General features: G+C 64.0%; 112 protein-coding genes and 2 pseudogenes (2 of these 114 running past the window's edge). 71 read left to right on the top strand and 43 right to left on the bottom strand.

Annotated features, from left to right (window positions below):
- Positions 1 to 959: the 3' portion of a tyrosine-type recombinase/integrase gene (locus CH283_RS23870; protein ID WP_094639475.1), read on the top strand. It extends 217 nt beyond the left edge of the window; the window shows 959 of its 1,176 coding nt (coding positions 218-1,176); the start codon falls outside the window, past its left edge; its stop codon occupies positions 957 to 959.
- A gap of 27 nt (positions 960 to 986) precedes the next feature.
- Here the strand turns inward: CH283_RS23870 and CH283_RS23865 are convergent, their stop codons facing one another.
- Positions 987 to 2,315 carry a hypothetical protein gene (locus CH283_RS23865; RefSeq protein WP_141215286.1) on the bottom strand — a complete coding sequence of 443 codons (1,329 nt, stop codon included), beginning with the start codon at positions 2,313 to 2,315 and terminating at the stop codon, positions 987 to 989.
- A gap of 304 nt (positions 2,316 to 2,619) precedes the next feature.
- The gene (locus CH283_RS23860; RefSeq protein ID WP_094639473.1) at positions 2,620 to 3,573 is read right to left on the bottom strand and encodes an AbiTii domain-containing protein; all 954 of its coding nucleotides are present in this window, start codon (positions 3,571 to 3,573) and stop codon (positions 2,620 to 2,622) included.
- Between the two features lie 405 nt (positions 3,574 to 3,978).
- On the opposite strand from CH283_RS23860, the gene CH283_RS23855 reads away from it, so the two are divergent.
- From CH283_RS23855 to CH283_RS23835, 5 genes are all read left to right on the top strand, one after another.
- Positions 3,979 to 4,596 carry an SMI1/KNR4 family protein gene (locus tag CH283_RS23855; protein WP_094639472.1) on the top strand — a complete coding sequence of 206 codons (618 nt, stop codon included), beginning with the start codon at positions 3,979 to 3,981 and terminating at the stop codon, positions 4,594 to 4,596.
- A 148-nt stretch (positions 4,597 to 4,744) separates the two neighbouring features.
- A complete protein-coding gene (locus CH283_RS23850) occupies positions 4,745 to 5,323 on the top strand; it encodes a hypothetical protein (protein WP_094639471.1) in 579 nt (192 codons plus the stop codon).
- 143 nt (positions 5,324 to 5,466) lie between these two features.
- Positions 5,467 to 5,673 carry a hypothetical protein gene (locus CH283_RS23845; RefSeq protein ID WP_008720325.1) on the top strand — a complete coding sequence of 69 codons (207 nt, stop codon included), beginning with the start codon at positions 5,467 to 5,469 and terminating at the stop codon, positions 5,671 to 5,673.
- 204 nt (positions 5,674 to 5,877) lie between these two features.
- Positions 5,878 to 6,876 carry a hypothetical protein gene (locus tag CH283_RS23840; protein ID WP_255183319.1) on the top strand — a complete coding sequence of 333 codons (999 nt, stop codon included), beginning with the start codon at positions 5,878 to 5,880 and terminating at the stop codon, positions 6,874 to 6,876.
- Positions 6,877 to 7,243: 367 nt separating this feature from the next.
- Positions 7,244 to 8,416, top strand: coding sequence for an ATP-binding protein (locus CH283_RS23835; RefSeq protein ID WP_094639470.1), 1,173 nt, complete (start codon positions 7,244 to 7,246; stop codon positions 8,414 to 8,416).
- Positions 8,417 to 8,619: 203 nt separating this feature from the next.
- Here CH283_RS23835 and CH283_RS23830 read toward each other — a convergent pair whose 3' ends face one another.
- Entirely contained in the window at positions 8,620 to 10,449 is a 1,830-nt protein-coding gene (locus tag CH283_RS23830; RefSeq protein ID WP_141215287.1) for a hypothetical protein, read from the bottom strand.
- A gap of 727 nt (positions 10,450 to 11,176) precedes the next feature.
- On the opposite strand from CH283_RS23830, the gene CH283_RS23820 reads away from it, so the two are divergent.
- Positions 11,177 to 11,794 (top strand): class I SAM-dependent methyltransferase, encoded by a 618-nt coding sequence (locus CH283_RS23820; protein ID WP_255183318.1) that lies wholly within the window; start codon positions 11,177 to 11,179, stop codon positions 11,792 to 11,794.
- A 40-nt stretch (positions 11,795 to 11,834) separates the two neighbouring features.
- On the opposite strand, the gene CH283_RS23815 is transcribed toward CH283_RS23820, so the two are convergent.
- The 5 genes from CH283_RS23815 to CH283_RS29090 form a co-directional block, all read right to left on the bottom strand.
- Positions 11,835 to 12,944, bottom strand: a complete 1,110-nt coding sequence (locus tag CH283_RS23815; protein ID WP_141215288.1) for a DUF6545 domain-containing protein — start codon at positions 12,942 to 12,944, stop codon at positions 11,835 to 11,837.
- Between the two features lie 44 nt (positions 12,945 to 12,988).
- The gene (locus CH283_RS23810) at positions 12,989 to 13,474 is read right to left on the bottom strand and encodes a hypothetical protein (protein ID WP_141215289.1); all 486 of its coding nucleotides are present in this window, start codon (positions 13,472 to 13,474) and stop codon (positions 12,989 to 12,991) included.
- A 76-nt stretch (positions 13,475 to 13,550) separates the two neighbouring features.
- Positions 13,551 to 13,994, bottom strand: coding sequence for a hypothetical protein (locus CH283_RS23805; protein WP_094639465.1), 444 nt, complete (start codon positions 13,992 to 13,994; stop codon positions 13,551 to 13,553).
- 17 nt (positions 13,995 to 14,011) lie between these two features.
- Positions 14,012 to 14,659: a hypothetical protein gene (locus tag CH283_RS23800; protein ID WP_141215290.1), complete on the bottom strand. Its 648-nt coding sequence runs from the start codon at positions 14,657 to 14,659 to the stop codon at positions 14,012 to 14,014.
- A gap of 330 nt (positions 14,660 to 14,989) precedes the next feature.
- Positions 14,990 to 15,433, bottom strand: a complete 444-nt coding sequence (locus CH283_RS29090) for a helix-turn-helix transcriptional regulator (RefSeq protein ID WP_094639463.1) — start codon at positions 15,431 to 15,433, stop codon at positions 14,990 to 14,992.
- Between the two features lie 998 nt (positions 15,434 to 16,431).
- On the opposite strand from CH283_RS29090, the gene CH283_RS23785 reads away from it, so the two are divergent.
- The 18 genes from CH283_RS23785 to CH283_RS23710 all read left to right on the top strand — a co-directional run bounded on the left by CH283_RS23785 (position 16,432) and on the right by CH283_RS23710 (position 32,140).
- A complete protein-coding gene (locus tag CH283_RS23785; RefSeq protein ID WP_255183317.1) occupies positions 16,432 to 17,688 on the top strand; it encodes a hypothetical protein in 1,257 nt (418 codons plus the stop codon).
- A 92-nt stretch (positions 17,689 to 17,780) separates the two neighbouring features.
- Positions 17,781 to 18,695 carry a hypothetical protein gene (locus CH283_RS23780; protein WP_094639460.1) on the top strand — a complete coding sequence of 305 codons (915 nt, stop codon included), beginning with the start codon at positions 17,781 to 17,783 and terminating at the stop codon, positions 18,693 to 18,695.
- A gap of 5 nt (positions 18,696 to 18,700) precedes the next feature.
- Positions 18,701 to 20,410, top strand: a complete 1,710-nt coding sequence (locus tag CH283_RS23775) for a cutinase family protein (RefSeq protein WP_094639459.1) — start codon at positions 18,701 to 18,703, stop codon at positions 20,408 to 20,410.
- A gap of 32 nt (positions 20,411 to 20,442) precedes the next feature.
- Complete coding sequence (locus CH283_RS23770; protein WP_094639795.1) at positions 20,443 to 21,087, top strand: DUF6668 family protein; 645 nt, start codon at positions 20,443 to 20,445, stop codon at positions 21,085 to 21,087.
- A gap of 38 nt (positions 21,088 to 21,125) precedes the next feature.
- Positions 21,126 to 21,422, top strand: a complete 297-nt coding sequence (locus CH283_RS23765; protein ID WP_094639458.1) for a hypothetical protein — start codon at positions 21,126 to 21,128, stop codon at positions 21,420 to 21,422.
- Positions 21,423 to 21,452: 30 nt separating this feature from the next.
- Positions 21,453 to 21,608: a hypothetical protein gene (locus tag CH283_RS28490; RefSeq protein ID WP_176457206.1), complete on the top strand. Its 156-nt coding sequence runs from the start codon at positions 21,453 to 21,455 to the stop codon at positions 21,606 to 21,608.
- Between the two features lie 67 nt (positions 21,609 to 21,675).
- Positions 21,676 to 21,948, top strand: a complete 273-nt coding sequence (locus tag CH283_RS23760; RefSeq protein WP_094639457.1) for a hypothetical protein — start codon at positions 21,676 to 21,678, stop codon at positions 21,946 to 21,948.
- A 53-nt stretch (positions 21,949 to 22,001) separates the two neighbouring features.
- Positions 22,002 to 22,640, top strand: a complete 639-nt coding sequence (locus CH283_RS23755) for a hypothetical protein (RefSeq protein ID WP_094639456.1) — start codon at positions 22,002 to 22,004, stop codon at positions 22,638 to 22,640.
- Positions 22,637 to 23,473, top strand: a complete 837-nt coding sequence (locus tag CH283_RS23750; protein WP_094639455.1) for a hypothetical protein — start codon at positions 22,637 to 22,639, stop codon at positions 23,471 to 23,473. Before CH283_RS23755 ends, CH283_RS23750 begins: the two co-directional genes overlap by 4 nt.
- Complete coding sequence (locus CH283_RS23745; protein ID WP_094639454.1) at positions 23,470 to 25,032, top strand: hypothetical protein; 1,563 nt, start codon at positions 23,470 to 23,472, stop codon at positions 25,030 to 25,032. Before CH283_RS23750 ends, CH283_RS23745 begins: the two co-directional genes overlap by 4 nt.
- Complete coding sequence (locus tag CH283_RS23740; protein ID WP_094639453.1) at positions 25,029 to 26,534, top strand: SCO6880 family protein; 1,506 nt, start codon at positions 25,029 to 25,031, stop codon at positions 26,532 to 26,534. Before CH283_RS23745 ends, CH283_RS23740 begins: the two co-directional genes overlap by 4 nt.
- 53 nt (positions 26,535 to 26,587) lie before the next feature.
- The gene (locus tag CH283_RS23735; RefSeq protein WP_255183316.1) at positions 26,588 to 28,432 is read left to right on the top strand and encodes an ATP/GTP-binding protein; all 1,845 of its coding nucleotides are present in this window, start codon (positions 26,588 to 26,590) and stop codon (positions 28,430 to 28,432) included.
- Complete coding sequence (locus CH283_RS23730; RefSeq protein ID WP_094639452.1) at positions 28,432 to 28,797, top strand: transposase; 366 nt, start codon at positions 28,432 to 28,434, stop codon at positions 28,795 to 28,797. Before CH283_RS23735 ends, CH283_RS23730 begins: the two co-directional genes overlap by 1 nt.
- Positions 28,794 to 30,413 carry a peptidoglycan DD-metalloendopeptidase family protein gene (locus CH283_RS23725; protein ID WP_094639451.1) on the top strand — a complete coding sequence of 540 codons (1,620 nt, stop codon included), beginning with the start codon at positions 28,794 to 28,796 and terminating at the stop codon, positions 30,411 to 30,413. Before CH283_RS23730 ends, CH283_RS23725 begins: the two co-directional genes overlap by 4 nt.
- Before the next feature lie 38 nt (positions 30,414 to 30,451).
- Entirely contained in the window at positions 30,452 to 30,853 is a 402-nt protein-coding gene (locus CH283_RS23720) for a hypothetical protein (RefSeq protein ID WP_094639450.1), read from the top strand.
- Between the two features lie 75 nt (positions 30,854 to 30,928).
- Positions 30,929 to 31,069 (top strand): hypothetical protein, encoded by a 141-nt coding sequence (locus tag CH283_RS28485; protein WP_155290488.1) that lies wholly within the window; start codon positions 30,929 to 30,931, stop codon positions 31,067 to 31,069.
- Entirely contained in the window at positions 31,066 to 31,614 is a 549-nt protein-coding gene (locus CH283_RS23715) for a hypothetical protein (RefSeq protein WP_094639449.1), read from the top strand. The genes CH283_RS28485 and CH283_RS23715 overlap by 4 nt, the downstream gene beginning before the upstream one ends.
- Before the next feature lie 49 nt (positions 31,615 to 31,663).
- The gene (locus CH283_RS23710) at positions 31,664 to 32,140 is read left to right on the top strand and encodes a hypothetical protein (RefSeq protein ID WP_141215291.1); all 477 of its coding nucleotides are present in this window, start codon (positions 31,664 to 31,666) and stop codon (positions 32,138 to 32,140) included.
- A 78-nt stretch (positions 32,141 to 32,218) separates the two neighbouring features.
- Here the strand turns inward: CH283_RS23710 and CH283_RS23705 are convergent, their stop codons facing one another.
- The 3 genes from CH283_RS23705 to ligD all read right to left on the bottom strand — a co-directional run bounded on the left by CH283_RS23705 (position 32,219) and on the right by ligD (position 34,029).
- The gene (locus CH283_RS23705) at positions 32,219 to 32,590 is read right to left on the bottom strand and encodes a hypothetical protein (protein ID WP_094639448.1); all 372 of its coding nucleotides are present in this window, start codon (positions 32,588 to 32,590) and stop codon (positions 32,219 to 32,221) included.
- A 41-nt stretch (positions 32,591 to 32,631) separates the two neighbouring features.
- Positions 32,632 to 33,000 (bottom strand): histone-like nucleoid-structuring protein Lsr2, encoded by a 369-nt coding sequence (locus CH283_RS23700; protein ID WP_094639447.1) that lies wholly within the window; start codon positions 32,998 to 33,000, stop codon positions 32,632 to 32,634.
- A 90-nt stretch (positions 33,001 to 33,090) separates the two neighbouring features.
- Positions 33,091 to 34,029, bottom strand: a complete 939-nt coding sequence (gene ligD / locus CH283_RS23695) for a non-homologous end-joining DNA ligase (protein WP_094639793.1) — start codon at positions 34,027 to 34,029, stop codon at positions 33,091 to 33,093.
- Positions 34,030 to 34,682: 653 nt separating this feature from the next.
- Here ligD and CH283_RS23690 point away from each other — a divergent pair.
- The 4 genes from CH283_RS23690 (at position 34,683) to CH283_RS23675 (ending at position 41,150) form a co-directional block, all read left to right on the top strand.
- On the top strand, positions 34,683 to 36,638 hold the full coding sequence (locus CH283_RS23690) for a type I restriction-modification system subunit M (RefSeq protein ID WP_094639446.1): 1,956 nt from the start codon (positions 34,683 to 34,685) through the stop codon (positions 36,636 to 36,638).
- An 89-nt stretch (positions 36,639 to 36,727) separates the two neighbouring features.
- Positions 36,728 to 37,837: a restriction endonuclease subunit S gene (locus tag CH283_RS28100; protein ID WP_176456970.1), complete on the top strand. Its 1,110-nt coding sequence runs from the start codon at positions 36,728 to 36,730 to the stop codon at positions 37,835 to 37,837.
- Positions 37,834 to 40,953 (top strand): type I restriction endonuclease subunit R, encoded by a 3,120-nt coding sequence (locus tag CH283_RS23680; RefSeq protein ID WP_094639445.1) that lies wholly within the window; start codon positions 37,834 to 37,836, stop codon positions 40,951 to 40,953. Before CH283_RS28100 ends, CH283_RS23680 begins: the two co-directional genes overlap by 4 nt.
- On the top strand, positions 40,950 to 41,150 hold the full coding sequence (locus CH283_RS23675) for a helix-turn-helix transcriptional regulator (RefSeq protein WP_094639444.1): 201 nt from the start codon (positions 40,950 to 40,952) through the stop codon (positions 41,148 to 41,150). The genes CH283_RS23680 and CH283_RS23675 overlap by 4 nt, the downstream gene beginning before the upstream one ends.
- A gap of 287 nt (positions 41,151 to 41,437) precedes the next feature.
- On the opposite strand, the gene CH283_RS23670 is transcribed toward CH283_RS23675, so the two are convergent.
- Both CH283_RS23670 and CH283_RS23665 read right to left on the bottom strand, forming a co-directional pair.
- Entirely contained in the window at positions 41,438 to 42,058 is a 621-nt protein-coding gene (locus CH283_RS23670) for an HNH endonuclease (protein WP_094639443.1), read from the bottom strand.
- 52 nt (positions 42,059 to 42,110) lie between these two features.
- On the bottom strand, positions 42,111 to 42,725 hold the full coding sequence (locus CH283_RS23665) for a hypothetical protein (RefSeq protein WP_094639442.1): 615 nt from the start codon (positions 42,723 to 42,725) through the stop codon (positions 42,111 to 42,113).
- A gap of 384 nt (positions 42,726 to 43,109) precedes the next feature.
- On the opposite strand from CH283_RS23665, the gene CH283_RS23655 reads away from it, so the two are divergent.
- On the top strand, positions 43,110 to 44,282 hold the full coding sequence (locus CH283_RS23655; protein ID WP_094639440.1) for an ATP-binding protein: 1,173 nt from the start codon (positions 43,110 to 43,112) through the stop codon (positions 44,280 to 44,282).
- An 88-nt stretch (positions 44,283 to 44,370) separates the two neighbouring features.
- On the opposite strand, the gene CH283_RS28895 is transcribed toward CH283_RS23655, so the two are convergent.
- Complete coding sequence (locus CH283_RS28895) at positions 44,371 to 44,907, bottom strand: PH domain-containing protein (protein ID WP_094639439.1); 537 nt, start codon at positions 44,905 to 44,907, stop codon at positions 44,371 to 44,373.
- Between the two features lie 392 nt (positions 44,908 to 45,299).
- Between CH283_RS28895 and CH283_RS23645 the strand changes: the two genes are divergently transcribed.
- The 7 genes from CH283_RS23645 to CH283_RS23610 all read left to right on the top strand — a co-directional run bounded on the left by CH283_RS23645 (position 45,300) and on the right by CH283_RS23610 (position 57,731).
- Positions 45,300 to 45,749, top strand: a complete 450-nt coding sequence (locus CH283_RS23645) for a hypothetical protein (protein WP_141215293.1) — start codon at positions 45,300 to 45,302, stop codon at positions 45,747 to 45,749.
- A 165-nt stretch (positions 45,750 to 45,914) separates the two neighbouring features.
- On the top strand, positions 45,915 to 47,435 hold the full coding sequence (locus tag CH283_RS23640) for an 8-oxoguanine DNA glycosylase OGG fold protein (protein WP_094639437.1): 1,521 nt from the start codon (positions 45,915 to 45,917) through the stop codon (positions 47,433 to 47,435).
- 247 nt (positions 47,436 to 47,682) lie between these two features.
- A complete protein-coding gene (locus CH283_RS23635) occupies positions 47,683 to 48,345 on the top strand; it encodes a TraI DNA relaxase (RefSeq protein ID WP_094639436.1) in 663 nt (220 codons plus the stop codon).
- Positions 48,339 to 50,234: a type IV secretory system conjugative DNA transfer family protein gene (locus tag CH283_RS23630; RefSeq protein WP_094639435.1), complete on the top strand. Its 1,896-nt coding sequence runs from the start codon at positions 48,339 to 48,341 to the stop codon at positions 50,232 to 50,234. Before CH283_RS23635 ends, CH283_RS23630 begins: the two co-directional genes overlap by 7 nt.
- The gene (locus CH283_RS23625; protein ID WP_176460363.1) at positions 50,231 to 50,695 is read left to right on the top strand and encodes a DUF4913 domain-containing protein; all 465 of its coding nucleotides are present in this window, start codon (positions 50,231 to 50,233) and stop codon (positions 50,693 to 50,695) included. The genes CH283_RS23630 and CH283_RS23625 overlap by 4 nt, the downstream gene beginning before the upstream one ends.
- 694 nt (positions 50,696 to 51,389) lie before the next feature.
- Positions 51,390 to 53,168, top strand: a complete 1,779-nt coding sequence (locus CH283_RS23615) for a hypothetical protein (protein ID WP_141215295.1) — start codon at positions 51,390 to 51,392, stop codon at positions 53,166 to 53,168.
- Positions 53,169 to 57,731 carry a helicase-related protein gene (locus tag CH283_RS23610; RefSeq protein WP_094639431.1) on the top strand — a complete coding sequence of 1,521 codons (4,563 nt, stop codon included), beginning with the start codon at positions 53,169 to 53,171 and terminating at the stop codon, positions 57,729 to 57,731. It begins immediately after the preceding gene.
- 68 nt (positions 57,732 to 57,799) lie between these two features.
- Here the strand turns inward: CH283_RS23610 and CH283_RS28890 are convergent, their stop codons facing one another.
- A complete protein-coding gene (locus CH283_RS28890; RefSeq protein ID WP_255183315.1) occupies positions 57,800 to 58,528 on the bottom strand; it encodes a DUF4190 domain-containing protein in 729 nt (242 codons plus the stop codon).
- A gap of 231 nt (positions 58,529 to 58,759) precedes the next feature.
- Here CH283_RS28890 and CH283_RS29085 point away from each other — a divergent pair.
- The 5 genes and pseudogenes from CH283_RS29085 to CH283_RS23585 all read left to right on the top strand — a co-directional run.
- Positions 58,760 to 58,927: pseudogene (locus CH283_RS29085) on the top strand (DUF2510 domain-containing protein); the annotation flags it as partial.
- Positions 58,928 to 59,029: 102 nt separating this feature from the next.
- Positions 59,030 to 59,446 carry a hypothetical protein gene (locus CH283_RS28885; RefSeq protein WP_255183314.1) on the top strand — a complete coding sequence of 139 codons (417 nt, stop codon included), beginning with the start codon at positions 59,030 to 59,032 and terminating at the stop codon, positions 59,444 to 59,446.
- 244 nt (positions 59,447 to 59,690) lie between these two features.
- Positions 59,691 to 60,296: a hypothetical protein gene (locus CH283_RS23595; protein WP_141215296.1), complete on the top strand. Its 606-nt coding sequence runs from the start codon at positions 59,691 to 59,693 to the stop codon at positions 60,294 to 60,296.
- 234 nt (positions 60,297 to 60,530) lie between these two features.
- On the top strand, positions 60,531 to 61,355 hold the full coding sequence (locus CH283_RS23590; protein WP_176460364.1) for a cutinase family protein: 825 nt from the start codon (positions 60,531 to 60,533) through the stop codon (positions 61,353 to 61,355).
- Between the two features lie 270 nt (positions 61,356 to 61,625).
- Positions 61,626 to 62,870 carry a hypothetical protein gene (locus CH283_RS23585; protein WP_141215297.1) on the top strand — a complete coding sequence of 415 codons (1,245 nt, stop codon included), beginning with the start codon at positions 61,626 to 61,628 and terminating at the stop codon, positions 62,868 to 62,870.
- A 120-nt stretch (positions 62,871 to 62,990) separates the two neighbouring features.
- Here CH283_RS23585 and mobF read toward each other — a convergent pair whose 3' ends face one another.
- Positions 62,991 to 69,167 (bottom strand): MobF family relaxase, encoded by a 6,177-nt coding sequence (gene mobF, locus CH283_RS23580; protein WP_176460365.1) that lies wholly within the window; start codon positions 69,165 to 69,167, stop codon positions 62,991 to 62,993.
- A gap of 202 nt (positions 69,168 to 69,369) precedes the next feature.
- Here mobF and CH283_RS23575 point away from each other — a divergent pair, with 202 nt between their 5' ends.
- The 3 genes from CH283_RS23575 (at position 69,370) to CH283_RS23565 (ending at position 70,841) form a co-directional block, all read left to right on the top strand.
- Positions 69,370 to 69,834 (top strand): hypothetical protein, encoded by a 465-nt coding sequence (locus CH283_RS23575; RefSeq protein ID WP_141215298.1) that lies wholly within the window; start codon positions 69,370 to 69,372, stop codon positions 69,832 to 69,834.
- Positions 69,835 to 69,837: 3 nt separating this feature from the next.
- The gene (locus tag CH283_RS23570; protein WP_052053470.1) at positions 69,838 to 70,395 is read left to right on the top strand and encodes a hypothetical protein; all 558 of its coding nucleotides are present in this window, start codon (positions 69,838 to 69,840) and stop codon (positions 70,393 to 70,395) included.
- Positions 70,396 to 70,505: 110 nt separating this feature from the next.
- Complete coding sequence (locus CH283_RS23565) at positions 70,506 to 70,841, top strand: hypothetical protein (protein ID WP_094639425.1); 336 nt, start codon at positions 70,506 to 70,508, stop codon at positions 70,839 to 70,841.
- A gap of 206 nt (positions 70,842 to 71,047) precedes the next feature.
- Here the strand turns inward: CH283_RS23565 and CH283_RS23560 are convergent, their stop codons facing one another.
- Together CH283_RS23560 and CH283_RS23555 are read right to left on the bottom strand one after the other, a co-directional pair.
- Positions 71,048 to 71,674: a DUF6308 family protein gene (locus CH283_RS23560; protein WP_094639424.1), complete on the bottom strand. Its 627-nt coding sequence runs from the start codon at positions 71,672 to 71,674 to the stop codon at positions 71,048 to 71,050.
- Between the two features lie 41 nt (positions 71,675 to 71,715).
- The gene (locus CH283_RS23555) at positions 71,716 to 72,051 is read right to left on the bottom strand and encodes a hypothetical protein (RefSeq protein WP_094639423.1); all 336 of its coding nucleotides are present in this window, start codon (positions 72,049 to 72,051) and stop codon (positions 71,716 to 71,718) included.
- Between the two features lie 187 nt (positions 72,052 to 72,238).
- Here CH283_RS23555 and CH283_RS23550 point away from each other — a divergent pair, with 187 nt between their 5' ends.
- The 3 genes from CH283_RS23550 (at position 72,239) to CH283_RS23540 (ending at position 74,154) form a co-directional block, all read left to right on the top strand.
- Positions 72,239 to 72,736: a hypothetical protein gene (locus CH283_RS23550; protein WP_094648559.1), complete on the top strand. Its 498-nt coding sequence runs from the start codon at positions 72,239 to 72,241 to the stop codon at positions 72,734 to 72,736.
- Between the two features lie 123 nt (positions 72,737 to 72,859).
- Positions 72,860 to 73,807, top strand: coding sequence for a hypothetical protein (locus CH283_RS23545; RefSeq protein ID WP_094639421.1), 948 nt, complete (start codon positions 72,860 to 72,862; stop codon positions 73,805 to 73,807).
- Positions 73,804 to 74,154: a hypothetical protein gene (locus tag CH283_RS23540; protein WP_094639420.1), complete on the top strand. Its 351-nt coding sequence runs from the start codon at positions 73,804 to 73,806 to the stop codon at positions 74,152 to 74,154. Before CH283_RS23545 ends, CH283_RS23540 begins: the two co-directional genes overlap by 4 nt.
- A gap of 97 nt (positions 74,155 to 74,251) precedes the next feature.
- On the opposite strand, the gene CH283_RS23535 is transcribed toward CH283_RS23540, so the two are convergent.
- The 5 genes from CH283_RS23535 to CH283_RS28880 form a co-directional block, all read right to left on the bottom strand.
- Positions 74,252 to 74,530, bottom strand: a complete 279-nt coding sequence (locus CH283_RS23535) for a hypothetical protein (protein WP_094639419.1) — start codon at positions 74,528 to 74,530, stop codon at positions 74,252 to 74,254.
- A complete protein-coding gene (locus CH283_RS23530) occupies positions 74,527 to 75,114 on the bottom strand; it encodes a DnaB-like helicase N-terminal domain-containing protein (RefSeq protein ID WP_094639418.1) in 588 nt (195 codons plus the stop codon). Before CH283_RS23530 ends, CH283_RS23535 begins: the two co-directional genes overlap by 4 nt.
- A 47-nt stretch (positions 75,115 to 75,161) precedes the next feature.
- A complete protein-coding gene (locus CH283_RS23525) occupies positions 75,162 to 75,395 on the bottom strand; it encodes a glutaredoxin family protein (protein WP_094639417.1) in 234 nt (77 codons plus the stop codon).
- Positions 75,396 to 75,617: 222 nt separating this feature from the next.
- Complete coding sequence (locus CH283_RS23520) at positions 75,618 to 75,833, bottom strand: hypothetical protein (protein WP_141215299.1); 216 nt, start codon at positions 75,831 to 75,833, stop codon at positions 75,618 to 75,620.
- A gap of 125 nt (positions 75,834 to 75,958) precedes the next feature.
- Positions 75,959 to 76,198, bottom strand: a complete 240-nt coding sequence (locus CH283_RS28880) for a hypothetical protein (RefSeq protein WP_255183313.1) — start codon at positions 76,196 to 76,198, stop codon at positions 75,959 to 75,961.
- 256 nt (positions 76,199 to 76,454) lie between these two features.
- Between CH283_RS28880 and CH283_RS23510 the strand changes: the two genes are divergently transcribed.
- The gene (locus tag CH283_RS23510; RefSeq protein WP_032370864.1) at positions 76,455 to 76,679 is read left to right on the top strand and encodes a helix-turn-helix transcriptional regulator; all 225 of its coding nucleotides are present in this window, start codon (positions 76,455 to 76,457) and stop codon (positions 76,677 to 76,679) included.
- A gap of 128 nt (positions 76,680 to 76,807) precedes the next feature.
- Here the strand turns inward: CH283_RS23510 and CH283_RS23505 are convergent, their stop codons facing one another.
- From CH283_RS23505 to CH283_RS23470, 8 genes are all read right to left on the bottom strand, one after another.
- Complete coding sequence (locus tag CH283_RS23505; protein ID WP_094639414.1) at positions 76,808 to 78,445, bottom strand: ParB/RepB/Spo0J family partition protein; 1,638 nt, start codon at positions 78,443 to 78,445, stop codon at positions 76,808 to 76,810.
- Positions 78,446 to 78,538: 93 nt separating this feature from the next.
- The gene (locus CH283_RS23500; RefSeq protein ID WP_094622987.1) at positions 78,539 to 78,823 is read right to left on the bottom strand and encodes a hypothetical protein; all 285 of its coding nucleotides are present in this window, start codon (positions 78,821 to 78,823) and stop codon (positions 78,539 to 78,541) included.
- Positions 78,824 to 78,972: 149 nt separating this feature from the next.
- Positions 78,973 to 79,359 carry a hypothetical protein gene (locus CH283_RS23495; protein WP_094622986.1) on the bottom strand — a complete coding sequence of 129 codons (387 nt, stop codon included), beginning with the start codon at positions 79,357 to 79,359 and terminating at the stop codon, positions 78,973 to 78,975.
- 388 nt (positions 79,360 to 79,747) lie between these two features.
- Complete coding sequence (locus CH283_RS23485; RefSeq protein ID WP_094639412.1) at positions 79,748 to 80,599, bottom strand: hypothetical protein; 852 nt, start codon at positions 80,597 to 80,599, stop codon at positions 79,748 to 79,750.
- A gap of 65 nt (positions 80,600 to 80,664) precedes the next feature.
- On the bottom strand, positions 80,665 to 80,865 hold the full coding sequence (locus CH283_RS28095; RefSeq protein ID WP_141215300.1) for a hypothetical protein: 201 nt from the start codon (positions 80,863 to 80,865) through the stop codon (positions 80,665 to 80,667).
- Between the two features lie 2 nt (positions 80,866 to 80,867).
- Positions 80,868 to 81,020, bottom strand: a complete 153-nt coding sequence (locus tag CH283_RS28480) for a hypothetical protein (protein WP_176460132.1) — start codon at positions 81,018 to 81,020, stop codon at positions 80,868 to 80,870.
- A gap of 41 nt (positions 81,021 to 81,061) precedes the next feature.
- Positions 81,062 to 81,448 carry a hypothetical protein gene (locus tag CH283_RS23475; protein ID WP_008720161.1) on the bottom strand — a complete coding sequence of 129 codons (387 nt, stop codon included), beginning with the start codon at positions 81,446 to 81,448 and terminating at the stop codon, positions 81,062 to 81,064.
- On the bottom strand, positions 81,445 to 81,645 hold the full coding sequence (locus tag CH283_RS23470) for a type II toxin-antitoxin system HicA family toxin (protein WP_008720157.1): 201 nt from the start codon (positions 81,643 to 81,645) through the stop codon (positions 81,445 to 81,447). Before CH283_RS23470 ends, CH283_RS23475 begins: the two co-directional genes overlap by 4 nt.
- A gap of 197 nt (positions 81,646 to 81,842) precedes the next feature.
- Between CH283_RS23470 and CH283_RS23465 the strand changes: the two genes are divergently transcribed.
- Positions 81,843 to 82,214: a histone-like nucleoid-structuring protein Lsr2 gene (locus tag CH283_RS23465; protein WP_094639410.1), complete on the top strand. Its 372-nt coding sequence runs from the start codon at positions 81,843 to 81,845 to the stop codon at positions 82,212 to 82,214.
- A gap of 174 nt (positions 82,215 to 82,388) precedes the next feature.
- Here CH283_RS23465 and CH283_RS23460 read toward each other — a convergent pair whose 3' ends face one another.
- From CH283_RS23460 to CH283_RS23450, 3 genes are all read right to left on the bottom strand, one after another.
- Positions 82,389 to 83,150 carry a DUF4839 domain-containing protein gene (locus CH283_RS23460; protein ID WP_094639409.1) on the bottom strand — a complete coding sequence of 254 codons (762 nt, stop codon included), beginning with the start codon at positions 83,148 to 83,150 and terminating at the stop codon, positions 82,389 to 82,391.
- A 169-nt stretch (positions 83,151 to 83,319) separates the two neighbouring features.
- Complete coding sequence (locus tag CH283_RS23455; protein WP_094639408.1) at positions 83,320 to 84,261, bottom strand: DUF2637 domain-containing protein; 942 nt, start codon at positions 84,259 to 84,261, stop codon at positions 83,320 to 83,322.
- Between the two features lie 458 nt (positions 84,262 to 84,719).
- Positions 84,720 to 85,340: a recombinase family protein gene (locus tag CH283_RS23450; protein WP_032390479.1), complete on the bottom strand. Its 621-nt coding sequence runs from the start codon at positions 85,338 to 85,340 to the stop codon at positions 84,720 to 84,722.
- Between the two features lie 600 nt (positions 85,341 to 85,940).
- Here CH283_RS23450 and CH283_RS23440 point away from each other — a divergent pair.
- The 8 genes and pseudogenes from CH283_RS23440 (at position 85,941) to CH283_RS23405 (ending at position 92,603) form a co-directional block, all read left to right on the top strand.
- Positions 85,941 to 88,097 (top strand): MMPL family transporter, encoded by a 2,157-nt coding sequence (locus tag CH283_RS23440; protein ID WP_094639407.1) that lies wholly within the window; start codon positions 85,941 to 85,943, stop codon positions 88,095 to 88,097.
- A 28-nt stretch (positions 88,098 to 88,125) separates the two neighbouring features.
- Positions 88,126 to 88,377, top strand: a complete 252-nt coding sequence (locus CH283_RS23435) for a YgaP-like transmembrane domain (protein ID WP_094639406.1) — start codon at positions 88,126 to 88,128, stop codon at positions 88,375 to 88,377.
- Positions 88,378 to 88,419: 42 nt separating this feature from the next.
- Complete coding sequence (locus tag CH283_RS23430) at positions 88,420 to 88,839, top strand: DUF302 domain-containing protein (RefSeq protein ID WP_094639405.1); 420 nt, start codon at positions 88,420 to 88,422, stop codon at positions 88,837 to 88,839.
- Entirely contained in the window at positions 88,839 to 89,612 is a 774-nt protein-coding gene (locus CH283_RS23425; RefSeq protein WP_094639404.1) for a sulfite exporter TauE/SafE family protein, read from the top strand. The genes CH283_RS23430 and CH283_RS23425 overlap by 1 nt, the downstream gene beginning before the upstream one ends.
- Positions 89,613 to 89,689: 77 nt before the next feature.
- Positions 89,690 to 89,959, top strand: a pseudogene (locus CH283_RS23420) (metal-sensitive transcriptional regulator).
- Positions 89,960 to 90,015: 56 nt separating this feature from the next.
- Entirely contained in the window at positions 90,016 to 91,377 is a 1,362-nt protein-coding gene (locus CH283_RS23415) for an MBL fold metallo-hydrolase (RefSeq protein ID WP_094639403.1), read from the top strand.
- 73 nt (positions 91,378 to 91,450) lie between these two features.
- Positions 91,451 to 91,873, top strand: coding sequence for a DUF6153 family protein (locus CH283_RS23410; protein ID WP_027494146.1), 423 nt, complete (start codon positions 91,451 to 91,453; stop codon positions 91,871 to 91,873).
- An 85-nt stretch (positions 91,874 to 91,958) separates the two neighbouring features.
- Positions 91,959 to 92,603 (top strand): DUF305 domain-containing protein, encoded by a 645-nt coding sequence (locus CH283_RS23405; protein ID WP_008720034.1) that lies wholly within the window; start codon positions 91,959 to 91,961, stop codon positions 92,601 to 92,603.
- Between the two features lie 106 nt (positions 92,604 to 92,709).
- Here CH283_RS23405 and CH283_RS23400 read toward each other — a convergent pair whose 3' ends face one another.
- Together CH283_RS23400 and CH283_RS23390 are read right to left on the bottom strand one after the other, a co-directional pair.
- Entirely contained in the window at positions 92,710 to 94,905 is a 2,196-nt protein-coding gene (locus CH283_RS23400; protein WP_032401336.1) for a heavy metal translocating P-type ATPase, read from the bottom strand.
- 956 nt (positions 94,906 to 95,861) lie between these two features.
- Positions 95,862 to 96,113, bottom strand: coding sequence for a hypothetical protein (locus CH283_RS23390; protein ID WP_032401334.1), 252 nt, complete (start codon positions 96,111 to 96,113; stop codon positions 95,862 to 95,864).
- A 296-nt stretch (positions 96,114 to 96,409) separates the two neighbouring features.
- On the opposite strand from CH283_RS23390, the gene CH283_RS23385 reads away from it, so the two are divergent.
- Together CH283_RS23385 and CH283_RS23380 are read left to right on the top strand one after the other, a co-directional pair.
- Positions 96,410 to 97,705, top strand: a complete 1,296-nt coding sequence (locus CH283_RS23385) for a prolipoprotein diacylglyceryl transferase family protein (protein ID WP_230593573.1) — start codon at positions 96,410 to 96,412, stop codon at positions 97,703 to 97,705.
- Positions 97,702 to 98,199, top strand: coding sequence for a rhodanese-like domain-containing protein (locus CH283_RS23380; RefSeq protein ID WP_255183311.1), 498 nt, complete (start codon positions 97,702 to 97,704; stop codon positions 98,197 to 98,199). Before CH283_RS23385 ends, CH283_RS23380 begins: the two co-directional genes overlap by 4 nt.
- A gap of 671 nt (positions 98,200 to 98,870) precedes the next feature.
- On the opposite strand, the gene CH283_RS23375 is transcribed toward CH283_RS23380, so the two are convergent.
- The 4 genes from CH283_RS23375 to CH283_RS23360 form a co-directional block, all read right to left on the bottom strand.
- Positions 98,871 to 99,833 carry a M56 family metallopeptidase gene (locus CH283_RS23375; protein ID WP_032375712.1) on the bottom strand — a complete coding sequence of 321 codons (963 nt, stop codon included), beginning with the start codon at positions 99,831 to 99,833 and terminating at the stop codon, positions 98,871 to 98,873.
- A complete protein-coding gene (locus CH283_RS23370) occupies positions 99,830 to 100,186 on the bottom strand; it encodes a BlaI/MecI/CopY family transcriptional regulator (protein ID WP_032375711.1) in 357 nt (118 codons plus the stop codon). Before CH283_RS23370 ends, CH283_RS23375 begins: the two co-directional genes overlap by 4 nt.
- Positions 100,187 to 100,307: 121 nt before the next feature.
- A complete protein-coding gene (locus CH283_RS23365) occupies positions 100,308 to 101,807 on the bottom strand; it encodes a multicopper oxidase family protein (RefSeq protein WP_032375791.1) in 1,500 nt (499 codons plus the stop codon).
- A gap of 97 nt (positions 101,808 to 101,904) precedes the next feature.
- Positions 101,905 to 102,531: a TlpA family protein disulfide reductase gene (locus CH283_RS23360; protein WP_032375710.1), complete on the bottom strand. Its 627-nt coding sequence runs from the start codon at positions 102,529 to 102,531 to the stop codon at positions 101,905 to 101,907.
- Between the two features lie 457 nt (positions 102,532 to 102,988).
- On the opposite strand from CH283_RS23360, the gene CH283_RS23355 reads away from it, so the two are divergent.
- A complete protein-coding gene (locus CH283_RS23355) occupies positions 102,989 to 104,176 on the top strand; it encodes a M23 family metallopeptidase (protein ID WP_230593571.1) in 1,188 nt (395 codons plus the stop codon).
- 201 nt (positions 104,177 to 104,377) lie between these two features.
- On the opposite strand, the gene CH283_RS23350 is transcribed toward CH283_RS23355, so the two are convergent.
- Positions 104,378 to 105,163, bottom strand: a complete 786-nt coding sequence (locus tag CH283_RS23350) for a M23 family metallopeptidase (RefSeq protein WP_231911468.1) — start codon at positions 105,161 to 105,163, stop codon at positions 104,378 to 104,380.
- 163 nt (positions 105,164 to 105,326) lie between these two features.
- Positions 105,327 to 106,925, bottom strand: coding sequence for an apolipoprotein N-acyltransferase (lnt, locus tag CH283_RS23345; protein WP_080733460.1), 1,599 nt, complete (start codon positions 106,923 to 106,925; stop codon positions 105,327 to 105,329).
- 242 nt (positions 106,926 to 107,167) lie between these two features.
- Here lnt and CH283_RS23340 point away from each other — a divergent pair, with 242 nt between their 5' ends.
- From CH283_RS23340 to CH283_RS23325, 4 genes are all read left to right on the top strand, one after another.
- A complete protein-coding gene (locus CH283_RS23340) occupies positions 107,168 to 107,368 on the top strand; it encodes a hypothetical protein (RefSeq protein WP_141215005.1) in 201 nt (66 codons plus the stop codon).
- Positions 107,369 to 107,414: 46 nt separating this feature from the next.
- Positions 107,415 to 107,834 (top strand): hypothetical protein, encoded by a 420-nt coding sequence (locus tag CH283_RS23335; RefSeq protein ID WP_230593569.1) that lies wholly within the window; start codon positions 107,415 to 107,417, stop codon positions 107,832 to 107,834.
- Positions 107,835 to 107,942: 108 nt separating this feature from the next.
- Positions 107,943 to 109,073 carry a PLP-dependent cysteine synthase family protein gene (locus tag CH283_RS23330; protein WP_032375708.1) on the top strand — a complete coding sequence of 377 codons (1,131 nt, stop codon included), beginning with the start codon at positions 107,943 to 107,945 and terminating at the stop codon, positions 109,071 to 109,073.
- Positions 109,070 to 110,359: an MFS transporter gene (locus CH283_RS23325; RefSeq protein ID WP_032375707.1), complete on the top strand. Its 1,290-nt coding sequence runs from the start codon at positions 109,070 to 109,072 to the stop codon at positions 110,357 to 110,359. Before CH283_RS23330 ends, CH283_RS23325 begins: the two co-directional genes overlap by 4 nt.
- 147 nt (positions 110,360 to 110,506) lie before the next feature.
- Here the strand turns inward: CH283_RS23325 and CH283_RS23320 are convergent, their stop codons facing one another.
- Positions 110,507 to 110,746: a DUF4396 domain-containing protein gene (locus CH283_RS23320; protein ID WP_032375706.1), complete on the bottom strand. Its 240-nt coding sequence runs from the start codon at positions 110,744 to 110,746 to the stop codon at positions 110,507 to 110,509.
- Positions 110,747 to 111,149: 403 nt separating this feature from the next.
- Between CH283_RS23320 and CH283_RS23315 the strand changes: the two genes are divergently transcribed.
- From CH283_RS23315 to CH283_RS23295, 6 genes are all read left to right on the top strand, one after another.
- Positions 111,150 to 111,353: a heavy-metal-associated domain-containing protein gene (locus CH283_RS23315; RefSeq protein ID WP_032375705.1), complete on the top strand. Its 204-nt coding sequence runs from the start codon at positions 111,150 to 111,152 to the stop codon at positions 111,351 to 111,353.
- A 32-nt stretch (positions 111,354 to 111,385) separates the two neighbouring features.
- Positions 111,386 to 111,649, top strand: coding sequence for a hypothetical protein (locus CH283_RS23310; protein ID WP_032375704.1), 264 nt, complete (start codon positions 111,386 to 111,388; stop codon positions 111,647 to 111,649).
- Positions 111,650 to 111,678: 29 nt separating this feature from the next.
- Positions 111,679 to 113,943, top strand: coding sequence for a heavy metal translocating P-type ATPase (locus tag CH283_RS23305; protein WP_032375703.1), 2,265 nt, complete (start codon positions 111,679 to 111,681; stop codon positions 113,941 to 113,943).
- A gap of 108 nt (positions 113,944 to 114,051) precedes the next feature.
- Positions 114,052 to 114,219 carry a hypothetical protein gene (locus CH283_RS28475; RefSeq protein WP_155288777.1) on the top strand — a complete coding sequence of 56 codons (168 nt, stop codon included), beginning with the start codon at positions 114,052 to 114,054 and terminating at the stop codon, positions 114,217 to 114,219.
- Positions 114,220 to 114,242: 23 nt separating this feature from the next.
- Complete coding sequence (locus CH283_RS23300; protein ID WP_032375786.1) at positions 114,243 to 114,581, top strand: metal-sensitive transcriptional regulator; 339 nt, start codon at positions 114,243 to 114,245, stop codon at positions 114,579 to 114,581.
- Positions 114,582 to 114,667: 86 nt separating this feature from the next.
- Positions 114,668 to 115,343 carry the 5' portion of a TVP38/TMEM64 family protein gene (locus tag CH283_RS23295; protein WP_094639788.1) on the top strand. Its footprint extends 53 nt past the window's final position, so 676 of the gene's 729 nt are visible here — the first part of the coding sequence; its start codon is at positions 114,668 to 114,670; its stop codon lies beyond the right edge, outside the window.

The raw sequence follows: 115,343 nt of genomic DNA, 5'->3' as shown, positions 1-115,343 counted from the left end.
TGCCGGCGCACCCCATCACTGTCGCCGCGTATCTGGTAGACGCTGCCGACACCCGGACCGAAGCGGGGGAGCGGGCTTACGCCGTCGCTACCTTCGGCACCTGGATCGCCGCGATCAACCACCACCACCGGATAGCCGGGCATCTGTCTCCGTCCGCACACGAACTTGTCGCTGCGACCTTGTCAGGAATCCGGCGGGAGTACGCCGCGGCGGGGGACCGACCCCGCACCCCACGAGATCCACTGCTGGTCGGAGACATCAGACTTCTTGTCGAGACTGCTCGAAAGCGATGCCGCGGTTGGGCCGATGAGGTTCTAGAGCGACGCGACTCCGCCATTCTGTTGCTCGGGTTTGCCGGTGCCTACCGACGCAGCGAGTTGTCGGAGATGGTGTGCGGGGACGTCAGCGTGCACCGGCACGACGGTCTGCACATCCGGCTGCGGAAGTCGAAGACCGACCAAGAGGGTAGGGGAGCGGTGAAGGCCTTGCCGTACACCGAGTCTCACGAGACTTGCCCGCCGTGTGCGTACGTCCGGTGGACGCAGGTCGTCGCCGCATTCGACGCCGGCGGACGGTCGTCGGTCATCCGCTTGCTCCGGAAGCCTGAGCCGTTCAACAGACACGTGTGCCGCGGGGGAGTACCGCGCACCGCCGCCCGCGCACCACTACTCCGCGCCGTCGCCAAGAATGGCAATCTCAGTGCGACCGCGCTGTCCGGGGCCGCGGTCCACCAGACCATTCGGCGCCGCGCAGAACACGCCGGGTTTGATCCCACAGCGCTCGCCAAGCTCGGCGGACACTCGCTCCGCGCAGGCTTTGTCACCCAAGGCACACGCAACGGTGCCGACGGATCCGCCATCGCCCGACAGACCGGTCACGCCAGCCTCGATTCCGTCGAGGTCTACCGTCGTGAACACGCACCATTGGTCGGCAATGCGGTCACCGATATCGGCTTGTAGGAGGTCATAGGGACGAAGACTTATGGCTCACTTCTGCAGCTGCTCCAGCCACGCTGCTGCGTCTTGCCACGTGAGTTCACCGCTAAGTTCCCGTAGCAGTTCGCGGATCTGGCTACTGGAAACGGCACCTTGGACCCGCGCCCTGTCTAAGACGAAAAGGGCTACGGTGTCGATGGCCAATCCGAGTGCCGCTGTAAGTTCATCGCGGTCGTCATCCCGGAAGATTGAGTTACCGCGGCTAGCCGGTTCACGCGCAATCAAGCGATTGATCAGTAACCACTGTCGCGGACGAACCTTCGGGCGCTCTTCTCGTTCGTAGTGCCCTACGTAACGCCCGAGCGCCGCGATCTTGCTGCTCTTCGCGCCCCTTGCCACCCCTGTCGCGTCACCAATGGCAAGCCAGCCTTCGATACCCGGCTCGGTGATCCGATAGTCCTCCCGCGGTTCACGATCGGGATACTCTCGGTCCATATCGCGAACGTCATAGCCGAACCCGCGCAGTACATCGCGCACGGTGTTCTGAAGCTCAACACCAGTTCCTACCAGTAATTCTTTCGTACTCTTACTCGCGGCGGACTCGGCCTCTTTCTTAAGTTCGGCCATGCGCGACTCGTGTTCGAGCCGAGCGGATTCAAATCGCTCTTCTTCGGCCTTGATCGCGTCTGCCAAGCCTTGTTCATCGTGGCTCAGCCAATCGTAGTTCTCTATCCAACCAGGTAGGTCCGGGAACTTTTCGCTGTCGATAGTGTGCCAATCGCGCAAAGCTGCGTCCCACCAACGCGCGAAATCTTCTACGTCAACGGGAATGAACCATGTCGAGGACCCGCTCGTCCTCGTATACCTGCCCGCGAGCGCACTCTCCGATGGGCCGAAAGCTAGTGACTCGATTGCCGGATACTCCGTGCTGGCTCCATGCATTGGTTGCAGACGCACGCCGAGCTGATGCTGGCGCTTCTCGCAGACCCTGACCAACTCATCACGCAGTTCCTGATGATGGGGATCGAGCTCCATGTTGCCAGCGCGGACATTCGACCCCGGTAGCTGATCGACTATTAGCCATCGGCTATTGCCGCTTGCGTCGACCACATTGTCGATCGTCTTCGTCATAACAGAGGGATTGTCGAAGACCTGAAACACGAAAAGATGTTCGGGAAGTGAGCGTTTCGGCTCGGACGGCAGCTGGGTAAGAACTGCCACTCCCGAGTAGCCGGACGCCCCGGAACTCTGCGGTCTTTTGGCGGTGGGTCGATCTGTCACGACCGCATCCCACTCGCTCAAATCAACCTCGGTCAGCTTGGTAATCTGCTTGTAACTGCCAGATCGATTCTTCGACAGTTCAATCCACTTATCGGTCAACGTAGGTTTCCCGCCCGGTGGGGTTCGGCTTGGTTCTTCGAACCACAAGAGAACGCGAGGGTGGGGTTGCGAGTTGAGTACGTGGGCGACCGCAGACATGTTCACCATCATCCACGCCGGAATAGATTTTTAGTTCGGCTGTCCGTGCTAACGACCCCCGCATCACGCAGCTCGCTCAGGCAGGTGCCAACATCTGCCCACAATTGCATCGTTGGCCCGTTGCCTGAGGTGCCTGCAGCGCTAAGGGTGGTGACGTGTTCTAAAGATCTTCGGATCTCGGGAACGGACCACCCGCGTGGGGTAATCACGCAGTGATCCCGACCGCGGCCAAAGCCAACTCTGCAGCCTCCGAGGACACAGCTCCCAGGAACGCGCCACCAACGGCCGAACCGAGTCGACGAAGCATTCGCATCCGGCTGTCTACTACCAAAAGATCCGGGCTATCCTCCGAGACGGCGGATTCGAAGTCGTCCACTGCATGCTCGATGTCAGCTCGATCACTTTCGTCGGGAAGTTCGCTGGCGGCGATTCGTAGTTGCGAGATGAAGGCCGTGAGCTCTGGAGCGGTGACGCCGAATGTTTGCTTCTGCGAAGATCCAGTGCCTTGCCCGATGACTCCGCTATTAGTTCCAACCTTGACGTTGTAGCTATCCTGAGATCCGCCAAACACGTTCACGCTCACAGCAGCATCTACCCTTCCTTTGGATGGCAACTCGTCAACAGGGAGACCGGAGGTGATGTCCGCGACCAGCTCGACCAGTGTGGTCCGCACGACGCCCACCATCCCGGATAGCGTAGACCGACTCACGTGATAATAGATTCGGTGAATCTGCTGGAACATTGGAAGTTCGTTGCTCCAGAAGGCCGCGATCGCGGGAAAAGCAGACAACATGATCGGGATGGACGACTCGGATGAGTTCGCCATCTCTACCAATTCCTCGACCGATTGTCGAAATTCCACCTGGTCGGGAAACGCGTCACGGCAAGGCCTCGGCACTTGTAGCACTGAGATTTGCTGACCCCGAGCCCACATATTGCCGCCAATGGAGTCGATATACAGCGGAAGCGCCGCCTTCCGATAGCCGGGAAGCGAATCTTCGTCGCCGTATCCATGCAATTCGGCGCGAGCCCAGGCCCGCAACTCATCGGATCCCGTGGATGCGCCCAACATCACGCAAGTGCGTAACAACCCGGCGACAGAAGCGTCTTCATCAAGCACTCGATCGCGTAGTGCACGTAGCGCAGCATCCTCAGCCATTCATAGATGGTCCCATCTCCGTACGACAAGCTCAGTCGAAATCGGAGCCAAGCGGCCTGATTGTCTCACCGGCGCACCACGCGCACACGGCTTCGGCCGACGTACAGGGCATTGTCGCCGACGTGGGGGACCGCACCGAAGCACTCGTCACGCAGCGCACCTCCGGCGAAAACGAACCCTGTGCATCCACGCCGTCACCGGACCGCAATGGAGTCTTGAAGGCGTGCACACCTGGCGTACAACCGACTCATTGATGACAGTCCGGCAGATAAGGAAAATGGCTTTTACGTATGACACCTGTATCGGCGCGTTACCGCGTCAAGACATCTTGACGGTGCGGTAACTGTCGCGAAGCGATCTGCGTTGCGATAATCGAAAGATCCCTATGCGCAGTATGGTCGGGCAATGTCGTTGACTCATGAGTGGAACCTCCTCGTGACTGCGCTGCGGGACGTGGCACCGGTGACGGCGCGAACGCTCAGGCCATGTGCGTCGACGAGCGCGGTGAAACGGGCCGAGGCAGCGACGGTTCCGTGGCCGGACGAGCTTCGCGAATTCTTCGGCCTTCACGACGGTCAGAACGAGGTCGGCGGCGCGGGACTCGTCGTTCCGGCCGGACGTCTACTGCAGGTCCCGGAGATACCTCAGCGGCACTCCGACATGGTCGAAGTCATGGCGGATATCGTCGCAACAGAACCAGATATCTACGACGGGACCTACGCCGAGATCGTCGACAACCTGGTCGAGGCGGGCGTCGAGGCAGAAGATCATTTGTTCCTACCGGGGTACGTCCCTATCGCGGCTTGGGATTCGAATTTGATGTACTGCGACACCCGTTCGGGAGAGATGCGAGGGAGTGTGTCGTACCGATCAGACGACGGCGGGCACCTGGGTGTGCCAACCTGGCCGTCTTTGGAAGCTTTTGTTCGCGACGTCAGGTTGGCCGTGACCAATCAGATATCGATCGGCTGGTACACAGCAGCGGTCGGTAATGGGGTGCTGGACTGGGACATTGTCGAATGATGTTGTGGCAGGGTGAGAGTGCCGAGATGGCGGTACGGGTAGCAGCGGCCTGCCTTAAAGCGGCCACCCTCCGAAACACCTGGTGTTGCGGTTCGCGCCCACCGGTGTCGTGCGGTCAGGCGCGTAGTCGGCGGACGGCGGCGTCCAGATGACCATCACTCCGTGTCGTGACGGCTCACCTGCTCGATGGTTGATCGATCAGAGACGCGACTGGTGGGATCTGGTCACCCGCGGCCCGTCGGGGTACGAGCGTTACGCACGGTTGAGATTCATCCCGGATCCGACTTACGACGGTCAGCGCGAAATGGACACCGACTTCGCCAACGACGGACCGCCCGAGATCGCCCAGCTCGGAATCGCTGTCTCCACCCTCGCCCGGTTCACCACAACTCCGGACGACTGCTATTTCCTGATCTGGGAGGGCTACGAAAACCTCGACCACATGCAGGCCGCGACAGTCTCGATCCCGGAGCGGCCCTGCTACCTCTTCCGAGGTACTGCGGAGGACGTGTCGACGTGGAAGGACGCCCGAGACGGCACTGGTGAGCTGCCGATACCTGCGTTTGTGTGGCCAGCCGATCATGCGTGGTGCATCGCCAACGACGTCGACCCCCACTTCGCCACCATCGGTGCCGGCGAGTCCGCTATCGCAGATCTTCTTCGGACCGCACGAATCGATACGACGCCGGACGATCCCACCACGTACCCACCGTTTTACGGATTTTGAAGGCCACGGTCCAAAGGACGCGTTCGAGGCGGTCGCCGCTACGGCGCAGTGCCTGCAGCGCAACGGTTTCTGGTGGGCGTTCCGTACCCTCGTGTGGCGGTGTCGAACAGGCACCGCTATCCGAGACGCAAGGAGGCACCTCCATGGCTGGAATCGCTGACAAGCTCGACAAAGCATACGAAGACAAGCCACTCACCGAGCTCGTCGACGCACCCGTCGAAGCACTGCAGGGCGTTAGCCCTGGCGACGCCGAGCATCTCAAGGCCGCATTCAACATCAAGACCATCGGCGATCTCGGACGCAACAAGTACTTCCTCTGGGCGCAGTCGATCGCCAAGCTCGCCGAGTAAGGCTCGAGTACGGCACACACGATGAAGCCACAGGACTGGCTACGTCCTGTGGCTTCATCGCAAGCCGACATCGATGCCTGTGGCGTACCTGCACCATCGACCGTCGACAGCGATGCCGTCGACGCGCATGCGTGCCACGTTCGCGGCGGGCGACCCTCGGCGGCGTCCCTGATCGGTCGGCCTTCAGCCCGGTACCGTCGCACTGTGACACCGAGACAGGTCAGCACGGTGAGCGGTTACCGCTATCAGTGGTCACTGTTCACCGATTGGTGCGCTGCGGCCGACGTCGAGGCTCTACCTGCGTCGCCTATCACGCTGGCGCAGTTCCTCGATGAGAACCCTGCCGGCGACGCGGTTCAGTTGCGCCGGGTGTCTGCGATCAACCGCGTTCACCTCGATGCCGGCCAGCCCGCGCCCGGGCGAGTGACGTCGATTCGGATGGCACTGGACTCGACTCGCAGCGAGCGAACGACCCGGCGAGCTGAGCATTACCAGGTCATCGCGGCCGGACTGCCGACTTCCGGATCGACGGCTGCACTGTTCGGCCGCCGTGACGCCGTCCTTCTCGTGCTCGCCGGAGCAGGCCTGTCCCACAAAGCCATTGCGGAACTCGACCGCACCGACATCACGCCAGAAGCCGACAGTGTGTGGATCGGCGGCCGCCACCGAATCCGCATCGCGCCCAACGACGTCACCGGTTTCGACCCGGCCACGATATGGAACCGGTTGCACACCGTCCTGCAGTTCTCCGAGCGCTACCCCTCGACAACTTTGTTGGCAGAGCATTTGCAGCGCAACACGTTTCCCGACATGGCCGCGTTGCCGCAACGCCGCGGTCCGGTCGCGGTGCCGATCGACCGGTGGGGCCACTTGCCCCTCCCTGTCACGGCAATGACCGCGGCCGAGGTCGGAGCAGTGATCGCCAGGCACCGCATCGGCGCTTCTCCACTGCACACTCCACGTCGCCCCATCATCAGACCGTCCGACGGTGTCGATCGCAGTGACCCGATCCCCGCGCCGGAACCGGGATCCGTGGAGCTCGACTCCGGGTACTACCGCTTGGGCGTCGAGGCACGTCGCCGTGCCCACACGGCGTTGGCCGACGTCCCGGACTTGGTCGACGACGTCGAGGACCGCGTCGAGCAACTCCTGCAACGCACCCTGCAGCTCCTCGACTCATCCATCAGCGGCGACAGCACCTGATGCGGGACGCTCACGATCCGGCACCCCAGCACCTTGGTCGTCGTCCAACTCGTCGAGCACAAAGATCGGACACCGCACCGTTGCCGCTGCATCTGGACCCAGAAAACCGCGACAGATGGCGTCTACGCCTCAGGCGCGGGCTCGACATCCGCCGCGCACCGTCAACATATCTTGACGGCGCGTAACCGCTGTTCACGCATCGGCCGACATCGACACCGCAAGGGTGTCACAGTATTTGCTCCTGCAGCAGGTACTGCTTGTCGACGTAGTCCGCCAGATCTGCACAGAGCCGCTGATCTATCGAAATGTATCTAACTGTATAAGATTGGACTTAATACAAATACATACTTTTCGATAGTCTGAGTGCATGGAGTACGGACTGAATCCCTTCACACCAGGGTCTGGCACCCGACCACCCGAGCTCGTCGGGCGTACCGCCGAGCTCGAACGGTTCGACTTGTTGATTGCACGGGCGAAACGGCGGCGCTACGACCGCGGGTTGATGCTGCAGGGACTTCGAGGGGTAGGCAAGACCACGCTCCTGGCGACCATGGCGGATCAGGCGCGCCGCCACGATTGGGTGGTGGTCGAGGTCGAAGCTCAGACCAGTGTGGAAGGTGCCGAGGCCCTGCGGAGGCGTATCGCCAAAGATATTTCTCGCGCTGTACGCCGTCGTCAGTTCGCCGGCCCGATCGCGGACAAGATCCGGCAGTTGACCGAGGAGTTCTCGGTGTCCGCCACTGCGTTCGGTGTCGGTGTCGAGCTCGCTCGCTCCGCCGGTGCCGAGAAACCAAGTCTGGGGGTCGAATTCGAGGACCTCGTCGAAGATCTCACCGAGGAACTCCGCAAGGACGGCACCGCGCTGGGGCTGTTCATCGACGAGATGCAGGAACTTGAGCCGGCGCTCTTGCAGGTGATCTTGGCGACCCAGCACCGTGCGGCTCAGCGCGAGTGGCCGTTCTTCGTGTGCGGTGCAGGCCTTCCGAACCTTGCGCAAGCATTGGCCGATGCACGCTCGTACGCCGAGCGCCAGTTCGACTACAGGACCATCGGTCCGCTCGCCGATGATCAGGCCCGCGATGCGATCGTCACACCCATCACCCGGTTGAACCAGGACATCGACGCCGAGGCAACCGACTACGTCGTCGCAGCGAGCGATGGGTACCCGTACTTCCTTCAGGTGTTCGGTCACGAGCTTTGGCAGGCAGCCCAGCAGTCCCCGTTCACGCTCGCCGACGCCGAGGATGCTGTCGACACCGGCCACGCCTCGCTCGATTCCGGCTTTTACAGCTCGAGGTGGCTACGGGCCACCGAAGCCGAGAAACGCTATCTGGTGGCGATCGCACGCAGCGGAACCGATACTCCGCGGACGGCAGCCCTCGCCGAGGCCCTCGGGTCGAATCCGCAATCGATGGCACCGCACCGTGACTCCTGCATACGCAAAGGACTCATCTGGTCGCCGGCCCGCGGCCTGGTTGCGTTCACTGTCCCCGGGATGGCGGACTTCATCCGCCGTCAACCCAACGCACCGGTCATCTGATCTCATACAGAACGTCACCTGGGCCGAAGTGGAGCACGTAGACGAATCGCGCAGCACCGGCATCACACAACGACGTCGGTGTAGGAACCAGTTCGATCCACTATTGCAGCGTGCAACCGCGCGGCGGGCGGGCGAGAGCGAGCAACGCGAACACGGCCGGCGCGCCCGCGTCTGCCCTAGATGGGTAACCGGTACACCGTGCGTCAGAACGGGTCTGGCGGCCCGGTATCCATCACGGCGAGGATGTAGTCGGGGTCGGGTGGATCGGCCGGGTGATCATCAGCGATCGCGAACAATGACCGATCGGGCTCGGGCGGGGTGCGTGCCTCCTCACGGGCTGCGAGCCATTCTCGCCAGACGATGCGTTCGGCGCGGTGGCGCACGATGCGGGCACGGACGGCCGACGTGAGACCGTGACGATGGCCAATGTCGTCGAGTTCGACCGGCCCGACACCGATGTGAGCGTTGTCGAGTGTGAGCAGACCGGCGACGCGCAGATCCAGCAACACCTCGTACCCGCTGGTGCGTCCGACCCCGATGGCGGTGAACAGCTCATCCGGGGTCAGAGGCTCTGGTGCGGCGACCACTGCGTCGTAGAGGACACGGTGACGCCAGCCGATGACGCTCCACGCCGGGTGTACGGACTCCACCTCTGCTGGCCCTGCAGAGATCTCAAGTGCCGCTGCTCGTCCCGCGGGTGTGGGCACCAGCGCGTACCGGTCCGGGTTCTGACTCACGCCGCGTTCGATCAACAACAGCGGTGAGCCTTCCATGTCCCGCAGCCGCTCCAGCACGGACCACACTGTCGATTCCGGGAGCATGCCTGCCGCAATGGACAGTGACCGGCCACCGACACCGACGGTGGGAACACCTTCGACTACCTGCCCAGAGACTGCCGCAGCCCACGCCAGTGCTTGAACAACTGCATGCGTAGTCCATCTGTCCCGCCGATGAAGAAACTCGGAAGCGACCCAGGTTTGAGCGTGGGTAAGCCATAAACGAAGTACCGGATCGTAGGTACCCCCTGTGTGCTTTTTCTTGTGCCCGGTATCCCGGACTGGGTCGGGGAGTGTCGATGCGGCCCAGTCGAGGGCGCGGGCGGTGTCGCGGCGGATGGCGCGTTCGGGTTCGGCGTAGCGGGCGTACGCGGCGCGCACACCCGCCCAGGCGGGTTCGGTGACGCGGGTGAGGATGTCGGCGGCGCTGGCTCCGGCGAGGACGGCGTGGGTGATGACGGACTGGCGTGCTTCCGAGCGTGAGGGCCAGCGGCGGGTGTCGATGCGGCCGGTGTTGGCGAAGTCGAGGACGCAGCGCGGCGGCGGGGTGGAGCGGCAGAAACGGGGATGCAACCGGGCGTCATCGCTGCTGCCAAGGACACGTTCTGCGGACGTCTCGGCGCGGATGTGGGCGTCGATCGGGCTGGTGATCGCTCGGCCCGTTCCTCCGAGCAGGGCTTCGAGGCGTTGGAGTGTGCCGGCATCGGACCCGACGGTCAGGATGTCGGACGCTGTCGCCGGGTCGAGGTCGACGAGGGTGCGGTGGCCACCTTCTTTGCACTGCGAGCCTGGGACGGTGATGCAGCCGGTTTTGTGGTTGGTCATCGGTGTGATGTCCAACGTGGGAAGTCGCGCTGAGAGAAGGCGTAACAGTGGCCGTACCTCGTCGGTGGTGATTGTTTTGCCCGGTGCCAGCGGGATGAGTACGTGTTGGCCGCCGCTGGTCGATTCGTCGACTACTGCGCGGCCACCGCATTCGGTCAACCACGCCTGCAGACGCGTCACGTCGGCGACAACGGCGGCGTGACCGTGGTGTTTGGTGTCGAAGTCCAAGGCAACGATGCCGGCGCGCCCGCGTGAGAACAGCGGCACAGCCGATGGCAATGCCGGCCGTCTGAGGGTCAACGGACCTGCGGACACGTATTTACGCGTCGTCGGGTCGTAGAGACGCATCGATCGGCGCGCAGCAATGGCCGGTGCGAATCGATGCCACAGCCGGTCCGCAGTCGCATCCGGGTGGACGACACGAGCATTCAATCTTGTACCTACTTCAGGGCACGATGTACCCTGAGACATGTCCGCCAAGACAGTCCCTTCGGGGAAGAGCAACACGGAACGAGTTGCGAGTTAGTCACTCGCTTCTCTGACTTCAGAAACCCTCGGCCCGCACGCCGGGGGTTTTTGTCATCTCAAAGTGCTGCGCAGATTCAGTTGGTCGTATGACCCAAACGTCGGTTAAGGGTCAAGACAGCTACGCAGTCAACGGCAACACCCCCTGCTCTTGTGCGCGGTTGAGCTCGCGCGCAAGATCTTCCCGGTCACTAGCAATCGCAATAAGATCGGCAACGTACTGACTCAGAGACGTAGCGCCAGCCGAGCTCCGCTGTGCCTTGAGCGTGTCGATCAGCTCTGACGGCAGTCGGACAGTCAGCGACGTCCGGTCACCCTTACTGGGCATCGGCATGGCACGGCCTCCTTCGTCTTCGGTCCCAACCGGAGTCCATCCTGAACCAGAATCATTTTCGAAGCGCCGTGACACGCCGAGAGCGTTGCAGCGAATTACATCAGTGTGATCTGACTGGACAGTCGGGACGTGTGACGCTGCCTCCCGATCCGCCATGTCTTCTAAGGCCGCAGTAAGGCAGACTCCTCACCGCGTGGTGGCCACGCGGGGGATTGGCTCGCACACACCGAGAGGAATATCGACTCGATGACATCTGATACGACCCAAGCGGGGGCGGCTCCGTACAGCAGCAATCTGTTCTTGAACGTCTACGACCTCTGGGTAATGCGGCTATCGAACAGCTACGCCTGGCGCTGCAACCGACAGAACTTCCTCGACCTCTACAACGGACGCATCGGACACAGACACCTCGAGGTCGGGCCCGGATCAGGTTGGCTGCTCGCCAACGCAGATTTACCAGCTGAAGTCGATCTCACGCTTTCGGATCTCAGCCCGAATTCGCTCAAGCACACCGCGTCTCGACTCCAAATACCCACCACTCTGATCAAGCAAGACGTACTCGAACCCTTCGCCGAGAACGTCGAAGCGTTCGACTCGATATCTCTCAACTACGTATTGCACTGCCTACCAGGCGACTGGTCGACCAAGGCCGCAGCCTTCGACAATCTTGCCGAGAAGTTGAAGCCCGGGGGAGTGCTGTTTGGATCAACCGTGATCGGAGTCGATCAGCGATACACCCTATTCGGCAAAGCACTGATGACGGCGTACAACAAGATTGGTGCGTTCGGCAATTGGCACGACGATCTACCGGGACTGGAGAAGGCACTCAACAGTCGGTTCGAGCATGTGAAGGTTGATATGATCGGAAATGTCGCTCTTTTCGTTGCCGAAGACCCGATTTCCACACCACGGTCTTAGCGTGTGAGCGGCTCGCTGGCACAAGTGACGAGCGGTTCGATCAGGACATCACGCTGTGCCGGCGTAGCTTTCGCCAAACCCTGGCAACGTCGACCAAGTCATCGCTCGTCGCGGTGAGGTCGTAAGCCCCGGAGCGCTGCGCCAGCACCATCAATAGCTCGTAGCGTTCCGGAGGCACCTGACCAGTGGCTTTAGCGGCGTAAGCCTGAGCAAGTTCTGCTGCAATACTCCCCGCATTTAGTTGAAGCGGGTCCGATTCAGTGGATAACGTGGATGCGTTCCACTTGCTGAGCCTGCGTGCTGCATCGTGAATTTCGATGATCTTCCTGTGCAGCTTCATCGCAGGATCGGACTGGGACTGTCGACTGTCGGTTGTCCTGACCTCGGGGAACTGATCGGTCATGTCTTGCCACAGACGCTCGATCTCCTTCAAGTTCCTGCTGATTCGGTCCTGTCCTAGCTTTGCCCGCAGTACTGCGACAACCGGAACCGCACCCATGATCAGTGATCCAGCAACCGCGAGGAAGAAAGTTAGGGCCTTCACATGCATCTCTGGATCGGCCGACCCAGAGCCTGTCAAGACTTCCTGAAACGTGAGAATAGGCGTACTCACCGCAACAAGCGCGAGACCGACCGCAATTGCAATCGCCAAGCCATAGAGTGCTTTCTCACGGACCGCGGTGTCGAAATGTCGAGCTTCGCGTAAGAAGATCCTCATGACAGCAACTGCGACGAACAGAATCGGGGCGTAGAAGGCGGTCCACAAGACGACTGCCGGCCAGCCCAAGTATTGATCGACTAGCTCACCGGCCTTCCGGGAAGATGTCCCGGAAATGAGGATGACGGCACTGAGAGCAAGTCCAACCGCGTCGTAGACCCGCTGGCGCTTCCACACAGCGGAAGGATCGGCTCCAATCCATAACCGCGACATGCCGTAGATGGCCATGACAACCATGACGATGCAACAGAACGTGAGCTGCTGAAACAGAGCGACGTCGCCTACCGGCTTCGGTAGATGCCTGATTGCGTCTTGGACCGCACTTTCACGGAGAACTAACGCGAACCATCCGATGACCAGCGACCGTGTAGTCAGCCTGTCGATGATCGACGAGTTGAGCCACGCGACGCGCACCACCAACGTCAGCGCCATCAGTAGGATGATTGGCCACGAGATCCACGCTGGGACGGGGGAGGTCATTTCGCCCTGAAGAAGGTCGAGCGGAGGGGCGACTGGCGTCGATTTCGATTGACCATTGCCTCGACCATGATGTGGTCGGCGAAGGACTCGGCGGCGGCTTCTTGGTCGTCTTCGAAGCTGTCACGGCCTAACACATTCTCGATGGTTCGCTCCGATACGTGTGGCAACAAGACCCTGAGCATGGCCCTACTGTGTTGAGACTCAGGCAGGCCGGTGTGCGAAAGCACCATGTGACCTACCTCGTGGCCGATGACCTGGTCTGCTTGATACTCGGCAACGTCGGACCCGTACACAATGAAGTCGTCTTGCTTGCGCGCAACCCACAGCCCGCAGAGGGTCCCTGTCAGGCCCACACGGCTCAGCCTTGCCGACTCGACGGGCCACAGGACGATAGGTCGATCACGTTCCTCCGCGATCAGGTCGATGAACTTGTGACGCGACCACGGCTCATCCGACGGCATGTTCGCTGCGATGCGTCGCACAACCGACCGAATCTGAATCTCTTGACTCACGGGCCCCGACTCCCTCCGACCTTGCAACCGAAAACGATGAACGGCGCTAGACGTTACTCCTGGTACCGGTTGTATCGGATTCCTTGCCTTTGTGCTGCTCAGGGAGCTGTTCGAGTATGTTCATGAGGTCCTCGGCGCTCATCGCGCCTCCGTCGCGCATCGCAAGTAGCTGAACGCCGGAATCGCGTAGCTGGGTCAGCACTGACAGTTCGCGGTCGTAGCTCTCCGCCGTGCTGTCCCACTTGTTCGCGAGGAAGGAGGCGGGGGCCTCGAAGTACTCAGCGAGAGCATGAACCAAGTCGGCGTCGACGAATCGAAAACCGGCTTCAGCGCGCAACTCTGCTATATCCGTCTCGTGAACAAGTCGTCCCAACAAGCTGGAGACCGCTCCGGCGACGACGGCATTGCTGATTTCCGGGTTGTCCGCGGTGCGGTTTGTCTCGAAGAGTTTGTTGATTCTCACGTGCAGCGGTGGCGTTGCCTTGGACATGTTCGTTCCGTTCTTTGTTAGCGGCGGCGACTATCTCTTAGACGGCGCGCGAAGCGCTGGGCTGTTGCGTGATCGATTTCGATGGGACTGCCGTAAAGCCAACGGCGGTAGAGCTTTTCCTCGCGCTCTGGATCGTCGTAATCGACAGGATGCTCGAGCAGTGCCGCGATTGCGGAGTCAATTGCCTTGTGGTGCTGGCCATGATTACGTTCCAACGTTTCGGTGACGAAGGACCCGGCGATGGCAGACACTGCAACGTCCAGTTTCTTGAGTGCTACCCGCAAATCATCGACTCCTGAGGTGCTGTCTTCCATGCCAGCGATCTCTCTGTGCATGTCCCTCTGGGCCTCGAGCAATTTAGTCAGAGGGTCGAGGCCGACCGTGACATTCCCCGCACCCGCCTTGTACGGTATTTGCCCCAATACAACCGGCTGCGCACTTTCCCAGTAGACGTTCGCGGCGCTTCCGGGCTTCCAACTCAGGCCGGTATCGAACTTTTGCAAGGTACTTGGCCGCGGGTTGTTGAGCTCGCCGCGTTCGGCCATCAGGACGACGGGCTTTGTCGGCCCACCTGCTTCGCGTAACCCCGTGATGGTGAGGTTCCGTTGCTTTCTGCGGGAGCTGACGCAGGTGGCAAACCATAGTGGGTGTCCCGTTTGCGTCACTGATCCATCCTAGGTCCGAGGTCAATATAAGGTCAATAAACTGAGCAGGGTCAATAAACGAGTCGGTCGCAAAACTCCTGCTCAGAGGCGTGTTATCCGTTCTAAATTGACTTCTACTTGCCCATCGCTCAGAGGGACCATAGTGTTCCGCTCGTGACAAAACGCGGCGCAACAAGATCATGCGTTGAGTTTCGTGAATCTAGAAGACTGGATCCACGGGACGTCCAGAGAAGGGTGGTCGGCCCACTCATGACCGACCGAGGCGATTCCGTTCAGCTGCCACTGAACCGGACTACTGGCGACATGAACGCCGTCCTGCCATCAAAGTCCTCACGGAAGCACGTCCGACGGTCGGTTTCGTACGCGATCGAAGGAGGCAACTACACGCGACACCTCGAAACCAAGGGCGCTAGCGATCTTTCGGGCCATTGCGTCCGACAGCTTCACATGACCGCGTTCGAGTGCGCCGATGTGCTGAGGGCTCACCTGAACTTTGCCAGCAAGATCACCCTGCGTAAGGCCGCGAGCTACCCGCAAGTCTCCAAGGTGCTCATCACTGGGGTCCACGATCACCACATCGGTTACACCCACTTGCAGCACTGCGAGGCAGCGGGCAAGTGCGGCGATGCCTGGATCCGCCTTTCCCTGCTCCCACTGCGAGTAGGTCGACGCTCCGATACCGCCCCGTCGAGCAACCTCCGCGCCACTGAGCCCGGCCCTGGCTCGGGCGTCTCGCAGGCGGCTCGGATCGAAACCACGGAGGCGGCGCTTCATCGCTGGTACTCCACGGTGAGTCACAATGTCACCCGCCTATTCCTGGTAGCACATAATGTAGTCGAAAAACAGATTGGTTATCACGGGTTGTTTAAACCGGACTATCGAAGTAAGGTTTAGCACAGGACCCGAACAAAGAAAGAACCCCCGTGGTGCGCGTAGCTGATTGGCGTCCGCAAAGCGCATCCACGAGGGCCGACCCAGCAGACAGGGGTGCGACCGTAGTCGCGTCTACATGGGCATTCTCAGCCTAACTGACGTCGACGTACGTAGCGCCCCGGAACGGAGCGCTACGTGCTGTCCATTCACTCAGGAAGTCTTGAAGTCTCAGCGGCCGTACAGATGCCACGAGACCAGTGCAGCGCAGTGAACGACCGAGTCGTCGGTCTCGCTGTGTGCTCCCTGTCCTCGGCACCGCATTCCACGCACCTTCTTTTGTGCGAAGAGACCGGCGAACCGATGGGCACATGGACCGACGCTGATCCGACGTTCCGTGTACCCACGGACGGTTCGAAGGTCATGCCCGGCGTCCGATCGCGCGCATTCGGCGACGCCGCCTGACCCCAGTCGTGAGCTACAGCGACAGTCCGACTCCTGAGACTGCGCCGTAGCTCATTTGGTGGACCGGCGCGAGGGTCGCGTGGTGACGCTTCGACCTCATCGTGTGCCGAACTGGGCGACCCCGCCGGGACATCGAACACACTCCCACCCCTCCACTGACAGAAAGGAATACGACCGATGCCTTGGATCTTCTCGCAGCTTTGGTTCTGGCTTGGCCTGCTGGGCTGAGCGCTCGTGGATGCCAGTGCGCAACGGACGCACGCTGGCATCCACTCCCAAGGCATCACCCATCGTCCGCGCTGAGGGATCACCCGAAGGCTGACCCTCGTTTTCGGTCGTTCTCCCAGCGCGGTCGGTGGTGGTTCCACCATCAACCACTCTAGTCACACCCGCCCAATACCGCTGCATCGCAGCGCTTACGAAAGGCACCACCACACATGTCTCCCCAGCAAGGAATTGGCGGACGTCACCGCCGCCGCAGAGAACGAGCACTCGTTCTCACTGCCGTGCCCGTCGCCGTCGCCCTCGCGTGGGGCACCGCAACCGCACACGCGGCACCGCAGGACTTCGTGACCGCACCCGACACCGCCCAGTCCGGAACCACCGACACCACCCCCGTCGCGCCGCCGCCCGCGCCGACCCAGGAACGCCAGTTCCTGCCCGGCTACCAGGCCTCACCCCAGGTGCAGCAGACGCAGTGGCGTAGCTACGACGACTACCGGTCCGGCAACCAGCAGTCCTCGTACCAGAACACCTACTACGAACCGGCCCCCGCGCCGCAGGCCGCACCGACCCAGGCACCGCCCGCACTGCAAGCAGCTCCGCCGCCCCCGCCGCCCGTTCCGACTGTGCAGCACAAGGTCATTGCACCGATCGACGCACCCGAGGGCTACGTCCTCGTCGGCGGCGAGCTCGTACCGTACGACCCGAACCTGCTCGACCCGAACCTGGTCGAACAGTTCAACAACACCGGAGCCGCCATCCAGGCCGACGGCGGAAACTGGCTCGTGGACAACGGATTCGCCGACGCATCCCGCGCCGACCGCATCGCAGCAGGTACCGCAACCGGCGTCATCACAGGTGGCGCTGTCGGCCTCGCCGCTTCCGTGGCCCCTGCCGCAGTGATCACCGGCACCGCAGCCGCTATCGGCGGCGGACTCGGCGTCGCAGCCACTACCGGCACAGGTGCGATCGTCTGGGGCGGACCGGTCGGATGGGTCTTCATCCCCGGAGCGGCCGCACTCGCCGGAGCAGGAGTCGGCGCTGCCCTCTCGGCTCCGATCGTGCTAGGCCTGACCGGCACAGGTGCGGTCATCGGCGGCATCCTCGGTGCCACCGTGCTCGGCGGCGAGCAGCAGATCATCGAAGAACCCGCACCGCTTCCGGCACCCGAGAGCATTCCGGCTGCCCCTGCTGCGCCCCTGACCGTCGATTCCCCCAGCGTGCAGAACGCCATCGACACCACCGTCGACCAGATCCAGGGCAGCCTCGACCTCGCCCCGGCCGACGTCGACCAGGCCGCCACGGCGGTCCAGGGGTGGACCGAACCCGCCTACGAGCAGGTTCAGCAGTTCACCTCCACCGCCCTCGAGCAGCCTGCCGTTGTGGACACCGTCGCCGCGGTGAACACCGCCGTCGCTCCCGCTCTCGACCAGGCGAAAGCCGCACTTGCAGGCCTGAACCTCGCGGTCTGACCTCCGGGTGCAGCCCGACCACTCCCGGTGGCCGGGCTGTATCCGAAGGTTCGACCCCGTTCCTCTACTTCGATCCCTCGGAAAGGCCTGTTGTGGCACCTCGAGACCGCACCACCGACACCGACAACGACATCGGCGACGTCGACGTCGACGGCACCGACGACTGGTTCGCTGAGCCTGTCATCGCCGAGACCGACACCGCTGCAGCAGCTTCCGAATATCCGACCGAGCGCAGACTGACAGTCCTGGCCGAGCATCAGTCCGTCGACACCGAGCCGGACGACGACTGGTTCGTCGAGCACCCTACCGACGACATCGCGGTGGACCACCCTAACCGTGGCCCCGCATCCCAGCCCTCGGAAGGATTCGGCTCCTTCGACGAACGGACCTCCGTGCTTCGCGCTGGAGGCCCCTACACCGCGCCCTCACCTCCGCAGTCGTGGTGGCGACGCCACCGCGCCGCCGTCGCCGTCACCGCCGCACTCGCGGTCCTGATAGGGGGAGTAGTGGGAGCCGGGCTGGTGGTGACCGGATTCGGTGACGAACCGCAACCACCGCCTGTACTGCTTCCCGACGAGATCGTCACCACCACAACGGCTCCTACCTCGACCGCGCCCGCAGCAGCCGGTGCAGCCGCAGCCGATGTCACCTGGTGCCGGGGGCAAGCCGACGGTGACCCGGTCACCGAAGACAGTGCCGACCCCGGCGCGGCGGCGATCTGGCGGTTCGAGAAGGCCTTCTACTTCGACCGCGACGGCGCTGCCGCCCGCGCCGCAGGTGCACCAGATGCGGTGATGGCGTCCGCGCAGCGCCTCCAGGCAGGGATCGACCAGCTCGAACCCGACATCGAGTTCTGTGTCCTGGCCGACCCGATCGACGCCGGAATCTACGACGTCACCGTCGTCGAACGCGGACCCGGCATCGACGGACGCATGAGTCGCCAACGGATCACCACCACCAAGCCGCAGGACGGCACGACGCTCATCTCCGCCATCGTCTCCCGCTGACCCCCATGACCAGGCATATCCGCTGGATCCCACCGAAGAAGAGAGAAGCCGTGCACACACCCATCGACCAGGTTCGCCGCCACACCGTGCGCCTGCTCGCCGCTACCGCCGCAGTGACCATCGTGGTCTCCGCCAGCGGCGTCGCAGCCGCGCAACCGTCCACCACACCCACCCCACCGGACACCGGTAGCGGGGACTGCCCGGTACTGCATCTCGTCGTCGTACCCGGTACCACCGAGATCGACGAGAACACCTCACCCGACACCGATTCCGGATTCTTCTCACGGCTGACCGTGCCCGCGATGCGCGATGCTAACTCCGGTGACGGGCCTGCCCTCGAACGGAGCTACGTCCCGTATCCGGCGAGTTTCGGCGGCAAGCCCGGCGATCGCTCCGCCGTTCCCTACGCCCAGTCCGTCGACATCGGCGTCGAGAACACCACCAAGATGATCTCCGACATCGCCACACACTGCCCCGGCACCAAGGTCTTCCTCTCCGGCTACTCCCAGGGCGGCGAGGTCGCCTCCCAGGTCACCCGCGAAATCGGGGCAGGAACCGGACCCGTCGACGCCGACCACTTCGCCGGCGCAGCACTGTTCTCCGACCCCACCCGCGCCGAAGGCGAAGACGTCATCGCCAGCGGCGGCTCCACCCCCGCCCCGGCACCGGGCACCAGCGGCGCAGCAGTGGACACCGTCCAACTCGCCCCGGCTGTGGCCGCAGCCGCCCCCGCAGGCGGCGGTATCGCACCGACACCGAAGATCGCCGGATTCGGAGCAGTCTCGGACCGGGTCGCCTCGTACTGCACCGCAGGCGATCTCGCGTGCGACACCCCCATCGACGCCCCCGCCGCCAAGCTCGTTGCCTCCATCGCCGGACAGTCCTCGATGGACACCCGCGACCCCGTCCGGATCCTCACCGACGTCTCCACCGCCGTCGGACGCACCGCCCTGATGACCGGTGCGTCGGTGATCAACGACAACATCGACTTCGACTCCAAGGCAGGACGATTCGAGGTCAACTCGTCCTCGGAAACAGTGCTGTCGAAGATGGCGAAGTACTCCGACCCCTCCGCCACCTCGACCGACGAGATGATCGACGAAGCAGTCGGTGCGGTCACCAAGATCGCCGGTATGGCCATCGGCGCGGCGATCACCGTCGCCAAAGACGTCATCACCCCCGAGACGATCGGCCAGCTCGCCACCGTCGGCCTGACCAACCCACCCGCAGCCCTCGGCATACTCGCCACCAAAGTGCTGTCCTCGGCGGTCAAGCTCGTACCCCCGGCCACCATCGACTCGGCCGTCGACGTCGCATTCAAGGAAGTGTCGAACACCATCGACGAGAACGCCGGTCTCGCGCAGCTCGTCACCGACACCTCGTACTGGAACACCGCCACCAAACACGGCTCCTACGACAGTGTTCCGGTCGGATCCAAAGGTGAAACCCCCGTCGAGCTGACCGTCCGGTGGATTGTCGCCCTCGCCGCCGACCTCACCGGCGATCAAAGCCTCGCAGACAAAGTCGGCGCAGTGATCAAGCAGGGCGCGGCGCTGTTCGCCACCACCGACACCGTCCGCAGCGCCGGGAGCATCCTCGCCGCCCACGCCACCGTCGGGTCCACCGCTACCTCCTCGACGACCGCAGCGGCCACCACCATCGCGGACGTTCCCGCCGTAGCGCCCACGACCGTCTCGCCGACCACCACTCGGTGACCGAGAACGCCGGAGAAGGAGGTGCGCCCGACATGGCCGCACAACCAGCAGAGCGCCGTGACTACGACCGAGACGACGAACCATCTGTCACCCCGGCCGGACTGCGGATACCACCGCAATCCCGGCAGGCACCGATACACGACAACCCGGTCTCACCATCGGTCCACGGTCGCCAGCCCGCGATGTGGCTCCTCGCCGCTCACGGGCGCTCCGGCGCAGGCACACTCGCTCAGATCTGGGCCCCGGCGGGCGACGCCCGCCGGGGCTGGCCCGCCCGCGACCGGCACCCGCACGTCGTGGTCGTCGCGCGCACCGACCGCGCCGGCCTCGACGCTGCACACGATCTGCTCCTGCAAGCAGCCGCAGGACTGACCGGCGGCTGCACCCTCCTCGGACTCGCTCTGGTTCCCGACGCACCAGGCCCACTCCCGAAGACCCTGCGCCGCTGGGCCGATGTCGTCGCCTCCGCAGCCCCGGCGGTCTGGCGGATCCCGTACGTCGAGGATCTGCGCACCCACAGACAGCACGAGCTCGCGATCTGGACACCCTCCGAGCCCGACCCACCCCCACCCGGGCGGATGCGGGCACCCGCCCCTTCGACCACCACGCCACACCACGAACTCGCCGTGATCGGGCGGGAAATCTTCGCTGCCGCCCGCATCGCGGCAGGCCACTGAACCGCAATACCACTCACCCTCACAGAAAGAGATCAACCATGATCACTACCCTCGCCGCGTCGACAACCACCTTCCTCGCACAGAACATCGGTGATGTCAGCCCCCAAGCACCGGACGGCCGCACCGGGGAGAAGATCTTGACCCTGCTGTCCTGGCTGATGTGGGGCTGCATCATCGCCGCCGTCGCCGGAATCATGATCTGCGGCGCGATGCTCGCCTACGAGAAGATCTCCGGCGGTGGCCAAGGCGGTGCCACCGGCAAACTCGTCGGCGGCTTGTTCGGGTCCATTGTCATCGGTGGTGCCGCCGGCCTGGTCAACATGCTCGTCCTATGACCGCCTTGAACTGGACCTTGTGGGGGGGGGGTGTTCATCGCCTCGATCAGCGCGATGGTGATCAGCGGAGGTGTGGTCGCCGTCGACAAGACCATCTGCAGCCGACACGACCGCGCGACCACAGTCCTGCTGGTCTCGACCGTGGTCGGCACTGTCTCCGCAGGTATCGGCGCGGTGATCGCATGACCGGTCACACCGGCGCCCTGGCCATCACCGTGCTCTGTTCGTTCAGCGCCTGGTGGGTGAACGTGTCATGGCCATGACCGACGTGCTCGCTCAACCACCCACCGAACCGGTCGAATGGCCCGACGAGGTGTGGCAGCCGATCATGACGGGCCTGTCGTGGCTGCTCTGGTTCGCCATCATCACCTGCATCGCAGCACTGTTCGTGTGCGGGGCCGTGTTCGTCAACCAGCGCAAGTCCACCGGAACACAGATGGTCGAGGACGCGACCCTGGCCCGCATCCTGATCTGCGCCGCCATCATCGGATCCGCATCCGGAATCGCTCAAGCCGTCCTCGCCTGAGAAACCCACATTCGCTGCACCCGAACTACATTCGACCCGAAAGGCCTCACCTGATGACCGTCTCCCGCACACTCCGGATCGCCGCGACAGCGGCGACCGTCCTCGCACTCGCTGCGTGCGGATCCGGCAACGACGACGCCCCTACCGCCACCCCGGACGCAGCACCCGATCTGCGCTCCGCCCCGGCCGAACTGACCTGGCGCGAGGTCGCGGGAGTGTCTGTGCCGACCTCACGGATCGACGGGCCCTTCGCCGGAACATCGGTGAACCGCAGCGGATACGCACAAACCCCGCAAGGCGCTGTCCTGGCCGCGATCAACGGACAGACCGCACTCGCCGTCGCCGACGACCGCGCCTGGCCGGACGTGGTCAACACCGTCACCGCACCCGGACCGGGCCGCGACGAATTCGCGGCCGCCCGCACCGCCGTCACCGTCTCCGGATCGGTCCCCGCCGACGCGGCACCGAAGTTCGTCGGGTTCGAGGTCACCGACTACAGCGACGACCCGCTCTCAGCGGCAGTGTCGGTCGCCCAAACCATCGGTACCGACACCCAGCTCTATGCCTACCCGGTTGCGCTGCAATGGATATCGGATGACTGGCGGATCGTCCTACCGACCGCCGAGGAGAACATCGACGCCGTCGAACTGGACTCCATCGACGGCTACACCACTTTGGAGCGCACCTCATGAGCCGCCGTATCCGCAGCATTGTGATCGCAGTCTCGGCCCTGGTCGTCGTCGCAGTCGTCGGTGCGATCGTCTTCATCGTCCCGAATATGAACGACGACGACAGCACACCGCCCGTGGTGGCACCGCCGACCACCCAACCAGAACCCCCAGACGCATCGGGCTCGGGAAGCAACGGGCAACGCGGTTTCGGGACACCCGTCGTCGACATCCTCGGTCGCAAGGTCACCGTCCCCAACAATCCGATCGGGCAGCCGCTTCCGCAAAGCCCACCGGACCCACGAGTCGAATGCACCCCGACCAACACACCGGTCACCTCACCGACCGGGGTGCAGATCCAGCAGACCACCGCAGTGCCGATGCTCGTCTCGACCACAGACGGCCCGGACGCGATAAGTGGAAACGTCCTGACCGGATACAGCCGCAGTCCGCAGGGCGCGGCGTTGGCCGGCTGGAACTGGCTGGCCGCGCTCTACGGCCCTGGAGCGGTCGCCAAGGATGCCTACGAGCAGCTGACAGTGCAAACCCCCGAACTCGATGCCCTCGCCGCCAACGAACGATGGGACAACCCGGCATCGTCGGCCGCATCGGCGCTCCCCGCCCCGGTCGGCTTCCACATGATCTCCTGCACCGACGATTTCGCCTCCGTCGAATACGCCATCGAAGTTCCTGTCGACGAGAACGGTCGCCGCCGCACCACACCGGTGTACTCGGTGCTGCGCGCGGGCTTGTTCTACGACGGCGATCACTGGAAGGCACGCCTGGACTCGCGATCGGTCTCCGGTAATACCGAGATCACCGACATCAGTTCCTTCACCCGCTGGAGCTTCGCATGACGCGGCAGGCCGTGCCCGCACGGATTCGTAGTGCCGCTGTCCGGGTGCTGATGCTCGCGGTGATCACCCTCGGCATCGTGGCGGGAAGCAGCGCCGTCGCCTACGCACAGGACACACCCCCAGAGATCCCCGCAGTCGCCGATATCGCCGACCAGGGCAACGATTTTCAGAAGGACCGCCGTGAGTGCCTCGCCGAGAATGCGAGTGACAGAAACGGTTTCCAGGACTTCATGAACGACATCACCGGCAACATCGTCCCCGAGACGTTCTGCCTTACCAACTCGTTCGAGGACAACCCCGGCGACGCGATATCTACTGCCGTCTCCTCCGTGGGGTCCGCGTTCTGGAGTGATCCCGTCGGTGACTTCACCAAAGCCGTGATGGAAGGCAACAGCCAGGCATTCCGTACCGTCATGACCTTCTGGATGTCCTCGGGCATACCAGGACTCGCCGCCGAGAACGCCATGTCGGGGCTACGCAACATCATCACCGGATTCACCGTCGTCGCCTTGTTCGCCTCGATCGTCATCGCGATGACCAAACTCGCCATCGCCCGCAAACAAGCAGTGATGGAAGGAGCCACCGAAACAGCCAACATGCTCGTGCGCACCGTCGTCACCGTGTCGCTGCTGCCGATCCTGGTGTTGATGTTCCACCAAGTCGGAGACGTCGCCTCGGCCTACGCGCTCGAGAAGTTCGTCGGCGGGGACCTGAACGAGAAGATCACCGCCATCACCGCGTTCGACGACAAGACCGGCCTCGGCCCGATACTCGCTCTCGCCTGCGCCGGGTTCGCCTTCCTCGGTTCGGTTGCCCAGCTCATCGCACTGCTGATCCGTGAGGCCGTGTTGTGCGTCGTCGTCGCCGTCATCCCGCTCGCCGCTGCAGCGTCGGCCACCGGCACCGGGCGTAGCTCCTACAAGTCGATGATCGCGTTCACTCTCGGCGCGCTGCTGTTCAAGCCGGTAGCGACGCTGCTGTATCTGTTCGCGTTCTGGGCATCCTCGGCGTCGAGCTCGGATCAGATCGCCACGGTCATCATCGGCTCGATCCTGCTGGCCGTCGTCGGGTTCTCCCTGCCCACCTTGGTCAAGATCGTCGCTCCCGCAGCGGAAACCATCTCTGCCGGTGGGCGGGAAGTAGGGGCACTCGGCGCAGCAGGAGGTGCGGTGATGGGGGCAGGCGGGATGGCGGCATCGCGCACCCTCGGCGCAGCGGCGAACACCGTCGCCGGATCCTCCGGTGGCGGCGGCAAAAGCGGCTCCTCGGGCGGGAACGGCACCGGTGCGCGTCCCACTCCCGGATTTCAGGGCCGATACAACGGGGGATCGAGTCCATCGCACGCGGGCGCATCGTCCGGGCCGATGGGCGCAGCCCGCAGGGTCGGCTCGGCCGTCGGGTCGGCAGGGCGCACAGCATCCTCGGCAGGCCTGCGTGGGGCAGCCGGGGCACTCAAAACCGCGGGCACCGTCGCGCGCACCGCAGGCTCGGCCTCCACTGCTCTCGGCTCGGCTGCAGAAGGCGCAGTCGGCAACTACCACGGACGGATCCAACGATGAGCGCCCAACTCGAAGCCCCGTACGAGCCACCGATCTACTCCGCCGGCAACCGGCCCCAGTCGACATTCGCCTTCGGCCTGCCGACGAAGGTCATCGCCTACGGTGCAGGGTTTTTCGCGGTCTCGTTCGCGGTTCTGATCTTCGTCCATGTCGTCGCCGGACTGGCTCTGATGGGCCTCGGCGCGGTGATCCTCACACCTCTGGTCGTCGCACCGAACGGCCGAACCCTTTACGAGACAGGACAACTGAGAATGCAATGGTTCCGGCGCAAGCACATCGACAAGTCCACCGAGTACCACGCCGGACCGCACTCGAGGATCCCTGGTGGCCGCTACAAGCTCCCAGGCCTGCTCGCCCGCACCAAGGTCTACATGGGAATCGACCGGCACGGCAACGAATTCGGGATGATCCACAACCCCGACGATCACCGCTACACCGTCGTCTTCGACGCCCTCCCGGGCGGTGACGAGGCGATCGTCCAGCGCGACAAGGATCTCTACACCGCCGACTGGGGTGTCTACCTCGCCGATCTCGGACTGCCCGGCGACATCGTCGGCGCGGTCGTGGTGGTGGAGAACATTCCCGCCACCGGGCTGCGCCTGGCGCGGCGAGCCGAACACGAACTCGTCTCCACCGCACCGCCCTTGGCGGCGACGTTCGTCGAGCAGTCCGCCGTCCGGATGCCGTCCGGGCGTCACCGCACCCTGGCACGGTTGTCGATCACCTTCCGTGCCACCACCAAGGAGCGGCAGAAGGACCCCGAAGAGATGGCCACCGAACTGGCCCGCCGCCTGCCGGATCTGTACGAGTCGCTCTCCGGTGCCGGGATCGACGCACAACCGATGACCGCCGCCGAGATCACCGCGGCCGTGCACCGCTCCTACAACCCCTCGACCGAGAACGACTTCGAGGAACTCGAGATCTCCGGCGAAGAGCACGGCGTCGACTGGAATGACGCCGGACCGGGGCGCGCGAAGACCGAGTGGGGTCACTACCGCCACGACGGCGGCGTCTCGGTCGTCTGGGAAATGGCCGCACCGCCGGAATCGGTGTTCACCGACACCGTCCTCAAACCGCTCCTGCAGCCGCACGACGACCTCCCGCGCAAACGATTGACGCTCGTCTACCGCCCCTACACCGCCGGGGACGCCGCGAAGAAGGTCGACAAGCAACACCGAGACGCCCTGCACGCGATCAATTCTCGCGGCAACAAGATCACCTCCGCCGGGTCGGAGAAGCGCCACGAGATCGCCGAGCAGGCCCGCCGGGAAATGGTCTCCGGAGCCGGATACGAACGCTATTCGGTGCTGCTGACGATCACCGTCGGATCGGTCGAAGAAATCGCCAACGCCGCCGCCGTCACCGAATCACTCGCTGCCCGCTCCCGGCTACGGCTGCGCCGCGCGTTCGCCTTCCAGGACGCCGCGTTCGTCGCCGGTCTCGGCGTCGGTGTGCTTCTGCCCGATCAGATCTCGACCTCGATCCTGGTGCGCCGCAGCTAGACGCTGCTCGCCCGCACCGGCCCACCCCCTGCGTGAGAAAGAGACTCCCGACGATGACCATGACCGACGACCGACCCGACTCGGGATACAGCGACGGCGACCTGCACTTCGAGACCGACACTGCGCAGCCGTCGGCGTTCGTCCGCTGGATCATCGGCGACGCCGACTACGCCGCGCTTGCCGCAGCCGTCGCCGTCGGCGACGCCGAAGAGCCCTACAAGCTGTCCCGACGCGGCATCGGTCTGGCGCGGTGGCGCAACGAGAACCCGGTCAGCAACCAAGCCTTCATTCAAGAGGCCGCCTTGGACCAGTTGTGGCGGGAATCGTTGTCCTCGACCACACGCGGGCTCAAGGGTGCCGGTGGTGGCCGCATGTCGACCGTCCCGGCCCCGATCGAGTACGAAGCGACCTCGGTGCAGATGTGCGGGCTCAACCCGTGGGCGATTGGCGCGGCCGCGCCCTCGTCGGGGACCATCGTCGGTCAGCACGCCATCACCGGCAACGCCGTCTCGTGCGATCCGTTCGCGTATTTCCGCGACAAGCTCATCGGCAACCCGTCGATGTTCGTTCTGTCCCTGCCGGGCCTGGGGAAGTCGACACTGATCCGCAAGATCCTCCTCGGCGCGTGCGGATGGGGGCAGACCCCGATCGTCGCCGGCGACATCAAAGGCGAATACGTCAAGCTCACCCGCCTGCTCGGCGGGCAGGTGATCACCCTCGGGCACGGCGGTGGGCACCTCAATCCCCTCGCTGCCGGGGCCCTCGGGCAGGCCGTGGTCCGCGCGATCACCGCCCGCGACGAGGCCACCGACCCGGCCCGGATCGCCGAGCTCGACGAGCTGATCAACGTCGCTACCATCACCATCGCCACCCGTCAGATCAACGCCGTCTGCGCCTTGGTCGAGCTGATCCGCTACGACACCCACTCGGTGAAGGCATTCGAGAATTCCTTGATCGGGATCGCGCTGCGTGAGCTGTACGCCGACGGCGGATTCTCCTACACCCACCCGCCGCTGCTCAAAGACCTCTACGCTCGCATCGACGCCGGATCGGAGGACATGCTCCAAGCGGCGTACAAGACCGATCACGAGGGCTACCGCGAGGCAATCACCGAGCTGATGCAGGCCCTCGGCGCACTGACCTCAGGCCCACTCGGGGACATCTTCGCCGACCACACCACCGAACCGATCGACCTCGACGCACCGATGATCTGCATCGACGTCTCTTCCCTCGACCGCGGCGACACCACCCTCAAAGCGGCCGTGATGCTCTCATGCTGGGCCGACGCCTACGGCACCGTGGAAGCGGCGCACCTGCTCGCCGACGCAGGCCTGGACCGCCAACGACTGTTCCTGATGGCCCTGGACGAGCTGTGGCAGGTCATCGGTGCAGGGCCGGGCATGGTCGCCCGCGTCAACGAGATCACCCGCCTCAACCGCACCGACGCGACCGGGCTGCTGATGATCACCCACACCGGCCGCGACCTCGAAACCCTGCCCACCGAAGCCGATATCAAGACCGCGAAGGGCTTCATCGACCGGGCCGGCATGGTCGTGTGCGGAGGCCTGCCGATCGGTGAGGTCGAGCGCCTCTCCGGGGAGCTGAAGTTCACCGACGCCGAAGCGGGGATGGTCACCTCCTGGTCACGAGGGGCAGCGCTACGCGGGTCAGAACGCCGCACCGTCCGCAACCCGATCGGGCGCGGGAAGTTCCTGATCAAGGTCGCCAAGGACAACACCCCCGGCATTCCCATCCAGACCGTGCTCACCGACATCGAATACGACACCGGAGTCCACGACACCAACGCGCGATTCGCCGAGTACTTCGCCGGCCAGCACCACGAACTCGACGATGCAGATGCCTACGTGGACGACTCCGAGCTGGCCGGGGCGCGGTGATGCGCGCCGAAGATTCCCGCGAGCATCCGCGTGCCGAGTTCCCCGCCGAGACTCGGGCCTGGGCATTGAGGGAGTATGAGAAGTCTCGCCAGAACTACGCCTCGCGCGCCGAATGCGTTGCAGTCCTTGCCGATGCGATCGGGGCACACGAGAACACCGTGGCACGGTGGGTCAAGGACAAGTTCGGGTCCTCCCGGTCTCCGGCGTCCGATGACGTCGCCGCGAAGCTACGGGCGGCCGAAGCCGAGATCGGACGGCTCCGCAGTGAGAACCGCACTCTTACAGAACGACTCGAAGCCTGCTCGCCGCGTTCGATCACCAGCCAGTCCTACGGCTCGCACTCGTTCGGGGCGGCTGCGCTGTGAAGAAGGGCGGCGCGATCGCGGTGACGGTGGTGCTCGCACTGTCGCTGTTCGTGGTCCTGTTCGTCACCACCGGGGTCCGAGAAGAAGTACCCACCAACTGCATTCCCGGGAAAGATATCTTCGCGGCTGCTGGTGGTGTTCCGGCCGGGTCGTTCTCCAAGCCGATGAAGACCTCCGAAGCGCAGTTGACGAGCCCGTTCGGGTCGCGGTGGGGGACGATGCACAAGGGCATCGACCTCGCCGGTCCCGTCGGTACACCGATCTACGCCTACGCCGACGGCATCGTCACGCAAGCCGGACCCGCCGACGGGTTCGGGATGTGGATCGTCCTCGAACACAACATCGACGGCCAGATCGTCTCCACCGTCTACGGGCACATGTTCCCCGACGGTGTCCTGGTCAAGCCTGGCGAGCACGTCACCGCCGGTCAGCACATCGCCAACGAAGGCAACAACGGCGACACCACCGGCGCGCACCTGCACTTCGAGTACCACACCGGCCCCTGGTCACCCGACAACGCGATCGACCCGCAGCCGTTCTACGAAGCCGCCGCCGAACCCGGCAGCGGACAGACCGGTCAGAGTCCACTACCCTCGCCGTCGACGACCGCACCGACCGGCGGAAGTACCGCTGAGATGGCGGCGCTGCCCGCCGACGTCGGCTCCGAAGAGCACTTCCAGGTCGACACCGTCCGCGTCGCCCGCGCCGTGCACGCGAAGTTCCCGCAGATCACGCGCATCGGTGGGTGGCGCGCCGACGGTGGGGGATTCGACGACCACCCCTCCGGGCGGGCGGCGGACATCATGATCGACAACTGGTCCTCCGAGGAAGGAAAAGCACTCGGCGACCAGGTGAAGGACTACCTGTGGGCGAACCGCGACTACCTCCAGATCGAATACATGATCTGGCGACAGGAATACATCCCCTCCCAAGGTGAACCGAACACCATGGAGGACAGGGGGTCTCCCACCCAGAACCACTTCGACCACGTCCACGTCACCACAGTCGGCCACGGCGCACCGGCACCCGGTCAGACCTACGGGCCCGTCCCAGGCGGCGGCGGATCGGCACCGAAAGCCACCGGCAACTGCACCACCGCACCCGGTGCCGGTCTCGGTGATCATGCGAACCTTGCCGCCGGCCAGATCCCTCCCGAGTTCGAGCCGTGGCTCGCCCTCTCGGCCGCGCAGTGCCGCGAGCTCTCCCCGGCGATCCTCGCGGCGCAGCTCAAACAGGAATCCGGCTTCAGACCGGGTCTGACCAGCCCGGCCGGTGCCGAAGGGTATGCGCAGTTCCTACCCGGCACGTGGGCGTCGTTCGGTTTCCCTGTCGATGACAAGGGCGTGGTCACCGGGGCAGCGGGGGAGGGGGATCCCAACGACATCGGCGACGCCGTCATGGCGCAGGGCCGCTACAACTGCGCTGTCGCCGACACCCTGCGACCGGGGATCGAATCCGGTGCCATCACCGGCGATCCCGTCGAACTGATGCTCGCCGGATACAACGCCGGCCCCGGAGCGGTCCAACAGTTCGGCGGCATCCCGCCCTACTCGGAGACCCAGAACTACGTCACCACCATCACCGCCACCGCATCCGATTACGACCTGGCTCGATAGCCCTCACCGACCACGCACGACCGAAGGAGACAACGGCCATGGCCACCAGCACACCCCACCGCACGGCATACGAATTGGGACCCCACGACGTGCACCGAGCGCTCGTCGCGCTCGCCGTGACCGCAGTCGTCATCTGGCTGGCCTGGTCCGTTCCCGTAGCGAATTGGGTACTACCGTCCGCAGACACCATCGAAGAGAACGCCGGCCGCCTCGAAGCAACAGAGGACGCCCTCGGCCAGGGATGGTGGGCGATCATCGTGGTCACCGTCGCCCTGGCTATCGGGAGTGTGTTGGCGGTCGGAATCGACTACATGCGGGGTAGGAACTGGACGGTCACCGCCCTGAAGAAAGCAATCGCTGTGGCATCGACTCTCCTGGCGATGTGGGCGATCTGGACTGTCAGCGTGTTCGCCGCTGCGGGAGTCAACATCCTCGGATAGAGCAACCGCCGACCCGCGCAGATGTGTCGGTACCCGTTGCGACACTGACCATCATCGAATCGAAGGAGCACAGACATGGCACACATCCTCGACCGCACCGACACCCACGGACCCGTCACCGGCTGGCTCGAGGTCATCGCCAAAGCCGCTGCACTGGGACAAATTTCCGACACCGATCCAGCCGATGCACTCGATTCCCAGGAACGCTCGAGATGAACCGCACAGCGACAATCGTTCTCGCGTGCTTCGGCATCGTCGGCGTGGTGACCATAGCCGCCGCAATCGTGTTCTTCTCACGTGGTTCGGACACACCCCCGCGTGCGGGCACCGACGCCGGAATTGCCATCGACCCCTCGGCCACGGACCCGGCCGGAGTAGCAACGTCCGTCATGTCCGGTGTGTACACATGGCAACCAGCAGTACAGGATTCACCGTGGGAAGCCCTGCACGAGCAGCGAGACAACCTCACAGGGCCGATGGCCACCGCGGCCGCAGCACGCCCGATTCCAGCGCCGCAACCGATGTCGGAGTGGTCCGCGTGGTCCCGCAGCAGCGACATCGTCACCGCAATCACCACACTCGACGGCGAGCCCTCCATAGGCACCGGCAAAGCCACTCTCCCAGTTGTGATCTCGCAGACCGTGCAGCACACCAGCGGCGAGATCACCCCGTACACCGCATACACGGCCACCGTCGACCTCGAACGCACGGACCACGGTTGGAAAGTCGCGAACTACCGCCTGGACAACGCCAGCCGGTAGAGGTGCCGGCAGACACCATCAACCGCGAGCGCAGAAGACGAGGGGACCCATGGGCTACGACAGAAACGCCACACCAGAGAAGATCGAACAAGGAGAGACCACAATGTCGGATACCAGGATCCCCGACGACGCCAAAGACCCTGCCCGTGATGAACAACCAGGTCCAACCAACGAGGCGGACCCGCACTACGGCCACGAAGACTGGGCCCCCGGACCCACCGGCCGCTGGTTCACAGCTACCGAGCTGATCGACTGGGGGTACAAGCCTGAGGCGTTAAGACGCCTTTTCGGCCCCCACGTCGAGGGACCAGACGAAATTCAAGGCTGGCTCATCGACCACGTCCAACACATCGAAGAAACCGTCATCTACCGTGCCGTAGAGCTCCTCGAAAGCACCTTTCAGCCTGACCGCCTGCGAAAGATGATTCCCGCCCCGCCCGACGCAGACCAAGATCTATCGGACGCCGAAGTAGCCGCCATGGTCGATGCTCTTCCACCTACGGTGACAGCGACCGCCTCGAATTAGCGCGATGACACAGAAGGTGCGCACGAACTCGCCACACCAGTCCGCGAGAGCAGCAAGAAAGCAATTGAACAGCTGATCTCAGAAGAACGCGAGCTGTGCCTCGTCGACGCGACGACGAGCTGCACGCACTCTGCGTGATCGGGGCACCGAATCGACGAGGGGCGGCGAAGCAACCGGGGGAGCGGAGCCGACTGTGCCGAGGCCGGCACCTGCTCGTCGTACCAATTCGGCGCGAATCCGAGAGCGTTCGCGTTCACGGGCGCGGCCGGTCTCCGTATTGCGGATGCTCCACTCCGACTCCCACGCAGCCGACCCTGGTGTCGGCGCGGCCAACGCCCGGTCGGTCAACCGATCGAGTAGTTGATCGAGCCTGTCGATCAGAACCTCGGCGAGCTCGTCGAGCACGTTATTGGGCACCGCAGCCGCGTCGACGGACTCGCACTCGCTCACACGCGACACTGTAGGGCCGACCACCGACAGGGTCGCGGTGCTCAGTGGGCTGAGTTGTACGCCTCTTCGATCGCAGCGGGGATCCGACCGCGATCGCTGATCTCGTAACCCTCGTCGGCCGCCCACTGCCGGATCGCGCGTGTCTGCGCCGGATCACGCGTGGCCGGTGTCCCGGTCTTCGCGGGCGTCGCCGCGCCGGCGGGGGAGGGCTTACGCTTGCGGCCACCGACCCGCGTCGAATGCTCGATGTAGTAGTCGAGCTTCCTGTGAAACTCGGTGGCGTTCTTCGCTTTCAGGTCGATCACATACTCGACACCGTTGACCGCGAATTCGATCGTTTCGCCGGATTCGTCGTCGATGAACGACCCGTCGATATCGTCCACCAATTGGGTTGTCACTCGTTTGGCCACAGCCGAAAAACCTTTCGATCACACACAATGCCTACGGACTCGGATACCCGGCCAGCGTAACCAACGAATGTGGCGATGAGCTGCACCCTTTCAAGTCACGACATCGCGGGGAGCGATATCGGATCGGATTCCTTTGAATGCGGGATGCCGTAAACGCCCCGTTGCCGATTGTTCGCGATATTCCACGGTCGCCACCAATTCCGGTGCCACCCACGACACCCCGACCGTGTCGGCGCGCGGAACCGGACCGTGCAGCGCACTGTCCGAACGAGTGCGATCAGCAAGCGCGCTCCGCAGCTCCCGGCGCATCCGATCAGTGAAACCCGTTCCCACACGACCGATGTAGACCAACTCGCCCGCCTCGTCGTACGCTCCGAGGAGCAGCGCCGCCAGTGTCCCGCCAGCGCGGCCGCCCGTCGGAACCCATCCGCAAATCACGCCTTCGCGTGCGTTCCGGATCGGTACCTTGATCCACGACGGCGACCGGATCCCCGATCGGTACACCGACTCAGCCTTCTTCGCCACGACCCCCTCGATACCGTTGTCGGCGGCAATGCCCATCAACGTCTCGCCGTCGATTCCCGTCATAGTCGGCGGCACCTGCACTCGCCGCCCGTCTGCCACGCCGAGACCCTCGAGCAGCGCACGGCGCTGCGTGTAGGGAAGCGTCCGGACCGATTCGCCGTCGACGTCGAGGACATCGAAGACGAAATACGTCACCGGGGTCGACCGCAGCAACGCCGCCGACGGCCGCGCGACATGCATTCGGCGTTGCAGCAACCCGAAATCGGGCCGACCGCCCGAATCCAGGGCCACCAACTCACCGTCAAGGATCATCGATCGCCCCGCCGTCGTATCCGACAACGCCGACGCCACATCCGGGAACGAGGCGGATATGTCGTTTCCGTTGCGCGAGAACAGCTTCACCCGCGATGCGCCGTCGACAACGCTGACCCCACGTTGGCCATCCCACTTCCATTCCCACACCCAGGCCGGTCCGGACGGGAGCGGCCCAGGAGTGGCAAGCATCGGAGACAACGGATTCGGGGGCATCGGCGACGAATGCCCGCGCCGCTGGCATCCGAACCATCTCGAGCAACAGCACCGCGGCTTGCAACACGAAACGGAACTGCTTCACAACGGCGGATCCGCGGTACTTCTAGATCATGTCCGGCAGGCGGTCGCGCCAGCAGGTAGGATTGACATACGTTGCATGACAATGACTTTCGACTGTAGCCTGACATAATCTATATTATCAGCAATGAATATCGTATTCAACTTGCTTTCTAGACAAGGCCCTACTCGACATGCGCCTCGGGACACGGTCGGACCGTGCCTGCGACAACCCTGCGTGTCTGAGTGAGGTTGGCTCGCTGGGCGAGCAAAGAATTCGGTTGTGCGTCAGGTGAACAAGTTGCCGGCCGATGCGATGCAGCGCACCAGCTTCCCGCGCCGGGACTCCGTCCGCGTTCTTGTGGGTGCCAACGAGGCCGACGAAGTGTTGGATATCCGCGAAATTAAGTGCGTCCGGTAGCTGGCCCCTGCTAACCCGAGGTCAAGCTCAGTAGATCGATGCGATTCATCTCCCCCTTGACCGCACAGCCGAATGTCACGTTCGTGATACACATTTGATGTAAAGTCTTTGATACAAGAATGGTCGCAGCGAGCAGGAACGAGCAGACATGGCAGAGTCGACGACGGCGTCCACCAGCACGAGCACGACGACAGCACGCATAGTCTGGGACACCGCAGACAAGTTCCTTCGCAACATCGTCGACGAAGAAGACTACGGAGATTTCATTCTTCCGTTCACAGTGCTGCGTCGCCTGGAATGCATGCTGGCCGACTCGAAGGAGCAGGTTACCGATTTCGTCGCCTCGCGGGGCGCGCTGCCTCCGCACCTGATCGACATCGCGGTCAAGGACCGGTTCAAGCTCAGTTTCTACAACGTCTCGCCGCTCGACCTCGCCACTATCGCGTCCGTCGACGACAACGTCGAGAAGTCGTTGAAGAGCTACATTGCTGGGTTCTCGAATAACATCGCCGACATCTGGGTCTCCTTCGACTTCGTCCGACGAGTGCAAGTCCTTGCCGAGGCAAATCGTCTGCATTCCGTCGTGAAGCATTTTTCAACGCTAGACCTCGCGCCGAGCAATGTTGAGAACACGACGATGGGCGACGTCTTTGAGGACATCATGTACCGCGCCTTCAACAAGAAGGGCAAAGCCGCGGGCAATTTCTACACGCCGCGCGATGCGATAAAGCTCATGGTCGACATCCTGATCACCAACGATGACGACACTCTCGCAGGCGAAAGCGCGGCGCGCTCTGTCTATGACCCAACTGCTGGATCCGGAGGTATGCTGCTCATCGCTCATCACGCACTGAAACGGATGAACGACAAGATCGATGTGACGCTCTACGGCCAGGAGCTCATGCCCTCCGCTTTCGCGCTCGGCAAAGCGGACCTGCTCATCCAGGGAGGCCGACCGGACGCTATCAAGCAAGGAAATACCCTCGTAGAGGACCTCTACGAGGGACAAACTTACGACTATGTGCTTTCCAATCCGCCATTCGGAATGGATTGGTCGGCGGACGAGAGGTCCATCCGTGATCAGGCCAAGGCGCTTGGCACGCGCTTCAGCCATGGTCTACCGAGTACGAGCGACGGGCAGATGCTGTTCCTCGCACACTGCGCATCGAAGCTCAGCCCTGCAGCGAAGAACGGCCAAGGCGGCCGCGCTGCAGTAGTCTCCAACGCCTCGCCGTTGTTCACCAGCGATAAAGGTCCCAACGCGATACGGCAGTGGCTACTTGAATCGGACCTCATCGACGCAATTATTGCTTTGCCGATGAGTATGTTCTACGGCACAGGGATTGCCACCTACGTCTGGATTCTCGACACGAAAAAGGACCCCGAGCGCCAGGGCAAGATCCAGCTCATCGATGGCTCCGGGCAATGGGCCTCAATGCGAAAGGGCATGGGCGACAAACGCCGTGAGATGCGTAAAGGTAACCGAACTGTGGTGCTTGAGGCGTACAAGGCGTTTGAGCACGCCGACCCCGTCATCTCGCGGGTAATGAGACCCGAGGACTTCATGTTTCGGGACGTACCGGTTTTCAAGCAAGCCAGGCTCGCGACTCGGTTCAGCGAGACGAGTGTCGAGCTTTTACGCAAACACCGAGACTTCGCCGACGGGTACATCCCGGTGTTGAAGTCACTGGATCGCACGCCCTGGAACGAGCTGCCGAAGTCATTCCCTCAAGCCGCGAAAGCTGCCGGGCTGAAGTCCTCCATCAGCCTTATCGGCGCAGTCATGAGCGCGTTGGCGGTGCCCGCCGCCGATGCGCCGCTGGCTGTCGACCGCAAGGGCATGCCGGTTATCGCTGACGACTGGAAAATGACTGAACGGGTACCGCTGAGCGAGGACGTAGTTGAGCATATGGAACGCGACGTGCTGCCGTTCGCTCCTGACGCGCAGTGGGATGTCAGCAAAGCCAAGCATGGCAACGAGATCCCGTTCACGCGAATCTTCTATACGCCCGAGGAGCCCCGCCTGCTCGCCGAAATCGACTCCGATGTTCAGAAAATTATGGGCGAGCTGGCAGCGATGTTCGAGGCGGTGAGTGAGGAATGACCCAATCAGGTTCGTGGCCCTCGTCTGTACCTGCTAACTGGACAACATGCAGGGCCCAGTATGTCCTGCAGCCGGTCTGGCGTGAACCGTTGGAAGACGACGAGATTGTTACTGCGTTCCGAGACGGTCAGGTCACTTTGCGCCGGAATCGTCGTCAAGAGGGGTTCACCAACGCATTGAAAGAAATTGGCTACCAACATATTTCACAAGGCGACTTGGTCATACATTCGATGGATGGCGGCTTCGGTGCCATTGGCGTCTCGGACTCTGACGGCAAAGCGTCTCCCGTGGTCCATGCTTATCGGAGCGACGACTGTGACCTCGAATTTCTTGCGTATTACCTGCGTGCGGCTACTGCAGCCGGCTGGATAGCGGCAAATGGTAAGGGCATCCGAGAACGTTCAACGCAGTTTGACCGTGCCGCCCTCGCGAAGCTGGAGATTTCCTTTCCGCTCAAGCCCACTCAGCGGGCCATCGCCGACTACCTCGACCGCGAGACGAGTGAAATCGACGCGATGATTGGTAAATTAGACGAACTGGCCGAAACTCTCAATGCTAGAAGGTCGGCCATGATCCAGGGCGAGACCGTAAACCGTACAGCGGTGTTTACTCGCCTGAAGTTCTGCGCCGACGTTTCGCTGGGTAAAACTGTGCAGGGTACTCAGAAGCACGACCGCGAAAGTTATGTGAACTACGTGCGTGCCGCATCTATTCAGCCCTACGGCCTTGAGCTTGACGATCAGCGCATGTGGATGAGTGACGACGAACTCAGCAAATACGATCTGCGGGCCGCAGATGTCCTAATTGTCGAAGGGGGCGGTGGCTACGGTCGGAGCGTCGTACTCGAAGACGACATGCCTAACTGGGGGTTCCAGAACCACGTGATCCGCGTTCGCCCCCATCCAGACTCAGACGGCAGATTCCTTAACTACTGCATCAAAGGCCACTTCACGGCTGGGCTCATCGACATTATCGTCGGCGGTGCGACGATACCGGCCTTGTCTTCCCAGAAGGCTCGCGAATTGCCAGTTCCACATCTATCGCACTCGGAGCAAACTCGCATCGCCAACCATCTCGATGAGATCACCGACCAGATCGAGGTCATGATGGCGAAAGTTGCAAAGTTTAAGTCCCTGCTCGTTGAGCGCCGAGCCGCGCTCATAGCCGACGTGGTGACCGGACAGAAAGAAGTCGCATGAGCCACGAGCAACTAATGGAACGAGAGTTTGAAAGCAACCTCTGCGCCGAACTTGCCGAGCGTGGGTGGCTGTACGAGGACAGCGGCAAGCCGACCGGCTGGAACATCGCCCTCGCTATGGTCGATGACGACGTGCTGCACTGGCTCAGCAGCCAGTACCCAGGTGAGTTCGAGAAGGCCGTGCCGGGTGATCTTGTCGACGAGCAGAAGATAGACGCTGAGCGCAAGCTGCTCCAGCACGTCACTAAAGAACTCGCCAAGACAACCAAGATGGACCCGACCACCGGGCATCCGGTCGGCGGGTTGCTCGGTGTACTACGCAAGGGCTTCATCTACGCCCAGATCGGCCGTCCTGCCGCGAAATTCGGGCCGATGATGGCCTTCCCACCAGCAAACCCCAACTTGACCGAGGTGGTAGAGGCTGCGGCTGCTGTTCGTCTGCGCATCCTCCGCCAGGTTCGCTTCGACACGACGTCCAATGAGACCTTCGACGTGGTACTCACCGCCAACGGACTACCAGTCGCGACCCTGGAGTTGAAGACCGACAACACTCAGACGGTCAACCACGCGATCCGGCAGTACAAAGAAGATCGGAAGCCAGGCAAGAACCGTGCACTACTCGCGCCGGGGCGCGCGCTGGTCCATTTTGCGGTGTCCAACGACCTCGTCTATATGACCACGAAACTCCAGGGCGGGGACACAGTGTTTTTGCCCTTCAACAAGGGCAACGAAGGCCACGGGGGCAACCCACCATCGAGCACAGGCTCCTCGACGAACTATCTATGGCGTGAGATCCTCGACCGCCCGATGTTCATGCGCATCCTCAAAGACTTCGCACTCTTCGAGCCAAGCAAGGCCGGCAAAAACGAAGGACGTCTAGTTTTTCCTCGCTTCCACCAGCTACGCGCTGTCGAGCGAGTCGTTGCCGACATCGAGACCAACGGCACCGGGAAGCGCTATCTGATCTGGCACTCGGCTGGTTCAGGGAAGACGAAGACCATCGCTTGGCTCAGCCATCGACTGATCCGCCACATGAGCCCCGATTCGAAGTCGACGTTCGACTCGGTCATTGTCGTCACCGACCGCACCGTGCTCGACGAGAACATCCGCGAAGACATGAACCTTGTGCAGTCGAGCAAGGGCCTCGTCGTGGCCGTTGGCGAGAAGTCGGGTGCCAAGTCGCCGCAGCTCAAGAAATCGCTGCTTGAGGGCGATCACATCATCACGTGCACCCTACAGACGTTCCCCGAAGTCATGAAGCTCATCGAGGACACCCAAGAGCTGCGCGGCAGGCACTGGGCCGTGGTGGCGGACGAGGCGCATTCCTCGCAGTCTGGTTCCACTGCGCGTCAGCTAAAGGAGCTGCTGGCGGACGTCGAGCTTGACGCCGACGAGGACACCATCAGCGCCGATGACCTGTTGTTGGCTAAGGATTCGGCGATTGCAGCCTCTAGCAACATCACGTTTGTCGCGCTCACCGCGACTCCGAAGGCAAAGACGCTGCGCCTGTTCGGCACCGAGCGAGATGGCCGCTGGGAAGCCTTCGACACCTACACGATGGCCCAGGCGATCGAGGAGGGCTTCATCCTCGATGTGCTGACCAACTACTCGACGTACGACATGTTCCTCCGGGTGAAGAACACGCTTGAGGCGGAAGGGTCCGAGACCGAGATCCGGGTTAATACAGGCGAGGCAGTCTCAAATATCGTGCGCTACGCCCGTCTCCACCCGACCGCGATCGCGCAGAAAGTCCGCGTCGTGATCGAGCACTTCCGGCGGAACGTGATGCAGATGCTCGGCGGTGAGGCAAAAGCCATGGTCGTAACAAGCTCGCGGATGGAGGCGCTGAGCTGGTCGAGGAAGATGGACGACTACATCGCGACCCAGGGTTACACCGACATGAGCACGTTGGTGGCTTTCTCCGGCGCGCTTACCGATGAGACAGGCGAGAGTGTCACCGAAGTCTCGGTCAACGGTCGCGGCGGAGTCGCCAAAGCGTTTCGAGAGGAGGGCATCTACCGGGTTCTTATCGTGGCCAACAAGTTCCAGACAGGTTTCGATGAGCCGCGCCTCATGGCAATGTATGTCGACAAGAAGCTCTCCGGCGTCGCCACGGTCCAGACCCTTTCCAGGCTGAACCGCATGTATCCGGGCAAGACCGCTCCGATGGTTGTCGACTTCCGCAACACCCCAGCGAGCGTTCAGGAAGATTTCAAGCTCTACTACGTAGATGCTTACGTTGACGGAGACGTCGATCCCAACGCGCTGTACACGATCGGCGAGCGGCTGGACACGGCTGCGCTCTACGACCAAGACGAGATGGATAAAGTCGCTAACGCCTTCCTGAGCGACGCCGGAGGGGAAGCGATCGCTAAGGCTCTCTCGCCGATCAAAAACCGCTGGAGTGGCCGTTGGCGGCAGGCTGTGCTGACTAAAGACAAAGAGCAGAGGGAAGCTCTCAACGGCTTCCGGACGGACGTGCTCAGCTACCGCAACGCGTGGCAGTTTCTCAGCCAGATCGTCGACTACCAGGACCCCGAGCTACACCGTCGAGCGATCCTTGCAACCTTGCTAGGGCGCAACCTCCACACCGACGACATTGACTACGACGACAGCTACCTTGAGGGCGTGCAGCTTTCGGGAGTCAAGCTCGTGCCGTCCGCTATTAGTGAGGACCACTCGTTGAGCGAGGGCAGCAGCGAAGGGATCAAGCTTCCAACGTTCGAAGGTGAGCACAAGCCGGGGAACACGCCGAAACGCGGCCCCTTGGACGAGGCCATCGACAAAGTGAACGAAATGTTCCAAGCCAAGGGCGTGGACGTGAGCCCCAAGAGCGTCTCCGGCTTCATCACGACTTTCTGGGGGTTCCTCGACACAAACGAAGAGGCCGTGGCGATGGCAAAGAACAACACCGTCGCGCAGCTCAAGGCTTCCGAAGGATTCAGCGGAGCCGTTGGACTCGCTGTACTAAAGACGGTGAGCGAGTCGCAGGAGATCCAGTCCTACATGACCGACCCTGCCTTTCTTGAACAGATCGCCGAGATCGCCGCGGACGCCCTTCATACCCAACATCGCGCTGATCCGGGCTCAATGGTCGAGTCGGAGTTGGAGTCATGAGCGAGCCCGGGCAGGTGGGCTTTGGCGAAACCATCCGCTACGCCCGCAAGAAACACGGCTGGTCGCAGGCGGAGCTTGGCGAGAAATCGGGGGTTTCCCGCCCGACAATCGCGCGAGTGGAGGCGAACTACGATGTCACGACCGCTACGATTGCCAAGATTGCCCAGGCATTGGGGCTCACACTGGAGCTGAAGTGACAAACAGCGCTACATCAGTCCACTGTGCGCATACCAGACTCGAAAATCACTGAAAAATTCGTCATCGAACATTTCCTACGGTCCTCAAAGGCCTGGACAGCGGGCCGGCTATGGATGGTGCCTATGGAAATGTGGCTAGAGAGCAGACTCGACGAAAAGCTGTACCGAATCCCGAAGACGTTCGGGGCTAACCAAATGGCCTGACATAAGGGCTGCTTATCGGCCGCGCCCATGGATGGAGCCTGCCTGGTACTCCCCTGGTGCTGCCGTCTCGACGTGCCTAACGTTCAGGCGCGTTCAGCCTGAACGGCGCGGGTGGCGCGCAGCCACCGGCTCAGGTAGCCCGAGGACGATGCCAATCCCGGGTGCTCGGTGAGGTAGTCGGTGAACCAGCCCGACAGGCCGTCCCAGTGCTGCGCGTCGCCGGGAGGGCGCAGGGTCCAGCCCAGCTCGTGCAGTGTCCAGTGCGCTTTGGCGGAGTTGCGCAGCATCGAGGTGGTGACCCAGTTGGAGGCGTCGTCTGCGCCGCCGCGGGCGACGGGATCGACGTGGTCGATCGACGGAAACAGCTCCCAGAACGCGAAATGCGTCTCGGTCATCTTCCAATTTGGATGTGCGGGAAACTCGTTCGGCAGCACGACCGACAGCAACCTCAATGCTCCCGGGTGGATCAGTCGGTCGCCGGAGTAGCGGTCGAGGAAGCCGTCGCGGTAGAACGTGCGCAGCATCTCGGGCAGTGTGTATCGGCGTTGCGCTGCGGTGCCGACGACGTGTGGGTAGTCGGTGCCGATGATGGCCTTGGCGGCGTCCGCGTCTCCGGCGGTCAGGGCCGCGCAGGCCCGGGCGAGGACGTCCGCTTTCTGCGGCGGCCGGGCCGATTCGGAGGCCACGACGATGTCGCCGGTCATGCGGGAAGCGCGTTGATACGGGCGACCGGGTCGATGGCCGAACACGGTGCCGCTACAGCGGCCATTCCCACCCTCCCTGGCCAGGCTCCATGACCCCTGGCTGGAACACGATCGTGGTCGAATCAGTGGGAACGTCGAGCACCATGAAACCCTCGTACGTGGATGCAGGCGACAGCTGCGAAGGGATCGAATTGTTGGACTCGGCGCACACCCATGCCGCCGGCGACGTAATTTCCGGAGTTGTCACTCCCGATTCGAGAACGGCCGAAAACGAATCAGGGGTGAACATGGCCGTGTACTGCGCTACGTTCACACCAGGCAAGATCTCGACTCGAATGGGGAATGCCAGGATCGATCCGAACTCCGGCTGATACTGCGTCGTCGAACATTCCGACGCAGGTACTGGCGCTCCGACCACGAATTCGACCTCACACGGGAACCCGCCGCCGCTCTCGCAGCCAAGGCCCGCCCGTTCGTCGAACGCCTTGACCTTGTTCCCTCTCGGACTCTCGCCGGTGTTTGCAGCCGCCGAAGAAGAAGTCGACGATTCGGAAGTCGCTGCCTGCTGCGTAGGCCGATGCAGCTCTGCTGTCGTCTGTTCGCCGGACGAACATCCGACCGCGAACAGAAAACTCGCCACACCCACTGCGACGACACTTTTCTTCAAGAGACCATCCTCGTCAACAGCACTCCGGGGGCACTTCGAATTTCTCGACTCATTGAAGCACCAGAAGCTGCGGGTTGGAGGAGCATCGAACCGACCGGCGCGCCGAAACTTCCGCATAGAGAGGAACGGAGCCGCGCGCTGGTCGATCGACCGATACCAGTGCGTACGGCAGGCGAGTCGCGTGCGTCGTCGATCGCGAGTCGGTATGCCCGACCGGTAGCACCGAGTCCTTGAACTGCAGAGTTGCTCATGGAGGCAGCCACCTCTGTCACGCAGTCCAGTCCAACGACGACCGAGAACGCCACGGGTTCGTTTGCGCACGATCAGTATGGAACATTATGACCACTTATGGACAGAACACCATAAATGACTATAGTTCTCCATATGGACCCCGCCTTGAATCCCTTCAAACCAGGATCAGGGCTGCGGCCACCAGCGCTGGAGGGGCGAACCCGCCAACGCGAAGAATTCGACCTCCTCGTGGCTCGGAGCAAGAACCGCAACTACGACCGCGGCATGATCCTGTCGGGCCTGCGCGGTGTCGGCAAAACCACCCTGCTCAACAATTTGTCCGAGCACGCCGAACGACAAGGTTGGTTGACGATTGGGTTGGAGGCGCGGCCCAACGAGTCAGGCGTCAGCGCCGTGCGCGCCAAGCTCGGTTCCGAACTCGCCGCCGGCCTGCGCCGGTTCAGCCGCAAACATCAGATGCAGAAAGCGCTCGATGACCTGATCTCCCTCGCCCGCGGGTTCACCCTCGGTGTCGGCCTGGGACCGGCGAAAGTCGAAGTGTCGCTCGATCACGGTGCCGCCAGCGGGGACATCGACCTCGACCTCGAAGAACTGGTCGAGGCGATCAGTGCCGCGATGAAGAAGAAGGGCACCGCGTTCGGGCTGTTCATCGACGAGATGCAGGACCTCGATTCCGACCTTCTCGGCGCGTTGCTGTCGGTGCAGCATCGGGCCAGCCAGCGGGAGTGGCCGTTCTTCGTCATCGGCGCGGGCCTGCCCAATCTCCCGTCGGTGCTCGCCGACAACCGGTCGTACGCGGAGCGGCAGTTTGCTTACAGCACCATCGGCCCCCTGGCGCCAGCCGATGCCGCCGAAGCTCTGGAGATCCCGGTCAACCAGCACGGTGGGTCCTTCACCCCCGATGCCCTGTCCATTCTCGTCGAGGCCAGCGGCGGGTACCCGTACTTCCTGCAGGAATACGGCAAAGCCGTCTGGAACGTCGCCGCCACAGCAGTATTCGACGAAGACGACGCCCACCTCGCGGTCGAAGAAGGACGACGAGCACTGGACGAAGGCTTCTTCCCCTCCCGATGGAACCGCCCCTCCGACAGGGAGCGGCGCTATATGCGCGCAATTGCCCTCGCTGCCGACGACGCACCGCGTTCGGGAGTCGTCGCCGCCGCAATGGGACAAACGACGACCGGTGTCAGCGACGTCCGCGACTCCCTGATTCGCAAAGGCCTGATCTGGTCCCCCGAACACGGCAGGATTGCGTTCACAGTGCCGGGGATGTCGGACTTCATCCGGCGTCAGCCGATAGACTGACCCCCGCGAAGCCCCATCGATCGTCGCGGAGCGCCTGGATCCGGTAGGTAGGCTCGTCGACCAATCCCAGTCGACGAGGACTGTCCGCCTAAATCCTGCTGAGGATCTCAGCTTTCTTGGTGTGAAATTCGTGGTCGGTAAGGATGCCCGCTTGGTGCAATTCCGCCAACTGCCTCAGCGCGGCCATGTGATCAACCGGCGGTGCCGCTGGGGGTTGCCTGTGGCGTGTTGTTGGCTCGTCCATACTCGGGCGCGAAAGACGGTTGCGCGCGTTCTCGACAAACAACTTGCCCTCGGGCTTGGCGACGTTCTTGATCTCCGCCTTGTTTCCGCTCGCGAAGATGGTGATGCTTCCGAGCAACATGCCGCTGCTCCACTGGACGGACGATGTCTTCTCGAACGGAAAATCTTCGGAGGACGACGACACTATGCCTTCGAAGATGAACAGAATGCGCCGATTCGTGAGCGCCAGCAGGCCCTGCCCCTTGCCGTACTGACCGACAACCAGTGAATCGACCAGCTCGCTTTCCCAGAGAAACTCCGGCAGCTTCCGAATTTCCTTCTGAGCACCGTATTTGTTCGTCAGCCGCGCGACGGCCTTCTCGATATCAGGGCGGTTAGCCACGTTCTTACTCCTGGATGGTGCACTGGCCAGCGACTTGGGCCTTATGGGGCCAAACAAACCTGCTCGCGCGGTTGCAGTGTCATTGCTCTATTACCGACTCACGTCAGGCTAATCGTTACCGCGCGCACAACGCATCGTACGGGCGACAACCGCCGAAGGTGTCGACCCCGAGATCTGTGAGATAGCGGTTCACCACCCACCGACGCGAATGCAGGGGTCGGTCATTCGCTACCGACCGTCAGCTGCTGCATGCAGCGTAGAGGTGCCACCTTCACGTTCGCTGCTGCAGAGAATCTTAATGAGTTACAGAGACTCACTTGCACTCACTAGCATGTACGCATCAAGTAACGTACTCTTATAGAGATCACAGAGACTCTCTAAGAGGAGACAGAATGCTTGTAACAATCAGTTTCGACCCGGACGTCGACACCTCCCGCATGGTTGCACTACAACTCGCGTGGAGCTATGGATTCGTATCGGTCGACGATCTGCTCACTGCCGACGAAGACGAGGACACAGAGGAGGAAGACGACGTAGCGGCCGACCTGTCTGGGTGGACCGCTCCGAAGATGAGAAGGTACGTCACCCAGTTGAAGCCGACCGCACGAAAGGTGTTGCGGGCCATCGCGGACGAGGCACCCGAAGCCACCGTCGAGTCTGTGCAGAATTCCACGGGTCTCGAGCCGAGTTCGTTTGCTGGGTCTATGTCGTCCTTCGGGTTTGCCGTAAAAAACACGCGCGGAGTCCGTGACAAGCCGTTCAGCAAGAACGGGCATCTGTACAACATGACCCTGCCGATTGCCGACCTGGTACTCAACACTCTCGACGACGCAGGTTTCTAGCGTCCCCGAACCAGCGAATGACCTGCCAATGGCAGCTGAGCGTCGACAAGCGAAACGAACAAGCACAGTCTCGCGTCGCACACCAACGGACCGAATGAGCGTTCGCCCGACCGCCGGTCTCACACAAAGCTCGGTCACCACCGCTACAACTCTCAGGAGGGGTCGATGTCCGATCCGATCACCGTTCATCTAGGCACAGGTACGCCTCGCGAGCAGTTCCTCGCCTTCTACCGTGACGACGAACCAAACCTGGATCAGTTCAGGCTCTCCTACCCCGACTACGAACCCGGTGATCTGGTGGCGTGGATCGTCCCCGGCGACGTTCCTGCCGTGTTGAATATCGAAGAATTCGACGTCCACTCGCCTGACACCTTGGTGGTGGACTCCGCCGGTTGGAACATTCGCGGGGTGGCCGTTGCTGGGATCGAACGACGACTCGGGCACAGCCTGCCCGTTCCCCCGGCAACCTTGGACCCCGTGACAAGCCAGCTATTTCTCGACGCCGCGGCAGCCGAAGAAAGCGATCCGACACCGTGGTATCTCATCGACACCACCGGGTGCGCCGACGGTGATCAAGGCATGGCCCGCCACTCATGGGAGTGCGCGGCATGTCATCAGCGCTTCGACCATCTGCCGCTCCTGCAGGCGCGGGCAGCCCTTCAACAGCACCACGGCTCCGAATTGTTCGGTAGTTCCATGGTGCTGTGTGCGAGTTGCCATGCGATGGTGCATGACCCGTTCTCCGGGGGCCTGTCCGAGCTGATCATGGCGCATCGACCGGCGTGCACACGGTGCGAGTGCCACACGGTGATGCATCTCGAATACGGCATGCCCCCGGGTCCCGTGCCGGGCATCGCTTTCACCGGTTGCGTCGTCCTGTTGAACAACCCCAGTGACGCCGTCAACCGCCACTGCCTCACCTGCGACAACACCTGGTTCGAAGACGACACTGTCGTGGGGGCGGACGGCACGATAACCGGGAAGGTGGGGCGCCACACCGCTACTGTTTCCACGCGAGTCATGGTTCCGGCTTTGCTGTCTCAATATTTGAGAAGTCCCACGTATCAGCGGGGTTCGGCGTACGCGATCGGTCGGTGGTCGAAGTGGGTGGGGCACATTCCGGGCGTCTCCGATGTCCTTCAGTCTCTGCCGGAATCGTTGAAACGCGATGATGCAGCCCAGTTGATCGATCGCATTGCACACGACAACCCGGCTGCCGCATTCGTGGTCGCGATGATCTGGGGTCACCACGGTTCCGGCTACGGGCCGTATCGAACGGCACAGATTCTGACCGGTGAACACAAGCCGATCGGCGCGGAGCTCTCACCAAGTGTCGTGGACCGCCTCGTCCGTTCGATGTGGATCGCCAGAGACGAAGGCGCAGTGGAGGGATACCGCTACCTCAACAACGCCGGTGCAATTCCGCGGCTTGGTTCGGACTTCTTCACCACATGGCTGTTCTTCGTCACCGCACGCGGTGACTCCACCTCCGCTGACGCCGCCCCAATCCTGGACGCTCTCGTCATCCGGTGGCTACGTGAAAACATCGGAATGCGGATTCGGCCCGGACAGACCGAGGACTACAACCGCTACCTCACTCAATTGAAGAATTGGGGCGATTCCTACCACCGCACCCCCGCCGAGGTGGAGGAACGCATCTTCAGCATTATCCATGGGCACGGCTGACGTTCCGATACCGAGATTCGCTGGGATTGACCTGCCTGTCCTGCGCCCTATGCGCTAACCTGACATCGTTCGACCGTCGATGAGGGTCACGGTCGAGCGTCCATCCAGCAACAGCGCTGCACCGCACGTTTTCACGTGCCGGTGTCTTCGTGCTGTGGGCTGGCCGACGCTCCCAGTGAAGGCCCTCCATGTCGATCCCGCCCAGCACATCCGAAACCGCACACCTTCTCGACGGTGGTGACCGTCGATGACCAACGACACTGTTTCGACCGCGGAGTTGCAGCGCCGCTCAGAGATCGCTGCTGCCGCCTACGAACGCGGCCGACGCGCCGCTTTGGCTGCCGCACGCCGCCGCAGCCTGCCCGACCGGGCGCACACCCGACGCGAGGAGTTTCGCGCTCGGTCGCACTCCTACGAGCCGCGCAGTGACAATCGCGCGTCCGGTCTGCTCGATACTGACGTCTCACTTGTGCGGGCGGCGGCGTATCTCGCCGCGACCGGTGTCGCACACGAGATGATCGCCGGCCAGACCTTCACCGACCCCGTCCAACAGGACTGGGCCGATGTCACAGCCGATCGCACGGCTGTGCACGAGGATGCATGGAGGCAGCGGCTTGTCGACAACGGTGTCGATGACGCCGTACTCCGTCCGGGTCTGTCACTGGACGTCCTGGAGTTACCGGCCGAGCTCGACGGCCTCGACTTCGACGATATCGCCGAGCACACCCTTGATGTGTCCTCCACCGCAGCGGACGTCGAACCGATCCGTCTGGTCGATCTGATGCTCGAGACACCACGGCAGAATCGCTCGTCGGACTCGGTCGTCGACATCACCAACCGGGTCGCGAACGTCATCGAGATCGACCGCGGCGTCGACAAGGCCACAGAGGCTGGTGTGGACGCATGGTGACCAAGAAGCCGACCTCGAAGGGAGCCGGGACATCGTCGTCGATGTTCCCGCTGATCGCCGTCTCGGTGGTGATCGTGCTGATCGCGCTCGGTTACGGCTCACTGTGGCTCGGGCATGTATTCGTAGAAACAGGTGAAGATATCCCCGTCAACCCGTTTGGGGCGCTGTTCTCGGTCGCCGGCGGAAAGCTGACGTGGCCGAGCGTGTCGACATGGATCTTCGTGATCGCGGTGATCATCGTCTCCGGTCTCACCGGCGTCGCCGCAGCAGCCCGCGCAACGGGCAGCGGCAAGAACGACGTCGACGCCAAGGCCCGCCTGATGGGACCGACATCGAAGCTGACCGGGGTGACCGGCAAGCAGGCACGCGAACGTGCGAAGTCGCTGCGAACCGATCTTGCCGAGTTGGACACCCTCGACGACTCCGACATCGGAGTCGTCGTCGGACGCACCGTCCAGGGCAATCAGCAGGTGTTCATGTCGTGGGAGGACATGCTGTTCGCCCTCGCCGGACCTCGTATGGGCAAGACTGCGGCGTTGGCGATCGACGCACTGTGCACCGCGCCGGGCGCTGCACTGTTCACCTCCAACAAGCGCGACGGACACGATTTCACTCGCGGTGTCCGCGAGTTGCTCGGCACGGTGTGGCGCTACGACCTACAGGGGATCGCCGAAGGCCCCCGCACCGGCGATGACGGGTTTTGGTGGAACCCGCTGCGCGTGATCGAGACGATCATGGACGCCCGCAAGCTGGCCTCCTACTTCGCTGCCGCATCGAGGGACGATTCGGCCCGCGTCGATGCCTACTTCGACGGCGGAGCGCAGGAGTTGTTGGCGCAGATGATGCTCGCAGCGGCGTGTGCGGACGGGGATCTGTTGCACGTCTACGGCTGGCTCTCCGACGAGGCGAACGAACTTCCCCAGCGACTGCTCACGGTCCACGGCCACCACATCATCGCCAACCGCTTGAAGTCGACCAGCGAACTCAACCCGCGCCAGCGAGACGGTCTGTACGACATGGCTCGTCGGTTCATCGGCCTGCTCGAGGAGCAGGCCTACGCGATGTCGGTTCTCCCACCGAACCGCCGCGACATCTCCGTCGAGGGCGCACCGGACACCAAGATTGGTGGATCGGTGCGGTATCCGCACTCGATGCGTGAATTCGTCGTCGAGGACTTCGTCATCAGCACCGACACTTTGTATGCGTTGTCGAAGGAAGGACCCGATTCGTCGTCGGCGCTGACCACGGCGTTGATCGGGTCGATCATCGACGCCGCCCAGCGCGTCGCGCGCCGGAGCCCCCGCGGACGGCTTCCGGTGCCGATGCTCGGCGTCCTCGACGAGGCCGCGAACGTCTGCCGCCTCCCCGAGCTCCCTGCCTGGTACTCGCACCTCGGATCGCAGGGGATCTGTGTGATGACGATCGTGCAGAACCTTTCTCAGGCCCAGAAGGTGTGGGGGCAGGACGGGGTCAAACAGCTCCTCGACGCCGCGAACTTCCTCTGGTACGGCGGCGGTGTGAAGGACAAGAACACTCTCTCCGAGCTGTCGGCACTCGTCGGTGATCACGACGTCGAACGCTGGTCGGCCTCGCGTAGCGGCGGGGTGTTCGACAGTGGGTCGTCGTCGAAGTCGCAGTCCTGGTCGAAGGAGCCGATCCTGACAGTCGACGATCTCGCCGCGATCCCGAAAACCCGGGCACTGGTGCAGATCTCAGGCAATCGGCCGGTGTTGGTGAAGAAGATGTATTGGTCCGACGGCCCCAATGCCCACGCGATCGATGCCTCGTTCGCGATGTACGGGATCCCCGACAAAGAGCAGATCCCCGTCCCCGATCGAGTACACGCCGCCGCCACCATCGACGACGTCGACGAGGAGCCGTTCCTGTGAGCGCTGACGACGACTTCTACCCCGACGACGACTTCCCTGACGAGAACTTCCCCGACGACCATCCCGACAACTCCGATCCGGATCCCGAGAAGGCTGCGTCGACGAAGTTCTCGAGCTTCCATGCCTGGTTCGACACGTGGCTGTCGGCAATCGTGGCACGCAAACTCTCGTCGTCTGCCGGAAAGAACCGCGTGTTCTGCCCACGCTGGTTCGAGCATCCCGAGGTCGTGGTGCGTCTGCACGCACTGTGGACGGCATGGGAGGCAGCGTCCGCAGCCGAGGACGGGGCCGCGATGTCGGGGTGGTGGGTCCATCACGCGGACCCGCAACTGCGCACGATGCTCGATGCCGAGCACGGCCCGATGTACCTGTGCAGCCGTGACTCTCATCAGAAGACTCCGCCGATACGGCTGAACTTGGTGCAGGCCCCGGCCGGCTGGTTCGACGAGCTCACCGGCTGAAAAACCTGACACAACCACTGACCCGAAACAGCCAGAAGCCCTGGTGGGTCCTGCATGACCCACCAGGGCCCTTTGTGGCCGGAGTTTGCGCCTCCAGCCGACGACGACGTTAACGACCCCCACCCGGTCTCGGGTTGCGCGGGTCGCATACACCTCTCGCCCGACTTCAGGAGCGCACGCTGTGGCCAAAGATTCCGACGATTTCCAACTCGATTTGTTCGCCGAGACAGAGGACAGTGACACCCATGATCGACCCGATAACGCAGGAAGTAATGAAGCTGTATCTCGAGCACCAGGGGCTGCCGCCGGAGTTGAGCCCGTCCGATCAACAGGCGTTCCTCGAGAGCGAGAGCGAGCGGATCGCGGAGCGGATCGACAACATGAAGATCTACATGGAACAGCAAGTGCTGCAACGCTACATCCGGGAGAACGGGCAGCCGGCCCCGTACATGGAGCAGGTCGGGTTGATCAACCAGGCCTGGGCGCAGGCGACGGACTTCGTGATCAACGAGGAGATCTACGGCCAGCTCCCGCCGGAGATGGAGGCCTACCCGCCGGATCAGGAGAGCGCGGAAGCCGAAGCCGAGCGGGATCGGGCACGGATTCAGGTGCACCGGAGCGACCCGGAGCGGTGGCGCAACCCACTGAACTGCGCGGACCCGGACAAGGAAGCGAACCAGCTGACGGACCTGTTGTGGGCGGAGCAACCGATGAGGTTCCGGTACTACGCAGCGCATCTGATCGCGGCACGGATCGAGGACAACGAGCCCTACCCGACGTCGACCGAGCACCCACTGTTTCCCACGTTCACGAGCCAGCTCGACGAGCGGGTGGCCGAGCACACGGCAAGCGGAAAGTAACCCGGCGCAGCGAATCCGACGCCCAGCTCGATCTGTTCGCGTTCGACGCCGACGGTGCAGCGCCGATCGACCCGACTGCCGTCGATGTCGGCGGCACACCGCTGCCCACACCAGTCGATCCCGACGTTCTGATCGCCGAGGCCGACGCTTCCCAACCTGTGCCGGAATTGCAGCGCGCACCAGAGGTCGTCGCGGACACCGCCGCCGACGCCGCGGCGGTCCCCCCGTCCCCGGTCGAGCTGGTGCGCGACGCGTACGGGCGGCTGGCGCGCGAGGACGAAGCGTACGTGCGGCTGGCGCGGATCCGCGCCGACCTTGACGGGACACTGACCGCCGAGCAGGTCACCGACACACTGATGGAGCTGCGCCGCGCAGGCGATGTGTCGTTGATTCCCGAAGAGAACCAGAAAACTCTCGGGCCCGACGATCACGCCGCCGCGATCAGCTACGGCAACCAGAGTCGGCACCTGATCGCCGCCGACGGTCGCCGCGTCGACCAACTCCTGGCCGCGCAAGGCACTCCCCCGCCCAGCGTCGAAACCGCCTCCCCCACAGTCGAACCGAACCCCTACCCCACGGCGACTACCGCAGTCCCTGACACCAACGAAGGGATGGTGGTCGACACTCAGACAGTCGCCGAGCGATTGTGGAATGTCGAGCCCGTCGACTTCCGGCCCGGCACCGAGATTCTGGTTCCGTCCGGAGCGAAAGCCCGTGTATCAGCGAACATCGACGCCCTGCGCACCCTCGCCGTCGTCACCGCGCAGGATCGCTACGCCACCGCCGACGAGCAAGCGGTCCTGGCTCGCTGGTCGAGCTGGGGCGCGACCCCGCAGGTCTTCGACCCGCGACGCGACGATTGGACCGCCGAACGCGAGCAACTACGCACGCTGCTCGACGACACCGGCTGGGCTCAGGCACAGCGCACCATTCTCAACGCCCACTACACCGACCCCGCTATTGCCGCCGCGATGTGGAAGGCGACGATCCGGGCCGGGTTCACCGGCGGCCGTGTCCTCGAACCGGGTTGCGGGTCAGGCACATTCATCGCCCACGCTCCCAGCTCGGCGCAGATGGTCGGGGTGGAACTCGATGCCACCACTGCCGCGATCGCTGCCGCGTTGAATCCGTCGGCGCAGATCCGCGGCGAAGGATTCGAGAAGACCACCGCGCCGGCGTCCTCGTTCACCGCGGCGATCGGCAACGTCCCGTTCGGGGACTATCGGCTCTACGACCCGGTTCACAACCAAGCCAAGCACTCGATCCACAACCATTTCATCGTCAAATCGTTGGCGATGACTGCACCCGGCGGATACGTCACCGTCCTGACCTCCCGCTACACCCTCGACGCCCAGAACCAGCGAGCCCGCCGCGACATCGCCGCCCTCGGCGACCTCGTCGGCGCAGTGAGGTTGCCGTCCACCACGTTCCGGCGGGTTGCCGGGACGGAGGTCGTCACCGACATTCTCGTGTTGCGTCGCCGCGCCGACGGGGCGAAACCCGCACCGCTCACCGAGCGGTTCTTGCAGCTCGAGAACGCGACCGCCCTCGACGATGCCGGCGAGGACAAGGGCGTACCGATCAACGCCGTCTACACCGATCACCCGGAATAGGTGCTCGGTGAGCTGCGGGTCGGGCACGGCATGTACGGCAACGAGACTCTGTCCGTCGCCGCGACCGACAGCGACGTCGACCTCGCTTACCTGGTCGAGGATCAGCTCACCGCGATCGTCGATGTCGCGAAGACCGACGGGCTCGGGCTCACCGCGTCCTGGCGCGACACCCTCGGGCCGACTCGGGAAGACTTCGAGCGCGGGCTCCTCGCGATCGGGAACGGCCCGGCCCAGGACGAGCTCGCGGTGGGAGCGCTGCGGCACGACGCGCAGATGGAGACCATCGAACGCTGGAACTCGCGGGATTGGGAGCCGGTGAACACTCGTGGAGCCAAACAGGTCGCCGAATGGGGCGAGCTGCTTGCGCTGCGCGACACCACCCACGCCCTGATCGACGCGCAACGAGGCCCCACCGACCCCAGTCAACGGCAAGCGCTGCGGGAGATCCTGGGTGAGCAGTACGACGCCTACGTTGCCCGCTACGGCCCGATCAACCGGTTCAAGATGTCTATACCCAAGGACCTCACCGAATCGCAGCACGATGCCGCTCTCGCGAAACTGATCGAGACGTGGCGTAAGGACGAAGGGGTTGCCGGCGACCCCTTTGCCGGAGAGGTTCCCGAAGACGTCTACGCCCGGCTGTCCGACGATGCCTGGATCAACCCACGACAGCCCACCAAGCTGCAGAGCCACCTCGGCCGAGCTATCCGCACCGACCCGACGTTCGCCGCAGTGCTCTCCCTCGAGCATTTCGACGAGGAGACCATGACGGCCCGCAAGGCGGCGATCTTCCACACCGACGTCCTGCACTCGCGTGAGCTGCGCAACCACGCCGATACCGTCGACGAGGCAATGGCCATCAGCCTCGACGAGCACGCGCGTCTGGACGTCGGGCGTATCGCCGAGCTGCTCGGGACCACGGTCGAGCAGGCCGAAAGTCAGATGGAGGGACGCGCCTTCCGTACGTTGACCGATCCGACCCGCTGGGTATCGGCCTCGAACTATTTGTCGGGCAATGTCCGCACCAAGCTCGCCGACGCCGAAGAGATCGCCGCGCTCGATCCCCGCTACCAAGCGAACGTCGACGCCCTGACCGCCGTCATTCCTCCGCGTAAGACCGACCCCGACGTCGCCCTCGGTGCTACGTGGGTGCCGACCCCGACCTACGTCCAGTTCGTGCGCGAGACCTTCGAGGTGCCGGGCGATGTTCCGGTGACCATCGAACGGGCATCGGGACGATGGTCGGTCACGGTCGGGCACTATGCGGACTCGGGGACGCAGAATCTCAAATGGGCACTGGTCCCCAAACGTGGGGCGTGGTCGACGAAGTACAACTTCGAGCACCGCCCGGCCGAAGACCGCGGTATCGGCAACGCCGGAATGCGCGCCGGGGACTACGACTGGAAGGAACTGCTCACCGACCTGCTCAACAGCGACCCGATCGAAATCACCACCTCCAAGGAGTTCCGCGACAGCGCGGGCGCACCGACGGTGCACGATGCCGCGACCCGCGCCGCGCAATCCAAGGCGCGACGCCTGGCACAGGAGTTCGGGCAGTGGGCGCTGCACGCCGACGAGATCCGCCGCGAGCAGCTCCTCGACATCTACAACGACACGTTCAACTCCCTTGTTGCGCCAGTGCATTCGGGCGCGTACATGTCCTTTCCCGGTCTTGGGGAGAAGTACTCGCCGTACCCGTACCAACGCGACGCCGCCGCCCGGATCGTCTCCGAGCCGACGGTGATGCTCGATCACGTCGTCGGGGCCGGCAAGACCGGCACCATCTTGATGGGGGCGATGGAGCTCAAACGCCTCGGGTTGGCGAACAAGCCGTGGGTGGTGGTGCCCAACCACATCATCGACCAGGTCGTCCGCGAAGCGGGCCAGTGGTATCCCGGCGCACGGATCCTGTCCGGATCGGCGGCCACCGACGCCGAAGGGCGCCGATTGCTCGTCGCCCAGTCCGCTTCACAGGACTGGGACATGGTGATCGTTCCGCGGTCGGCGTTCTCCTCGATCGGCGTCGATCCCGGCACGAAAGCCGAATACATCCGTACCCAGGTCGAGGCCATCGACGCCGAGCTCGACAACGTCGAGAGCATCCAGACCGGCAAACGTCTCGAGGCGATGAAAGCCAAGCTCGAGGAGAAGCTCGAAACCGCGCTGGAACAGGCCGGGAAGGATCTCGGGCTCACGTTCGAGGCATCGGGCTGTGACTACCTATTCATCGACGAAGCCCACGAGTTCAAGAACCTCGCCCGCGCCTCCGGGGTCACCGAGCTCGCCAACGAAGGCTCGCACCGCGCCACCGACCTCGATCTGAAACTGAACTATCTGCGGTCGATGCGCCGCGAGGAAGCGATCACCAAAGGCATCCCGCCGGAGGAGTACGTCGAACGCGTGGCCACGTTCGCCACCGGCACCCCGGTCGCGAACTCCCTCGCCGAGCTGTGGGTGATGCAGCACTACCTGCGTCCGGATCTCCTCGAGGACGCCGGGGTCGCCCAGATCAACGACTGGGGAGCAACATTCACCGACACCGTCGAGCGGGTCGAGCTGAATTCGTCCGGATCGAGACTGCGGGCGATCACCCGGGTCGGTGAATTCACCAACGTCGGCGATCTGATCGGCATGACCAGCGTCTACACCGACGCCGTCACCCGCGATCAGGTGCCGGCGAACCTGCCCGTCAAGGACGGTGGCCGCAACACCGACGTCACGTTCACCCCGGCGCTGGAAGTACAGGACTTCATCGCCGACCTCGGGTATCGCGCCGACCATGCCGACGCCAAACGCCCAGATATCGACAATGCGCTCAAGGTCGCCAACGACGGCCGCAACGCCACCCTCGACCCCAGGGTCGCGCACCTCGATCCGGCACCACCGGAGCATTCCCGGGCGCACATCGTCGCTGAGCGAATCCTGAACGTGCACAACGATTCCAGCGAGAACACCTACCTCGATTCCTCCGGTGAACCCCACCCGACGCCGGGTGCGTTGCAGATCGTGTTCTGCGACCGCTCCACTCCGAAAGCCGACGGGTCGTGGTCGATCTACGACGGGATCCGCGAAGAGTTGCTCGCCGGCGGAATGGAGCCCGCGCAGATCGCCTACGTCCACGACTACCCGAAGCCGTCGGAGAAGGCCCGCCTGTTCGAGATGTGCCGCACCGGAAAGGTATCGGTGGTGTTCGGGTCCACCGAAAAGATGGGCACCGGCACCAACATCCAGGACCGCGCAATCGCGCTGCATCACGTCGACGTGCCGTGGCGACCGGCCGACCTCGAACAGCGTGAGGGCCGAATCATCCGGCAGGGCAACCAGAACGCGCATGTGAAGGTGTTCAACTACGTCGCCGAGAAGACCTTCGACACCGTGATGTGGCAGACCGTGCACCGCAAGGCGCATTTCATCGAACAGCTCAAGAAAGCGGACCGCTCGATGCGGCGCGTGGTCGACCTCGACAGCGACTCGCTCGCCGAGAACTCGGCCATGACCAAAGCCCTCGCCACCGGCGACGATCGGTACATCCAACAGATCGAACTCGACTCCCAGCTCCAGGAGCTCCAGTCCGAAGCGGATTCGCATTTCGCCGAGCAACGCTCGATCGAACGCGACCGCGACCGGCTGCGCCGCGAAGTACCCCGCGCACGCCAGCGGGTCGCCCAATTGACCGAGGCAGCACCGGTGCTCAAAGGCAGGCGCGAGACCAACCAGTGGCCCGGCATGACCATCCGCGGGGTGTTCTACAACAAGCGCAGCGACGCAGCGAATGCGATGGCCATAGCGTTGCAGGGCACTTATCACTCGCTCAAAGGCGAAGGATTGACCAAGACGATGGTGATCGCGGAGATGAGCGGATTCCCGATCGAGGCGTCCCGTCCCGCCCAAGACAGTGCGCTGTATCTCTCGTTCTCCGGACTCGGGTCGTCGACGAAAGTGATCGAAGCCCGCGACCTGCACCCGAAGATCGGAGACAGTGACCGCAGCCAGCACGCGTTCGGGCTGCTCACGCGGGTGGAAAACATGGCGTACACCGTCGACACCGACCTGGCCAAAGCCGAACGCTCACTCGATCGAGACGAACAACGCCTCGACGACCTCGACCTGATCGAGCTCTCCGACTTCCCGAAAGCAGTCCAGCTCAAAGACCTCTCGAACGAAGTCTCCCGATTGCGGCGAGAAATCAAGGAAGCAGAGACCAGCCCCGAAGCCCTCGCCCGAGATGCTGCACGCGCCGAACGCGCCGCAGCGAAAGGCCGCGAGCCGAAGTGGTCGCTCATGCTCAACCCCACCCCCGCACTCGTCGAAGACCTCGGAATGGGCAGCGCCGACGATGTACGAGCGATGATGCACGACAAAGCTATTGCTGCTCAGCTTGCCGCCGCACAGAGCGCAGGAGCAAACGGGCCGCTGGCATCAGGCGATACATCGACCCGGCCCGGCAACTTCCTACGTGCTGTGGACGATGATTCTGGAACGACCAAGCCGTGGAAGAGCACCGATCGCGAGGGGCCGGAGTCAGGCAATGAAACCGACAACGGGCGCGACCTCGGCATTTGAGACTTGCATTCGACCATCGGTGGCCCGTCAAGATATCTTGACGGGCCACCGATCCGAGCAGGACGGTGTCAGATGCTGGCGACCACGATCAGTAGGAACCAGAACACAACGTAGATGTATCCCAGCGCGAGTCCGGCAACGGCCAGCCCGTGTCCGCCTTCTCCGGTGCGCTTGATCTGGCTCAGCGCAATGTGTCCGAAGACGACACCGAGCAGACCGCCGATAATCCCGAACACCAACGCCAAAACGGCAAACGTGTTGGTGGATCGGCCTTGCAGGTGTGATCCATAGACGGGCTGCCCGTCCGCGGTGTACCCGACCAGCTGCGCGGTCAGAGGACCGTCCGGAAGGGCCGCAGGCTTACGAGCAGCTTGAACAGCTGCGACTATCCCGCCACCGACTATCAGTAGCAGAGAAATGAAATTGACGGTTTCCGCAATCACCAACATGGGGTTGCCGCGTTCCGAGAGTCGGCCAAGCGAGTTCAGGAGCAATCCGACGCCGAACCCTAGCCCGAGGAGATGCCACCACGCGATCGTATTGGAACGGCGATAGGCGGTGAACGCGATGGCTCCAAAACATGCCGCGACAAGGAAGCCGATCAGCGCGGGCACGGCCATTCCGGGAGACGGCCTGTCGAGTGCCGTATACACAGCCAGCGTGACAAGCACAGAGATGAAATTGCCCAATCCGATTGCCAAGCAGGTCAAACCGAGCTGCGGACCGATCCGACGAGGTGCCGCCTCTGCGTCCGCATCCGCCGACGTAGGCGGGTGAGAATAGTGATGTTCAGACATTCTGGGCATTCTGCTATACCCAGACACACCTGTTTGCGCCCAGTCTCGTCGTCAGTCATTTGAACCGTTCATCGACCACAGAGTCGAGTCGTTGTTTCGGATGCATTGCTCGCGTGTGGCTTTGCGACGTCCGGGGCCGAGCGAGGCCGAGAGGGTGCGCACGATGCTCTTCTGTCTCGATCTGGTCCATCGACCTGCGTAACGCAATTACATAGTTCGAGCGACTAAGCGGTGACAGCGCAGAACAGCAACTTCGATGGGAACTCGTTGAACGACTCAGGTAGCAGCGACTCGACCGCTGGTGCTGGCGTACCAGAAGGCTGGCACCCAGATCCCTCCGACGGCAGTACCGAACGATGGTGGGACGGTCAGGCTTGGACCGGTGCTACTCGACCCGCGTCAGTACAGCAGTCGCCAGCCGCCTCGGCGAACAAGACGGCAAGAACGCGCATTGCAGTAGCTGTCGGGCTTGCGATCGTCGCGATCATCGCAGGTGTCGTCGTGTGGACGGTCACCGGCAACGACGAGCAAGAGAGCTCAACGGCCGCCGACGCCACGACGAGCACGCCTGCCGTCCAATCGTCCAGCGATGACTGGTTTTCTGCTATCTGCGCTCCCGGCACCTTCGACGATGGCGGTGCCTACCAAAGCCTTCCGAACTCAGCTGACGGAACCGCGCAGTGTCGATCGAAGGTCATTGCAATCGCCGGCCGAGCGAGTGGTCCGATGGTGTACATCGGCTCGTACGACTCCCAGTTCAAGCTCGAACAAGATCTGCTCCGAAAGGGCAGCTATGCAACGTTGACCTCGTCGGACGGCAACACAGTGCTGTTCGCTCTGCCCCGGGAAATTCCCGGAAGCAGGTCCGTTCTTGCGCCTCTCGTGCAATTCGGTTTCGAGATACAGGTCCGCGACTAGCGGCCGCCACCAGAAGACGCGGTCTCGGCCAACGGCATCCGTGCAGCCGCGCAGAGGACAGTCGGGGACGGACAACTGGAATCAGGCGATACATCGACCCGGCCCGGCAATTTCCTCACGCGGTGGACGACAACCCGGAGTCGCCAAGCCGTGGCACGGCAGGGACAACGAGGGACCGCTTGTAACGGTCTGTTAGCTGTGGACGACGTTCCGGCGAGCGCATCGTCCATCCTGGAGGCAGACTGTGGAAACCACGTATCGAGGTTCGGACGGCAACGTCACAGTCGATTCCCAGGGTGTGACGCTGGCCTTCCACCCTGACGCAGGCAAGGGTTCGGACAAGGTCACTATTGCTTACCGGAACATCAAGTCGGTGTCTTTTCGCTACCCCGGGCCAGACAGACCGGGGTATGTGACTTTTCACGTATCCGGAGACGGCAGAAAGCCCGACCCCAAAACGAACCGACATTCCCTACTCGTGATCTCGCCCGAAGCTGGTGCAGCCGCACGCCAGTACGTGCCTGACATTGAATCCCGCATCGCGGGGGCGAAAGTGCGAGATCCTAGCGCGCCAGCTACCGGAAGCGAGCGCGTGGGAATGGCCTTTGTCGGCCTGTGTCTGATCGCTGTGATCGTGGCGGTCGGGTTTGCAGCTGTGGAGTTCTTCGGTTGGGTCGGCTCCGACAATGACGATGGACGGTGCGCCCAGCTGTCGGGTTGGTATTCCGACAATCCAGGCGACTCCAATCCCGATATCGCGGAGGACTACGCCAAGGCGTGCGGAGCAGTGCCACCTCCGGTCCAGAGTGGTGAGCTGGTTGTAAGGAACGGCGACTATGTGTATCGGTAGCGGTCGGTACATGTCAGCGGAATCTGGCAAGTATCGCCGACACACTGCATCATTCAGCTGATCGACATTTCGGCGAGGGATCTCATTCAGACGTATGAATTTTCCCTGGTTACATTCAGGCGTGCACCGTGTTGGGGCACACTGCCAGCGAAAGCTGGGGGTTCGTAGGGGACCGTCTGCCGAATAAATCAGAGGAGCCCGATGCACTGGCCAAGCAAAGATTCCCGGCGGGGTATGAGGGCACTATTGGTAGCCACTATCGCCGCAACAGTCAGTGTGTTCGTCTATCCGATTGCCGCTTCTGCCGCGCCGGACCCGGTACGAACTACTGTCAGTGAAGCGTGCAAGAACGCCGACCACTTGCTCATCGCTGCCCGGGGATCGGGCGAATCCAGCGGTCTGGGAACAACCATGACTGCCGTGTACAACGCTATGGCAGAGAAGGGGTCCACCGACTACAAGGTGAACGCCATTGCCGTCGACTATCCGGCGCGCGCAGTGACGTCGATACCACTGGTTCTGTTCGGCAACACCGGCTACTTCGACGGGATACCGGACGGGATCACCAAGGCCGTGAAGTTACTTCAGCAAGTGCAGACACTTCCCGAATGTGAGTCGGTGTCCGTGACACTCGGAGGCTATTCGCAGGGCGCAATGGTGATGCACCGCTTGATTCAACTTTTCGACGCACCACAACTACGTCAGTTCCATGTCAGCAGTGCTGTCCTAGTAGGTGATGGTGATCGCATCGGTGATGACAGCGGAGTGAGGCCCTACGGCTCTGCGTCCCGCTCGTCGCTCGGGATCGGCCAATTGCTCCCAGTGGTCGCAGGTAGCAACGGAACCCGCTTCAACGACAGTAAAGACATCTCGATCAACAGCGTCTGCAACGCAAACGACCCAGTCTGTGCTCCAGACTGGTCCGTTCCAACGTGGTGCAAGAACGGGTGCGCAAGTGCTTGGCGCGCTACACGTTTGGTCGTGGGAATCGGAGTACACCAGGTCTACCCGCGATCGACCGCGTTGAGAGATGCCGCACGAGCCACGATCTGCTGCTGAACTGACCTAACTGAGAAAAGCTGCGACGTCCGTACGCGTCAGACGAACGTGCCGGTCCAGACCTCTTCGCTGTTCTTTTCAGCCTCATGGCACTGACGAGCACATAGCCACAAACCCATCACACCCCGCACAACGGTCCGTCAAGATCATCTTGACGGACCGCCTGGCGTGGATTCGCAGGCGGTGAGCCGAAACCTTGAGCTCAGCGGCCCCGCAGACAGCGGAGTCATTTCGACCGACACTAATCATCCACATGGCACTCTGTGACCCATGGGCGCTTTACCTTCGGACCGATCACACTCGGCCAAGAAGTTCACGCGGGGATGGATGGTTGCTGCTGCTATCGCTGTAGCTCTCGTTGTCGCCGTCGCGATCACGGCACTCGTGGTGCGAGCCGATCGTGACAGACCACTCGACCTGTCCAGCTTTCCGCGAAATCTGGTCTGTGTGTCCGTTCCGCAGGCAAACACCCCTCCCGGAGTCGTCGACGTGCGGGCACCGGACCCTGTTCTGGCGCAGTCGATCCGGATGAATGATCTCGGCGCACAGCGCATCGAGGTAGTGATCAGCTTCGCTGATACCCCGCCACCAGCACCCCAGCGAGTACCGATGCCGGGATATCCCGCAACACAGCTCTTCAACGAAGCCGGCAGCATGGACTTCACTGCCCTCATCTTTCCTGGCGGATTGGACGAGAGCAAAGACCTAGACAGGGACGACAACTACAACCTATCGATCTCCCGGGGAGAGGCTGCAGAGCCGAACTTCGTCGACGGTCAATGGACGGTCACCGGACGATCGGAATTCATGGACGACACCCCCGCCGAGAGCATCACCACCCCAGTAGAGTCCGCAAAGGCGCTGGGCAACACCATCGCCTTCACCATCGACCTCGCCGCGTACCCGCCACTCTCCACGGGTTGGACACCCAACCCCGACGTCATCGTCTACCCGAGTTCATACGGCTACCCGACTGCCACCAACGGCGGCGGTCTCACGCAATACCAGCGGCAAAATTGCACTACAGGTGGCCCCCGGCCAGATAGCATCGCCAGCCCCGACGCCGGGCCGACGGCGCAGGATTCCCGGACACCTGCACAGGACGCGATGCCGCAAACCGACGATCCATTCGCCGGCAGTCCCGTCTCACCGGGCGCGTGTGCCAGCACCGGGATCTGCCAATTGTCCAGTCCCAGCGGCGACTATTACTGCACGATTTCGCGCACTGGTGCATTCTGCTCACCACCGCTGGGCGAACCCCTGTCCACCGACACCGGTGCCCGACTCATCAAAGTGGGATCCGACGGCGAAACCGGACTACTGCTCGATTCCGGTGGCAATTCGCACATGCAGGACCGAAACACCATGCAAGATACGACGTTTGCCTATGGACTAACCATGACGGCTTACGGCATGACGTGCGCGTTCGATCCCGACACCGGTGGCGCACGCTGTAGACACGACGCTTCCGGACATGGATTCGACGTCAACACGAGAACCTACGGGTTTTTCTGACACTCGGTGGAGCAGTCGGACGAGCCCCTCTATTCGACGCGCTGAGACGCGCGTGTCCACTTCCTTCGAGCCTCAAGGCGTCGGCGGCCGCCGATCCGGAGCGTGGCGCAACCGCGATGCTTAGAGACCCTGATCGAGGTCATGGCTTTGATTTCGTTCTATCCCCACGTCGAGCGGTCCAAGTCCATCACTACGTTCGGAACTCGTACCCGACCTGACTCTGGCAGGCGGAGACACCAGTGCGCGGGGACGTTCATCGAGATCCACAGGTGGTGTCCCAACATCGCTCGCACGGTCGGTGATTCCGGAGATGGCCGGAGCGTCAAGGCGTTGTGGAGCATCTGTCGCCGCACGAACACGGCGTTCAGCGTCTGCTTGCCGCCCACCGACCCACATCGTTCTGCGGCGACGACCCTGCTCCAGGACAGCGGTGTCGAACACCTCTGCGGCAGCGAGGTCGCCTACGCGTTGGTTGGGATCGGATGCACGCTGAACAATGGCGGCCCACTCGCTCGCCTCGGCACCCACACGGCCGGCGGCGTCGCGAGCGGCGCGTTGGGTGTCGCGGACCTGACGCGCGAGACGTTCTTCGCGCAGTCGTGCGTCATCGACGGCCGGTTCGAGGGCCCTCCGGTCGCGTCGCTTCGCGGTCGACAATTGCTCGGTAAGCGTGGTGTGTTCGCTGCGTGCGACCTCGTGTTGCCCAGCGACGCGACGTAGTTCGGTCTCGAGTTCGCGGGCTGCTGCGATCGCTGCTGCTTGCTCGTCGAGTCGGCCGTACAGCTTTTCAGTGTCGGCGACGACGGTCGGTTCGGTACGTCCGCGTCCGGCGCGGTCGACGAACGCCGTCAGTTCCGCGTCCTGGACGAGCCGGATCGGGTCCTGCTCCATCTTCGCCAGCAGAGCGGCGTCGGCCGGCGAGAGTACCGGCTGCGGATCGGGCACTGACTGGATGGTTTGCTCGCCTTCGACAGGTATCTCCGGCTGAGTCTGCGTCGAGTCGAGCTGCTCGACGGCGGTGTCGGCTTCGATTGCGTCGATGGCCTCGCCCACCGCCTGTACCTGGGCCGGGGTGCTGGTCATCGCTGCACGCTTGGCTGCCTGTTCGGCTCGCCACAGCATTGCTTCGGTGCGGTCGACGTCGGCCTTGAGGTCGGTGAGAGTAGAGAGGTCGATGCTCTCGGCCGCCAGGCGTGCGGTGGTGACGTCGACGGCGGTGACCTCTCCCCCGTCTGCGGCGGTGACGCGCTCGTATTCGGCGGCGGCTTCGTGTGCGTGGGTGCGTGCGGCGGTGGCGGTGTCGTCGACGAATTCGGCACGCCAGATCTCCCAGTCGAGACCGCGTTGAGCGAGGGCGCGGGCGTCGTCGTCACCGGCGGCCGCGATGTCGGCGGCGACTGCGGGACGGATGACGGTGTCGATGTGATGCCAGAGCGCTTCGGCCTCGAATTCGGTGTCCATCCAGTCCTGGCGGGCGTCGAGCATCGCGATCCGGGCGGGACGTTGCCGGTCGGCTCGCTGCTGTAGCTCGGCGAGCATCGCGCGGGCATGGAACTGTGCGGGGCTGGTGCCGTCGGCGATCTGGGCTCGCAGCTCCCGATACCTGGTCTTGGCACCGTTGAGGTCCTGGGTGAGCAGGCGGACTCGTTCGTCGGTGGTGACCGTCGGGTACGGCAGCTCGATCGTCTCGATTTGCGAGCGCAGTGCATCCCATACGTCGGCTTCGGCATCGTCTGCACCGGACTCGACGACGTCGGCACCGGTGTACTCGTCGTACCCGCTGTCGTGCTCCGGTGGTGGTGCTTGGTCGTAGTCGACGGGGGCGTCGAGTGCGTCGAGGGAGGCGAGGTAGTCGGAGTCACTGCCCAGCGGGATTGTCGGTGCGGCTGCGTCGACTGCTGCTGTGGGTGCGTTGGCCGGTGCCGGGAGGTTGTCCGGATCGGCGAATTCGGCCGGCAGCAGGTCGGCGGTGGTGTCGCCGATCGTCTCGTCGAGTGGGGCGAGGGCTTCTTCGTCCTCGACCGACAGTGGTTCGACAGTGGGTGGGGTGTAGGTGCGGGCGAGGTGGTTCTCGCGCACCAGCATCTCGGCCCGCCACGTCAGGGCGGTGGCGAGTTCGTGGGCGGGCAGGGTGACGCCGTGATCGACGGGGTCGATGCCGCCGTGTAGGAACTCGTACGCGGTCCCGAGCAGCTGTCCCGGTGTCCAGAGTGTTGGGTCGGCGTCGTCGACGGTCGCGACGAGCGAGGGCCATGCCGGGTCGGACATGACGCGCACGGCGGCGGTGTAGCCGAGGAGTTCGGTCAGTACCGGTGCCCAGGATGGTTCGAGGACCGCGCCGTCGGTGTCCGCGTCGAGCGCGGCGGCGGAGAGTTCACCGGACAGTCGCCACCACAGTGCGGCAGCGGGCAGCTCGTCGGGTAGCGGCGAGGTGGCGAGGGAGTCGCGGACGAGGGTGTGGACTTCGATTCCGGCGCGTGCGGCGGCGGAGAGTCGGTCGGCGAGGATCGGGAAGTACGGGTCGCGGGCGATGTGGGTGTCGAGTTCGTCGACGAACGGACGCCATCGGGCGACGGCATCGTTTCCGGTGTCGATCATTTCGGCGGCGCGGCGGTCGAGGCTGCGTTGCGCTTTCACCGATTCGGCCGCGTATTGCTCGGGTCCGGTCGGACGGCGGTCTGCCGGGTCGACGTCGTGTGCGGCGCGGAACACCGCAAGATCGGTGAGCAGTTCGAGGTCGGGTTCGTCGGTGAGTATCGGGCGCGCCCACACCGGTGCCGTTGTCGGTGTCCATGTGGCGACGTCGGCGGCGATGCGTTCTCGATGACCAGTGATGGCGTCGGCGCGGGCGTCGAGGTAGCTCGCCCACTCCGGTTCCTTGCGCAGTGCGTCGGGGATGGCGGGCAGCCATGGCAACGGACCTGGTGCCGATGCTCCACGCGCGGTGGAGTGGCGTCCGGTGGCGTCGAGTCGCCAGTCCAGGACTGCGGCCCGATCTCCCGCGGTGCCGAGTTCGCGTTCGTTGATTGCGGTGTTCAGTGCGTCGACCGGGTCGCGTCCGTGCGCGGCGAGGATCGCGAGGTGTCCACGCAGGACCGGCCATGCGGCGTCGTCGGTGAGGCCGGCGATCGCGGCGTCGGCGGCGGTGTCGATCGCGGCCATCACTGTGGGTCCGGCGAGGACTTCGCAGGCGGTGGCGACGGAGTAGTCGTAAGCGTTCGCGGCCGGTGCCAGATTCACATGCGGGTCGTCGGCGGCAGCGAGAGTCGAGTGCGCGGAGACCTGCGCGCCGTCGCGGCGCAGGATCGCCCGGAAGTCGTCGACGGCGGTCGGGGGCAGCATTCCGCGTTCGGTCATCGCGGTGTGCAGGTCGCCGTCGGAGGCGGTCGCGAGATACATGTGGTTGTTCAGTCGCCCGCGGGTGAGTGCGACGTAGGCGAGCTGTCGGGTTTCATCTCCGGTGGCCACGACGTGGCAGGTGTCGGCGGTCGACCCTTGCGCGGAGTGCACCGTTCCGGCGTAGCCGAGTTCGGTGGCGGACTGGACGTAGTCGGGGTCCAGGGTGACGGTGCGTCCGAGTTCGAGGTGACGCACCACCAGTGAGCCGTCGCGGCCGACTTTCTCGACGGTCCAGCGGTCACCGTTGCGGACCCAGTCGGTCTGCGAGAGCGGGTTGCGGCGATCGTTGGAGCGGGTGCGGACGATGTCCCCGACGCTCGCGCGGAGCCCGTCGGCGAGGACGGCTTCACGTCCGACCTTCGCGTCGGTGGCGGCGAGGCGGTCGGTGCGGGCGCGGGTATTGAGTTCGGCGACCAGCTCACGGGTGGGGGCGAGCAGCAGTGCGTCCTTGCCGGCGGCGCGGTCGGCGCTCCATGCACTGTAGGCGTCGTCGGTGACGGTGGCGATCGAGCCGACGTGCAGTCGGGAGTGGTCGATGTAGAAGCCGATCGCGGCGTCGTCGCCGTCGCGCAGTGCGAGTGATGCTGCGCCTTCGGCCGCGCCGGTTGCTTTGTCGCGGAATCGCACCACCTGCGAGAGGGTGAGTGCGCCGACGCGGTCGTGGATGTCGCGGAGCACTCCCCCGGATGCCACGGAGGCGAGCTGTTGATCGTCTCCGATCAATCGCACCGTTGCGCCGCGTTCGGCGAGGGCGGTGACTGCGTCGTCGAGGTCGAGGGTCCCGGTCATTCCGGCTTCGTCGACGATGACGAGCGTGTCCTCGCCGATGTTGGTGTACCACTCGGGAACGGACACCGGATCGCCGTTACGCAACCGTTTGTTGATGTCGACGAACTTCGCCAACGTGTCGGTAGTCGTCAAGATATCTTGACGCAGAACTGCGGCGGCGGCAGCGGTCGGTGCGAACCCGACGACGTGCCCGCCTGCGTTCTGCCACGACCGTGTCAGTGCGGTCATAGCGGTGGTCTTGCCGGTTCCGGCGGGTGCGAGTGCGAGCTGAAGTTTCGCACCGGACGTGGCCATCGCACGCACCAGTGAGCGTTGTCCGGCGTTGAGTTCGCGTCCGTTCGCAGCGGACTCGAGCAGTGCCATTTCCACGTGCTCGTCGGCGACTGCAACCCCGTCGTTGCGCTGTGCAAGGGCGACGATGCGCGTCTCGGCATCGAGCACTGCATTGGTGGTGAACAAGGTTGCTTCGTGGCGGGTGTGCACGTCGCGTCCGTCGCGTCGACGCATCACGTTCGGGGCGATGTCTGCGGCGACGTCGTCGCTGAGTGCGTCGCCGAGAATGACGGCGAAGTCGGTGCCGCAGGCGCGGTCGGTGATCGCCTCGACGAGGTCGGTGATGCGATCGGCCGGCGGATTCGCGGTGCGGACCTGACGGATCGCTTCGGCGCGAATGTTGTGCCGTTGGTAGCGCGAGCGTGCACGGGAGACGACCTCGACGACTTCGGCTGCGGCGATGTCGATCCAGCGAGGGTCGTCGATGTCCACGCTCGCCCGGGTGCGTTTCTTTCCGGTCACCTCGGCGACCATCTTCGACAGTGCCTTCGGTGAACCGAGTACGTCGATCGCCTCTGCGCGCCACCCTCCGCGTTGCTCGGCGTGCGAGCGCGGTTCGTGTTTGGCCTGCCGGGTTTCCAGTGTCGCGCGCTGCGCCAACCGGATCGCTTCGATGGCGGTCGGTTCGCGGTGATGCTCGGCTTGGAACTCGCGTGCGAGCTCGGCGGTGCGCACGACGATGGCGGCATTGCGGGAGGACCAGCGCTCGGCCAACCGTGTGTCCAGACCGACGATTTCCCGCACGGGTCGCTTCGACCTGTCCTCGCTCGGGCGTTCGGCGAAGTCGACTCCGATGCGTTCACGCAGTTGCGCTTCGAGGGCGGTGTTGTAGACCTCGGAGGCGGGAACGTTGTTGCGGTACAACGCGGCACCGTCGAGCGCGAGCCACTTCGTCGTCCCGTCCGGCAGGGTCGTGGAAACCTTGTTGGAGATAGCGACGTGGGTGTGCAGGTTCGGATCCCCGGCGCGCGAATCGCGGTGAGTGAACGCTGCGGCGATCAATCCGTTCGCGTCGACTTGCGCGACACCGCCGTTACCGAGGCGGGTGAAGCAGGCGTGCTCTTCGAGGTACTCGAGGGCGGCTGCGATCGCGGCATCGTGCGCTGCTTCGATCTCCTGCGAGATCTCCCGCGGCGCAACAGCCCACAGCGCCGACACCGACTTGACCGGAGTGAACGTGAGGTCGAAACCGGCGACGGCTTTGGTGTTCTGCCGCCCCGATTTGGCGACCCACCCGGACAGTTCACGCTCGTCGGCCGGGCCGCGTCCGTACTCGCGTTCGAACATCTCCCTCGCGACGCGGGTGCGGATCGTTGCGCGCGCCTCGCCGTCGATCGGTGCGTTCCACTTCTCGCCGGCCGCGAGGTTGCGCTCGACGAACGCCTTCGCGCACGCGACCCGATAGTCCGACGCTCCGTTGTCGATCTTGAACGCGCGACCGAGCTTGATCGCCGCCGACGCTGCCCGCTCGGCGTTCTTCGTCGACGCACCCGCAGCGAGCTCGGCGGCGAACTTTTCCGCGTACATCGTGTCGGCCTCCGGGTGCAGACCGTCACCGAACAGCGCCTTCATGTGCGCCTCCGAGACGTGCTCCCCCGCGCCGATCGTCTCCAGCTCGGCCAGACCGGACCCGGTCCAACGGCCCGGTGACTCCCCTTTTTCGGAGTAGTACTCGGCCAGTGAGGCGGCCCCTCGTTGGGTGGAATCTGCCGCTGCAACCTGCCTGGTCAGGTACGTGTACCCGTCCCCAGCGGTGAGCTTGTGCAGACCCATCATGGACCGGACCCTACCAGCGTAATCGGCAAAGTGGCCTGAATGCATGAGGTCTGTGGGTTGGTCATGGCTTTGGATCGGTGAATAGTGACTGGGTGGGATTGGGTGGGTGGACTGGGGTTTCGGGGGTGGTGGATCGGTGATGTGGCGGGAGGTTGTGTCAGGATCTGTGCGATTGACGGGGTCTGGGGCTATGGTTGGCGGCATGGCGTCGACTCAGGCTCGGATGACTGCGCGTGCTCGGGCACGGGCAGCGCAGCAAAAAGTCGTCGCCGACCGCAAAGCGCGCGACGAGAAGAACATGGGCTCGTTGACGGACTACTTCGCGGCCGCTGACCAGATCGACACGGCCCGGCTGGCGATGGCCCGCGCACTCGACGACATCCGCGCTCGGGAAGGAACACTCAGCGCCGCTGCGACACTCGCGGGGATCACAACCGGCGAGGCTCGCAAACTTCTGGCACTGCTCTCCGACACCGCAGCGCCGTCGGCGAGCGCGGACACCGGCGACGACACCTCGGACGCCGACTCGGATGCAAACCCAGAATCGCGTGATGGATCGGCCTTGAACGAGCCCGGTGACTCGACGTCGACAGACGATGCAACAACGAGCAAAACCGCGACCGGCGACAGCGCCCCGGACGCCGAGCCCGCGACGAGTCAGGGCTAGCCGATGACCGCCGCGGTGATGCAACTGGCGTTGTTCGGCGACGACACCGACGCTGCAACACCGCAGCCGGTTCGCCGGGTGTGGCGACCGCTGCAGCAGCCGTTGACTGCGAAGACCGTGGCCAGGTTCTGGGCGAAGGTGGTCAAAACTCCGAGCTGCCATTTTTTCAGGGGGTCGGTGAGCTTTCCGGACGGCTACGGCAGATTTACCTTCACCGACGGCGACGCACCACGCACGTTGTCCGCGCACCGGTTCGCACTTCTACTCGAATACGGCGACCTCGGTGACGGGATCGTCGGCGAGCACGACTGCGACGAAACACTGTGCGTGCGGGTGGCCGACGGTCACCTCAAACGCGGCACCCAATCGGCCAACCTCGCGCACGCTGTAGCCGTCGGCCGGCACATCGGACCGACACCGGCAGGCGGGGATCCGCGCGGACGGTACGGGCGCGCCGTTGCGATCCGCGACGCACTCAAGGATGGCTACGACGAACCGAGAATGCGGGCCGCGTTCGCGGGCCACAGCTTCGACGCCCAAGCACCACCGACTCTGTTCTGAAACGAACGCCACGACACATGTCGGTGGCCACCGGTAGAGATAGATCCATCAAGGCTTGGGCCGCGCCGCCGCCCCGGTGAGAGCAGTCCTCAACGAAAAGGACTCACGAGATGACGCTCTCCTCGCTCTTCACCGACGACGTCGGACCGCTCCCCCTGCTCGCTGTCGCCGGTGCCGGATTTCTGATCTGGTACGTGCGGTACCTCGGCGAGAACGATCCCGGATGGAAGGGTTTTGTGGCGAACATTCTCACCGTCATCGGTGTCGGCGCGTACCTCGTTGTTCTCGCTGTCGTGTTCGGCGCGTTCATCGCGGTGATCGGTGCGTTCATCGCGGTGATGCTGTTCATGGTTCCCTTGTTCGCGCTCGGCGGTGCCAGCGGAATCGATGACCGCAGGGCCCGTCGCGGGTACTACCGCAACCAGTACGACAACGACTACTACTGACCGATATCGCCCATCTGCACACGATGTCGCAGTCACCGTGCCGGGGCGATGTGCAGTCGATGCAACGGCGGCTGTGCGGGCCGTGTGCAACGCGTCGCGAGCCGACTGCGCAAGGGGGAAACGCATCCCACCGACACGACGTCGCCGTGCACGCGTGCACAGCAAAGAGTGGACGGCTCCGTGGCGAATTCCCGTCCCCTACTGATCTAGTTCGATTTGCCGTGCATCCAACTGATGACGTCGAGGACGCGTAGCGCACTGATGTCGTCGGGCAACGCGGCGGCCGCTCTGATTCTCAGCAGTCGAGTGTGCAGCGCACCTCCGTCCGCGCGCAGCGCTTCCCGGATGGGATCACGGTGCACCATCACCGTATTCAGCACGCGCCCGACGACCACGTCGTAGATCGGGGCCAGGCGGGGGCGTTTGCGGGCCATCAACTTCGTGGCGATGGTGCGGCCGATGTCCCCCACGCCTCGCAGTTCGTCCTCCAGCAGCAGGATCGGCGCGTCGGGTGTGAGCCCGTCCGCTTCATCGGCGAGGTCGCGATCCGGGCCGATAGCGTCGAGCAACTCGCCGAACCGTGCGGCTCGGGTGACGAGCAGTTCACGCGCCGCGCTCGGCTTGACGTTGACCGACAAAAAGGTGACGGCGACGAGATCGTCGGCGGTGAACCGGTTGCTGTCGGCGGCGCGGTTCTGCGGTGCCCAGCTGTCGAAGAACGCGCCGGTGTAGCACCCGGCATCCAGGTAGGTGCCGCCGTAGTACCGACGCAGCAGAGCGACCGCATCGTCGTCGGAGGCGGCGATTAGGGGCGGTGGAAGAGTGACACTCATAGCGGTCGATCGTGTCAGACAGCAGTGGTGTCGACACCGGGTTACGGGTGGGGTTCGATGCGCTCGATGCTGTTGATGATCAGCGCGGTGCGCTCCGGCGGGCCAGACACACATGCGGTCGCAGCGATCGGGCCGGCCGTCTCGACGCACGACCGGCCGGTGCGTGCGAACGCGCGCGGGAACATCCAGAAGTCGATCGAGTCGTTTCCGTCGACGAGTCGCCCCATCGCCCACTGACCTGTCTGCTGATTCGTCTTCACCGTGACGTCCTCGAGGGTGCCGTGCGCGACGACGTGCGTCCCATCGGGGACATCGCCGTCGAGCACCTCCCGCACTCGCACGAGAGGCAGCGGTGTCGTGGCATCGTCGTCGGTCATGGTCGGCACGGTGCCAGCAGGCACCGACACGAAACACACACCTCAGCGCTGGTGGCACGCCGCGCCGCGCGCAGATGATCTAGGATCGAGTGAAGTTCGAGCGTCGATGAGGGTCACGTTCGAGCGCGCCCCACCCGTACCGATTCACCCCGTACTGCGTTCACCGCACTGTGGGTTGTGTGGCTCTGTGAGCGATCGGTACCTGTCCGGTGGGGATTTCCGCGCACCGAACTGGAAGGCCCTCACCATGTCTGTCTCTCCCGCTGTCGACAAAGACACCGCCATCGCGCGCGCACGCGCCGCGATAGAAAACCGCACCAAATACATCGAGTCCCTTTTCGACGCCGCCCAGGCATCCGCTGATGCGCGCGAGAAGGTCGCCGAGGCCACTCGCGCCGCTGAACACGCGAACGCCGAACACGCCGCCGCGTACAAAGAAGCGATCGATGCCGGGTGGACGGTTGCCGAACTCACCGGAAGTGGTCTGACCGCTCCGACACCGCCGACCGGCAAGAAGGCATCGAAGGCGTCAGCGAAACGCGGCACCGGTCGCGCCACTGCGCGCCGCCGAGTCGGTGCCGAGAACACCACCGCGGCACCGGACCGACACCGCGATGACGACGCCTCGTCGCCTGCACCCGACGTATCGACCGAACCGCAGCCCTCGACTGCGCCCGCGCACTGAACACTGCTGCCCTCGCACCACCCGCGCACCGGCACCGGTCGCGGATCCCCAGTGCGCCCCTGCACGCTCGACACATCTTCTCCGCGTGCGGGCGCACACCCACACTTCGAAGGACCACTTGCCATGAGCCAGCCCGAATTCAACGTCGAAGTAGCCTCCCTCGACCGCAACGGCGACCCCGGTTTCGTGCACTACCGCGGCGCGTTCTACACCTCCCGCTCCGCCGCACAGTTCGCCCTCACCCAAGCAGCAGCACTGTCGGACACCCGCGAAGTCGACACCGTCTCCGTCGTCATCGACGCAGTCGGCGAGGGCACCTCACGCCGCGATGTCGAGTTCATCGGCACCCCCGGCGAACTCGCCGCCGAACTGACCGCGCTCCCCGCCTACGCCTCCGGCGCACGACGCACCGTCATCCCCGCACCACGCGCAGTGACCGCCGCCGTGGCCGCTGTCGTCCAAACGTCACCGCCGTTACCCGACTCGGCGGTCGACGGCCCCGACGCCGTCGCGGTACTCGACGTGGAGGTGTACTCCACCCGGCCCGGCCCGATCCCGAACTCACGCACCGACGTCGGCGCGTACACACCGCAGGATGCGCACCGCATCGCCGAGCAGCTCGCGGCAGATCTCGGCGGCACCATCGAACCGATGCGCAACGAGACGGTGCTGCGCGTGACCCACTCAGCGGACGTCTCCGACACCGACCGCATCGCCGCCGAGCGGTCCGTGCAGGTGCGGAACCTGCGGGCGAACCTCTCCGTCCTCGACCCGGTCGCCGACGCCGAACACATCACCGCACTCGCCGCCGACCTCGACGAACTGCGAGCTCGATCGAGGCCGGCCGCACGCCCGGACAACACCGCAGCTGTGTCCGCGTCGGTATCGACGCCGCCGATGGCGCACGCAGCGGACGTCGAACGCTCCTCGACACGTCCGCGAGGGTTGGTCACGCCCCCGACCGGACGCTCGTCCAGAGCTGCACAGGCCACCTCGTCCGCGCTGCACACCGTCCCCGCCCCGACACACACAGCGGCGACATCGCGATCAGCCGATCACGGTCTCGGATGACCACCGACCACCAGTCCCTACCGCAGAGCAGGGAAGGGCGGCACCGACTACCTCGGCCCCCGCAGCGCGCCGACGCGCCCGGCGACGGTAAGCCTGCGTTCCGGCTCGACGGCGGCGACCTCGGCGCGGTCCTGGCGTTCGAGGCGGTGCTGTGGAGCGAACCGATGACCGGCGTACTCCGCGAAATCCACATCACGCCCGGCCGCGTACGCGTGGTCGTTCTTCAGACCGAAGCGCAGAAGGGCCTCTACCCGCGATACACATCCAGCGGTGACCACGATGCGCCGTATCTGGCCGACTACGACATCGACTTCGGCGACGAGGTCCGGATCGGCGATCGCCACTGACACCGCTCGTCCGACTCAGCTCGGCCGTACACGCGAGAAAGGCACCCACACAGCCGCTGTGGGTGCCTTTGTCGTTCGGGCCGGGTTGCGCGCGCGGTCAGCGCTGCGGGTGCGGCGCTGTGCCGGGTGCGCCGAAGATGCCGGCCGCCAGTGCCCACGCGGTCAGAGTGCGCCGTTCGGCGTCGGTCGTCTCGTCGGCGTGGAGGTAGTCCCACTCCTGCAGCGCATCGAGGTCGTGGGCGTCGGCTCCGACGTGTCCGCACCACCACAGGTACGCACCGATCGGGGACTCCACCTCGGGCCCGCGGGAGTCGACACCGCGGGTGTCTCGTTCGTTACGGGGTCCGGTGCGGGTGAGGGGACTGTCGAGGGTCACTGCCCCGCCCGAAACGTGTTGAGCCGCCGCCACAGTGCGCGTTGAGCGCGACCGTGCTCCACGAGGTGATCGAACAGGTACTCCTCCGGTAGCTCCTCGGCGGCGTGGACGATGGCCGTTGCCACGGTCCGGTAACTGCGCCGGTAGGACTGGGAGAGAACGATGTCGGCGTAGTGGACGGCGGTGAAGCCGTCTGCCCCGGCGGTGATGACCTCGTTCAAGCGGCGACGCAGGGGCGCGTCTTTGGCTCCGCCGGATCCCGATCGCATGAAGGCTGCGGTGACGCTCGCCGGGTCGTAGGGTTCGCCGGCCGTGACGAGACCGGCGATCACGACGAACATTCGCCGGTATGCGACGTCGTCGAAGTCGTCGGCGGTCACGATCGCGGTGATGCGCAGATCTTCGGCGGACACTCCCCCGGTGTGGGCACTCCACATCACGGCGCACAGCAGCAGCGCCTCGGGGTCGGTGGACGGCTCGTGAGCTGTCTCGTTGTCGACGGCAGTGTCGTCGTCCACAGCGGCGAGGCTGCGAACGACACGCTCGGGCTCGTCGGGCGGTGGAACTGCGCTCAGTGGCGTCATCGTCGGGCTCGTTCTCGCAGGTGAAGCTCGGTCAACGGAGTGGTCGGTCAGGCGGCGGCGAGCTTGTCGAGGGCGTCGATCCGAAAGCCGGACCAGTGGGTGTTCTCGTCGACGACCACGACGGGCATCTGCCGGTAGCCGAGTCCGTTGGTGACGAACTCGCGGGCCGCTGCGTCTTCGGTGACATCGACGGTCGTGTATTCGATCCCGTGCTTGTTCAGGCGTCGTTTTGTTTGATCGCAGTTGTTGCATTCGGGTTTCGTGTACACAGTGATCGACATAGCCCACTCCTCGCGAGAATTGTTCCGATATATCGATTTTACCTCAAATTGCCCCGATTATCCATAGATAAAGCGAGGCATTTTAACTCGAATATGTTGGCGCGCAATAGATTACTGACTGACCAGAAGTTCGCAATTACGTCGGTTGCGTTTCCTTATCGGCGTCCAGCTCGGCAGCGGCGAGCACCTCGAATATCTCGATCTGGCCTGCGGTCTCGGCCATCACCGCACGCCCAGCTCGGGGCGGGTGATGGACTGCACGGCGAGGGAGAGTCGTACATCGCCGGCATCGACGACGACGGGGTGGATGCGGCTGTACCAGGCACCGGGTGCGTCGAGGAGGGCGGTGACCACGACGCGGCCTGCGGGTGCGGTGCGGTAGCCGAGAATGTCGATGATCGTTCCGTCGAACTGGGTATCGAGCGAAATCAGTTTCATTCCAACTCCTTTGAGACGGCGGCGCGCGGGCGTGGTGGATGCGGCCAGGGTGGCGGTCATGAGTACTCCCAAGGTCGGGCGGAGAAAGACTTCAGCGACGACGGTCGCGGGCCGTGCGCAGGCGCTCAGGAAGGCAAGGTCTGGCAGTCGGCGCATTCCCAGCGCCCGGCGGTCGAGGTGCAGGTCCGTCGCTCTTCACAGAGCCAGCAGATCTGGTTGCGCTTGCGGGTCGACACCTGTTGCGCGGCAGCCACGGTGGCGGCCTGTGCGCGGTACTGCTCACGGGTGCTCGCATCACGGACAGCGAGGTCGGCGCGGACCTGCTCCGGATCTACGGCCAATCCGCCGGTTCGTACGCTCAGCATGTCCCCGAACGCTGCGCGGCAGGACTGACACACATCGCCTGGCGTAGCGACCGGAACAGCACACCCGGGCAATGCGCAAGACGTGAACAGCGTTGCCTGCCAACCGTATTCGATCTCGCCGGTGCGTGTCGATGTCATACCAAACCATACAGCGTCACGCTGTACGGTTGCAAGGGGTACGGCGAAGTATTTACAGCGTGGGGCTGTAAGGTGCGGGTATGTCGACAATCATGATCGTGCGGGGATCGGAGGAACCGTGACCGATGCCGAATTGACCCTCTCGGAGGTTCTGACACTGATCGAGGCCTCGACCGGGAAAGCGATCGCGTCCTCGACGTGGCGGTCATACGTCGCTCGTGGCCAGGCCCCGAAACCTGCCCGCCACCTCTCGCGCACTCCGCTGTATTCGCGGGAGGACATCGAGGCGTGGATCGCAGGCCGACCCGGCAGTGGTGCACGAACCGACCTGTACCCACGCTGATCGTCGTTCGACGTTCCCGGTTCACCTCTACGCGCGTCAACATATCTTGACGAACCGGAAAGGCCCCGGCCATCGGTGTGATGGCCGGGGCCTTCCTGTCGTGCTGGTTGCGAAGCTCCAGCGGATGGTCAAGCGTCGTCGACGGCGGCGTACGCGGCGTCGACGGTGATGTTGCCGATCGCGGCCTGCTCCACCGGGGTCAGGGTGTGCCCGCTGTCGGCGAGGAAGGTCAGGTAGCTGTCGATGCCGACCATGCCTCGGTAGTGCTTGGCGGAGAACCGCCAGTAGTCCTTGGCGTCCTGCGGCCCCGTCAGTCGGGCCTCGAACGCGGTGAGCACACGAGCAAGCAGCAATACCTCGGCGCGAGCGGGCGCGGCACCGGTGGCCTTACGGTCGACCTCGCCCAGCGGTGAACCCATGATCTCGCCGTACCGCTCCGAGCACTTGGATTCGGTGAACACGTCGCCATGAGCCGCCAGCGCGGTCACCATCCATTTGGTGGCGTTCTTCGGGGCGGTCTTGCCCGCGAGCAGACCGGTGAGGAACGCACGTCGGGCGTCGGTGGCGGTGGCTCCGGCACGGTTGAGGGCTTTCACCTTGCGGCGTTCTGCGCGTTCGGTCTCGATGCGTTCGGCTTCGGCGCGCGCGGCTGTGCGCTGCGCCGGGGTCAATCCGTCCTCGGTGCCAACGCCCTCTGCGGCGGCGGCGATCTTCTCGGGTGCGAGTTCGAGGCCGGCCGCAGAGACATGGTCGTGGCGCAGGAAGTACTCGTACCCCCAGGCGGTCACTTTCTCGACCGTGTTCGCGTGCCGTAGCTCCTCGTACGCCTCGGCGGCGTCGTCGTCCTCGGTGTCGAAGTCGATGTCGTCCTCGGCGACTTCCTCGCGGGTCGTCTTGTCGACCCAGACGGTGCCGGTCTCGTGGACGTAGACGTGCCACAAGTGCGGTGCGTGCTCCGGGGCGTCGGCCGGGACTGCCGCGCCGTCGGCGGTGCGCAGGTCCGCGAGTGAGTACCACTCCCCATCGCTGGTGGACGGTTCGTCGTGGAGCAACGTGAAGCCGAGTGCGATGTAATCGGCTGCGGCGAAGGTGGTCTCGGCGCGTTCGTCGATGCGGCGCTGGAGGGTGGCCAGGCGGTACTCGAAACCGAATCTGTTGTCGAAGATCTGCTCGATTGCCTCGGTGATCCACGGCTCCGCCTGTGCGGCGGCTTCGAGATCAGCAAGCAACGCAGCCCCTTCGAGGGTGAGTTGCCGGTCGTCGAGCTGGCGGCGAGCGCGCTCGGATCGTCCTGCTCGACCGGCCTTTTCGACGTACGACTTGGGGACGTGCAGTGCTGTCGCGACCTTCTGCACGTTCAGACCCAGGTCGAGCAGGCCCGTGACGGCGGCGGCGCGTTGCCCGGTGGTGAGGTCTTCGCGCTGGTCGTTGGATACGACCTGCTCGGTGATGCGTTCGATCCCTGCGGCCTTCTCGTCGTCGGACTGCTCGCGCACCATCACCGGTATCGAGGTGAGACCGGCTTCGCGGGCCCCGAGAGTTCTGCGCTGTCCGTCGTGGACGACCAGGGTTCCGTCGGCGCGGCGGACCGCCGAGACCGCCTGGAGGACACCGTGGGCGGCGATGGAGGCGACGAACTCGGGGTCGGCGGTGATGTCTACGCCGTCGCGGACGTTGGCGGTGATGTCGAGGGCGTGCGGGTCGGCGGCGACGAGGGTGTAGCCGGTCGAGGTCGGTGCCGATTGTGCAGCCATGGTGGTGGTCATGATCGTGGTCTCCCTGGTTAGTGTGTGCAGGTGAGGCACCGGGCAGATATCAGCTGCCCGGTGCCCGTTCGCAGGTGGAGGGTCGAGCGAGGGTCAGCGGTCGGCGGTCTTCACGACGGGTAGTTCCCAGATCGGATCTTCTGCACAGGGGTCGCTGATGTCGACCCATCGCCCGGTGACCGCGTATCCGCGACGGGCGAGCAGGACCTGCGCCGTGTCCGGGGTCCAGTCCATCGGTGCGTGCTTCTCGATGCCGGGCGCGTCGATGTATTCGACCTCGATGCCGCCCCGTCGGATGGACACTCCCAGGCCGCGTTCGGGGCGTTCGTCGCCGTATTCGGAGGTGACTGCCGTGAGGTTCTGCTCGGTTTCTCCCATGCCCCAACCTTACAGCGTCACGCTGTATTGTCAAGTCCTGCAACGGTTTTCGATTCCTGTGCGAATCCGAGCGGTCTCGTTGCGGGCGTCGAACGGCGGCACCATACCCACTCGATTCGCCTACAGCGCAGGATGATCGAGCCTGCGGCTCACGCCGGGTCGGTGCGGCGGGTGGGGTTCTCGATACGGGGGCGCAGGTTGTAGGTGTCGTACCACTGCTGGGCGGCTTGCTTGCTCATGCCGAGGATCTCGCCGATCTTCGACCATGGGACAGGCCGCTCCTGGGTCCGGAGGCGTCCGATGATGGCGTAGCGGTCGGCAATCATCGTCGAGGCGAGGAAGGCGTTGATCTCGAGTGCGTCGACATCGGAGACCGCGTCGTCCATGCGGCGTTGGGCGTTCACGGTCCACGTCCCGGCGTCCTTGCGCCCCTGCTCGTGGACCATCTCGGCTAGGTCGACGTCGACGAGAGCGTCCTTGTATTGGACGTAGAGTTCGGTCAGCTCGGTCGGGGTGAGGACCTTCTCCGATTCCATAACGTCAAGATATCTTGACGCATTCTGTCCGTCAACATATCTTGACGATTGCGCATGTTTCAGCTGACTGGGGTTGCGGCTTCGGCGGGGCACCACTGTTGATGGAGGCGAAGGAATCCCTTGCCGTTGCCGATCGGTATGTCGAAGCTCAGGCAGCAAATCCACTGTCCACGAGCGGTTTTCGCCCACGCATGAAGCAGTCCGGGCGATTTTGTATCCATCGCGAGTCCCTCCGAGCGGACCTTGAGAGGCGTCCCGTCGCGGAAGGATCCTCCGGAGGAGCCTGCCACGGTGAGCGCTATGTTGACCAGGACTCTCCGAGGTGGGTCGACGATGCGGCGCGTGGGGGGATCGAAGCTCACGGGCCAGTTCTCGTACAGGTCGGGGGTCATTGTGCGACTGCCAGCCGGTGCGGCCCATGTTCGGCGACTGCGTCGGCGGCCGCAGGGGTCCAGCGCAAGCCGTGTTCGCCGAACGTAGGTGCGGTGAGGGTGTAGCGGCCTGTGCGCTGGGTGATTCCGCGTCCGTGGACGGTGGTCTCGAGTGTGATCGAGCGGATGCGGCCCCTGCCTTGCTCGATGCCGCCGTAGCCGATGGGCCGAGAGGAAATCGTCAGATCGAGGCCGGGCATTCGACCGTCCGTGATCGCGAATATCCCTGCGTGAGTGCGGTTTCGGGCCAGCAGGGCACGTGCGCGGGTCGGTGGTACGTCGCGACCGTGGACGGTGCTGATGACCAGATCGATCCCATCGATGCAGATATTGGCGGCGTCGAGAGGGTCCGCTTGACCGGGGTCGATCAGGGCGATCTTCGACAAGTCCCCGCCGTGTTCGTGGACGGCGAGGAGCCCGAACTTGGGTTGACCGATCAGGACGACGTGGTGGCCGGCCGCGGTGGCGGTGGCGACGAGTCCGACGAGAATCGATCCGGCACCGGTGATCGACAGGGCCGTTCCACGAGCCAGTGCGCCGCGTGGGAGCAGTTCCGACAGCGGCGTGGGTACCGGCAGGGTTTTGAGGGTTCGTGAGCGCACGGGGCCGCTCAGGGCCCGCTCATCGCCGTCGGTCGCGGCGGCCTGCGCGTTCGGCTGCGAGGGGGCGAATGCGGGCGAGTCGTCGGAGTCGACTGGTGCGTGGTCGCGGCGTCCGGGGATCGCGGCCATGCTGCGGCGGAGAGCGGCGAGCTGTGCAGCCTTGTCCAGGTTGGTCAGGTCGGGGATCGTGTCGGCGGTACCGGCCATGAGTGCGACCTTTCGCCGAACGGATCAGTGCCCTCAATCTATGCGAACATACGTTCGATGTCGAACTACCTGCGTACGTTCGTAGCTGGCCCTGGTTCGCGAACCCTGGCGGCGTTCACGAGGTGGTCGAGGGAGAGTTCGGGGTCGGCCGTCAGGTGGCGATGTTCGGCGAGCAGACGCCTGACGTGATCGAGGTCCGCGCGCACGATCGGGTCGTCGGGGTCGTAGCCCTCGTCGATGATGGCCGCGCGTTCTTCTGGGTCCATGTCTAGTTCGACGCGGCGGCGTCGGGCGCGGTTCCCGTGTCATAGATCAGGTCGTCAGAGCCGTCGTAGCGGTAGGCCCGCTGTCCGCTGGGGAGCGTCACCCATCCGGCCTGTCCGTGATCGGGATTCGGATCGAAACTGCGGTCGCTGGTCATGGGATCAGTATCTCGTTCGCCGTGCCTGCACGGTCGGGTGGTCAGCTGTTGACGAGTTGGCTGGCGCGCTGAAAGGTCACGCCGAGTAGCGATCCGATATCTCGGACGGGTACCTGAGCGGTGGCGAGCTTCTTCGCGAAGGCCTCGGTGCTGGCTTTGACGCGGGCTTCGTCCTCGGCCAGACGTGCTCGCTGTGTCGCAATCTCGGCAATGCGGACCGCGAGATCCTCTCCCCCGGGTTCGAGTTCGATGTGCTGCTCGATCTCGACATCGGCGAGGGCGACTCCGGTTTCGAGGGCGATCAGTTCTTTCGCCGCGGTGGGGACATCGTCGATGCGACGGGCCTGAGTGAGGGCGTCGAGTTCGGGGACAGCGATCATCCACCACTTGCCATCTCGGGTGACCGACACCGTGTAGGTCTTGTTCACTGCTGCGCCTCCTTCATGGCTGCGAGGATCTTGCGGTAGACGCCGGGCGAGATCGTCCGGTGCCCATCGGGCACAGTCACTTTGACTGCGCCATCGGCCGAGACCCACGTACTGTGCGAGCCGACCGTGCGGACCGAAGTGAACCCAGCCGCCTTGAGGGCCTTGACCACTTTCCGCGTGGGCTGCTCGGTAACCATGACTTTAGTCTAGTTTATTGGACACTTTCTAGTCAAGTCGACTAGACGAAATATAGCCGAGTAGCGGTGCTGTGGTCGACACGGAGGAAGTGCCTATTCCGAATTTCCTCATCCGGTTCATCTGCCTGCGAATTCGGTCCGGTTAGGGTGGTCATCGACAGCAATGTGTTTCCATTCGAGAGAGGCCGCATCGAACCGTGGCGAAAAAAGTATTCACTCAATTGGTCGACGATATCGACGGCTCGGTCATCGACGACGAATCAGGCGAGACGATCGAATTCTCCGTCAATGGTGTCGACTACCTCGTTGACCTTAAGGCGAAGAACGCCAGCGAGTTTCACCGGAAGATCGGCTACTACATCGAGCACGCAACCCGGGTCGGCGGGCGTAAGCGTCGACACTCCCCCACCTCCACGCCTCCATCTGCTGCACCCTCGAACAGCGGGGCCACACGTGATCCGGCTCAGACCAGAGCGATCCGGCAATGGGCCGCAGACAATGGTTACGAAATCAACGATCGCGGCCGCATTCCCGCTGCGATCGAAGAAGCGTTCAACGCTGCACACTGACGTAATCGGCCTCGTCGGCCGGTTTTCTCCTCTGCCCTACACCAACCGGCCTCCCGATTTGCTCACGAAACGACTGCGCGAGATCAAAGCCAGGCCGTGCGTGCGCTGCGGGCATGTGTGCCGGGATCCTGTTCTGCGCAGGCAAGACTCTCTGATCTTTGGTTCGAGTTCGAGTTAGCGGACGGCAGTGGTAACCGGATCGAGAAGGAACAGGCACTGCTGCTCCACGTAGCGGTCGACCTCCGCCGTGACGCCAAGGTTCGTTCCGACGCCAATAGTGTCTGGCACCGAGCCGATCCAGTTGAGGTCGTAGCTGGTGTTCTCATCACGGAACTGGAAACTTGGCCCGGGCTGCGAGAAGGTTTCGCTGAAGTCGCCGGCGTTGATGAGGATGTCGTGTCTGGTACTCGCGCCCTCGTGAGGTCCCATCGCGACGATGCTGCCCGGGAACGAGATTGTCTGACCTCGATGAGCCGCAGCGAACGCTGCGATGTCAGGCGAGCAAGTGTCGGTCAATGCGAGCAGGGCCGCGAACTCCGGACTGTTCTCCGACGTGAGAACAACGTCGTCAGGCAACGGCGATGGTGTAGGCGTCGCCGTGGCCATCGATTCCGGGGACGGTTGCTCGTTCGGGGCCGCTACCTCACTGGGCGCAGGACTGGCAGTTTCCGCAGGGCCGGTATCTCTTTCGCCGATAATGCCGATGGTGAAGATGACCGCGAGCGCAAGCGCGAACACGCCGCCACCGACAATCAAAAGGCCCCGACGAGACTTGGGTGCCGGGCGTCGGAACGTGATCTCCGTCCGGATCTTCGCGGGTACCTGAGAGACAACCTCCCAGCCTTCACTTTCCCACTTTTCGATGGTCCGCGACTCCATGCCGCGAACCGCGCGGACCGTCTTAGTCTCATAAGTGATTTCGGTGTCCGTTGTCATGCGTCAGCTCCAAGATCTTCGCCGGAACGTCACCGGACTCGCGAGGACCCTACCGAACGACAACGCTGAAGTGACCGGCGGCACTGAGGACTCGGTGCAACCGTGTCGAGTGGAATAGGTCTCAACTTCGCCAGCAGAAGTGTGCGCGTCGCAGTGGCTCGATTCTCGGTCAGCGACTTGAACCTACGAAGTCACGACCGGTGTCCATCGGGGCGTACTCGTCGTCGACTCGGTCGTCCGTGCCCGCTTCATCGATGCCTGGGCTCTGGTCTTGGCCGGGGTCGGTGGTGTGCGTGTGGTTGGCTGCGAGGGGGGTTGCGGTGCTGCGTTCGCTGGCGATGTTCTGCTGGACCTGTGTCCAGGTCTTGATGTGTCGAGAGACGGTCGAGGTGTGCAGCTCGAGGTGGCGGGCGATGTCACTCAACGACCAGTCGGGGTGCGCGAGGTAGAGGTCGACGCTGGTCCACACGGCGGGCTTGAGCAGGCCGTTATCGAGGTCCTCGTCTATCCCGGCGAGCGCCGATCCTGCTGTTGCGCTGTACTGTTCGCTCTCCACGCGATCGATTGGGTATTCGATGCGAACTGTCTCGGTGGCCGTATCGAAGGATTGGGGGGTCTCGATCGTGGTTGCGGCACGGCGGCGGGGTGCGCGGAGCACGACAGCGACGATCTCGCTCATCGTGAGGACCATCGCGGGCGCTAATGCTGCTATTGCCGCTGCGACGGCGGCGTTGAGGACGGTTGCGGTCAGGACGGCGTGATAGGCGTTGCCTGCGATGGACAGGATCGCCGAGACGGTCAGCACTGCCACGACGAGTCGCCGGCCTCTTTTGGTGGCGGCGTCGGTGTGTTGAGAGAGGGCGATCCGGATGACGGCGGCGGCGAGGATCGGGCCGTCGAGAGCGACGGGGATGACCCAGGCATCGGCCGGGTGGATGCCGGCCATGACGGCGAGGTCGAGCAGGGTGGAGAAGGAGAGCTTGAAGGATGCTGCGCCGACGACGATGGCGATGGCCAGGCCGGTGATCAGGGCACCGGTCAGGACGCGGGGGTGGATGTCGAGGGTGTCCTCGCTGGTGGGGTCGTGGTCGGGGGTATTAGCGTTGTTCATTGATCGCAGGTCCGTTCTGTGATCGACCGGCCCCGGCGGTGTTGGAGCACTGTCGGGGCCTTCGCGGTCGGATGATGTAATTCGGTGTGGCCACAGATGCGCGAGGAGATCGCAGATCTCTGCGCTTCTGTTGCGCGGTCGGGGAAATGGACGTCGCGGCCGAAGTCATTGCATTACAACCGCTTCGGCGGGTGGGGTCTACCGCCTGGGCCGAGCAGGGCCAGCAGCCTTGGCATCGGCGGCGGTCCAGCCGTGCACGCCGGCTGGGCGGCACTCGTCGTGATAGACCGGATCGGCCGGCACCGAATTCGCTGGAGTCTCGGAGTGCCACTGGTCGCACCAGGCGCACTGTGCGACCACCCGTTCGGCGGTCATGAAGTCGCCTCGGCGGCAAGGCCGAACTGAGCGCCACCGGTCGTGTCGGTGGTGTGGCGATGGGCGTGGGTGCTCATTGTGTGTCAGCTCCTGGCGGTTGTGGCGCGGGGTGTGGGTGCTCCGTCGCGTTGCTCGCGGGCCCGAATGAGGGCTGCGTAGACGGCTGATCGGCTCAGGCCGTACAGCTCCATGAGTTTCACGGCACCGAACTCGCCGGATTCGTAGTCCTTGAGGATACGTTCGTGTTGCAGTGCAGTGAGTTTGGGCTTGCGTCCGGTCATCCGGCCCTGCTCTTTGGCGATCGCGACGCCCTCACGGGTGCGTGCGCGAGTCAGGTCGGCCTCGAACTCGGCCATCGCGCCGAGAACAGTGAAGAACATCTTGCTCGACGGATCACCTGGACTGTAGACCTGGCCACCGTAGATCAACCGTGCACCTTTGGCATCGAGCTCGGTGACGATCGCATTGAGGTCGGTCACCGACCGACCGAGTCTGTCGAGCTTGGTGACCACCAAAGTGTCCCCCTCCCCCACTGCCGCGAGAGCTTCGGTGAGACCGGGCCGCTCGCGATTGCGCCCGGTGTATCCGCGGTCGGTGTAGATGTTGCCGGTGTCGACGCCCATCTTGCGAAGGGCTGTGCGCTGCGCTCGTAGATCCTGTCCTCGTGTGGAGCATCGGGCGTACCCGATCAGGTTTTCGTCCACCTGAAGCCCTTCGTCTCGGAATCTGCGATCAAACTGGGATTACTTACAACACTATCTATCAAGACACCGACAAGCTGGTCCGAGCGTCGACCGATGTCAGTTTCAGAAGTCAGCTGCACTTGTTCAGAAGTGGGTGTCATACAGCCACTGTTAAAGGTAGACCTGTAGTCCGTCTCGAGCAGTCGCGGTCTTCCTACACGAAATGCGAACGTTCCCCTTTCGCCCGCGGCGGTGAACCTTCCCATTCATCACCCTCGCATCGATGATTTATACCCCTAGGGGTACTTGCATACCCCCCTAGGTATATGCAACAGTAGGTACACCCCGCCAGGAAGGATTGCCATGTGCTACCCCGTCGCATGCCCGACATGCGGTAAGACCACCTGGGCCGGCTGCGGGCGCCACATCGACAGCGTCATGAAGAATGTCCCACGGCCGCAGCAGTGCACCTGCTCGTCGAGCGAGGCACCCGATCAGCTAGGCGCACCGGCTTTTTTCACTCCCTGTTTCATCGCTGACACCTCACCTTTAAGTCTTCGAGGAAGCTTTTGGGCCTTCGTGGCCTTGTCATATACCCCCACCCGTATTTAGGAGAATGCTATGTCCGTTCCCGCTACCGCGGCGGCTACCGACCGACACGACCGTGACCGGCCACCTGCACCTGGCGCACTCGGCCGCCTGGGGAGCGCGATGGTCACGCGTCGCCGCTGGGTGTTCGGTATCTGGCTGATCACCCTAATCGCCCTTGGATCAGCTGCACCAACGGTGTTTTCGTCGTTGGCCGGGGCCGGCTGGCAGGCCAACGGATCCGAATCCGTCCAGGTACGCGAACTCGCCCAGCAGCATTTCGGCGGCAACTCCTCTGCAGCAGTGCAGGTCGTCGTTCACTCCGACACCGCCTCGATCGACGACCCGGCGATGCAGCAGACACTCACCGACGTCGCGGCTGTGTTCGACAGCGACACCCGCTTCGGCGAGATCGTCGCCCCCCAGCCGGGCATGACCATCAGCCCCGACCGTCACACCGGCATCCTCATCGCCGGCGCAGACGCGAGTACCGACGACATGGTCAAAGCCGTCGACGAGGTCAAAGGCGAGCTGACCGCACTGTCCGGTGACGGCATCGAGGTCTACCCCACCGGGTCGTCAGCACTGTGGTCGGACTTCAACAAAGCCAACCACGACGCGATGATCCAGGCCGAATTGTTCTCGTGGCCGGTCACTTTGGCGATCATGGTGCTCGCCTTCGGCTCCCTCGTCGCCGCGGGTCTGCCGCTGCTGCTGACCGTCGCCGGTCTGGTCGCCTCTGCCGGCGGACTCGTTCTGCTCAACGGCGTCACCCCGATCTCGGTGTGGGCGATGAACTTCGCGATGATGTTCGCCCTCGCCCTCGGAATCGACTACGCCCTGTTCATCGTCGCCAGGTTCCGCGACGCACTGCGCAACGCCGATCCACGTGCCGCCGTCGCCGAAACCATGGACACCGCAGGCAAAGCCGTGGTCCTATCCGGTCTGACGGTCCTGGTAAGCCTCTCGGCCGTCCTGCTCGTTCCCGCACCGGCGGTGCGCACCATGGCCGTAGGCATCATGCTCGCTGTCACATTCGTGCTGATCGCCACCATGACCCTGCTCCCCGCAACCCTGGGTGCGCTCGGCTCCAAGGTCAACGCCGCGTCCCTGCCCTACGCCAAGCGTCAGCAGCACCGCTCCCCGAAGTTCGCGGCGTGGGGTGAGTTGCTGCACAAGCATCCCTGGCCTTTCGCGCTGGTGTCCGTGGGCATCCTCATCGCGCTGGCTCTTCCGGTCCTCGGACTGAAAGTGGCGATGCCCTCGATCGCCGTCGTTCCCGAGGACGCGCCGGTCCGGCAGGGTTACGAGCTCGTCCAGGCTCAGTTCGGTGCCGGCGCACCCGGCGCACTGCAGATCGTCGTCCCCTCTTCCGACGCAGCCGCGACGGCCACCGCGGCAAGCAGCGTCGACGGGATCTCGATGGTCACCCCACCCCAACCTGCGTCCGATGGCTCGAACTACTCACTGCTACAGGCGTTTCCCACTGTGGACCCCTCGGACGAGAGAATGGGCACCATCCTCGGTGACCTACGCGCAGAACTCCCGGAGTCGGCGTTGGTCGGCGGGGCGCCGGCGGAGAACCTCGATCTGCAGCAGGCTCTGAACGACTACCTACCGCTGGTGATCGGCATCATTCTGGCCCTCGGGTTCGTTCTGCTGCTCGTTGCACTCCAAGCACCGCTGATCGCGATCCTCGGCACCGCCGTCAGTCTGCTCTCGACCGCGGCAGCGTTCGGGGTCGCGAAGCTGATCTTCCAGGACGGGCACGGTGCGTCACTGCTCGGCTTCACCCCGCAAGGCTTCCTCGACGGCTGGGGTCCGGTGTTCTTCTTCGCGATGATCTTCGCCATCGCCATGGACTACACCGTGTTCCTGCTCGCCACCGCGAAAGAGCACTACGAGAAGACCGGGGACCCGAAGGCAGCTCAGGTCGACGGGCTCGCGCACTCCGGCCGGGTCATCTTCGCCGCCGCCGCGGTGATGGTCGCCGTGTTCTTCACCTTCGCACTGTCCGATCCGCTCCCACCGAAAGAGATGGGCATCATTCTCGGTGTCGCGGTACTGCTCGATGCCTTCCTGATCAGGCTGATCCTGCTGCCGGTCTTGCTGCGTCTGACCGGTCACGCCGCATGGTGGTCACCGGCTTGGCTGCGCAAGGTGCTGCCGTCGATCAGCTTCTCTCACTGACACCCTCACCACACCGAACGGAGCACTGATGATCGATCCGAACACAACCCACTCGGCGGCATTCACAGGATGGCCGATCGAACGTATCGTCCCCGCCCTTGCTGCCGGTGTCACCGCCACCGGTCTGGCACTCGGCGAATTACACGCACCGCAGTGGCGACTACTGAGCGCGTTCGCTGCCGCGAACCTCGCCCTCTACGCAGCGGTCGGCTGGTGTCCGGCGAGCGCACTCCTCAGCCGGGTCGGCGTGCCGAGTATTCGTCGGCCCCTGAACGGGTAGACCTACATCACCGCAGTTTGATAATCGAAAGGAATTTCCCTCATGAACATCGCACTCTCGACCACCCTGACCGACACCGACTTCGCCACCGCAGTCGACTCCGTCAAAGCAGCCCTGTCCGATCAGGGATTCGGTGTTCTCACCGAAATCGACATGCAGGCCACGTTGAAGGCCAAACTCGACGAGGACATGGAGCAGTATCTGATCCTCGGTGCCTGCAATCCCACCCTCGCGCACCGCGCCGTCGGAGTCATGCGCCAGATCGGGTTGCTGCTGCCGTGCAATGTCGTCGTCCGCGCCGACACGAGCGCACCCGGATCGATCATCGTCGAAGCCATGAACCCCGACATCATGGTACAAGCGACAGGCGAACCAGCACTCTCCGACGTCGCCGCCGAGGCCACCACCAAGCTCCAGGCCGCTATCGACGCACTCGGTGGCCAGGACACAGCACACAGCTGATGACCCTGACGCTGGCCCTGGTTCTCGGCGTCGCCGTCGGCATCCTGCTCGGTCTCCTCGGCGGCGGTGGGTCGATCGTCGCCGTCCCGGTTCTGGTCTACGCCCTCGACCTGCCCCTGGCGGAGGCGATACCGACCTCGTTGCTGGTGATCGGTGTCGCCTCGGCGACCGGGGCCATCCCCAAGGTGCGGGCGAAGCTCGTCGAGTGGCGACTGGCGGCGATCTTCGCGGCCACCGGTATCGTCGGCACCCTGGTCGGCAGCGCCCTGGGAAGACATCTGCCCGAGGCCGCCGTGATGATCGGCTTCGCGATCGTCATGATCATCGCCGGGGCGCGGATGCTGGGAAGCACCGACGATGTCGGAACTGCCTGCAAAACAGGGAATTCCGGGATCGACTGGCGGCGGTGCGCACCACGGTCCATCCCGACCGGGTTCGGCGTCGGAGTCCTCACCGGACTGTTCGGCGTCGGCGGAGGATTCCTGATCATCCCCGCACTCGTGCTGCTGTTGGGAATCGAGATGAGTGTCGCCGTCGGAACATCGCTGGTGGTCATCGTCGCCAACTCCGCCGCCGGACTGATCGCTCAGGCCGACGGGCTCGGCGGGAACTGGCCGCTGACAGCCGCGTTCGCCGGTGCGGCGATCGCAGGCTCGCTGGTCGCCGGGCGACTGAGCACACGCATCGACACCGACAAGCTGCGCACGTGGTTCGCCTACCTGGTGTTCGCCGTCGCAGGCTACGTACTTGTCGACACACTCTTTCTTTCATGACCGGACGCACACACCGACCCGATGCCCCCAGGGGTAATCTGGAACGACTACCACCCCCACACCATCAGGAGATCGCAATGGTCGGCGACGAAGACAGCATCGCATTGGTACTCAACCGTCTGCGCCGCGCACACGGCCAGCTCGCCGGAGTGATCGGCATGATCGAGAACGGACGCGACTGCAAAGACGTCGTCACCTAACTCGCCGCAGTGTCCCGCGCCCTCGACAAAGCCGGCTTCAAGATCGTCGCCACCGGCCTCCGCGAATGCATGACCGGCGAGACCGCCGACAACAAAGAACCCATGACCGAAGCGGAACTGGAAAAACTCTTCCTCGCACTGGCCTGAACGACACATTTCACGTCAGAAACGAGGCCGACCCGACAACACCGTAGGAGTACCCCATGAGCACGACCGATCCAGATATCGCCATCATCGAAACCTCGAGCCTGGGCGACCGCAGTTACCTGGTCAGCCACGACGGCATCGCCGTTGTGATCGATCCCCAACGTGACATCGACCGCGTCCTGGCATTGGCAGCGGAGAAGAACGCCACCATCACCCACGTACTCGAAACCCACATCCACAACGACTACGTCACCGGCGGCCTCGAACTCGCACGCGCCACCGGAGCCGAATACGTTGTGCCCGAGGGTGACCCGGTCGAATTCGAGCGACGGGCAGTGGGGGACGGCGATGTCGTCGACGCGGGATCGGCGACGTTTCAGGTCATGCACACCCCGGGCCATACACATCATCACGTCAGCTACGTACTGCAACTCGGAGACGAACCGATCGCGATCTTCACCGGCGGCTCGATGCTCTACGGATCCACCGGCCGCACCGACCTACTCGGCTCCGAACACACCGACGAGCTCACCCATGCCCAGTTCCACTCGGTCCGTCGAATCGCCGCCGAACTCCCCGCCGACGTCGAGGTCTACCCCACCCACGGATTCGGTAGCTTCTGCTCCGCGACCCCCACCAGCGGCGACTCGTCGACCATCGGTGAACAGCAACAGTCCAATCCCGCGCTGACCCAGGACGAACAAACCTACGTCGACGAGTTGATCGCAGGACTGTCGGCCTACCCCGCGTACTACGCCCACATGGGCGTCATCAACACCGAAGGCCCCGCACCGATCGACCTGTCCACCCCAGAACCCGTCGACCCCGACGAACTACGCCGCCGCATCGACGACGGACAATGGGTCGTCGACCTCCGCGCACGCACCGCCTTCGCTGCCGGACATCTCGACGGTTCCCTCGGCTTCGAGCTGTCGACGACATTCGTCACCTACCTCGGCTGGCTCTACCAGTGGGGTGCGCCGCTGACCTTGATCGGCGACACATCCGATCAAATCGACGAGGCCACAAGGGAGTTGGCACGTATCGGCATCGACCACCCCTCCGGCTCCGCTGTCGGAGAGATTCATTCGCTCGCCAGCGACGGGCGCGTACGGTCCTACGAAGTGTCCGACTTCGCCGGACTCGCCGCAGAGGACTCGGACATTGCAGTGCTCGACACCCGTCAACAGTCCGAATACGCGGACGGCCACATCCCCGGTGCGATCAACATTCCCCTCCACGAACTGCCGCACCGACTCGCAGAAGTTCCCGACGGCAAAGTGTGGGTGCACTGCGCCTCCGGCTATCGCGCCTCGATCGCGGCCTCACTACTCGACCGGGAACATCGCAGCGTGGTGCTCATCGACGACGACTACAACCGCGCAACAGATCTCGGACTCGACACCTCGAAGACATGACGAAATGCTTCGACGACCGAACGCGACGAGACAGGCGTACCCCCAGGGGGTATATGTTGGTATCATCGGCCGCATGCACTCAGTGAATCGGCACGGTCGACGGGGCACAGCTCCGACGGCAGCTTTACTGATTGCACTGACGGTGTTCGGTGTCCTGTTGATGCATTCGGTGACACCGATGTCGATGCCCGTGACCGGCTCGATGTCCACATCGATGAGCGGCGGCCATGCCTCGTTCGCAGCACCGTCCCACACGGACGCCACGGTTCCGGTGATGACCGGGGAACATGACTGCCCGTCGGGGCACCAGATGATGCATCCCTGCGTCGGCACGACGGTGTCGTGGCCCGCGCTGACGGTCCCGGCGATGAGCGCAGCCCTCGACCTGGCGCCGACATCGGTGAACCGGATCATTGGACGGGCCGACTCCACGCTTGAGCGTGCGCCGCCGTGGACGTTATGGGAGTTGGACAGATCGGTGACCTTGCGAGTGTGACAGGGAGCCCGGCAGACGCGTGTCTGTCGGCGGATCGAACGACATCCAATTCTCTGCACTACCCACTCTTGCAAGGAGTTTCCTCATGCGTACCAAAGTCATTGCCTCGATCGCTGCTGCCGCCGCGAGCGCGTTCCTCGTCGTCGGCTGTAGCGACAACGCGGCCGATTCGTCGATGGACGGCCATGCGATGGGATCGATGTCCTCGGCACCGATGTCCTCGGCCCAAGCAAGCGCGTCCGCAGAGTTCAACGATGCCGACGTGATGTTCGCGCAGATGATGTACCCGCATCACGCCCAAGCAGTCGAGATGGCCGACATGGCGAACGGCCGCACCGACAACCCGGAGGTGCTGTCGCTGGCATCGGCGATCGCCGCCGCGCAACAGCCCGAGATGGACCAGATGACCACCTGGCTCACCGAGTGGGGCCAGCCCATGCCCGACATGGACAGGGGTGACATGGGTGACATGGGTGACATGGGCGGGATGGACCACAGCTCCGGCAGCGGCATGATGACCGCTCAGGACATGGACGCGTTGATGGCAGCGTCGGGACCGGAATTCGACCGCCAGTGGTTGACGATGATGATCGCCCACCACACCGGCGCCATCGAGATGGCCAACACCGAAATCGCAGACGGTTCCAATCCTGACGCCCTGGAGATGGCCCGCACCATCGTCGCCACCCAGCAGCAGGAAATCGACACCATGCAGCGGCTGCTCGGCTGACCCGGCCCGCTATAGACAACGATGGCCGCATCCTCTCCGGCGGAGAAGGTGCGGCCATCAACGTTCCACAATTGTCAGGGCTGCGTTCCCGGTACGAGATCAGCTCTCACAGTGACGGTGTGCGCTGCGACGGAGGGTTGGAACTCCCCTCGTTCACCGCTCCGGTGATGGTGTCGGGTGTGAGGTCGAGTCGACGCAGTAATTGTGCGTTCGCAGCGACGATGATCGTCGACAGCGACATCAGGATCGCGCCGATCGACATCGGCAGCACGAACCCGACCGGCGCGAGCACTCCTGCCGCGAGCGGAACCGAGATGAGGTTGTATCCCGCTGCCCACCAGAGGTTTTGCTTCATCTTTCGGTACGAGGCGCGCGAGAGTTCGATCACCGACAACACCGACCTCGGGTCGTCGCTGGCGAGGATCACTCCGGCCGATGCGATTGCGACGTCGGTGCCGGCCCCGATCGCGATACCGACATCGGCCTGCGCCAGAGCCGGGGCGTCGTTGACTCCGTCGCCGACCATCGCCACCGTACGGCCTTCGCTCTGGAGTTCAGCGACGTTGTGCGACTTGTCTTCCGGTTTCACCCCGGCGAAGTAGCGGTCCACACCGAGCTCGGTGGCGACGGACTTCGCGACGGCGTCGGCATCACCGGTGATCATCACGACCGCGATTCCTCGCGCGTGCAGCGCGTCTACCGCAGTGCGTGACTCGGACCGGATCTCATCGGCGAGCGCGAGGGCACCGATCACGGCCCCGTCGGCGAGGACGTGCAGGATGATCGCCCCGTCCCCGCGCCACCGGTCGGCGACAGCGAGTTCGGATCCGTGTTCCTGCTCGAGCAGTGCCGGCCCGCCGACCTGGATCCGGACGCCGTCGACGTCGGCTGCGACCCCGACGGCGGGGGACGACTGAAAGCCGGCTGCAGCCGGGACCGTCAGGTTCCGCGCGCGTGCGGCCTCGACGATGGCACGGGCGAGTGGATGTTCGGAATCTGCTTCTGCGGCAGCGGCCAGCGCGAGAACGTTGTCGGCGGTGCGCCCGCCGGTCACCTCGACTGCGGTGACGGTGGGTTCACCCTTGGTGAGGGTCCCGGTCTTGTCGAACAGCACGGTGTCCACCGTGCGCATGGTTTCGAGTGCGAGCCGGTCCTTGACCAGAACACCGCCGCGGGCGGCGCGTTCGGTGGCGATGGAGACCACCAGCGGAATCGCCAGTCCGAGTGCGTGCGGGCAGGCGATGACCAGCACGGTGATGGTGCGGATGACGGCGTCGTCGGGCATCCCGACCAGAGTCCACACCGCAGCGGTGATGATCGCGGCACCGAGAGCGAACCAGAACAGCCAGCCAGCGGCGGTGTCCGCGATGCGCTGAGCGCGCGAGGTCGAGTTCTGGGCGTCGGCGACCAAGCGGCCGATGCCGGCGAGGGCGGTGTCCTCCCCTACTGCAGTGACCTGGACGCGCAGACCTGAGTCGGTGGCGACAGTGCCGGCGACGACTTGATCGCCGTCGCTGCGGCGGACGGTGCGTGATTCCCCGGTGATCATCGATTCGTCCATGCTCGCCGATCCGGAGACGATGGTGCCGTCCGCCGGTACGCGGCCGCCGGGGCGGACGACAACGACATCACCGAGCTGCAGCTCGGACGGGGGCACCGGCACCACATCGTCGCCCTCGACGCGTTCGGCGACATCCGGGAGCAACGCCGCCAACGAGTCCAGAGCGGAGGTGGTCTGGGCGAGTGATCTCATCTCGATCCAGTGCCCGAGCAGCATGATCACGATCAGCAGGGCCAGTTCCCACCAGAAGTCGAGCTGATGATCGAGCAGGCCGAGGCTCGCTCCCATCGACGCAATGAATGCGACGGTAATCGCCAGGGCGATGAGCAGCATCATTCCCGGTGCACGGGAACGGATTTCGCTGACTGCTCCGGAGAGGAACGGAGACCCGCCCCAGGCGTACATCACCGTTCCGAACACCGGAGAGACCCAGGCAATCCACGCTGCGTCGGGCAATGAGTAGCCGAGGAGCATCGCGAACATGTTCGAGGCAACGATCACCGGAACGGCAAGGACCAGCATGACCCAGAACAGGCGACGAAACATACCGACGTGATCACCGTGACCGGTGTGCCCGCCGTGCTCTGCGTTGTGCCCGCCGGTGTCGTGGTCCGACTGCGGAGTCGCCTTCTCTGCCCCGTCCGTGTGCATTTCGGGTCCTTCTTCATGCCCGCTGTGCTGCAGTCTGTTCGGCGGATCCGTCCGCGCGGAGTCGACGTCGGAGTGTGTGTGATCGTTCATCGTGCAGTCCTCTCATCCATCGAGTTCGATATCCATTCATCCCATGAACTCGTGGGTTCTGGTTCGGCTGTGTATTCGGCGTCGAGGGCGACAATGATCTGCGCCTGGACGAGCGCGGCTGCACTGGTGACCGTGAATGTCCCTGCCGCCGCCGATAACGCGACAGTGTCCATTCCGATCACGGCGTTGACGTCGTTGCGGACCGACGGCTCACAGTGGCCGTACATCGATACCGGCGTAACTGACAGTGCGTGATGATCATGCGTAGCTTTCGACATCTCGGACAACATATACCCCATAGGGGTATATGTCGATCAAGTCGAACCATACCCCTTCCTGATCTCATTGGGAAGAACCGTCAGGGTGTTGTCAACGCGTGAGCGCCAGTCGGCTGGCCACCAGGTGCACCCGCGGTCGCTGTCATGCTCACGGACGGGCATGGATGTCGATACCGATTCGGTCAAGGGGCGCATGCATCCGCGGCACAGCTGAGCCTTACAGCGACGGGCGTACCTGCACACGCGCGTGGATCATCGGCGTTCGCTGCGATTTCCGTTACGAGTCTTCTCACCGACTGGAGGCAGGGCAGGGCGAATTACGCCGTGTCACGGCGCGCATGGCGAGCCCGCGTGTCGACTCTCGAAGATCGCGGAACTGCTCGTTCGGTCGATCGCTGACGCCGCAGATCGGACGGTGGAGCGATACTGTCTCGTTCACCATGGGGCTGCGGCGACGCCGATGTAGCGTTGAGTAAGTCGTAGATGGGTGTATCACTCACGTTCGGTTCCACTTTCGATCTGATCGTTTCGGTGCGCCTTCGAACGCGCCGACAGTTGCCGCTCACCGGCCCCGGGCGAGCCCTGCCCTACCGGCCAGCCGGCGCGCACCGACATATCCAGTCCGCAAACTCGGTCACATGCGGTGAAAATGCCTGCCCGTCACACCGCAGTTGCTCTTTACCGAGTGTCGGCACGCTTGCGCAGCGCAGCGGTCGCCAATTCTGCGACCGCTGCGCGATAGAAATCTCGATCTATCTCCCCGGCCGCGAATCTACGATCGAGGATTTCCTGCGCGTCCTCCCCCGATTGCGGGCGAGCGGACATCAGCCGAACCGCACCCCAGATCAACAGAGCGATCACGACCAGCCAGAACGCGGCCATTCCTGCCATCATCGTCCATCCGCCACTCATGGTGCCCATATTCATCATTGCTGCTCCTCACTCTCGCACCAGCCACCTGCTGACCTGCGGAGTGTGGTCATCCCGCAGCTCCTACTATAACGCTTAGTAGTTCAGCTACTATCGAGCATAGTAGTTGACTGCTGTCGAGACGCCGTCGCCCGGACAGGCGATGATGGAGGCAACCTGTGGGAAAGAAATCCAGCAAGTCGCGATCGAAAGCGCACAAACGACGAACCACGGCGACACGATCCGGGGGCGGCCCACCGGCTCCCCACCCCGGTGCCATACGTACTGAGCCCCAGCCAAGGCATCCCCTCTCAGCGGTGGCCCCACATTCTGCGGTCAGCGTCGCCGCCGCCGATTATCTTCGAAGCAGGGGCCACTCGCCCGGCAGCGGTGCACTCCATCCCACTGTCGCCCGGGCTTTCGCGCCGGCCTCCACTACCCCACCGCGAGCGTCGGCCCAGGCCGCAGATCCGACGATCGATACTGCAGCGCCGCCGGAGCGCCCACGTGCCCGCACGCCTGAAGCTGTTGCGCCCGCACCGCAGAGTTACGCACCCAAGCGCTCACCAGCCACCAGTTGTACCGATGAGATTTCCCAGGTCGAGCCGCTGGGGCTTGCGGTGACGTACTGGGGTGTCGGCGGGGCCGATGCCGAGCCCAGCCACGACGTGGCGATTCGCTTCACTGGATCGCGGGTGGAAGTCGAGGGCCATGCATCGACCGAGAAGGTCGGTTTCGATCGGACTCTGGTCGTGAAATCACGTCCTGCCGCTGGAGGCCGGTTCGCCGCGACCACCCGTATTCAGGGCATTGCCAGCGGGGAGTGGGAGGTGAGTGCGCGACGCATCGACGGGGGCGCAGACAGTAGCGAACGGCAGCAGAACTCTGTGCTCACCGCGCGCACTGCGCTACTGACATACGGTCCCGCTGTGCGGGTGTGGAGTTGGCCGGCGTTGGTAGCCGCGGGAGCGGTGGTTGCATTGATTGTTCAGGGATTCCTGCTCTCACGCATGGATGCCAATGTTGCTGCTGCTGTTGCAATTTCAGCTCTGAGTTGCATTCTGGGATATATCGGTGCCAAGGTTTGGTACTTGATCTTGCACCGTCGACCGATATCTACTTTCATCCGCGCAGGAGCGTGCATACAAGGCTTCCTCCTCGTTTCGCTCGGCACCTTGGTCATCGGCGGAGCACTCGGGGGTATGGACGTCGGCGCAGTCCTGGATGCAACCACCCCGGGATTGTTTCTCGGCATGGCGATCGGTCGTCCGGGATGCTTCTTGGCGGGCTGCTGTTCGGGGCGTCCGACTCGATCTCGGTGGGGCCTGTTTTCGTCCGATCGCACCCTGGCGACGAGGAGGATTCCGGTTCAGCTCTACGAGGCCGCTGCAGCCCTGTTGATCGCGGGAGTTGCGCTCGCCGCGGTACTTCAGGTCGACCTTCCCGTCGGAGGGCTGGTCTTCCTGGGGAGTATTGCCGCATACACATTGGTCCGGCAAGGCCTGTTTCTGTTTCGAGTGGACGCGCACACTCGTCGAGGCCGACTCACTGTCTCGCTCATCTGCTGCGCGGTCCTCATCGGCGTCCTCGCAGCGTCGCAGGTGCTCTCGTGATCACCGAACGTATTTTTATGCGTGTGCCTTTCGGTGATCACCTCGATGCGATGGCACCGCATTCGGTGTCCCGATCGACGCTCCGTAGTCCGGCATCGATACTGACTGTCCTCGTCCTTGCACTCGCTGGATGTACCGGCGGCGAGGTCTCTGAGCCCAGTGCGTCGATGCCCGTTGCTACGCGGGCGGAACTGCTCGATCCCGCTGACTTCGCCGCCGCGATTGCCGATCCCGGCCGAGTCACGATCAACGTCCATACCCCCGACGAGGGCCAGCTCCCGGGAACCGATTCGAGTCTTCCCTTCGACCAGATCCGACAACAGGCCGCGACGTTGCCGCCCGACCGGACCACACCGCTGGCGATCTACTGCCGTACCGGGACAATGAGCGCCACCGCTGCGAAAGAACTGGCCTCTCTCGGCTATACCGATGTCGTCGAACTACAAGGCGGCATGCTCGCGTGGCGAAACACCGGACGAACCATCGGAGAATGATCACGCACGTTCCGCAGTGCCGACCCCGGAGGTCGAGCACCAGAACCGATCCGGTGAAATCGGATGCCGAGATCGTCTTGTTCGGGGTTTACCAGGTCGGGACCGGACACTTCGCCGATGGTCCCGCTACTGCCGGGAAGTGAACCTATCGGTTTGCCAGCGGGCGCAAACGACGTCGAACGGGCCCCGGCCTGTACCGGCGAATCAGAACCTCGCCCGCTGTCACCCTCAGTGCTACCAGCGCAGGCGTGCCCTCGCCCCAGGTTGCCTTCTCCTCGGCGGTGGTTCGGCTCCGTCGGCCGACTCGCTCACGATCGACAACGTATGGACGTGCTGGCAGCGCGCGATGTCAGGCGAAGAACGAGACGGCCGGTCGTCGGAAGACGCGGGCGGCCCCTACACCGAGGCGTACAAGCGTGAGCGCCGCCGTCAAGGTCGGGGTTGGGTGGTCCCTGATGGCGGGTGTCGTGATCGGTGCGACCCACGTCGTAATTCATCTCGGGCAGCTTCGGTTTCTTCCGAGCGCCGGATGGCAGGATCTCGCGGTCGGCTATCCGATGGCGATGGTCCTCGCGCTCGTCGGTCTCATGATGATCGCTTCCCGCACCCGAAAGCCGAGGGGCGAGTATTGCGGACTCGCTCCCGTGATCTGTAGTGCCGCGCGGGGCATTTCATCCCACCGCGCAGGATGCCAACGTCATGGCCCCCAGCAGGGCCACTACTGGTAACGCAGGCAGGGCAACGGCGGTGCACGCTACGAACGCCCGCGCCCACCGGAGGGGAGCATGCGGGATCACTCGGTCCACGGCGAGACGATCGAGCCGCACAACGGTGGCATCGGAAACCATACCGAGGGCGGGCAGAGGAACAGGGTGCGGGCGCAGCGAAGTCAGAGCGCGCCGCACGGGGTCTCGTCCGTGCGAGCGGGCTGCGCGGGCGTCCGCGTCGAGTTCGACCAGAGCGCGCACGAGCGAAGGTGACGCTCGCATGATCGGTAGCCACGGAAACGCATAGGCCACCGACTCGGCAATGCCTACGAGCAGATGATGCCGGCCATCGATGTGTGCACGTTCGTGTGCGAGGACCGCCTCGACTTCAGCAGGCGTCAACTGCGTACGCAGCCCCTCGCTGGCCACGACCATCGCCGGTCGTCCCGCGACGCTGTACGCGAGAGGACTGTCCAACGGAAGCCACAAGGTCGACGCGGGTTGATTCGAACCGGAAAACCCGACGCCTCCAGCGATGATGCGCAGCAGATCGATGTGCCGCTCGTACACTCGCCGTCGCTCACACACTGCGCGCCTCAGGTGGACGATCCAGCGGACTGCGCCGCAGCCCAACATCGCAATCCCGACAACCCCGACGATGGCCTCGACGCGGGCAGGTATGTCGCCCTGAAGGGCGAGCCAGCATTGGTGTGCGATGTCGACCAGGGTCGTCACGCCCCCATGACTGGGGATCGCACTGAGCACGACCGGTACCGCAATGCTGACCAAGGTGCCCACAACGAGCGCCGACCACGTCAAGAGCGTGACGTGCGCATCGATACCTCTGTCGATCATCGACCTCATCAGCAATGGCGCGGCAGCCGCAACCAACAGCCCACCGAGGGCCCACAGGAGTACGGCAGTCACCTCTGACGCTCTTTCAGACCGCGGGTGAGCACCTTCGATTCGTCATCGGAAGCGCCGCGGGCGAAGTGCAGCAGCACGCTCGTCGGGTCGCCGGTCGATTCGAGAAGTATTCGCAAGGCGTCGGAGGCGGCTTCTTCCCTGCTTCGGGTGGCTTCGTACCAATATGCCCGTCCGTTGCGTTGTCGGTGTACCCAGCCTTTACGGTGCAAATTGTCGAGCACCGTCTGAATCGTGGTGTACGCCGGTTCTCGACCGTCCTCGAGTTGATCGATGACATCACGAACCCGGACTGCGGCGCTGGTATTCCACACCACGTCCATCACCAGAGCTTCGAGCTCTCCCAAACCCTGCATGAGTGCCTCCTAGGCGCGTGTTCACTCTATCCCGTCGAACGAGCCAGCTACGTGATCCTTCGGTAGCGAGCACCCTGGTCCGAGAGGTTTGCATGCCTCGAATACGAATGCGGCCGTAGGCTCACGCCAGGTAGGACACCGATGTCATCATTCCCGCTTCCCCGTGATAGAGGTTGTGGCAGTGCAGAAGCCACTGGCCGGGATTGTCGGTGTCGAAGTCGACTTCGACAGTTTGGTTCGGCAAGACCAGCGAGGTGTCCTTCCGGGGGCCTGATCCGGCACCGTTGACAACCTCGAAGGTGTGTCCGTGCAGATGCATGGGATGAAACATCGTGGTGGCGTTGACGAAGCGAAGTCGTACTCTTTCGCCTTCGCGAACGTCGAGGGGGGTGTGCTGCTCGTACGTCTCACCGTTGAGCGTCCAGGTGTACCCGCCCATCTCCATCCCGAGAGCGATGTCGTACGTGCGATCCGGCTCGCGTGCGGACAAGCGGACCGTATCGAGCGACATCAGTTGATCAGCCATCACCGGGGCTGCAGAGAGTTCGGCAGGCCGGACTGAGGACTGCGGCGCGGCGCCTGGCCCGGTACGCAACACAGCGAACCCGCTCCCGTCCTTACCTTCCGCGGCGGCGACAATCGGAAACGCCCCGTCCTGCAAGGTGATGATTGCGTCGTAACGCTCTCCCATCCCTATCAACAAGCATTGCGCCTGCTCGGGCTGAACCGGAAATCCGTCGCTGTGAGTAACAGTGAGAGGATGCCCCCCCACTGCGAAACGGAAGGCCGTGTCGGCAGCTGCGTTGATGATGCGCAGGCGCAGCCGCTGGCCCGGCCGTCCGCCGAGCACGATGGGGTCGGCGGCGATCTTGCCGTTGATCAGGTAGTACGGGTAGCTCACGTCGCCGGTGTCGCCACCGAGAGGCGACTGGGCGGTGGGCGCGCTCATCGACATGCCGCCCATCGACATGCCCTCGCTGCGCAGCCGTTCGAGTTCTCGATCGGGGTCGCCGGCTACCCCGTCGAGCCAGTCGTCCAGGACCAGGACGGCTTCGAGGTCGTAGTCCGAGCCGTCGGCGGGGTCCTCGACGATCAGCGGTGCATACAGTCCTCTGTCGAGTTGGGTACCGACGTGAGGGTGAAAGAAGTACGTGCCCGCGTCGGGCACGGTGAAGTCGTAGCCGAACGAGTCACCGGAAGCCACAGCCGGCTGAGTCAGGCCCGGCACTCCGTCCATGTCGTTGCGCAAGGCGATTCCGTGCCAATGGATCGTCGTCTCCTGCTCGAGGCGGTTGTCGAGCTGTGCGCGCAACACATCACCTCGGCTCAGGCGAATCTCGGCACCGGGGAGTCTGTCGCCGAAAGTCCAGGTCTGTACCTGCACTCCGCCGAGGTCGATCGTGCTCGACTGAGCTCTCAAGGAAATATCGACTTGTCTGCCGACGGCCGAGCGCCGCGCGTCCTCGGCCTGTCCCACCACATCGGAGTCCGGTCCGACAACTGTCGCTGCGGACGAGCCATTGCCGCATGCCGCCAACACGACGGCACTCGTTCCGGCCGCGCTCAGCGCGAGAAAGTTGCGGCGCGTGAGCGAGAACGCACCTGCCCGCTGCCTGGTCATACACATCTCCCAATTCTGTAGAAGTCCGTCCGCCGGCGGGCGTTCGATCCTCGCCGCGTTGCTGGTGCTGGTGCTCGTGCTCGTGCTCGTGCTGAGATCAGCGCACAAGCGCTGTTACCGCCTCCCGCACCTGACTCGGGTCGTAGAACACCGGCGTCGAGGTGATGCGCTCGATCGTTCCATCGCTCTGGACCAAGAAACTCAGGGGCAGGACAGGGGGCGCGTCAAGTGTCTGCAACGCCGCGTCGGCCTGATCGAACGAGGGATAGTGCACTCCCAGCTCGGTGAGCAGGCTCAATGCCGCATCGGCATCGTCTTGGACGTTGAGACCGACGACCCGAACCGCATCCGGTTCTGCGGCGTACTGGGCCAGAACCGGAATCTCCTGTCTACACGGACCGCACCACGACGCCCAGACATTGAGCAATGTGGGTTGCCCAGCCAGGGAGGTCCCCAGATCGGATAAGTCCGACGTTCCCAAGCATCGTGCGGACGTACCGACGAGCTCGCCAGTTACGGGGGACGGAACCGGCGACGAGGTCGGGCACGGCTCGAGGGCAGCACGGGTAGCGATCACTGCCGACGGGAGATCCTCGTCCTCGACGTGAGGTGCCGATCCTGCGGACCCCACCGACTGGGTCGAGGGATCTCGAGACCACAATGCCAGCGCTCCAACAACTGTCACGATGACGATGATCGCAAGTAGGGACCAGCGTGTCGTCACCCGCTGCACCCTGCACCTCTGTCTCGTTCACCTCGACGATGTCTTCCGGTCTGTCAGCGTCATACTACACGATCTACTATCTTCGATAGTAGCAACGTGGATCCTGCACGCCGTCAACGCTTTCGCGGCCCCTTCACCCTCGGGCCTCACAGTGCCAGCACACAGCTCTCCGGCCGTTCGCCGAAGACGACCGTCCCCATCGAGGCGCACGATGAAGGCCGTCCAGCGACGCCGAGTCCTTCTGGCGCAGAAGATATTACGTACATGAACTTCGGCTCCCGAGAAACAACCCGACGATCGAAATGGGTCGCAGGGTGCGAATGTTACCGATGTAATTCACTGTGACTGATGGTGCTTGTGCGGAAAGGGTGTAATAGTGATGCGGCGTGTCGCCTTGACTCGAAGGCGACCTGAATTACTGCCAGGTATGCAGTTGCCGTCCAGGAGGACCACCGACATGAGACCTCTGCCCTCGTCCTCGTACATGGCGCACCGAACTCGGTGGGGTACTCGCATCCTCGTCGGTACCGCGTTCGTGGGAGGCATCCTCGCGCTGGCACCCACGGCGTCTGCAGCCCCGGACGCCGATCCGGCTGCGCCGCCGCCTGCCTTCCCCGCGCAGGCCCAATCGGACCCGCACGTCCAACAGGAGGTCCTCGATCTCGTCGTCGGCGCACTACGCGAGATTCGCGCCAACGGCGCTCTCGACGACCTGGCCGGCCCACAGAGCCGCATCGTCTCCTGCCTCGTGGGCACGATCGGAGCCACCGATACAGCTGACGGACCAACGGGAGCCCTTTCGCGACTGATCCCCTGTCTCGCGCCGATCGACGACATCGACCCCACAGTTCTCCCCCGACTGGTGTCGTCGATGGACGTCGCCACACTTGCATCCACACTCGCGGCCGCCGAGACTCCCCACGATCCGGCCACCCCGCACACCTCGTCGCGCGGACATGCGGCGGTCCCACCCGGCAGGTCGAACGCCGAGCCCTCGACCGAACAACCGACCGCCCAAGGCACCCAGGACACTCAGGACACTCAGGACACTCAGGACCCCGAGTCGGCCGCCGACCCGTCGACGCCCGAACTGCCCGCGCTCGAACCCGACGCCACTGTGCCTGAAACGTCGGCACCCGGCACGTCATCTGAAACAACGACACCCGAAACCACGACACCCGAGGCGGGCGATCATCCGTCGGCCGCCCCGCAATCCCCTACCGGCACAACAGGGTCGAGCAACGGAAAGTATCGTGCGCCGACAACAGGAACGTTGACCTCGACCTTCGGCGACGGCCGCGCCCATCAAGGAATCGACATCGCCAACTCCACCGGTACACCGATCGTCGCCGTTGCGGACGGCGACGTGATCAGCGCAGGACCGGCCCAGGGCTTCGGACTCTGGGTGCGCATACGCCACGATGACGGCACCGTAACGACCTACGGGCACAACAACGACAACCTCGTGACCGTAGGTCAACGCGTCACTGCTGGTGAAGAAATTGCGACGGTAGGAAACCGGGGTATCTCCACCGGTCCACATCTGCACTTCGAGGTCGACACACCCGCCGGCAACAAGGTCGACCCCAGACTTTGGCTCGCGGAACGCGGAGCCACCATCACCGGTTCGGACCGTGACTCGTAGTCGAGCCTCGACCGCACGGCCCGCCGATGGGAACGAATTCCGCACTGTTGCACTGACTTCGGATGCGTCTCTGCGGTCTCGTTTTCACCATCAGACCTGAACCCTCGGTGCCTCGACATGTTCAGCGGGCGCGCAGTACGATCGCCCGCATTCCGGTAAGTTCGCCGTACCTACTGCGAGCCCGAGAGGTGAAACGGGGGCCTACGACCGAACAGCCGCGTCGGACAGCGCGACACCCCGAGAGGCGAGCCACTCCTGAGGATCGACCTTGCTCCCCGCCGCGTCGACGACCTCGAAATGCAGGTGAGGCCCGGTCGATTGGCCACGATTGCCGACAGTGGCGATCTGCTCACCGGCTTGCACTCGTTGCCCCACGGTCACCAAGGTTTGATCGATGTGCCCGTAGACCGTTGTCGTTCCATCGTCATGCTGAAGACGTACCCAGAGGCCGAAACCGTCTGCAGGACCGGAGTCGAGCACGGTAGCGTCGGCTGCCGCGTAGACGGGAGTTCCGATAGCGTTGGCGATGTCGAGCCCGGTGTGCGTAGTCCCCCATCGTGGACCGAAATCCGAGGTCAGGGTCCCGGCGACCGGACGAACGAACAGTGGTCGCAGCGCCGCTGCATCACGCGCAGCGCTCTCCTCTGCCCTTCGTTGCCCCTTCGCCAACTGCTCGATCGCATCGTTGATATTGGAGATCTCCGGTATGGCGAGGATCTGAGGCAAGTATTCGGCCACCGGGTCCTGCATCGGTGTCGCTTCGTGCACGGGGACTGCCTGCGCCTGGGCGGGACTCGCATATTGGGCACCCGCCGTGACCAGAGCGCCCGCTGCCACCGCAATACCGACAGCGACACTGCCGCGGCGCTCGGTGGCGCGCGCCCGAGCGCGATGCCGCCCTCTCGGCGTCACCGCCACTCCCGGCACGTCACAGTCCGACAACTGTCGACGTCGGTCGGTCATGCGGGTCATACGGTGTTGTGCCACAGCAGAGTCCTCGGTAATCGAATGGAGCGAGGCGTAATCATCGACGTGCGCACCTCACTGATGTATCGAACGGATCACGACGCGATAACGAAAAGATACACGACGAGTGGGGTAATTACTATCATGGTTAGTAGTTCGATGTCCCCCGCAGTGGTTTCGTGCCTCACAGCGCGGTAGCACCGGACGTCGACGGTCGGAGACCATCGGCCGGCGAACGCTGCCTTCTCCATGCGAGAGCACACCCCACGACAGCAAGAACGACCGCGGCGTACTCCGGAAGCGGTCCCAGCTTTGTCGCCCACGTCGATCTCGTTTCCAGGGCAACATCAGCGACCAACGTCTGCGCAGCGAACAAGCCCGAACGATCTGCGACCTTCCCCTGTGGGTCGATGACGGCACTGACCCCACTGGTCGCCGCAACGAGAACAGTCCTGTTGTGCTCGACCGCCCGCAGCCGCGACATCGCCAACTGCTGGTAGGTCATATCGGTGCGCCCGAACGTCGCATTGTTGGTGGGGACCGTGATCAGCTGCGCCCCCGCACGCACGGAGTCGGTGACCAGCTCGTCGAACGCGACCTCGTAACAGGTGGCGACGGCCGTCGGAATTCCGGCGATATCGACGACACCGTCGCCCGACCCGGGAACGAAGTTACCGGCCTGCGAGGCGTAGGAGGACAACCTCGTCATCACAGATCGCATCGGGAGATACTCTCCGAAAGGAACAAGTTTGCGTTTGTCGTGTCGCTCCCCCGGTCCGAGTACCGGATCCCACACGATCGAGGTATTCATCGAGGTGCCGTCGTCGTTACCGAGCACAGCTCCGACCAGAATCGGCACCCCGACCGACCGCGCTGCAGCGTCGATCCCGGCAGTGGCGTCGGCGTTGCGCAGTGGGTCGATATCGGATGCATTCTCCGGCCAGATCACCAGGTCGGGAGCGGGCACCCTGCCGGCGGTGATGTCGTCCCCGAGCTGCATTGTTCGCTCGATGTGATTGTCGAGAACTGCTCGACGTTGCGAGTTGAAGTCCAGACCCGACCGCGGAACGTTGCCTTGAACAACGGCGACCGTCGCACGCGCTGCGCCTGCATCGTCAGCGGGAGTGAGCGCGAAAGCCAGAGCCGGCACGATCACCACAGTGGCCACCGACCCGACTGCGAATCGCGGCGTCGGCGGGCGTACCTGGCGGACCACACTGGCCAGTGCCGCGCCGATCACTGCGACTGCAAAAGATACACCGGGCGCACCGGCGAACGCGGCAAGCGAGAGCAGAGGGCCGTCTGCTTGGGCGAAAGCTAGTTTCCCCCACGGAAATCCCCCGAACGGAATCCGTGCGCGCAGACCTTCGGTGGCGGTCCAGATCGCGGCGATCCACAGCGGTTCGAAGCGCAACCCGGACACTGCGGCCGCTGCAGCGCAGAACAGTGCCACTGCTATCGCTTGGATCGCCGCGAGCGCCAGCCACGGCGGGGCACCGACGTAGACACCCACCCAGGGCAGCAGAGGCAGAAAGAACGCCAATCCCGACAGATACCCGTAGAAGAACGCCGCCCGGATGGAACGGCCGCGGATGACGAGAACAAGAACCCCGACACCCAACGGCGCGAGGAACCACAGCGACCGAGGTGGAAAGCCCGCGTACAACAGCACACCAGCAGATACCGCACACGATGACCTGCCTGCTATCGCGGTGAACACACGGCGACGTCGGGTTCGTCGGTGACGGTTCACTGTTGTTGCGCTGGACTCGATATCGAGCATGCCTGCATGGCTCTTTTCTCATGTACGGCATAGCGCCACCTGACCACCCTCGGTTACTACTATGCACGATAGTAGTAACAGCGGTGAGCCCGGACCGGCTCCCCCGCCGACACCGCGCCTCTGCGACGTCGATGCATACCCCGGGATATCGACCGCGCACCTTCGCTGTGCCCTTTGTCCTTCGCGGTGCCCTTCGTGGCCGGGCATCGACCGGTGCACGGACCACCCTCGGCTCGCACAAGATGCGTGCTGGACCCCGGGATGGAGACTGGCTTCTACCGCGCCGCAGCACGCCGACATATGCGGGTGCATCTGCTCTGGCGGCCATCATGATCACCGCCCCGATCGTCCTGGCCGTGTTCGACGTGACCAGAAACATGTGGTGCCTGCGGGCGGGCGGTGTGACCGCACGATTCGGCGGCGGCACATCAGGGGCACCCTGAATGGGTTTGGGCCAACCCAGTTTCCGGCTGCTACCGTCGAGGCGTTGTGAGAATCTCTGCGCTGGGCCCGCCGCGCCTGCGGACGGTTATCGCAGTCGCCGCTGTCCTGTATTTGTTGGCTCACACCATCGCTCAATGCGGCATCGCCTGGGAACAGGACCATCACAGCGACGGCGTACACATCGTTTCGTCCTCGTCTCAGGCCGCCGCGGAACTCTCCCCCAACCACGCGCACATCGACGACGGATCGCCCCACATGGCGCACGATACGAACACCGTCATCGCAATGCCCCGATCCGACAACCCGCCCCGCCCATCGACCATCGCCGCGGTCGCAGCGATGGCCTTCGCTGTGGTGTTGGTGGCGATGTCTGCCCCGCGCATTTCGCGAGCCCCACCGGATCTACCCATTCCGATCCGGCACGGCCGAACCGTCTTGAACGAACTCTGTATCAACAGGTGCTGATCAGCAGCCCGCGGGCCATCCGAGGACTTCTCCTCTCATGGCCCAGTTCGTGCTGCCCATCACTCACTTACTGCGCTCCTCGCAGATCACATACAGGGACTACTCATCATGAACAGTGCTGTTCGCTCCACACTCGTGCCACCGTCCTCCGCCGGCCACATGTTGGCGACCGCCAAGAACTGCCCGGAACCGAGCACAATGGTCGGCAACACGCCCGTTCTGTGGATCGGTGAACCGTTCGCGGACTCCGGCCGCGGCTTCTGGGCGAAACTCGAAGGCAGCAATCCCGGTGGGATGAAAGACCGCCCCGCGCTGCACATGGTCGAAAAAGCCAAGGCCCGCGGCGACCTCGCTCCCGGCGCGATGATCATCGAATCCACCAGCGGAACCCTCGGCCTGGGTCTGGCCCTGGCCGGGATCACCCATCACCACCCCGTCACCCTCGTCGCCGACCCGGGACTGGAACCGATCGTGCACCGGATGCTCGCCGCGTACGGTGCCCGCGTCGAACTGGTCACCACACCGCACCCCGACGGCGGCTGGCAGCAGGCCCGGCGTGAGAAGGTCCGTGAGCTCCTCGATACACATCCAGGGTCGTGGTGCCCGGATCAGTACACCAACCCGGACAATGTCGAGGCGTACGAGTCGCTCGCTCACGAACTCATCGCCCAGCTCGGACGCGTCGACACCTTGGTTTGCTCGGTGGGCACCGGAGGGCACTCCGCCGGGGTGGCCCGGGTGCTCCGGCAGTTCTGCCCCGACCTGAAACTGGTCGGTGTCGACACCATCGGATCGACGATCTTCGGGCAACCCGCCAGCACTCGGCTCATGCGCGGGTTGGGTTCGAGCATCTATCCCGACAACATCGACTATCCCGCCTTCGACGAGGTGCACTGGGTGGCCCCGCACGAAGCGGTGTGGTCGTGCCGCACCCTGGCGGCGACGCACCACGCCAGCGGCGGCTGGAGCGTCGGGGCCGTCGCCCTCGCGGCCGGCTGGATCGCTCGCACCAGCCCGCCGGAGACCCGGGTCGCGGCCGTCTTCCCCGACGGACCGCAGCGCTACTTCGACACCATCTACAACGACGACTACTGCACCGAGCACGGCCTGCTCGACGTTGACCCGCCGACCGAGCCGACGACCATCGCCCACCCCACCGATGAGACTGTGACGTCGTGGACGCGGTGCGCCACCGTCGTCGATCCCACCGTCGTCGATCCCACCGAGAGCGTTCGATGAAAACTTTTCTGACCAAGTTCCGTAGCTTCGACCGGCCCAGCCAGGTGTTGATGGTCAACCAGTTCTCCATCAACGTCGGTTTCTACATGCTGATGCCGTACCTGGCCGGGTATCTGGCCGGTTCCCTGGGCCTGGCGGCGTGGGCGGTCGGGCTGGTGCTGGGGATGCGGAACTTCTCCCAGCAAGGGATGTTCCTGCTCGGCGGCACCCTCGCCGACCGCCTCGGATACAAACCCCTGATCGTCGCCGGCTGCCTGCTGCGAGTTGCCGGTTTCGTACTGCTCGCGGCCGTGGAATCGCTGCCGGCGATCCTGCTCGCCTCGGCCGCGACCGGGTTCGCCGGTGCGCTGTTCAACCCGGCCGTGCGGGCGTATCTGGCCGCCGACGCAGGGCCACGGCGGGTCGAGGCGTTCGCGGTGTTCAACGTGTTCTATCAGGCCGGGATTCTGCTGGGCCCGTTGATCGGTCTCGCTCTGACCACCCTCGACTTCCGAGTCACCTCACTGGCAGCGGCCGCGATTTTTGCTGTTCTGACGATCGTGCAGATTTGGACGCTCCCCGCGCACCGGGCCGAGACGACCGGGGCCACGACATCGGTACTCGAGGACTGGCGGGTGGTGATGGCCAACCGACCCTTCGTGCTGTTCGCGCTGGCGATGATCGGATCCTACGTGCTTTCGTTCCAGATCTATCTTGCGCTGCCGCTGCAGGCTGCGGTGGTAGTCGGTAACGGCAGGTCCGACACCGCTCTGGTGACCTCGTTGTTCGTGGTCTCCGGCGTGGTCGCGATCGCCGGGCAGTTCCGGATCACGTCCTGGTTGTCCCGCAGGTGGGGTTCGGGGCGAAGCGTGGTGGTCGGTATGGCAATCATGGCGCTGGCGTTCCTCCCGCTGATCGTGCTGCCGAGCCCGGCCGCGCTGGGCGGGTGGGCCGCCGCCGGTGCCCTGGTGTTCACCGCTGCACTGTTGGCGGTCGGCACCGCCGCGGTGTTTCCGTTCGAGATGGACACGGTGGTGACCCTGTCGGGCGGGAAGCTGGTGGCCACCCATTACGGGTTCTACAACACCATCGTCGGGGTCGGCATCCTGCTCGGCAACCTGGGTACAGGAGCCGTCTTCGGGCTTCTCAGCGACGCGCATCTGGGTGCACTGATCTGGGCGATACTGACCCTGGTCGGGGCGGCATCTGTGGCCGCTCTCTATGCGCTCGATCGATCCGACCGGCTCACCCCACCCCCCACCGAGACCACGGTGACCGAAAGCGGCGAGGTACCGGCCACCGGCTAGCGGCAGTGCACGCCGAGAAGTGGCCTGCATTGCCCACACCCGAGACCTCGACGATGATTGCCGAACACGAGGGTATCGACGCGGCACCGTTCACGACTATCCACCGACCGGTGGCCCGCATTCACACGAATGCGGGCCACCCACACCTCAGGCGGGGGTACTGCGGTGACGTTGGAGGCGACGGACGACGGGGTAACCCGTGACCACCCCGAGGACGATACCGATTTGCATGAGCATCCAGAACGCAGCATCGGTGGCCGGTGGCATGGTCTCGGTGTAGTACAGCAGCAGCATCCAACCACCCATCCCGAGGTCGAACGCCAGTACGGTCAACGCAGCGACGCCGACCGCAGCCAGGACAGAACGCCGAATGGATTGCCTGCGCACCGACTACCGGTGTGATGGCCGAACGCTCGTATACGAAGAGCATGATCGTGGCCAGTATGGCGATGACGATGATCATCACCCAAAGAACACTCTGTCCGCACGAGATTCGACGTCGGCAAGGACGGAAGCGACATCATCGAGAAGATTGTGGGCATCTCTGCGCGCGCGTAATCCGCGTTCGTAGTAGCCGGAGTCGAGGACGCCCGCCGATGCAGGCTCTGGTGCGACGTTCGATTCTGGGTGCCGCTCCCGCATCCGAGGGCGGTGTTCCGGTCAGTGCCCAGGGTCATGCCGTAGCACCGGTGCGGCACATCTCGTTGCATACCGTAGGGGGGTATGGTAAATCTGTAAGTGGGTCGCGACGACCTCGATCACATTCCGAATCGAAGAAAGAAGGGCATCGATGAACACCACCGTCACCGTCACCGGAATGACCTGCGGGCACTGCGTCTCCTCGGTCCGAGAGGAGATCAGCGGCATCCCCGGTGTGACCGCCGTGAATGTCGACCTCGCGAGCGGCCGAGTCGATATCGACTCGGACACCCCGATCGAGCAGACGGCCATCGCCCACGCAGTCGACGAGGCCGGCTACCAGCTCGCCTCCTGATCGACACCAGACCCGGACAGGAGATTCGCACGATGAACGCATCATCGAAGTTCGTCGGATTCACCATCGCCCTAGCCGCGGTCTTCGGGCTCGCCTTCGGAGCCGGGGACGCCTTCGGCCCCGAAGGTGCCGCACCACCCGACACACACGACACCTCGACTCACGACGCCGCCGCGGTGTCCACTGCGGGCGGGCCCGTCGCCAATCAGAGACCTGGAGGATTGATGGTCACCGACAGCAGATACGCCGCGGTGCCCGCCGCCTCGGAGCCGATGCCCGCCGGGCACGGACACTGACACACCACCACACCCCGAGAGGAGCGACGATGAATCCCGTCACGCACCACCCCACCGCCGACGGCCGGGTCGAACTCGACATCAGTGGTATGACCTGCGCCTCCTGCGCGAACCGGATCGAGAAAAAGCTCAACAAGCTCGACGGTGTCACCGCGACGGTGAACTACGCCACCGAAAAAGCACGCGTCGACTACGTCGGTGATGTCTCGACCGAGGATCTCGTGGGCACCGTCGAGCAGGCCGGCTACACCGCCACGGTCCCCGCGCCCGCCGCCTCCTCCACCGACCCCGACGCGGCCGGGCCAGCCGAGATCGACCCCACCGCCTCGCTGCGCCAACGCCTGCTCATATCGCTGGTGCTCAGCGTGCCGGTGATCGCGATGGCCATGGTTCCGGTACTGCAGTTCACCAACTGGCAGTGGCTTTCCCTGACCCTCGCCGCACCCGTGGTGGTGTGGGGGGCATGGCCGTTCCACAAGGCCGCCTTCACCAATCTGCGGCACGCCACCTCAACGATGGACACCCTGATCTCGATGGGCACCATCGCAGCACTGGGGTGGTCGTTGTATGCCCTGTTCTGGGGCACCGCCGGAACGGCCGGCATGACACACCCGTTCGAGCTGACCATCTCCCGCTCCGACGGGGCCGGCAACATCTACCTCGAGGCCGCAGCCGGAGTCACCACCTTCATCCTCGCCGGCCGCTACTTCGAAGCACGCTCCAAGCGACGCGCCGGTGCCGCCCTGCGTGCCCTGCTCGAGCTCGGTGCCAAGGAAGTCTCCGTCCTGCGCGAGGGTGTCGAACAGCGCATCCCCACCGATCAACTCATCGTCGGTGACGAGTTCGTCGTCCGCCCCGGGGAGAAGATCGCCACCGACGGCGTGGTCGCCGACGGCTCTTCCGCGGTCGACAATTCGATGTTGACCGGCGAATCCGTGCCCGTCGAGGTAGGACCCGATGATCTGGTCGTCGGCGCGACGGTCAACGTCGGTGGCCGAATCGTGGTCCGGGCGACCCGCATCGGCTCGGACACCCAGCTCGCACAGATGGCGAAACTCGTCGAAGACGCTCAGACCGGTAAAGCCCAAGCTCAGCGTCTGGCCGACAAGATCTCCGGAGTCTTCGTCCCGATCGTGATCGCCCTTGCCGCGGCGACACTCGGCTTCTGGATCGGCACCGGCGGTGGGATCGCGGCCGCGTTCACCGCAGCCGTCGCCGTCCTGATCATCGCCTGCCCGTGTGCCCTCGGCCTGGCCACCCCGACCGCGCTGATGGTCGGCACCGGCCGCGGCGCTCAGCTCGGCATCCTGATCAAGGGTCCCGAAGTGCTCGAATCGACCCGCCGTGTCGACACCGTGGTACTCGACAAGACCGGCACCGTCACCACCGGCAAGATGACTCTGCTCGACGTGATCACCGCCGACGGCGAGGACACCGCGCAGGTGCTGCGCCTGGCCGGTGCACTCGAAGATTCGTCCGAGCACCCCATCGCCCAGGCCATCGCCAAAGGTGCCCGCGAGAAGGTCGGAGCCCTGCCACCGGTGGAGCAGTTTATAAATATCGAAGGCCTCGGGGTGCAGGGCATAGTCGACGACCACGCAATGATCGTCGGACGGGCCCGCCTCCTCGCCGACCGGGCGCAGCAGCTGCCGGACGAACTCGAAAGTGCGATGCGTGCAGCCGAATCCGAGGGCAAGACCGCCGTCGCAGTCGGTTGGGACGGTCGGGCTCGCGGAGTACTGGTCGTCGCCGACGCGGTCAAACCCACCTCCGCCGAGGCGATCGAGCAGCTGCGGGGCCTGGGTTTGACGCCGATCATGCTCACCGGCGACAACGCAGCCGCCGCGCGTGCCATCGCCGACCAGGTCGGCATCCACGAAGTGATCGCGGAGGTGCTGCCCGCAGACAAGGTGGACGTCGTCAAAAGGCTGCAGGAGCAGGGCAAGGTAGTGGCGATGGTCGGCGACGGCGTGAACGACGCCGCCGCGTTGGCGCAGGCCGACCTCGGTCTGGCGATGGGCACCGGTACCGACGTTGCGATCGAAGCCAGCGATCTGACGTTGGTGCGCGGTGATCTGCGCGCAGCAGCGGATGCTATCCGCCTGTCCCGCCGAACGTTGGGCACCATCAAGGGCAACTTGTTCTGGGCGTTCGCCTACAACGTGGCCGCCCTCCCCTTGGCTGCGGCCGGGCTGCTCAATCCGATGCTGGCCGGTGCAGCGATGGCGTTCTCGTCGGTGTTCGTGGTCAGCAACAGCTTGCGGTTGCGCCGGTTCAAGTCCCTCACCGGATAACCGCGCGGGTAGAACAAGCACCCAAAAGGCTGGGGTGGGCGTGGCATGCAGGCGCGCCACCCCACCCCACCGCTACAACCCCGATGCAGCCTACGAAAGGAGAGGGCCATGTCCTTCGTGACAACGACCTTGGTGCAGATCACCCGGCACCCGGCGACCCGAGCGGTGGCCCGCTGCGCGGTGATGTGCGCTGCGGCGGCGGCCCAGCGACGACTCGACGGACCGACCCTCTCGCGCCATACCCCGGGCGGGCATAATCGAGGATGCTCGGCATGACACTCGGATTCCAGGAGGACACCATGGCCACTCCCGCGGCCGCGCAGGCACCCGCCGAGACCGACGGCCATGATCACGCCGCGCACGGCTACATCACCGAAAAGGACGCCTACCTCAAACGCCTCAAGCGCATCGAAGGCCAGGCCCGAGGACTGCAGCGCATGGTCGAGGAAGACAAGTACTGCATCGACATCCTCACCCAGGTCTCGGCGATGACCAAAGCCTTGCAGGCGGTGGCCATGGGCCTGCTCGAAGCTCACATCAGCCACTGCGTGGTCGACGCCGCCATCGCCGGCGGTCCCCAAGCCGACGCGAAGATCAAAGAGGCCACCGACGCGATCTCACGGCTCGTCCGCTCCTGAGCACCGGCAGTGCGAAGCCATTCCTCGCCGTCCACTCCCGCGTGCTTGTCGGAAACCTCGGCGAGGCGGCGCAGGCAGAGACCGTCATGACCGAAACCGTATCGGCGATTCTGCGCGATCGCCGAGTCCTCGCCACCGTGGCAGCGCTGGCAATACTGGCAGTGGCTGCCGCCCTCGTACCCCGCCCGTCGATCATTGTGGTGCGCGAGTGGGCGGAGTCGATGGGCCCGTCGTTCGTGGTGGTGTTCTTTCTGACCCAGGCGGTGTTGACGATTGCCCCGGTACCGCGCACGGTGTTCACCCTCAGCGCCGGACTGTTGTTCGGTCCCGCCACCGGGGTCGCCGTCACGATCGCCGCCACAACTGTCAGCGCTGTGCTGGCGTTGCTGCTGGTGCGCGCGCTCGGGCGCACCGCGGTGCAGGAGCGGCTGACGAATCCTGCGGTCAAGTCCATCGATGCCCGGTTGGCTCGGCGGGGGTGGCTGGCCGTCGGGTCCTTACGGCTCATTGCCCCGGCACCGTTCGCCCTGGTCAACTACTGCTCCGGACTCTCCGCGGTGCGCCTGCTGCCCTACACGACGGCCACTGTCGTGGGGATTCTGCCCGGTACGATCACCGCGGTGCTGTTCGGGGACGCTTTGACCGGGCGAACGAATCCGGCATTGATAGTGGTGACGTCGGCCTGCGTGGCCGCCGGGGTGGCAGGATTGCTGGCCGACGCCCGCCTGCCGGTGTCGCAGGCACAGCCCAACACCGCAGATG

Origin of the sequence: Rhodococcus sp. 05-2254-2, from assembly GCF_002259095.1 — a bacterium.
GTDB lineage: Bacteria > Actinomycetota > Actinomycetes > Mycobacteriales > Mycobacteriaceae > Rhodococcoides.
This window is presented reverse-complemented; position numbering and strand designations above follow the sequence as displayed.

What these genes read in the sequence shown, in the direction of transcription:
- CH283_RS23860 (WP_094639473.1), bottom strand. Translation starts at nt 3,573, where the DNA reads ATGGCTGAGGATGCTGCGCTACGTGCACTACGCGATCGAGTGCTTGAT.
- CH283_RS23855 (WP_094639472.1), top strand. Translation starts at nt 3,979, where the DNA reads ATGTCGTTGACTCATGAGTGGAACCTCCTCGTGACTGCGCTGCGGGAC.
- CH283_RS23850 (WP_094639471.1), top strand. Translation starts at nt 4,745, where the DNA reads ATGACCATCACTCCGTGTCGTGACGGCTCACCTGCTCGATGGTTGATC.
- CH283_RS23845 (WP_008720325.1), top strand. Translation starts at nt 5,467, where the DNA reads ATGGCTGGAATCGCTGACAAGCTCGACAAAGCATACGAAGACAAGCCA.
- CH283_RS23835 (WP_094639470.1), top strand. Translation starts at nt 7,244, where the DNA reads ATGGAGTACGGACTGAATCCCTTCACACCAGGGTCTGGCACCCGACCA.
- CH283_RS23815 (WP_141215288.1), bottom strand. Translation starts at nt 12,944, where the DNA reads ATGGCGCTGACGTTGGTGGTGCGCGTCGCGTGGCTCAACTCGTCGATC.
- CH283_RS23805 (WP_094639465.1), bottom strand. Translation starts at nt 13,994, where the DNA reads ATGTCCAAGGCAACGCCACCGCTGCACGTGAGAATCAACAAACTCTTC.
- CH283_RS29090 (WP_094639463.1), bottom strand. Translation starts at nt 15,433, where the DNA reads ATGAAGCGCCGCCTCCGTGGTTTCGATCCGAGCCGCCTGCGAGACGCC.
- CH283_RS23785 (WP_255183317.1), top strand. Translation starts at nt 16,432, where the DNA reads ATGTCTCCCCAGCAAGGAATTGGCGGACGTCACCGCCGCCGCAGAGAA.
- CH283_RS23775 (WP_094639459.1), top strand. Translation starts at nt 18,701, where the DNA reads ATGACCAGGCATATCCGCTGGATCCCACCGAAGAAGAGAGAAGCCGTG.
- CH283_RS23770 (WP_094639795.1), top strand. Translation starts at nt 20,443, where the DNA reads ATGGCCGCACAACCAGCAGAGCGCCGTGACTACGACCGAGACGACGAA.
- CH283_RS23765 (WP_094639458.1), top strand. Translation starts at nt 21,126, where the DNA reads ATGATCACTACCCTCGCCGCGTCGACAACCACCTTCCTCGCACAGAAC.
- CH283_RS23760 (WP_094639457.1), top strand. Translation starts at nt 21,676, where the DNA reads ATGGCCATGACCGACGTGCTCGCTCAACCACCCACCGAACCGGTCGAA.
- CH283_RS23755 (WP_094639456.1), top strand. Translation starts at nt 22,002, where the DNA reads ATGACCGTCTCCCGCACACTCCGGATCGCCGCGACAGCGGCGACCGTC.
- CH283_RS23750 (WP_094639455.1), top strand. Translation starts at nt 22,637, where the DNA reads ATGAGCCGCCGTATCCGCAGCATTGTGATCGCAGTCTCGGCCCTGGTC.
- CH283_RS23745 (WP_094639454.1), top strand. Translation starts at nt 23,470, where the DNA reads ATGACGCGGCAGGCCGTGCCCGCACGGATTCGTAGTGCCGCTGTCCGG.
- CH283_RS23740 (WP_094639453.1), top strand. Translation starts at nt 25,029, where the DNA reads ATGAGCGCCCAACTCGAAGCCCCGTACGAGCCACCGATCTACTCCGCC.
- CH283_RS23735 (WP_255183316.1), top strand. Translation starts at nt 26,588, where the DNA reads ATGACCATGACCGACGACCGACCCGACTCGGGATACAGCGACGGCGAC.
- CH283_RS23730 (WP_094639452.1), top strand. Translation starts at nt 28,432, where the DNA reads ATGCGCGCCGAAGATTCCCGCGAGCATCCGCGTGCCGAGTTCCCCGCC.
- CH283_RS23720 (WP_094639450.1), top strand. Translation starts at nt 30,452, where the DNA reads ATGGCCACCAGCACACCCCACCGCACGGCATACGAATTGGGACCCCAC.
- CH283_RS28485 (WP_155290488.1), top strand. Translation starts at nt 30,929, where the DNA reads ATGGCACACATCCTCGACCGCACCGACACCCACGGACCCGTCACCGGC.
- CH283_RS23715 (WP_094639449.1), top strand. Translation starts at nt 31,066, where the DNA reads ATGAACCGCACAGCGACAATCGTTCTCGCGTGCTTCGGCATCGTCGGC.
- CH283_RS23710 (WP_141215291.1), top strand. Translation starts at nt 31,664, where the DNA reads ATGGGCTACGACAGAAACGCCACACCAGAGAAGATCGAACAAGGAGAG.
- ligD (WP_094639793.1), bottom strand. Translation starts at nt 34,029, where the DNA reads ATGCTTGCCACTCCTGGGCCGCTCCCGTCCGGACCGGCCTGGGTGTGG.
- CH283_RS23690 (WP_094639446.1), top strand. Translation starts at nt 34,683, where the DNA reads ATGGCAGAGTCGACGACGGCGTCCACCAGCACGAGCACGACGACAGCA.
- CH283_RS23680 (WP_094639445.1), top strand. Translation starts at nt 37,834, where the DNA reads ATGAGCCACGAGCAACTAATGGAACGAGAGTTTGAAAGCAACCTCTGC.
- CH283_RS23675 (WP_094639444.1), top strand. Translation starts at nt 40,950, where the DNA reads ATGAGCGAGCCCGGGCAGGTGGGCTTTGGCGAAACCATCCGCTACGCC.
- CH283_RS23670 (WP_094639443.1), bottom strand. Translation starts at nt 42,058, where the DNA reads ATGACCGGCGACATCGTCGTGGCCTCCGAATCGGCCCGGCCGCCGCAG.
- CH283_RS23655 (WP_094639440.1), top strand. Translation starts at nt 43,110, where the DNA reads ATGGACCCCGCCTTGAATCCCTTCAAACCAGGATCAGGGCTGCGGCCA.
- CH283_RS23645 (WP_141215293.1), top strand. Translation starts at nt 45,300, where the DNA reads ATGCTTGTAACAATCAGTTTCGACCCGGACGTCGACACCTCCCGCATG.
- CH283_RS23640 (WP_094639437.1), top strand. Translation starts at nt 45,915, where the DNA reads ATGTCCGATCCGATCACCGTTCATCTAGGCACAGGTACGCCTCGCGAG.
- CH283_RS23635 (WP_094639436.1), top strand. Translation starts at nt 47,683, where the DNA reads ATGACCAACGACACTGTTTCGACCGCGGAGTTGCAGCGCCGCTCAGAG.
- CH283_RS23630 (WP_094639435.1), top strand. Translation starts at nt 48,339, where the DNA reads ATGGTGACCAAGAAGCCGACCTCGAAGGGAGCCGGGACATCGTCGTCG.
- CH283_RS28890 (WP_255183315.1), bottom strand. Translation starts at nt 58,528, where the DNA reads ATGTCTGAACATCACTATTCTCACCCGCCTACGTCGGCGGATGCGGAC.
- CH283_RS23590 (WP_176460364.1), top strand. Translation starts at nt 60,531, where the DNA reads ATGAGGGCACTATTGGTAGCCACTATCGCCGCAACAGTCAGTGTGTTC.
- CH283_RS23585 (WP_141215297.1), top strand. Translation starts at nt 61,626, where the DNA reads ATGGGCGCTTTACCTTCGGACCGATCACACTCGGCCAAGAAGTTCACG.
- mobF (WP_176460365.1), bottom strand. Translation starts at nt 69,167, where the DNA reads ATGATGGGTCTGCACAAGCTCACCGCTGGGGACGGGTACACGTACCTG.
- CH283_RS23575 (WP_141215298.1), top strand. Translation starts at nt 69,370, where the DNA reads ATGGCGTCGACTCAGGCTCGGATGACTGCGCGTGCTCGGGCACGGGCA.
- CH283_RS23570 (WP_052053470.1), top strand. Translation starts at nt 69,838, where the DNA reads ATGACCGCCGCGGTGATGCAACTGGCGTTGTTCGGCGACGACACCGAC.
- CH283_RS23565 (WP_094639425.1), top strand. Translation starts at nt 70,506, where the DNA reads ATGACGCTCTCCTCGCTCTTCACCGACGACGTCGGACCGCTCCCCCTG.
- CH283_RS23560 (WP_094639424.1), bottom strand. Translation starts at nt 71,674, where the DNA reads ATGAGTGTCACTCTTCCACCGCCCCTAATCGCCGCCTCCGACGACGAT.
- CH283_RS23555 (WP_094639423.1), bottom strand. Translation starts at nt 72,051, where the DNA reads ATGACCGACGACGATGCCACGACACCGCTGCCTCTCGTGCGAGTGCGG.
- CH283_RS23545 (WP_094639421.1), top strand. Translation starts at nt 72,860, where the DNA reads ATGAGCCAGCCCGAATTCAACGTCGAAGTAGCCTCCCTCGACCGCAAC.
- CH283_RS23540 (WP_094639420.1), top strand. Translation starts at nt 73,804, where the DNA reads ATGACCACCGACCACCAGTCCCTACCGCAGAGCAGGGAAGGGCGGCAC.
- CH283_RS23530 (WP_094639418.1), bottom strand. Translation starts at nt 75,114, where the DNA reads ATGACGCCACTGAGCGCAGTTCCACCGCCCGACGAGCCCGAGCGTGTC.
- CH283_RS23525 (WP_094639417.1), bottom strand. Translation starts at nt 75,395, where the DNA reads ATGTCGATCACTGTGTACACGAAACCCGAATGCAACAACTGCGATCAA.
- CH283_RS23520 (WP_141215299.1), bottom strand. Translation starts at nt 75,833, where the DNA reads ATGAAACTGATTTCGCTCGATACCCAGTTCGACGGAACGATCATCGAC.
- CH283_RS28880 (WP_255183313.1), bottom strand. Translation starts at nt 76,198, where the DNA reads ATGCTGAGCGTACGAACCGGCGGATTGGCCGTAGATCCGGAGCAGGTC.
- CH283_RS23505 (WP_094639414.1), bottom strand. Translation starts at nt 78,445, where the DNA reads ATGACCACCACCATGGCTGCACAATCGGCACCGACCTCGACCGGCTAC.
- CH283_RS23500 (WP_094622987.1), bottom strand. Translation starts at nt 78,823, where the DNA reads ATGGGAGAAACCGAGCAGAACCTCACGGCAGTCACCTCCGAATACGGC.
- CH283_RS23495 (WP_094622986.1), bottom strand. Translation starts at nt 79,359, where the DNA reads ATGGAATCGGAGAAGGTCCTCACCCCGACCGAGCTGACCGAACTCTAC.
- CH283_RS23485 (WP_094639412.1), bottom strand. Translation starts at nt 80,599, where the DNA reads ATGGCCGGTACCGCCGACACGATCCCCGACCTGACCAACCTGGACAAG.
- CH283_RS28095 (WP_141215300.1), bottom strand. Translation starts at nt 80,865, where the DNA reads ATGGACCCAGAAGAACGCGCGGCCATCATCGACGAGGGCTACGACCCC.
- CH283_RS28480 (WP_176460132.1), bottom strand. Translation starts at nt 81,020, where the DNA reads ATGACCAGCGACCGCAGTTTCGATCCGAATCCCGATCACGGACAGGCC.
- CH283_RS23470 (WP_008720157.1), bottom strand. Translation starts at nt 81,645, where the DNA reads ATGGTTACCGAGCAGCCCACGCGGAAAGTGGTCAAGGCCCTCAAGGCG.
- CH283_RS23460 (WP_094639409.1), bottom strand. Translation starts at nt 83,150, where the DNA reads ATGACAACGGACACCGAAATCACTTATGAGACTAAGACGGTCCGCGCG.
- CH283_RS23455 (WP_094639408.1), bottom strand. Translation starts at nt 84,261, where the DNA reads ATGAACAACGCTAATACCCCCGACCACGACCCCACCAGCGAGGACACC.
- CH283_RS23440 (WP_094639407.1), top strand. Translation starts at nt 85,941, where the DNA reads ATGTCCGTTCCCGCTACCGCGGCGGCTACCGACCGACACGACCGTGAC.
- CH283_RS23435 (WP_094639406.1), top strand. Translation starts at nt 88,126, where the DNA reads ATGATCGATCCGAACACAACCCACTCGGCGGCATTCACAGGATGGCCG.
- CH283_RS23430 (WP_094639405.1), top strand. Translation starts at nt 88,420, where the DNA reads ATGAACATCGCACTCTCGACCACCCTGACCGACACCGACTTCGCCACC.
- CH283_RS23425 (WP_094639404.1), top strand. Translation starts at nt 88,839, where the DNA reads ATGACCCTGACGCTGGCCCTGGTTCTCGGCGTCGCCGTCGGCATCCTG.
- CH283_RS23415 (WP_094639403.1), top strand. Translation starts at nt 90,016, where the DNA reads ATGAGCACGACCGATCCAGATATCGCCATCATCGAAACCTCGAGCCTG.
- CH283_RS23410 (WP_027494146.1), top strand. Translation starts at nt 91,451, where the DNA reads ATGCACTCAGTGAATCGGCACGGTCGACGGGGCACAGCTCCGACGGCA.
- CH283_RS23405 (WP_008720034.1), top strand. Translation starts at nt 91,959, where the DNA reads ATGCGTACCAAAGTCATTGCCTCGATCGCTGCTGCCGCCGCGAGCGCG.
- CH283_RS23400 (WP_032401336.1), bottom strand. Translation starts at nt 94,905, where the DNA reads ATGAACGATCACACACACTCCGACGTCGACTCCGCGCGGACGGATCCG.
- CH283_RS23390 (WP_032401334.1), bottom strand. Translation starts at nt 96,113, where the DNA reads ATGATGAATATGGGCACCATGAGTGGCGGATGGACGATGATGGCAGGA.
- CH283_RS23370 (WP_032375711.1), bottom strand. Translation starts at nt 100,186, where the DNA reads ATGCAGGGTTTGGGAGAGCTCGAAGCTCTGGTGATGGACGTGGTGTGG.
- CH283_RS23365 (WP_032375791.1), bottom strand. Translation starts at nt 101,807, where the DNA reads ATGACCAGGCAGCGGGCAGGTGCGTTCTCGCTCACGCGCCGCAACTTT.
- CH283_RS23355 (WP_230593571.1), top strand. Translation starts at nt 102,989, where the DNA reads ATGAGACCTCTGCCCTCGTCCTCGTACATGGCGCACCGAACTCGGTGG.
- lnt (WP_080733460.1), bottom strand. Translation starts at nt 106,925, where the DNA reads ATGCTCGATATCGAGTCCAGCGCAACAACAGTGAACCGTCACCGACGA.
- CH283_RS23340 (WP_141215005.1), top strand. Translation starts at nt 107,168, where the DNA reads ATGCGTGCTGGACCCCGGGATGGAGACTGGCTTCTACCGCGCCGCAGC.
- CH283_RS23330 (WP_032375708.1), top strand. Translation starts at nt 107,943, where the DNA reads ATGAACAGTGCTGTTCGCTCCACACTCGTGCCACCGTCCTCCGCCGGC.
- CH283_RS23325 (WP_032375707.1), top strand. Translation starts at nt 109,070, where the DNA reads ATGAAAACTTTTCTGACCAAGTTCCGTAGCTTCGACCGGCCCAGCCAG.
- CH283_RS23315 (WP_032375705.1), top strand. Translation starts at nt 111,150, where the DNA reads ATGAACACCACCGTCACCGTCACCGGAATGACCTGCGGGCACTGCGTC.
- CH283_RS23310 (WP_032375704.1), top strand. Translation starts at nt 111,386, where the DNA reads ATGAACGCATCATCGAAGTTCGTCGGATTCACCATCGCCCTAGCCGCG.
- CH283_RS23305 (WP_032375703.1), top strand. Translation starts at nt 111,679, where the DNA reads ATGAATCCCGTCACGCACCACCCCACCGCCGACGGCCGGGTCGAACTC.
- CH283_RS28475 (WP_155288777.1), top strand. Translation starts at nt 114,052, where the DNA reads ATGTCCTTCGTGACAACGACCTTGGTGCAGATCACCCGGCACCCGGCG.
- CH283_RS23300 (WP_032375786.1), top strand. Translation starts at nt 114,243, where the DNA reads ATGGCCACTCCCGCGGCCGCGCAGGCACCCGCCGAGACCGACGGCCAT.